The organism is Myxococcales bacterium (genome assembly GCA_016717005.1).
Lineage (GTDB): Bacteria > Myxococcota_A > Polyangia > Haliangiales > Haliangiaceae > UBA2376.
In genome coordinates this window covers 978,677-1,094,019 of sequence record JADJUF010000039.1, presented here as the reverse complement: position 1 = coordinate 1,094,019, position 115,343 = coordinate 978,677, and the positions used below count along the sequence as shown (strand labels likewise).

The 115,343-nt window shown below is 74.5% G+C and carries 95 protein-coding genes and 1 pseudogene (2 of these 96 running past the window's edge); 34 read left to right on the top strand and 62 right to left on the bottom strand.

Going from position 1 to position 115,343, the window contains the following annotated elements:
• On the bottom strand, positions 1-95 hold the 5' end (the start) of the coding sequence (locus IPL61_35575; GenBank protein MBK9036513.1) for a hypothetical protein. It extends 655 nt beyond the left edge of the window; 95 of the gene's 750 nt are visible here — the first part of the coding sequence; the start codon lies at positions 93-95; the stop codon falls past the left edge of the window.
• A 68-nt stretch (positions 96-163) separates the two neighbouring features.
• On the opposite strand from IPL61_35575, the gene IPL61_35570 reads away from it, so the two are divergent.
• Positions 164-892 (top strand): hypothetical protein, encoded by a 729-nt coding sequence (locus IPL61_35570; protein MBK9036512.1) that lies wholly within the window; start codon positions 164-166, stop codon positions 890-892.
• 183 nt (positions 893-1,075) lie between these two features.
• Here the strand turns inward: IPL61_35570 and IPL61_35565 are convergent, their stop codons facing one another.
• The 6 genes from IPL61_35565 to IPL61_35540 all read right to left on the bottom strand — a co-directional run bounded on the left by IPL61_35565 (position 1,076) and on the right by IPL61_35540 (position 8,177).
• A complete protein-coding gene (locus IPL61_35565; protein ID MBK9036511.1) occupies positions 1,076-3,421 on the bottom strand; it encodes an FtsX-like permease family protein in 2,346 nt (781 codons plus the stop codon).
• Positions 3,418-4,158, bottom strand: coding sequence for an ABC transporter ATP-binding protein (locus IPL61_35560; protein MBK9036510.1), 741 nt, complete (start codon positions 4,156-4,158; stop codon positions 3,418-3,420). Before IPL61_35560 ends, IPL61_35565 begins: the two co-directional genes overlap by 4 nt.
• Complete coding sequence (locus IPL61_35555) at positions 4,155-4,748, bottom strand: TetR/AcrR family transcriptional regulator (GenBank protein MBK9036509.1); 594 nt, start codon at positions 4,746-4,748, stop codon at positions 4,155-4,157. Before IPL61_35555 ends, IPL61_35560 begins: the two co-directional genes overlap by 4 nt.
• Before the next feature lie 178 nt (positions 4,749-4,926).
• The gene (locus IPL61_35550) at positions 4,927-5,379 is read right to left on the bottom strand and encodes a hypothetical protein (protein ID MBK9036508.1); all 453 of its coding nucleotides are present in this window, start codon (positions 5,377-5,379) and stop codon (positions 4,927-4,929) included.
• 232 nt (positions 5,380-5,611) lie between these two features.
• A complete protein-coding gene (locus tag IPL61_35545) occupies positions 5,612-6,802 on the bottom strand; it encodes an MFS transporter (protein ID MBK9036507.1) in 1,191 nt (396 codons plus the stop codon).
• A gap of 22 nt (positions 6,803-6,824) precedes the next feature.
• On the bottom strand, positions 6,825-8,177 hold the full coding sequence (locus tag IPL61_35540) for an MATE family efflux transporter (GenBank protein ID MBK9036506.1): 1,353 nt from the start codon (positions 8,175-8,177) through the stop codon (positions 6,825-6,827).
• A 153-nt stretch (positions 8,178-8,330) separates the two neighbouring features.
• Between IPL61_35540 and IPL61_35535 the strand changes: the two genes are divergently transcribed.
• Together IPL61_35535 and IPL61_35530 are read left to right on the top strand one after the other, a co-directional pair.
• Positions 8,331-8,924: a cytochrome P460 family protein gene (locus IPL61_35535; protein MBK9036505.1), complete on the top strand. Its 594-nt coding sequence runs from the start codon at positions 8,331-8,333 to the stop codon at positions 8,922-8,924.
• A 702-nt stretch (positions 8,925-9,626) separates the two neighbouring features.
• Entirely contained in the window at positions 9,627-11,273 is a 1,647-nt protein-coding gene (locus IPL61_35530; protein MBK9036504.1) for an AgmX/PglI C-terminal domain-containing protein, read from the top strand.
• A gap of 317 nt (positions 11,274-11,590) precedes the next feature.
• Here IPL61_35530 and IPL61_35525 read toward each other — a convergent pair whose 3' ends face one another.
• On the bottom strand, positions 11,591-12,082 hold the full coding sequence (locus tag IPL61_35525) for a hypothetical protein (protein MBK9036503.1): 492 nt from the start codon (positions 12,080-12,082) through the stop codon (positions 11,591-11,593).
• Complete coding sequence (locus IPL61_35520; protein ID MBK9036502.1) at positions 12,079-12,264, bottom strand: YdcH family protein; 186 nt, start codon at positions 12,262-12,264, stop codon at positions 12,079-12,081. The genes IPL61_35525 and IPL61_35520 overlap by 4 nt, the downstream gene beginning before the upstream one ends.
• 204 nt (positions 12,265-12,468) lie before the next feature.
• Here IPL61_35520 and IPL61_35515 point away from each other — a divergent pair, with 204 nt between their 5' ends.
• Positions 12,469-13,134, top strand: coding sequence for a hypothetical protein (locus IPL61_35515; protein MBK9036501.1), 666 nt, complete (start codon positions 12,469-12,471; stop codon positions 13,132-13,134).
• Here the strand turns inward: IPL61_35515 and IPL61_35510 are convergent.
• The 4 genes from IPL61_35510 to IPL61_35495 all read right to left on the bottom strand — a co-directional run bounded on the left by IPL61_35510 (position 13,126) and on the right by IPL61_35495 (position 18,117).
• Positions 13,126-13,869, bottom strand: coding sequence for a hypothetical protein (locus tag IPL61_35510; protein ID MBK9036500.1), 744 nt, complete (start codon positions 13,867-13,869; stop codon positions 13,126-13,128). The two genes, IPL61_35515 and IPL61_35510, sit on opposite strands and share 9 nt — an antisense overlap.
• A gap of 120 nt (positions 13,870-13,989) precedes the next feature.
• Positions 13,990-14,703 (bottom strand): tRNA (adenosine(37)-N6)-threonylcarbamoyltransferase complex dimerization subunit type 1 TsaB, encoded by a 714-nt coding sequence (gene tsaB / locus IPL61_35505; protein ID MBK9036499.1) that lies wholly within the window; start codon positions 14,701-14,703, stop codon positions 13,990-13,992.
• A complete protein-coding gene (gene rseP / locus IPL61_35500; protein ID MBK9036498.1) occupies positions 14,703-16,352 on the bottom strand; it encodes an RIP metalloprotease RseP in 1,650 nt (549 codons plus the stop codon). Before rseP ends, tsaB begins: the two co-directional genes overlap by 1 nt.
• A gap of 388 nt (positions 16,353-16,740) precedes the next feature.
• Positions 16,741-18,117 carry a hypothetical protein gene (locus IPL61_35495; GenBank protein MBK9036497.1) on the bottom strand — a complete coding sequence of 459 codons (1,377 nt, stop codon included), beginning with the start codon at positions 18,115-18,117 and terminating at the stop codon, positions 16,741-16,743.
• A gap of 182 nt (positions 18,118-18,299) precedes the next feature.
• Here IPL61_35495 and IPL61_35490 point away from each other — a divergent pair, with 182 nt between their 5' ends.
• On the top strand, positions 18,300-19,571 hold the full coding sequence (locus IPL61_35490; GenBank protein ID MBK9036496.1) for a hypothetical protein: 1,272 nt from the start codon (positions 18,300-18,302) through the stop codon (positions 19,569-19,571).
• Between the two features lie 4 nt (positions 19,572-19,575).
• On the opposite strand, the gene IPL61_35485 is transcribed toward IPL61_35490, so the two are convergent.
• The 4 genes from IPL61_35485 to IPL61_35470 are packed head-to-tail and all read right to left on the bottom strand — an operon-like array spanning position 19,576 to position 26,305.
• Positions 19,576-22,860, bottom strand: coding sequence for an efflux RND transporter permease subunit (locus IPL61_35485; protein MBK9036495.1), 3,285 nt, complete (start codon positions 22,858-22,860; stop codon positions 19,576-19,578).
• Positions 22,857-24,386, bottom strand: a complete 1,530-nt coding sequence (locus IPL61_35480; GenBank protein MBK9036494.1) for an efflux RND transporter periplasmic adaptor subunit — start codon at positions 24,384-24,386, stop codon at positions 22,857-22,859. The genes IPL61_35485 and IPL61_35480 overlap by 4 nt, the downstream gene beginning before the upstream one ends.
• A 5-nt stretch (positions 24,387-24,391) precedes the next feature.
• The gene (locus IPL61_35475; protein ID MBK9036493.1) at positions 24,392-25,819 is read right to left on the bottom strand and encodes a TolC family protein; all 1,428 of its coding nucleotides are present in this window, start codon (positions 25,817-25,819) and stop codon (positions 24,392-24,394) included.
• A gap of 51 nt (positions 25,820-25,870) precedes the next feature.
• Positions 25,871-26,305, bottom strand: a complete 435-nt coding sequence (locus tag IPL61_35470; protein ID MBK9036492.1) for a cupredoxin domain-containing protein — start codon at positions 26,303-26,305, stop codon at positions 25,871-25,873.
• A 541-nt stretch (positions 26,306-26,846) separates the two neighbouring features.
• On the opposite strand from IPL61_35470, the gene IPL61_35465 reads away from it, so the two are divergent.
• Positions 26,847-28,040, top strand: coding sequence for a HAMP domain-containing histidine kinase (locus IPL61_35465; protein MBK9036491.1), 1,194 nt, complete (start codon positions 26,847-26,849; stop codon positions 28,038-28,040).
• Positions 28,037-29,434: a sigma-54-dependent Fis family transcriptional regulator gene (locus IPL61_35460; protein MBK9036490.1), complete on the top strand. Its 1,398-nt coding sequence runs from the start codon at positions 28,037-28,039 to the stop codon at positions 29,432-29,434. Before IPL61_35465 ends, IPL61_35460 begins: the two co-directional genes overlap by 4 nt.
• Positions 29,435-29,460: 26 nt before the next feature.
• Here the strand turns inward: IPL61_35460 and IPL61_35455 are convergent, their stop codons facing one another.
• From IPL61_35455 to IPL61_35440, 4 genes are read right to left on the bottom strand one after another with little or no spacing between them, the layout of a single operon-like run.
• A complete protein-coding gene (locus IPL61_35455) occupies positions 29,461-30,237 on the bottom strand; it encodes a DUF695 domain-containing protein (GenBank protein ID MBK9036489.1) in 777 nt (258 codons plus the stop codon).
• Positions 30,238-30,279: 42 nt separating this feature from the next.
• Positions 30,280-31,044, bottom strand: coding sequence for a hypothetical protein (locus IPL61_35450; GenBank protein ID MBK9036488.1), 765 nt, complete (start codon positions 31,042-31,044; stop codon positions 30,280-30,282).
• Between the two features lie 33 nt (positions 31,045-31,077).
• A complete protein-coding gene (locus IPL61_35445) occupies positions 31,078-32,106 on the bottom strand; it encodes a hypothetical protein (protein ID MBK9036487.1) in 1,029 nt (342 codons plus the stop codon).
• A gap of 26 nt (positions 32,107-32,132) precedes the next feature.
• The gene (locus IPL61_35440) at positions 32,133-33,083 is read right to left on the bottom strand and encodes a hypothetical protein (protein MBK9036486.1); all 951 of its coding nucleotides are present in this window, start codon (positions 33,081-33,083) and stop codon (positions 32,133-32,135) included.
• Positions 33,084-33,360: 277 nt separating this feature from the next.
• Between IPL61_35440 and IPL61_35435 the strand changes: the two genes are divergently transcribed.
• On the top strand, positions 33,361-34,200 hold the full coding sequence (locus tag IPL61_35435) for a zf-TFIIB domain-containing protein (GenBank protein ID MBK9036485.1): 840 nt from the start codon (positions 33,361-33,363) through the stop codon (positions 34,198-34,200).
• A 211-nt stretch (positions 34,201-34,411) separates the two neighbouring features.
• Here the strand turns inward: IPL61_35435 and IPL61_35430 are convergent, their stop codons facing one another.
• Entirely contained in the window at positions 34,412-39,151 is a 4,740-nt protein-coding gene (locus tag IPL61_35430; GenBank protein MBK9036484.1) for a lamin tail domain-containing protein, read from the bottom strand.
• Between the two features lie 116 nt (positions 39,152-39,267).
• Between IPL61_35430 and IPL61_35425 the strand changes: the two genes are divergently transcribed.
• Entirely contained in the window at positions 39,268-39,855 is a 588-nt protein-coding gene (locus IPL61_35425) for a hypothetical protein (protein ID MBK9036483.1), read from the top strand.
• Between the two features lie 9 nt (positions 39,856-39,864).
• Here the strand turns inward: IPL61_35425 and IPL61_35420 are convergent, their stop codons facing one another.
• The 7 genes from IPL61_35420 to IPL61_35390 form a co-directional block, all read right to left on the bottom strand.
• Positions 39,865-41,112, bottom strand: coding sequence for a serine/threonine protein kinase (locus IPL61_35420; protein ID MBK9036482.1), 1,248 nt, complete (start codon positions 41,110-41,112; stop codon positions 39,865-39,867).
• A 44-nt stretch (positions 41,113-41,156) separates the two neighbouring features.
• Positions 41,157-42,098 (bottom strand): hypothetical protein, encoded by a 942-nt coding sequence (locus IPL61_35415; GenBank protein MBK9036481.1) that lies wholly within the window; start codon positions 42,096-42,098, stop codon positions 41,157-41,159.
• A gap of 244 nt (positions 42,099-42,342) precedes the next feature.
• Entirely contained in the window at positions 42,343-42,744 is a 402-nt protein-coding gene (locus IPL61_35410; protein ID MBK9036480.1) for a hypothetical protein, read from the bottom strand.
• Positions 42,745-42,986: 242 nt separating this feature from the next.
• Positions 42,987-43,874: a class I SAM-dependent methyltransferase gene (locus IPL61_35405; GenBank protein ID MBK9036479.1), complete on the bottom strand. Its 888-nt coding sequence runs from the start codon at positions 43,872-43,874 to the stop codon at positions 42,987-42,989.
• The gene (gene pcnB, locus IPL61_35400) at positions 43,871-45,286 is read right to left on the bottom strand and encodes a polynucleotide adenylyltransferase PcnB (protein ID MBK9036478.1); all 1,416 of its coding nucleotides are present in this window, start codon (positions 45,284-45,286) and stop codon (positions 43,871-43,873) included. The genes IPL61_35405 and pcnB overlap by 4 nt, the downstream gene beginning before the upstream one ends.
• Positions 45,287-45,603: 317 nt before the next feature.
• The gene (locus IPL61_35395) at positions 45,604-47,598 is read right to left on the bottom strand and encodes a trypsin-like peptidase domain-containing protein (protein MBK9036477.1); all 1,995 of its coding nucleotides are present in this window, start codon (positions 47,596-47,598) and stop codon (positions 45,604-45,606) included.
• Entirely contained in the window at positions 47,595-48,488 is an 894-nt protein-coding gene (locus IPL61_35390; protein MBK9036476.1) for a PrsW family intramembrane metalloprotease, read from the bottom strand. Before IPL61_35390 ends, IPL61_35395 begins: the two co-directional genes overlap by 4 nt.
• 102 nt (positions 48,489-48,590) lie before the next feature.
• On the opposite strand from IPL61_35390, the gene IPL61_35385 reads away from it, so the two are divergent.
• Together IPL61_35385 and IPL61_35380 are read left to right on the top strand one after the other, a co-directional pair.
• Positions 48,591-49,478, top strand: coding sequence for a PTS sugar transporter subunit IIA (locus IPL61_35385; protein ID MBK9036475.1), 888 nt, complete (start codon positions 48,591-48,593; stop codon positions 49,476-49,478).
• A gap of 260 nt (positions 49,479-49,738) precedes the next feature.
• A complete protein-coding gene (locus tag IPL61_35380) occupies positions 49,739-50,524 on the top strand; it encodes a hypothetical protein (GenBank protein MBK9036474.1) in 786 nt (261 codons plus the stop codon).
• Here the strand turns inward: IPL61_35380 and IPL61_35375 are convergent.
• Positions 50,469-51,101, bottom strand: a complete 633-nt coding sequence (locus tag IPL61_35375; GenBank protein ID MBK9036473.1) for a helix-turn-helix transcriptional regulator — start codon at positions 51,099-51,101, stop codon at positions 50,469-50,471. The genes IPL61_35380 and IPL61_35375 overlap by 56 nt on opposite strands.
• A gap of 227 nt (positions 51,102-51,328) precedes the next feature.
• Here IPL61_35375 and IPL61_35370 point away from each other — a divergent pair, with 227 nt between their 5' ends.
• The 4 genes from IPL61_35370 to IPL61_35355 all read left to right on the top strand — a co-directional run bounded on the left by IPL61_35370 (position 51,329) and on the right by IPL61_35355 (position 54,739).
• Entirely contained in the window at positions 51,329-51,808 is a 480-nt protein-coding gene (locus tag IPL61_35370) for a hypothetical protein (GenBank protein MBK9036472.1), read from the top strand.
• A gap of 12 nt (positions 51,809-51,820) precedes the next feature.
• A complete protein-coding gene (locus IPL61_35365; protein ID MBK9036471.1) occupies positions 51,821-52,150 on the top strand; it encodes a hypothetical protein in 330 nt (109 codons plus the stop codon).
• Between the two features lie 31 nt (positions 52,151-52,181).
• A complete protein-coding gene (locus tag IPL61_35360) occupies positions 52,182-54,194 on the top strand; it encodes a hypothetical protein (protein ID MBK9036470.1) in 2,013 nt (670 codons plus the stop codon).
• 92 nt (positions 54,195-54,286) lie between these two features.
• A complete protein-coding gene (locus IPL61_35355) occupies positions 54,287-54,739 on the top strand; it encodes a hypothetical protein (protein MBK9036469.1) in 453 nt (150 codons plus the stop codon).
• 171 nt (positions 54,740-54,910) lie between these two features.
• Here IPL61_35355 and IPL61_35350 read toward each other — a convergent pair whose 3' ends face one another.
• The 4 genes from IPL61_35350 to pepQ form a co-directional block, all read right to left on the bottom strand.
• A complete protein-coding gene (locus IPL61_35350; GenBank protein ID MBK9036468.1) occupies positions 54,911-55,810 on the bottom strand; it encodes a DUF4215 domain-containing protein in 900 nt (299 codons plus the stop codon).
• A gap of 2,138 nt (positions 55,811-57,948) precedes the next feature.
• A complete protein-coding gene (locus tag IPL61_35345; protein MBK9036467.1) occupies positions 57,949-58,929 on the bottom strand; it encodes an aminoglycoside phosphotransferase family protein in 981 nt (326 codons plus the stop codon).
• Between the two features lie 50 nt (positions 58,930-58,979).
• Positions 58,980-60,410, bottom strand: coding sequence for an FKBP-type peptidyl-prolyl cis-trans isomerase (locus IPL61_35340; protein ID MBK9036466.1), 1,431 nt, complete (start codon positions 60,408-60,410; stop codon positions 58,980-58,982).
• A complete protein-coding gene (pepQ, locus tag IPL61_35335) occupies positions 60,407-61,729 on the bottom strand; it encodes a Xaa-Pro dipeptidase (protein ID MBK9036465.1) in 1,323 nt (440 codons plus the stop codon). Before pepQ ends, IPL61_35340 begins: the two co-directional genes overlap by 4 nt.
• Before the next feature lie 101 nt (positions 61,730-61,830).
• Between pepQ and IPL61_35330 the strand changes: the two genes are divergently transcribed.
• Complete coding sequence (locus tag IPL61_35330) at positions 61,831-63,453, top strand: response regulator (GenBank protein ID MBK9036464.1); 1,623 nt, start codon at positions 61,831-61,833, stop codon at positions 63,451-63,453.
• Between the two features lie 55 nt (positions 63,454-63,508).
• Here the strand turns inward: IPL61_35330 and IPL61_35325 are convergent, their stop codons facing one another.
• On the bottom strand, positions 63,509-64,441 hold the full coding sequence (locus IPL61_35325; protein ID MBK9036463.1) for an SDR family oxidoreductase: 933 nt from the start codon (positions 64,439-64,441) through the stop codon (positions 63,509-63,511).
• Positions 64,442-64,564: 123 nt separating this feature from the next.
• Positions 64,565-65,179 carry a TetR/AcrR family transcriptional regulator gene (locus IPL61_35320; GenBank protein ID MBK9036462.1) on the bottom strand — a complete coding sequence of 205 codons (615 nt, stop codon included), beginning with the start codon at positions 65,177-65,179 and terminating at the stop codon, positions 64,565-64,567.
• Between the two features lie 470 nt (positions 65,180-65,649).
• Here IPL61_35320 and IPL61_35315 point away from each other — a divergent pair, with 470 nt between their 5' ends.
• The 3 genes from IPL61_35315 to IPL61_35305 all read left to right on the top strand — a co-directional run bounded on the left by IPL61_35315 (position 65,650) and on the right by IPL61_35305 (position 69,344).
• Positions 65,650-66,309: a hypothetical protein gene (locus IPL61_35315; GenBank protein ID MBK9036461.1), complete on the top strand. Its 660-nt coding sequence runs from the start codon at positions 65,650-65,652 to the stop codon at positions 66,307-66,309.
• A 207-nt stretch (positions 66,310-66,516) separates the two neighbouring features.
• A complete protein-coding gene (locus IPL61_35310; GenBank protein ID MBK9036460.1) occupies positions 66,517-67,890 on the top strand; it encodes a nitronate monooxygenase in 1,374 nt (457 codons plus the stop codon).
• Between the two features lie 212 nt (positions 67,891-68,102).
• Positions 68,103-69,344: a Rieske 2Fe-2S domain-containing protein gene (locus IPL61_35305; protein ID MBK9036459.1), complete on the top strand. Its 1,242-nt coding sequence runs from the start codon at positions 68,103-68,105 to the stop codon at positions 69,342-69,344.
• A gap of 568 nt (positions 69,345-69,912) precedes the next feature.
• Here IPL61_35305 and IPL61_35300 read toward each other — a convergent pair.
• From IPL61_35300 to IPL61_35270, 7 genes are all read right to left on the bottom strand, one after another.
• Positions 69,913-70,488 carry a hemerythrin domain-containing protein gene (locus IPL61_35300; GenBank protein ID MBK9036458.1) on the bottom strand — a complete coding sequence of 192 codons (576 nt, stop codon included), beginning with the start codon at positions 70,486-70,488 and terminating at the stop codon, positions 69,913-69,915.
• A gap of 388 nt (positions 70,489-70,876) precedes the next feature.
• The gene (locus IPL61_35295) at positions 70,877-71,836 is read right to left on the bottom strand and encodes a hypothetical protein (GenBank protein ID MBK9036457.1); all 960 of its coding nucleotides are present in this window, start codon (positions 71,834-71,836) and stop codon (positions 70,877-70,879) included.
• The gene (locus tag IPL61_35290; protein MBK9036456.1) at positions 71,833-74,313 is read right to left on the bottom strand and encodes a hypothetical protein; all 2,481 of its coding nucleotides are present in this window, start codon (positions 74,311-74,313) and stop codon (positions 71,833-71,835) included. Before IPL61_35290 ends, IPL61_35295 begins: the two co-directional genes overlap by 4 nt.
• Complete coding sequence (locus IPL61_35285; protein ID MBK9036455.1) at positions 74,313-74,852, bottom strand: hypothetical protein; 540 nt, start codon at positions 74,850-74,852, stop codon at positions 74,313-74,315. The genes IPL61_35290 and IPL61_35285 overlap by 1 nt, the downstream gene beginning before the upstream one ends.
• 8 nt (positions 74,853-74,860) lie before the next feature.
• On the bottom strand, positions 74,861-75,952 hold the full coding sequence (locus tag IPL61_35280; protein ID MBK9036454.1) for a DUF3570 domain-containing protein: 1,092 nt from the start codon (positions 75,950-75,952) through the stop codon (positions 74,861-74,863).
• Positions 75,937-76,656, bottom strand: a complete 720-nt coding sequence (locus IPL61_35275; protein MBK9036453.1) for a DUF4266 domain-containing protein — start codon at positions 76,654-76,656, stop codon at positions 75,937-75,939. Before IPL61_35275 ends, IPL61_35280 begins: the two co-directional genes overlap by 16 nt.
• Positions 76,613-79,510: a PD40 domain-containing protein gene (locus IPL61_35270; GenBank protein MBK9036452.1), complete on the bottom strand. Its 2,898-nt coding sequence runs from the start codon at positions 79,508-79,510 to the stop codon at positions 76,613-76,615. Before IPL61_35270 ends, IPL61_35275 begins: the two co-directional genes overlap by 44 nt.
• Before the next feature lie 83 nt (positions 79,511-79,593).
• Between IPL61_35270 and IPL61_35265 the strand changes: the two genes are divergently transcribed.
• The 3 genes from IPL61_35265 to IPL61_35255 all read left to right on the top strand — a co-directional run bounded on the left by IPL61_35265 (position 79,594) and on the right by IPL61_35255 (position 81,314).
• Positions 79,594-80,304: a hypothetical protein gene (locus tag IPL61_35265; protein MBK9036451.1), complete on the top strand. Its 711-nt coding sequence runs from the start codon at positions 79,594-79,596 to the stop codon at positions 80,302-80,304.
• An 11-nt stretch (positions 80,305-80,315) separates the two neighbouring features.
• On the top strand, positions 80,316-80,834 hold the full coding sequence (locus IPL61_35260) for a hypothetical protein (GenBank protein ID MBK9036450.1): 519 nt from the start codon (positions 80,316-80,318) through the stop codon (positions 80,832-80,834).
• A 75-nt stretch (positions 80,835-80,909) separates the two neighbouring features.
• Positions 80,910-81,314, top strand: a complete 405-nt coding sequence (locus IPL61_35255) for a putative zinc-binding protein (protein MBK9036449.1) — start codon at positions 80,910-80,912, stop codon at positions 81,312-81,314.
• Positions 81,315-81,337: 23 nt separating this feature from the next.
• On the opposite strand, the gene IPL61_35250 is transcribed toward IPL61_35255, so the two are convergent.
• The gene (locus IPL61_35250; protein MBK9036448.1) at positions 81,338-81,508 is read right to left on the bottom strand and encodes a hypothetical protein; all 171 of its coding nucleotides are present in this window, start codon (positions 81,506-81,508) and stop codon (positions 81,338-81,340) included.
• Between the two features lie 142 nt (positions 81,509-81,650).
• On the opposite strand from IPL61_35250, the gene IPL61_35245 reads away from it, so the two are divergent.
• Positions 81,651-83,261, top strand: coding sequence for a YdiU family protein (locus IPL61_35245; GenBank protein ID MBK9036447.1), 1,611 nt, complete (start codon positions 81,651-81,653; stop codon positions 83,259-83,261).
• Positions 83,262-83,312: 51 nt separating this feature from the next.
• Here the strand turns inward: IPL61_35245 and IPL61_35240 are convergent.
• Positions 83,313-85,067 (bottom strand): annotated as a pseudogene (locus IPL61_35240) (hypothetical protein).
• 179 nt (positions 85,068-85,246) lie between these two features.
• Between IPL61_35240 and IPL61_35235 the strand changes: the two are divergent.
• Positions 85,247-85,789 (top strand): hypothetical protein, encoded by a 543-nt coding sequence (locus IPL61_35235; GenBank protein ID MBK9036446.1) that lies wholly within the window; start codon positions 85,247-85,249, stop codon positions 85,787-85,789.
• A gap of 96 nt (positions 85,790-85,885) precedes the next feature.
• Complete coding sequence (locus IPL61_35230) at positions 85,886-86,635, top strand: EI24 domain-containing protein (GenBank protein ID MBK9036445.1); 750 nt, start codon at positions 85,886-85,888, stop codon at positions 86,633-86,635.
• Here the strand turns inward: IPL61_35230 and IPL61_35225 are convergent.
• From IPL61_35225 to IPL61_35185, 9 genes are all read right to left on the bottom strand, one after another.
• Positions 86,629-88,113 carry a hypothetical protein gene (locus IPL61_35225; protein MBK9036444.1) on the bottom strand — a complete coding sequence of 495 codons (1,485 nt, stop codon included), beginning with the start codon at positions 88,111-88,113 and terminating at the stop codon, positions 86,629-86,631. The genes IPL61_35230 and IPL61_35225 overlap by 7 nt on opposite strands.
• Complete coding sequence (locus IPL61_35220) at positions 88,110-88,802, bottom strand: sulfite oxidase-like oxidoreductase (GenBank protein ID MBK9036443.1); 693 nt, start codon at positions 88,800-88,802, stop codon at positions 88,110-88,112. Before IPL61_35220 ends, IPL61_35225 begins: the two co-directional genes overlap by 4 nt.
• A gap of 43 nt (positions 88,803-88,845) precedes the next feature.
• The gene (locus IPL61_35215; GenBank protein ID MBK9036442.1) at positions 88,846-89,715 is read right to left on the bottom strand and encodes a hypothetical protein; all 870 of its coding nucleotides are present in this window, start codon (positions 89,713-89,715) and stop codon (positions 88,846-88,848) included.
• Between the two features lie 170 nt (positions 89,716-89,885).
• Positions 89,886-90,551: an endonuclease III gene (locus tag IPL61_35210; protein MBK9036441.1), complete on the bottom strand. Its 666-nt coding sequence runs from the start codon at positions 90,549-90,551 to the stop codon at positions 89,886-89,888.
• On the bottom strand, positions 90,541-91,968 hold the full coding sequence (locus tag IPL61_35205; GenBank protein ID MBK9036440.1) for an HTTM domain-containing protein: 1,428 nt from the start codon (positions 91,966-91,968) through the stop codon (positions 90,541-90,543). Before IPL61_35205 ends, IPL61_35210 begins: the two co-directional genes overlap by 11 nt.
• A gap of 116 nt (positions 91,969-92,084) precedes the next feature.
• Positions 92,085-92,498: a hypothetical protein gene (locus IPL61_35200; GenBank protein ID MBK9036439.1), complete on the bottom strand. Its 414-nt coding sequence runs from the start codon at positions 92,496-92,498 to the stop codon at positions 92,085-92,087.
• Positions 92,495-96,970 carry a DEAD/DEAH box helicase gene (locus tag IPL61_35195; GenBank protein MBK9036438.1) on the bottom strand — a complete coding sequence of 1,492 codons (4,476 nt, stop codon included), beginning with the start codon at positions 96,968-96,970 and terminating at the stop codon, positions 92,495-92,497. The genes IPL61_35200 and IPL61_35195 overlap by 4 nt, the downstream gene beginning before the upstream one ends.
• A gap of 50 nt (positions 96,971-97,020) precedes the next feature.
• The gene (locus IPL61_35190) at positions 97,021-97,719 is read right to left on the bottom strand and encodes a hypothetical protein (protein MBK9036437.1); all 699 of its coding nucleotides are present in this window, start codon (positions 97,717-97,719) and stop codon (positions 97,021-97,023) included.
• Positions 97,716-98,588 (bottom strand): hypothetical protein, encoded by an 873-nt coding sequence (locus tag IPL61_35185; protein MBK9036436.1) that lies wholly within the window; start codon positions 98,586-98,588, stop codon positions 97,716-97,718. The genes IPL61_35190 and IPL61_35185 overlap by 4 nt, the downstream gene beginning before the upstream one ends.
• Here IPL61_35185 and IPL61_35180 point away from each other — a divergent pair.
• Both IPL61_35180 and IPL61_35175 read left to right on the top strand, forming a co-directional pair.
• Entirely contained in the window at positions 98,578-99,054 is a 477-nt protein-coding gene (locus tag IPL61_35180; protein ID MBK9036435.1) for a hypothetical protein, read from the top strand. The genes IPL61_35185 and IPL61_35180 overlap by 11 nt on opposite strands.
• 1 nt (position 99,055) lies before the next feature.
• On the top strand, positions 99,056-99,871 hold the full coding sequence (locus tag IPL61_35175; protein ID MBK9036434.1) for an alpha/beta fold hydrolase: 816 nt from the start codon (positions 99,056-99,058) through the stop codon (positions 99,869-99,871).
• 9 nt (positions 99,872-99,880) lie between these two features.
• On the opposite strand, the gene IPL61_35170 is transcribed toward IPL61_35175, so the two are convergent.
• The 3 genes from IPL61_35170 to IPL61_35160 all read right to left on the bottom strand — a co-directional run bounded on the left by IPL61_35170 (position 99,881) and on the right by IPL61_35160 (position 102,550).
• A complete protein-coding gene (locus tag IPL61_35170) occupies positions 99,881-100,456 on the bottom strand; it encodes a GNAT family N-acetyltransferase (protein ID MBK9036433.1) in 576 nt (191 codons plus the stop codon).
• Between the two features lie 163 nt (positions 100,457-100,619).
• Positions 100,620-101,390, bottom strand: coding sequence for a hypothetical protein (locus IPL61_35165; GenBank protein MBK9036432.1), 771 nt, complete (start codon positions 101,388-101,390; stop codon positions 100,620-100,622).
• 14 nt (positions 101,391-101,404) lie between these two features.
• A complete protein-coding gene (locus IPL61_35160) occupies positions 101,405-102,550 on the bottom strand; it encodes an acyl-CoA dehydrogenase family protein (protein MBK9036431.1) in 1,146 nt (381 codons plus the stop codon).
• A gap of 110 nt (positions 102,551-102,660) precedes the next feature.
• Here IPL61_35160 and IPL61_35155 point away from each other — a divergent pair, with 110 nt between their 5' ends.
• The gene (locus IPL61_35155; protein ID MBK9036430.1) at positions 102,661-103,365 is read left to right on the top strand and encodes an HmuY family protein; all 705 of its coding nucleotides are present in this window, start codon (positions 102,661-102,663) and stop codon (positions 103,363-103,365) included.
• Positions 103,362-104,693 (top strand): hypothetical protein, encoded by a 1,332-nt coding sequence (locus IPL61_35150; GenBank protein MBK9036429.1) that lies wholly within the window; start codon positions 103,362-103,364, stop codon positions 104,691-104,693. Before IPL61_35155 ends, IPL61_35150 begins: the two co-directional genes overlap by 4 nt.
• Before the next feature lie 93 nt (positions 104,694-104,786).
• Here the strand turns inward: IPL61_35150 and IPL61_35145 are convergent, their stop codons facing one another.
• Positions 104,787-106,406, bottom strand: a complete 1,620-nt coding sequence (locus tag IPL61_35145; GenBank protein MBK9036428.1) for a hypothetical protein — start codon at positions 106,404-106,406, stop codon at positions 104,787-104,789.
• Positions 106,407-106,480: 74 nt separating this feature from the next.
• Here IPL61_35145 and IPL61_35140 point away from each other — a divergent pair, with 74 nt between their 5' ends.
• Positions 106,481-107,593 carry a DUF4157 domain-containing protein gene (locus IPL61_35140; GenBank protein MBK9036427.1) on the top strand — a complete coding sequence of 371 codons (1,113 nt, stop codon included), beginning with the start codon at positions 106,481-106,483 and terminating at the stop codon, positions 107,591-107,593.
• Positions 107,594-108,161: 568 nt separating this feature from the next.
• Here IPL61_35140 and IPL61_35135 read toward each other — a convergent pair.
• A complete protein-coding gene (locus IPL61_35135; GenBank protein MBK9036426.1) occupies positions 108,162-109,592 on the bottom strand; it encodes a hypothetical protein in 1,431 nt (476 codons plus the stop codon).
• 166 nt (positions 109,593-109,758) lie between these two features.
• Between IPL61_35135 and IPL61_35130 the strand changes: the two genes are divergently transcribed.
• Together IPL61_35130 and IPL61_35125 are read left to right on the top strand one after the other, a co-directional pair.
• A complete protein-coding gene (locus IPL61_35130) occupies positions 109,759-110,301 on the top strand; it encodes an ATP-binding protein (GenBank protein MBK9036425.1) in 543 nt (180 codons plus the stop codon).
• A gap of 59 nt (positions 110,302-110,360) precedes the next feature.
• Positions 110,361-111,098, top strand: coding sequence for a phospholipase D family protein (locus IPL61_35125; protein ID MBK9036424.1), 738 nt, complete (start codon positions 110,361-110,363; stop codon positions 111,096-111,098).
• Between the two features lie 3 nt (positions 111,099-111,101).
• Here the strand turns inward: IPL61_35125 and IPL61_35120 are convergent, their stop codons facing one another.
• Positions 111,102-111,512: a hypothetical protein gene (locus IPL61_35120; protein ID MBK9036423.1), complete on the bottom strand. Its 411-nt coding sequence runs from the start codon at positions 111,510-111,512 to the stop codon at positions 111,102-111,104.
• A 217-nt stretch (positions 111,513-111,729) separates the two neighbouring features.
• On the opposite strand from IPL61_35120, the gene IPL61_35115 reads away from it, so the two are divergent.
• Positions 111,730-112,644, top strand: coding sequence for an RluA family pseudouridine synthase (locus IPL61_35115; protein ID MBK9036422.1), 915 nt, complete (start codon positions 111,730-111,732; stop codon positions 112,642-112,644).
• 22 nt (positions 112,645-112,666) lie between these two features.
• Here the strand turns inward: IPL61_35115 and IPL61_35110 are convergent, their stop codons facing one another.
• Both IPL61_35110 and IPL61_35105 read right to left on the bottom strand, forming a co-directional pair.
• Entirely contained in the window at positions 112,667-113,473 is an 807-nt protein-coding gene (locus tag IPL61_35110) for an MBL fold metallo-hydrolase (GenBank protein ID MBK9036421.1), read from the bottom strand.
• Between the two features lie 45 nt (positions 113,474-113,518).
• The gene (locus IPL61_35105; GenBank protein MBK9036420.1) at positions 113,519-114,715 is read right to left on the bottom strand and encodes a hypothetical protein; all 1,197 of its coding nucleotides are present in this window, start codon (positions 114,713-114,715) and stop codon (positions 113,519-113,521) included.
• Between the two features lie 243 nt (positions 114,716-114,958).
• Here IPL61_35105 and IPL61_35100 point away from each other — a divergent pair, with 243 nt between their 5' ends.
• Positions 114,959-115,343, top strand: the 5' end (the start) of a protein-coding gene (locus IPL61_35100; GenBank protein ID MBK9036419.1) for a helix-turn-helix transcriptional regulator. It continues 665 nt past the right edge of the window; 385 of the gene's 1,050 nt are visible here — the first part of the coding sequence; its start codon is at positions 114,959-114,961; the stop codon falls past the right edge of the window.

Below are 115,343 nucleotides of genomic sequence, written 5' to 3'. Positions count from 1 at the left end.
TCGCAGTTGGGGCACGTCACCGCCGTCGCGCCCGGCGGGACCTCGGTCCACGGGAACACGCGGTTGCACAGCGGGCACGCGCCAGCGACGGACACGCCGGGAGTCTACACGGCCGCGGCGGGTCACCGATGACGGCCGCGACGCACTCGGTTACGCTGGAGGCGTGCCCGGCGCTCGCCTGACCCTCGTCGTCGCCCTGGCCGTGGCCAGCGTCGGCGTGGCGCCAGGGCGGGCCGGGGCCGACGGGCCCGACGTCGCGGTGATCGAGGCCACCGCCGAGGCCGACTTCACCGCCGGGCGCTACCAGGAGGCGCTGCGCGGGTTCGAGCGGCTGTACCGGTTGCAGCCGCGCGCCGAGACGTTGTTCGCGATCGCGCGCTGCCATCAGGAGCTGGGGCAGTGCGCCCGCGCGGCCGAGGTGTTCGAGGACTTCCTCGCCACCGATCCCGACGCGGCCGCGCGTCGGGCCGCCGCGGAACGGATGGCCAGCTGCGTCGCGGCCGCGCCGCCGCCGGTCGAGGCGCCGCCGGTCGAGGCGCCGCCGCCCGGACCCCGCGTGCGGACCACGCCGTCGGTCGAGGCCGCGCCCGCGCGCTCGCGCCGGGGGCTGGTCCTCGGGCTCGCGGGCGGCGGGGTCGCGGTCGGGCTCGTCGCCGCGACCCTCGAGCTCTCGGCCGCGGCGCGCTCACGGACTCGACCGCGGCCGCCGGGCGTGGCGACGCCGCGGGGCGCGACGCGGCCTACGATCGCGCCAGCGGATATCACTACGGCGCGCAGGCTGGCGCCGTCGTCGCGGTCGCCGCGGTCGCGACCGCCGGGGCCCTGTGGTGGACCCGGCCGCGCCGGGGGACCCAGGTCGCGGTCGTGCCGACGGGCGCGGGCGGGCTCGTGACCTGGGGCGAGCGATTCTGACCCCCGCGCGCCTGGCGGCGCTCGCGGTCGCGCTGACCGCCAGCCCGGCCCACGACGCCGGCTTCCCGGGGGCGCTCGTCGGCGAGCGCGACCTCGACGGCCAGGCCCGACCGCGCGGGGCGCTCGACGTCGGCGCCGACGAGATCGCCTGACGGCGGCCCGGTCACGCCGAGCGCTCGCGCACGACCTTGGCGATGTCGAGCTTGCGCACCGCGCGCAGGCCGGGGAGCTGTGACAGGAGCGCGGTGGCGAGCAGCGCGGCCGCGGTGCCGACCAGGGTCACCCACGACAGCGCGAGCGACATCGCGAACAGATCGCTCGAGAACGAGGCCAGGAAGGCCCGGGCCGCGAGCACGCCGACCACGAGGCCCGGCGCCACGCCCAGCGCGGTCACGAGCAGGTTCTCCGCGGTGACCAGGCGCGCGATCTGGCGGTGCGACACGCCGCTGGCCCGCAACGTCGCCAGCTCGGTGGTCCGCTCGGCGATGTTGACCGTCATGGTCACGAACAGGATCGTGAACGCCAGCGCGCTGCCCAGGATCAGCATGACCCCGACGAACGCGTACAGGAGGCCCATGAACTCGTTCGCGGCGTCGAGCATCGCGTGGGTGTCCTGGACCACCGCCACGCCGGGCAGCGCGCGCAGCCGCGCCAGCGTCGCCTGGCGATCGGCGCCGGGCGCGAACCGGACCGCGACCCCGTTGGCCGCGGCGGCGCCGCCGGTGCCCGCGACGACCACCGGGAGCGCCGCGTAGGCCAGGGTCCCGAGCGGCTCGTCGACGAAGCCGTCGACGCGGGCGCTGAAGCCGGCGCTGGCCTCGGGCAGCTCGAGCGCGACGGTGTCGCCGACGTGGACGCCGAGCACCGCGGCGGCGGCCCGGCCGAGCACGACGCCGCCGCCGAGCTGGAACCGGCGATCGTGGTCGAGGAACCGGTGCATCGTGGTGGCGGCCGGCAGCGCGGTCAGCGCGGTCGCGTAGTCGCCGCGGGGCCCGCGCAGCGTCACCGGTCCCTCGAGCAGCGGCTCGACCGCGGCCACGCCGTCGACCTGGGCCGCGGCGGCCGCGAGCGGCTCGATCCCGACCTGGCCGTCGACGTAGAGCGTCGCGTCGCGCTGCTCGATGACCTCGAACTGTCGGTGCAGCATCGCGCGGGTCGAGTCGATCAGCCCCCACGACACCAGGATCAGCGTCGCGGCGAGGATCACGCCCAGCATCGTCGACAGCGTCCGCCGGCGGTTGCGCCCGAGGTTGCGCAGGATCAGCTGCCACCGGGCCGGCAGGCGTCGCAGCGGCGGGAGCGCCCGCTCGAGCCACGGCCGGCGCGCGCCGCCGGTCTCGGGCACGACGCCGCGCATCGCCTGCGCTGGCGCGATCCGCGCCGCCGCCCGGGCCGGACCCAGCGCGGCGACGACGCCGGTCAGCAGCCCGAACAGGACCGCGAGCGCGAAGAAGTCGGGGTGGAAGCGCGTCACGGTGATCGGCACGTCGATCGCCGCGGTGTACGCGCCGGTGGCGGCGCCGGCGGCGAACTGCCCGACGAGCGCGCCGGGGATGGCGCCGAGCAACCCCAGGCCGACGCCGTGGCCGAGGTAGTGCCAGACGATCTGGCGCCGGGAGAACCCGCACGCGCGCAGCGTGCCGATCACGGTGCGCTCGGTGCGGACCCGCCGCGACAGCAGCACCGTGGTGGCCAGCGCCGCGGCCAGCAGGAACAGGCCCGGGAACATCACCGCCATCTGCTTGAAGCCGTCGATGTCGGACCGCAGCGCCGCGTTCGACGGCTGCTCGGCGCGGGTCGTGACGCCGGCGGCGCCGTGGGCGTCCGCGATCGCGCGGACGCGCGCCTCGACGGTGGTGGGCGCGCCCGGGGCGAACCGGACCGCGACCTCGGTCGGCGCCGGCGCCAGCGCCGCCGCCAGCGCCGGGCCGGTGAACACGACCCCGAAGCTGCCGGGCGGCGGCAGCACGTCCTGGCGACTGCGCGCGGGCCAGATGTACTCGGCCGAGGCGGCGACGCCGCGGACCGTGACCGTCCGCCAGCCGGTGCCGACCAGCAGCGCCAGGTGATCGCCCGGGCCGAGGTGGGCGTGGGCCGCGAGGTGCTCCTCGACCAGGACGCCGTCGGGCTCGGCCGGATCGAGCGGCTGGCCCGCGGTGACCAGGACCTTGCCGACCGCGGCGTCGGCGACGACCTCGACCGCGCGGCCCAGGAAGCGCTGATCGCCGATCTCGATCGGCACGTCGGTGACCCGTCGGGGCAGCGCGGCCTCGACGCCCGGCTCGGCGCCGGCCGCGGTCGCGATCGCGTCGACGTCGCCGCCGGCGATCCACAGATCGGCGAAGCCGGTCGCGTCGAACACCGCGCGGTAGCTGGCGTCGAGATCGCGGTACGCGCCCGCCGACAGCACCGCCAGCATCGTGCCGAGGAAGATGGTCGCGGCGATCGCGAGGCTCTGGGCGCGCTGGCGCCGCAGATCGCGCCCGAGCTTGCGGCGGAGGAGCCTCACCAGGTCACCTCCTCCGGCTCGATCGGCGTCGGGTTGCGGACCGACTCGACGACCTCGCCCGAGCGCATGCGCACGATCCGATCGGCCATCGCGCCGATCGCGACGTTGTGGGTGACGATCGCGATCGTCCGGCCCGACTCGCGGTTGAGCTTGCGCAGGAGCGCGAGCACGACCCGGCCGGTCTCGAGATCGAGCGCGCCGGTCGGCTCGTCGCACAAGAGCAGCAGCGGCTCCTTGGCGATCGCGCGCGCGATCGCGACCCGCTGCTGCTCGCCGCCCGACAGCTCGGCCGGGAACCGCTCGAGCCGGGCGCCGAGGCCGACCGCGCGCAGCGCCCGCTCGGCGCGGCCGTCGGGATCGTCGACGCCGATCAGCTCGAGGATCAGCGCGACGTTCTCGCGCGCGGTGAGCGTCGGCACGAGGTTGTAGAACTGGAACACGAAGCCGAGCGTGTCGCGGCGGTAGCGCGTGCGGGCGTCGTCGTCGAGGCGGCCGAGGTCGCGTCCGGCGACCTCGACGGTGCCGGCGGTCGGGCTCTCGATGCCGCCGATGAGGTTGAGCAGCGTGGTCTTGCCCGAGCCGCTGGGCCCCAGCAGCACCGCGAGCTCGCCGGGCTCGACGTCGAGATCGACGGCGCGCAGCGCGTGGACGGCGTTGGCGCCCTTGCCGAACGTGCGCGACGCGCCGCGGAGGTGGATGGCGGCGCCGGCCGCGGCGGAGGACGGGGCGGTGGTCATGGGGCCTCCAGGAGCGCGTCGATGGCCGCGACGCCGCTGCGGGTGATGTCGATCGACGGGTCGACCATGCGGTGCAAGAGCAGGCCGTCGATCAGGGCGGCCAGGAGCGTGGCGATGATCATCGGGTCGAGGTGCGGGGCGAGGTGGCCCGTGGCCTGATCGGCGGCGACGCGGGCGGCCATCTGCGCGCGCACCGCGGCCAGGACCTCGAGCAAGCCCTCGCGCAGGGGTTCGTCGCGAGACGACTGCATCATGGTCTCGAGCAGCATCACCATCGAGGGCTGCTTGAGATCGATCGCGCCGAGGAAGCTCAGCATCAGGCGCATGCCGTCCTTGAGCGTCGGCGCCATGAACATCGCCTGCATGGCCTGGCCGAACTCGGCCTCGACATTGGCCGCGGCGGCAGCGCGCAGCAGGTCGACCTTCGTCGTGAAGTGGTAGTTGACCGCGGCGTTGTTGACGCCGGCGCGCTCGGCGACCTGCCGCGTGGTGACGCCGTGCCAGCCCTCCTCGGCGACCAGCACGATCGTCGCCGCGATGATCTTCTGCCGGGTGACCCTGCCCAGGTCCGGTTGCGCCGGCGGGGTCACGGTCCCGCCCCGAGATAGTTAAGCATCTGCTTGAAGCATTTGCTCTATTCTCGGGCTGTCAACCGGTGAACATGTAAACTCGCGAAAATTAATATCAATTTTTGCATCCGCCACGAACCGATCGGCTGACACCCGTCACGCCAGACGTCGCCGCCACGAACCGATCGGCTGACACCCGTCACGCCAGGCATCCGCCACGCCAGGACCGCCCGATCGGCTGACACGCGTCACGCCAGGACCGCCCGGGTTGACCCATATAGCGCCCAGGCCGGCGGCGCGCGCCTTCATGGCCACCCAGGTCGCCGACGAGGATCGCCACGCGCAGGTCCACCGCGCCTACCTCGAGCGCCTCGGCGACGTCGCGCCGATCGATCCCGGCCTGGCCGCGGTGTTCGCCACCGCGCGCGCCTGGACCGGGCCCGCGTGGGTGCTGGTCGCCGCGCTCGACGTGGTCATGGCACACGACGTGATGCCGCCGCTGCGTCGGCGGATCGCGGCGTGGCCGTGCCGGCTGGTGCGCCAGATCAACGCGCGGGTCGGGCGCGACGAGGCCCGCCACGCCGCGTTCGGCCGCGCCTACCTCGAGCTGGTGGTGCCGCGCCTCGACTCCGCCGAGCGCCACCGGCGTCACCTGGCTCGACGCGCTGTGGGGCCAGTGGACCACCGTCGCCCGCGCCCGCGACCGCGCCCGCGGCGTCGCCCTCCACCCCGATCGCGGCGAGCTCGAGCGCAGCGGCCAGCGCGCCGCCCAGCGCCTGCGTGGCCTCGGCGTCGCGATCGACCAGCCGCAGTTCGCCCTCGCGGGCTAGGGCTCACCGCCCGCGCGCGGTCGTTTTCGTGGACCCTCGCGATTATCTTGGTCCCTACGCTTCTGCGGCTACCTTGCCGGCCTTGCGGGTCGCCATCATGATCACCAGGCCGAGCGCACCGACGCCACCCAGCAGGTAGGCCCAGGCGTGGCCGTGGCCGTGCTCGATCAGCACGCCGGCCAGGGGCGGCGCTGAGATCGCGGCGATCGATGACAGCGACTGGGTGATGCCGAGCACGACGCCCTGCTCGCGAGCGCTGGCGTGGGTCGTCACCAGCGCGGTCAGCGCCGGGCGCAACAGCGAGTTGCCGACCGACGAGATCAACGTCGCGAGCGCGAGCATGCCCAGCGCCGAGCTGACCCCGAGCAGCGGGTAGCCGACCGCCAGCGTCAGGAACCCGACCTCGGCCAGCCGGACCTCGCCGAACCGCGGCACCAGCCGGCGGATCAGCCCGCCCTGGATGACCAGCGCGACCACCGCGCTGCCCGCGAAGGTGAAGCCGATCTCGCGCGGGGTGAAGGGCAGCCCATGCCACGTGTAGTGGCGCTCGGAGAACAGCGCGATCCCGCCGATGAACAGCGAGAACGTGAACATGTAGACGAAGAACAGCGCCAGCAGCCGGCCCAGCTCGGGCCGGCGGAAGTACTCGACGTAGAGCCCGGGCGAGAACACCCGCAGCCGCCCGGTGGCCGGCGCCCGGGCCTCGTCGCGCGGCAGGATGAGCAGGGTGCCCATGATCGCGCACGCCGACAGCGCCGCCGCCAGGTAGAACGGCGTCGCCAGCGAGTGGTGCGACAGCCAGCCCGAGATCACCGGCCCGAACGCGAAGCCCAGCCCGAACGCGATGCCGATCAGCGCGAACGACTGCGTGCGCTTCTCGGGCGGCGTGTGGTCGGCGATGTAGGCCTGCGCGATGGCGAGGTTGCCGGCGGTGGCGCCGTCGATGATGCGGCCGGCGAACACCATCCACAGCGCGTCGGCGCGGGCCAGGATCAGGAACCCGGCCAGCGTCCCGAGCTGGCTGATCAGCAGGATCGGCCGCCGGCCGTAGCGATCGGACAGGGTCCCGAGCACCGGCCCCGACAGCAGCTGGCACACCGCGAACGACGACATCAGGAGCGTCGCGGTCAGCGGCGACGCCCCGAACCGCTCGGCGTAGATCGCCAGCAGCGGGATCACGATCGTCATCCCGAGGACGTCGACGAGGACGATCAGGAAGATCGGCAGGAGGGGCGAGCGGCGCATCAGGACCCCGTGTATAGCGCGGTCACACCAGCTCCGGCTCCCGCCCGGTCAGGTCGATCGTCCGCCAGCGCCCGGATCGGAACCGGAGGGTCATCGCCACCGCCAGCGCCGCCAGGTAGGCGACCAGGCACAGCATCACCGCGGTGGTGCCGCCGTCGAGCACGTAGACGACGACGAACGACGCGGGCACGAACACGACCCACGCCAGCACCACCCGGGCCCAGAGCGTCCAGGCGGTGTCGCCGGCGGCCCGCAGGGTCTCGGACATCGTCATCGACGCCGCGTCGAACAGCTGCCACGCCGAGCTGATCGCCAGCATCGGCGCGCCCACGGCGACCAGCTGGCTGGCGCTGACGCCGGTCTTGGCGTCGTCGTGCGCGAACAGCCCCATGACCGTCTCGGGGAACACCAGGTAGACGAGCCCGATGAGCCCCATCCACCCGGCGGTCACCGCCAGCGTCATCCGCACCACGCGGTGGACCGCGTCGAAGGCGCCCGCGCCGATCGACTGTCCGGCCAGGATCGCGCCGGCGGTCGCGATCCCGAACGCCGGCATGAACGCCACCGAGTTGACCTGGATGATCACGTTGAGCGCGCCGTACGCCGCGGTGCCGAGCTGGGCCACGGCCACGTTCAGGAACAGCGCGAACGCCCCGAACTCGAGGAACCAGTTGAACCCGTTGGGCAACCCGAACCTCAGCACCCGCCCGAGCTCGGGCCACGACCACGCGGTCGGCGCGGCGCCGTGCCGCGGCGCCCTCCTGAACTCGAAGAACAGGTAACCCAGGCCGATCCAGCTGGAGATCGCCGACGCCAGCGCCGCGCCCTGCACGCCCATGGCCGGCGCGCCGGCGCGGCCCTCGATCAGGAGCCAGTTGCCGGCGACGTTGATCACCATCGTCAGGATGCCGGCGCGCATCTGCATCGACGTGTTGCTGAACCCGCCGAACCAGTTGCCGAGCGCCTCGCTGCCGACGATCGCCGCCACCGCGGTCAGGCGGATCATCATGTAGTCGGTCATCAGGCCCCGGACGTGGGGCGTGTGCGGGAACCAGCCGAGCACCGGGCCGATCAGCGGCAGCGCCGCGAGGGCGAGCACGCCCGCGGCCAGCGCGAGCGCGAGCCCGTACCACGCGTAGCGGCGGGCGTCGGCGGCGCGGCCCTTGCCGACCAGCTGCGCCACGAAGCTCTGGATGATGAACGCCGTGCCCATGGGCAGGATCACCAGCGAGAAGCTGTTGATCGCCCCGCCGGTCGTCGCGGTCAGCGCGTCCTCGCCCAGCGGCGCCACCATGTACGCGTCGGTGAAGCCGACGACCGACTGGGTCGCGCGCGCCAGCACCACCGGCGCGGCCAGCGCCAGGAGCGTGCGCATCGTGACAGTAGGTGCGGTCGACACGGCCGCGCAGGCTAGCACCTCGACCGTGCTAGCGTCGCGGCGATGAACCTCGTCCGCACCCGTGTCGTCGACGACGGTCGTCCGCGTGCCACGGGCGTAACCGCCGCGCCCAGACGGCGTAGGCCCCAGATGAGATCGAGCTCCCTGTTCGTCGTCGTCGCCCTGAGCGGGTGCGGATCGTCGCCCCCGCGCCCGGCCGAGCCCGCCATGGATCCGCAGCTGACGTCGATGATGAAGTCGACGGACATGCCGATGGACGACGGCGCCACGTTCGGGCCGCTCGCGGTCGGCGCCGACTACGCCGCGTACGTGCACATGAACACCGCGCCGGTGCCGTCGGAGACCCACGGCGGACGCCTGGTCGACACCTACGTCAACGCGGTCGGCGCGGCCGCCTACCTCGACGACGAGGCCGAGATCCCGGTCGGCACGGTCGTGGTCAAGACCTCGGTCGAGACCAAGGACGGGGCCGCGACCGGCGAGGCCGGGCCGATCTTCGTGATGGAGAAGAAGGCGCCTGGCTTCGATCCCGAGCACGGCGACTGGGCCTACGCGATCCACTGGGCCGAGCCGCCGGCGCGCTGGGCCGCCAAGCTCGGCGGCCCGATCTACTGGCGGTCGCCGTCGCACAAGGTCGGCTACTGCGTCGAGTGCCACGACAACTACGATCGCAACCTCGGCGGCGTGCCGGGGCCGGCGCGGATCACCGCGCTGCCGGAGTAGTCCGAGGCGATCGCGGACGCCCGATCCGGATCCCGATCCGGATCCCCGATTCCCGATCCGGATCCCGATCCCGAACCCCCCCGATCCCCCCCCCCCCCCCCCCCCCCCCCCCCCCCCCCCCCCCCCCCCCCCCCCCCCCCCCCCCCCCCCCCCCCCCCCCCCCCCCCCCCCCCCCCCCCCCCCCCCCCCCCCCCCCCCCCCCCCCCCCCCCCCCCCCCCCCCCCCCCCCCCCCCCGCCCCGCCGGTGCTGGGCGTGAGGGCGCTGGCGCAACCGCGCCACGGGCGTTGATGAGGGCGATGGCGCAAGCGCGCCGCGGGCGTTGATGAGGGCGATGGTACGGGCGCGCCGCGGGCGTTGATCAGGTGAGGGTGCGGGCGCGCCGCGGGGCCCGGGCGAGGCGCCAGGCGAGCGTGCGGCGAGGCCGGGCGGGCCGTGGGCCGCCGCATCAGACAGGGCGAAGGGCGGCAGACACCGGCGCGCGGCGTCGGTTGCAGGAAAAAATACTGCGTAGGCATGTGAAATTGCCCGCAGATTTTTGGAACCGGGGCCGGCGGTCGCTGTCTATCCCGACGAACGCCGACGCAGCGCCACCTGGGCGCGCGACGGCGAATGCGCGGAGCGAGGTCGCTGCCGGCGCGATTAACCCGCCCTCGCTGGAGGTCGTCATGGCTACCGCTCTGTCCGCACCCACCGCCCCCGCAATGTCCGCCACCCCCGCCACCGCCGTCGAGGTCGTCACCTCGCTCGGTGGCTCGGTGGTCTCGATCGACACGCTCACCGCGGCCCCGACCGCGCACCGGCGCGGCCGGATCGCGCTGGTGGCCGGGCTCGCGCTCCTGTCGCTGGGCCTCGCCACGTTCTTCTACGGCCTGCGCACCGCGAACCACGACGCCGCCGCGCGCGAGCGCTGGATCGCCGAGAAGCGCCCGTCGTGGGCGTTCCGGCCGACCCGCCACAGCCCCGCCGTCGACGTGCTGGCCGCGCTCGGCGTCATCGCCGGCGTCGGTTGCGTCGCCACCGGCCTGCTGCGGCGGCGCGACGCCGCCCGGACCCGCCTGCGGGTCGGACAGAACGACGGCGTCGACATCCCGCTGGCCGACGCGCCGCCCGAGCAGACCCTGGTCGAGCACGGCGCCGGTGGCTTCGTCGCCCCGCTCGCAAACCTCGACGGCGACGTCGCGTTCGCCGGCACGTCGACCACGCTCGCGTCGATGCGCGCCGCCGGTCACGTCGCGCTGCCGCTGTACGTCGGCACGCAGGTGCGCACGCGCATCGGCCAGGCGTCGTTCTTCGTGCGCGGCATCGAGGCCCCGGTCCGCACCGCGCCGCCGGCGATGGCGTGGGAGCGCGCCCCGCTCGCGTTCCTGGCGGCGTCGGCGATGGCCCACCTGATGCTGTGGGGGATCATGCAGCAGGCGACCGAGGACCAGGGCGGCGCGCCGACCGACATGTCGATGCGCGAGAGCTCGACGACCCGCTCGGTGTTGGTGTCGACCGAGGACATGCCGGTGCCTCCTGACGACGGCGACGCCGACGACTCGGGCAAGGAGGGCGACGCCTCGGCGCCGACCGCCATCGCGCTCGACACCGGCACGCTCGGTCACGACAGCCCCAACCCGACCCCGGCCAAGCTCCAGGTCGCCGACCGCGGGCTGAGCCCGCGCCTGTCGCGCGAGCAGGCCATCGAGGCCGCGCGCGACGTCGGCATCCTGTCGTCGGACGTGTTCGCCGCCGGCCCGATCCGCGTGGCCGAGGGCGGCAACTTCGCCTCGGGCTTCGACGACATGGACATCACCGGCGGCCTGTTCGACGGCGGCGGCACCGGCGCGCCGGCGGGCTCGTTCGGCTGGGGCGTCCGCGGCACCGGCACCGGCTGCGGCACGATCGCTGGCGTCCCGTGCAGCGGCGTGGCCTCGGATCCGTTCGGCACGCTCGGCCGCGACGACGGCCACAACTACCTCGGCCTCCTCGGCGACGACGGCCACGGCAACCAGCGCCGCCGCACCCCCCTCGTCCCCAAGGTCGTCCTCCAGCCGCCGGTCGTGTGCAGTGGCGCCGGCAACTGCCTCGACAAGGAGCTCATCCGCCGCTACATCCGCCGCAACATCGAGAAGATCTCGTACTGCTACGAGAAGGAGCTGCTCGCGCAGCCCGGCCTGCAGGGCACCGTGACCGCCAACTTCACGCTCAACGGCAACGGGCGCGTCGTCGAGTCGAGCGCGAGCGGCGTGGACCCGACGGTGTCGAGCTGCATCGCCGAGGTCATCTCGCACGTGCAGTTCCCGAAGGTCGGCGAGACCGGCGTGTACCCCATCAAGTACCCGTTCCAGCTCCGCCCCCGCGGCTGAGCCGCCCGCCTCGTGACGTCGCCGCCGCCGCCCTCGGGCGGCGGTCGTGCTTTCGGCGCCGCGCTGGCAACGACGCGCGTTGCGCGGGCAATGACGAGCGCCGCGCTGGCCGCGAGGTGCGCCGCGCTGGCAACGACGCGCGTTGCGCGGGCCACGAGGTGCGCCGCGCTGGCCGCGAGGTGCGCCGCGCTGGCAACGCGAGGTGCGCCGCGCTGGCCGCGAGGTGCGCCGCGCTGGCCGCGAGGTGCGCCGCGCTGGCCGCGAGGTGCGCCGCGCTGGCAGTGACGCGCGCCGCGCTGCTCGTCGGCGGCGTCGCGCTACTCGCGGACGTCGGCGACCAGCGGCCAGAAGGCGCCGGCGGCCTCGACGCCGTAGACGCCGGCGCGCTCGGCGGCGCGCTCGAGCAGCACCTGGTGCGCGGCCGAGGTCAGGCGCGCGGCCAGCCGACCGTCGCGGACGCGGCAGCGCAAGCGATCGTCGGGATCGACCGCGAGCGTCGGCAGCGCCAGCGGCGCGCTGGTGCCGTCGTCGAGCAGCGCGATGGGTACGTCGCCGTCCCAGCGCACCGCGGTGACCCGCAGCGGAGTGTCATCGACGTCGACGTAGGCGTACCGGACGTCGTCGAGGCGGACGATCGGGCGACCGTCGGCGCGCACGTCGAGCCAGCGCAGGATCGCGCGCTTGAGGCCGGCGTGGGTGACCTCGTCGGCCTGGTGCCACAGGCGGCCGTGGCGGTCGATGCGCAGGCCGATCGTGCGCATCCGCTCGAGCACCTCGGGCGGGAGCGCGGGCGCCGGCGGCTCGGTCACGCGCGGCGGTCGGTCGCCTGCAGGCGCGCGATCCGGTCCTTGGCGAGGAGCTTCTGCTTCTTCAGCGTCCCGTACTCGACCTGCTCGGCCGAGGTCATCGAGCGCTGGCCCTCGAGCTGCCGGAGTCGGGCGTCGAGGCGGCGGTGTTCATCGACGAGCGTATCGAGGGTCGAGGCATCCATCGCGGGTGCGTTCACGTCTGGCTCCGGCCGCATCGGCGACCTGGATCAACGCTAGTCCACGACCCATCGCGGCGCAACCGCTCGTCGCGATCGGGCCGCCCGAGGGTGTAACGTTCCAGTGGCGGTGTCGCCCGGGCCCGGGTTGGTCACGGGTAGGCGCCGCCTGCGGCTGAATCTCGCGCGTCGGCCACCGTCTCATCTTCCATGATGCTGCGCCGCTCGCTCGTCACCCTCGCGTTCGCCGCGGTCGCCACGACCGGGGTGGCCAGCGCCAAGCGGATGCCGGTGCCGCCGCCGCCGCGCCCGGTGCTGGTCATCTCGACCACGCCCGCGCTCGTCGAGCACATCCAGACCCGCGACGCGGTGCTGGTGGCGTGCGCGCGCGGCGAGCGCGCGGCGGTGATCGCGACCCGCGTGACCCTGCGCTGGGACAGCGCCGCGCGCGTGCGGGCGGTCTCGGTGCGCGGCGGCACGGTGCGCTTCAACCGCTGCGCCGCGCGGGCGCTGCGCGGCACGATCGCCGGCGTCACCGGGCGCGGCATCGCGCGCGCGACGATGAAGGTCCAGCGGCCGGTCGCGCCGTCGCGGCCCGCGCCGACCGCGCTCGACGCCTGCCAGGTCGACGCCGACTGCACGATCTACTTCCGGCTGCAGGCGTGCGTGCCCCAGGAGCCCCTGGCCATCAACCGCGCCCAGGGCCCGGCCGCGCGCGCGGCGTTCCCGCCGCGCCGGCTCGAGTGCGCGATGGGCGGCCCGGACTACGACGAGCTCGTGCGCGCCAACGAGCGGCGCTGGTCGACGTCGTGCGCCCAGGCGCGGTGCGTGCTCCACGACGCGGGCGTGCCGGCGCGCCCGCGCGGCCTACCCTGAGCGACGTCGCAGCCGGCGCACGAGCGCCACCAGCGCGAGCGCGACGCCGCCGACCACCAGCCACAGCAGCACGACCGCGACGAACGCCAGGTGCACGATCACGCAGCCCTCGCGCTGCATCGACGCCCGCGGCAGGTCGGCCAGGCCGTCCTCCGACAGCCGGGCCGCGGCGTCGGTGCGGAGCCCGAGCTCGGCGAGCGCGCGCGCCTGATCCTCGACCGTCGCCGTCGGCGCGACCTGGCGGCGCGCGCCGGTGGCCTGATCGTACGCGACCGTCAGGATGATCTCGGTGCGCGCGGCCCGCCACCGGGCCGAGCCGCCGGCCCGCGGCAACGCCGCCAGCTCGGCCGCGACGTCGACCGGCGCGCGGTACCACCACGTGCCCTGCCGGAACTCGACGTCGGCGATCGCGCCGGCGGCCTCGTCGCGCCCGCAGGCCCAGCAGAAGACCAACGGCAGGCCCGGGCGCAGCTTGACGACCGTGCCGCGGGGCGTCGGGCCGCCGTGGAGCACGAGGCCTGCGTCGTGGCCGAGCGCGAGCACCGGCACGTCGTGGCCCCGCTGGAAGTCGATGCGCGCGCGCTGGCCGGTGTAGCGATTGCCGAACGAGATGCCGCCGGCGCCGAGCGCGTACGCGAGGGTCGTCACCAGCCACAGGCCGCCGATGATCGCGAACACGCCGACGAACCAGTGATGGAGGAAGCGGCGGCGCAGGCGCGCGGACAGGGACGTCATGGACCGCGGGCACAGCACGCGACGTGCCAGGACGCGCTGACGCGACCGCGCGCGCCGACGAGCGACGTCGGCCGTCCTCGACCCGACCGTGCCAGCCCTGGCAGACAGCCCTGGCGCGCGTCAGCGACGCTGGGCGCCGGGGACGCCGTTGGGGTACTTCACCTCGGCCTCGGACAGCCGGATGTACGCCGGCGCGCCGTCGTGCAGGCGATCGCGGCGGTCGCTCGCCAGCACGGCCCGGGCCACGCCGACGGCCGACGGCGTGCGCAGCGCGGCGTGGCGCGCGACCGTGGCGGGCAGGGCGGCCAGCGCGTCGGCGTAGCTCTGGAGCGCGTCGCCGGCCAGGTGGGCGCGGTCGCCGAGCTCGGCGATCACCGCGGCCAGCGCGCTCGGCGCGAGCACCCGCTCGTCGGCGACGGCGGTCAGCCCGGCGTCGGTCCGGCGGTAGAAGCCGACGTAGAGCTCGCCGCGGCGGGCGTCGAGCGCCGGCACCAGCAGCGCGTCGTCGACGGGGACCACCGCCGCGAGGTCGTGGGCCAGGGCCGCCAGCGACGACGCCAGCCACAGCGGCAGGCCCAGCGCGTAGGCCAGGCCCTTGCCGGTGGCCAGGCCGATGCGCAGGCCGGTGAACGAGCCCGGGCCGGCGCCGACGGCGATCGCGGTCAGCGCGGCGGCGGTGACCCCGGCGCGGTCGAGCGCCTGCGCGCACAGCATCATCACGCGATCGGTCGGCGTCGCCGGCTCGCCGACGGCGACCGCCAGCACCTCGCCGGCGCCGGTCACGACCGCGGCGCTGGCGGTCAGGGTCGAGGTGTCGAGCGCGAGGATCGTCATCAGCGGAACACGTACTGCATCATGTCGTTGCGCAGCGCCAGGATCGTGATGATCCCGACCAGCACCAGGCCGAAGAACTGGATCTTCTCCTTGCCGCGCGCCGACAGCGGCCGGCGGCGCACGCCCTCGATGATGAACACCAGCACGTGGCCGCCATCGAGCACCGGCACCGGCAGCAGGTTGATCAGGCCGAGGTTCACGCTGATCAGCGCGATCAGCAGCAGGAACGAGTCCCAGCCCTGCTCGCCCGACACCGACGCGACCCGGTACATCGTCAGCGGGCCGCCCAGGCTCTCGCTCGGCGAGTCGCCGCCGAGCACCTTGAGGAACCCCAGCGCCATCAGCTTGATCGTCTCGCCGGTGCGCTCGACCGCCTTCGACACCGCGTACCCGAAGCGCCCGTCGATCGGCACCATCTTGCCGTGGCCGCGCTGGACGTCGTTGCGGGCGCCGAGCACGAGCCGCTCGACGGTGTGGCCGTACTGATCGAGCTCCTTGCGCCACACCTGCGTGAGCTGCGCCGAGCGCTCGACCACCTTGCCGTGGTCGGTGCGGCGCCAGCCGATGGTCCAGGTGCGGCTCGGGTCCGACAGGAGCTTCTGCTCGAGCACGGCCCAGTGCTTGACCGCCTGGTCGTCGATCGTCGCGATCAGATCGCCGACCCGCAGCCCGGCCAGATCGGCCGGCGTGCCGGGATCGACGTGGGCCACGAACATCTCGGCGTTCTCGAGCCCGGTGTAGGCGCTGCGCCCGAGGGTGGCGTCGAGCCGGGTCTCGGGCATCAGATCGGCGAACCGGGCCTCGAGCAGCCGCACCTGCGGCACGCCCGGGATCTCGGTGCCGCGCAGGTACACCAGGTTGGTGCGGCGCGCGCCGTGGCCGAGCCCGACCGCGACCCCGCTCCAGTTGTCGACGGGGCGGCCGTCGATGTTGACGATCAGATCGCCGGTGGTCATGCCGGCGCGCCCGGCCGGTGACGTCGGATCGATGATGCCGACCATCGGCACGAACGGCGCCCGGGTGATGCCGATGCGGCCCTGCGCCGACACCTGGCCGTCGCGCTTGCGCACGACGTCGGCGATCGGCACCACGTACTTCTCGAACACCCGCGGCCCGCGCTGCAGCTTGAGGCTGATCTCGTCGCCGCCGCGGGCGCGGATCGCGCGCTCGAGGTCCTCCCAGTAGCGGACGCTCTTGCCGTCGACGGCCAGGACCGTGTCGCCCGCCTCGATCCCGGCCCGGGCGGCCGGCGAGTCCTCGAACACGTCGCCCACCACCGCCGCCGGCAGCTCGGTGTGGCCGGCGAAGAACACGAAGTAGATCAGGATCGGCAGGATCAGGTTGGCGGCCGGCCCCGCGAAGATGATCACGAGGCGCTGCCACAGCGGCCGGGTCGCGAACGAGCGGCCGCGGTCGCGCGGCTCGACGTCGGGCCCGTCCTCGACGCCGAGGATCCGCACGTAGCCGCCCAGCGGGAACACCGCGATCTGGTACTCGGTCTCGGCGCCGCGGACCCGGATCAGCGGCCGGCCGTAGCCGATCGAGAACCGCAGCACGCGCACGTCGAGCAGCTTGGCCGCCACGAAGTGACCGAGCTCGTGGATGATCACGAGCACGCCGACGAGGAGCAGGAAGTAGACGACCGACATGGCGCTGCGAGCGCCTCGCGGCGTACCACGGGCGCCGGCGCAGGTCGAGCGTGACGACCGAGGCCGGCCGCGCGCGACGGGCCGGCCGGGTCGAGGGAGTTGGTGAACGTCGCCGCCGAAGCGACGCCGGCCGCGCGCGACGGGCCGGCCGGGTCGAGGGAGTTGGTGAACGTCGCCGCGGCCCGCGCGCCCGCGCGCGACGGGCCGGCCGGGGGCGAGGCCGCACGTGAACGTCGCCGTCGCCGCGGCCCGCGCGCCCGCGCGCGACGGGCAGGCCGGGTCGAGGGGAGTTGGTGAACGTCGCCGGCGAAGCGACGCCGGCCGCGCGCGACGGGCCGGCCGGGTCGAGGGAGTTGGTGAACGTCGCCGCGGCCCGCGCGCCCGCGCGCTACGGGCAGGCCGGGTCGAGGTAGTTGGTGAACGTCGCCGGGTAGTAGGCGCCCGGCGCGGGCCGCAGCTCGACGCCGTTGACCACGATCACGTACTCGAGCTCGGCGCGCACGTACATGCCGTCGGGCGTCGGCGCGGTCGGCACCGACGGGCACTGGTACGGGCGGAAGGGATCGAGGCCGCGCAGGTCGACCGTGAAGCGGGCGTCGTTGCCGACCCGGCGGTCGAGCGCGGCGTAGACCGACCGCAGCGGCTCGCTGGTGCCGCGGGGCCGCCAGCGCAGGGTCGCGTCGAGCTTGCGCCAGACCTCGGGATCGTCGCGATCGGTCACGCCCGGCGACCACACCTGGAAGCACACGTTGGCGATGGCGGCGCGCTGCCGGCCCCAGGTGCCGAAGTCGAAGCCGGCGGCGGCGTCGGGGCCGGCGCACGGATCGATGGTGTCGCGGCTGATGCGCACGGTGGCGGCGCCGAGCCACTGCGGCGGCAGCAGCAGATCGAACGCGTAGTTGGCGCCCCAGTTGGAGTCCCACGCCTGGCAGCCCGGCACCGCGGTGTTCTCGAACCAGATCTCGACCGCGCGCGCGGTGGTCGGGATCGACACCAGCAGCGCGCCGTTCTTGATGCTGGCGCTCGACTCCTCGCCGGTGTTCCAGCGGACGTGCGCCGTGATGTCCCACAGGTCGAAGCTGCCGCGGGAGTTGCGGCAGGTGGTCAGCCGGGCCGGGTCGTACTCGAGTCGCACCATCCCGCCCGGCACCAGCGCGCCGTGCTGCTCGACCGGCTGCCCGGCCGGGAACACGATCCGCGCCGGCGGCGTCGGTCCGGCGGCCGGACAGACCGCGTCGTTGCGCGTGACCGCGAAGTTGCCGTCGGCGGTGAGCAGGTAGTTGTCGAAGTCGCCGGGCACGCGGTTGTGATCGAACAGGCGCCCGCCGCCGGCCAGGTGGGCCAGCGGCATCACCTGCACCCGCGCCGTCGACAGCGAGGTGCCCGACATGCCGGGGCCGGGCAGGCCCTGGTCGAGCCGGACGTGGTAGCGCACGAACCCCGGCGTCGCGGCGATCGCGCTGGGCGTGGCCGCGACCTGGTACCAGGCCGGGTCCGAGCCGTACTGGTACTGGACCGCCGCGGTCGCGCCCTCGGCCGCCGCCGCCTCCGACAGCTCGACGTCGCCCTCCCAGATCCAGCTGCCGCCGGCCGTCTGGTAGCCGCCGGTGCCGTTGCCGAGTCGGGTCAGGTCGCGCAGCACCACGTGGCACGCCCGGTCGGCCTGATCGGCGGCGCCGTCGACCCCGGTCAGCGGCGCCTCGACCGAGGTCGGCGGCTCGGGCGGCGGCTCGACGCAGGCGGCGGCCAGGAGGGTCACGGACACGAGGAGCGATCGGCGGGCCATCGCGCGGCGTCATCGCATGCGCTGTGCCAGCCCCGGCCGGCGGCAACTGCGCGAGATCGTGCGCGGCGCCGCGGCGGGTGGCGCCGTCGGTAGCCAGCGCGACGCTGCGAAACGCAACGTCGCCGTCGCCCGGCGCCGTCGGTCTGGTACGCTCGCAGCGAGTGGCTCTCAAGTCGACGCTCAGCTCGGAGGAGAAGACCGCCGAGATCGAAGAGGCCCTCGAGGGTCTCGACAAGCTGGTCGACCGCCTGCGCGTGCTCTACGAGCAGTACTTCATGGGCATCCAGCGCCAGGCGCCGGCCCACCTGCACACCGACGCCGAGCGCCGGATCCGCGAGGTCGCGCAGCTCCAGATCCGCAACACCGCGCTGCGCTACCGGTTCGCGACGGTCCAGCAGAAGTTCGGCTCGTACAACACGTACTGGAAGCGCACGCTGCGCGAGATCGAGTCGGGTCGCTACATCCGCAACCTGAACAAGCTCCGGCGCCAGGCGCTGGTGACCGGCGAGTCGATCCCCGAGGAGATCCTCGCGGCGATGCCCAAGCGCATGCGCGAGTCGATCGAGCGCGACCGCGCCGTCGCGCTGGCCGAGGGCAAGCGCCGCCACCTGGTCGACGACGGCGACACCCAGCCCGACGTCCAGCGGTTCGAGCCGCCGCCCGCGGCCGCACCTGGGCCGCGCCGCGGCAAGAGCGTCACCACCGATCCGTTCGTCAACGCTGGCGACGACGACATCGCGGCGGCGCTCGCCGGGCTGGCCGACGAGGCCCTCGCGGCGATCGACAAGCCGGCCCGCCCGCCGGTCGCGCCGCCGCAGCGCCCGACGGCGGGGCCGCCGCAGCGCCCGCCGGTTCGCCCGCCGGCACCGCCGGGCTCGGTCACCATGGCGCCGCCGGTTCGCCCGCCGGCACCGCCGGGCTCGGTCACCATGGCGCCGCCGGTTCGCCCGCCGGCAGCGCCGGCTCGGTCACCATGGCGCCGCCGGTCCGCCCGCCGGTCGCCGGGCTCGGTCACCATGGCGCCGCCGGTTCGCCCGCCGGCACCGCCGGGCTCGGTCACCATGGCGCCGCCGGTCCGCCCGCCGGTCGCGCCGGGCTCGGCGACGATCGGGCCGCCGGTCCGCCCGCCGGTCCCGGATGGCTCGGCCACGATCGGGCCGCCGGTCCGCGCGGCCCGGACGACCCGCCCGCCCGCGTCGTCGCGCCCGCCGGTGCCGGGCATGACCGAGGCCGAGACCCGGGCGCTCTACGCCAAGTACGTCAAGGCCCGGGAGGTCGTCGGCGAGCGCGCCGAGGGGCTGTCGTACGACAAGCTCGTCCGCACGCTCCAGAGCCAGGCGCCCAAGATCCTCGAGCAGCACAAGGCGTCGCGGGTCGAGTTCAACGTCGTCATCCGCGACAACAAGGTCGTCCTCAAGGCCAAGCCGAAGTGAGCGCTCAGGCCGGCGCGGGCTCCTCGGGGCTGGCCGGCCCTGGGCGCAGGCCGCGGCGCCGCCACAGGAAGTAGATCGCCGGGTAGACCAGGAGCTCCATCGCGAAGCTGGTCACGAGCCCGCCGACCATCGGCGCCGCGATGCGCTTCATCAGATCGGCGCCGGTCCCGATCGACCACATGATCGGCAACAGCCCGAGCATCGCGGCGCACACGGTCATGGCCTTGGGTCGGATGCGCTTGACCGCGCCGTGGATGACCGCCTCGTGCAGGTCGCCGTAGGTGTTGAGGCGCCCGGCCCGGGCCCGCTCGTCGCACGACAGATCGAGGAACAGCAGCATGAACACCCCGGTCTCGGCGTCGAGGCCCATGAGCGCGATCATCCCGACCCAGACCGCGATCGACATGTTGTAGTCGAGCAGCCACAGGAGCCAGACCGCGCCGACCGCCGAGAACGGCACCGCCAGCATCACCAGGCCGGCCTTGAACGCCGAGCGCGTGTTCAGGTAGAGCAAGAGGAAGATCAGGACCAGCGTCAGCGGCACGACCAGCTTCAGGCGCTCCTTGACCCGCAGCATGTTCTCGTACTGGCCGCTCCAGGTCAGCGTGTAGCCGGGCGGCAGGGTCACGGCGGCGGCCACGGCGGCCTTGGCGCGCGTGACGTAGCCGCCGATGTCGACCTTGGACGTGTCGAAGTCGACGTAGACGTAGCCGGCGAGGAAGCCGTTCTCGTCGCGGATCATCGCCGGGCCCTGGGCCAGGCCGACGTCGGCGATCGCCTCCATCGGGATCTGGCCGCGGCCGCCCGGCAGCGGCAAGAGCACGCGCCGCAGCGACGCCAGATCGTCGCGGTAGTCGCGCGCGTACCGGACGTTGATGCCGTAGCGCTCGCGGCCCTCGATGGTCATGCTCTGGTTGTCGCCGCCGACCGCCGTCATGACCATCATGTTGGCGTCGTCGACGGTGAGGCCGTAGCGGGCCAGCTGGTCGCGCTTGAGCACGAAGTCGAGGAAGAAGCCGCCGGCCACGCGCTCGGCGTAGGCGCTGCGGGTCCCGGGCAGCTCGGCCACGATCGCCTCGACCTCGCGGGCGACGCGCTCGATCGTCGGCAGGTCGCTGCCGAGGATCTTGATGCCGACCGGCGTGCGGATGCCGGTCGAGAGCATGTCGAGGCGGCCCTTGATCGGCATCGTCCACGCGTTCGAGATGCCGGGCAGGCGCAGCGCCCGGTCGAGCTCGTCCTCGAGCTGGTCCTGGCTGATGCGATCGTTCCAGAACGGCCGCAGCGCCGACTTGGCCCAGGCCGGCGCCCACGACGAGTACCAGCGCGGTCGGGTCCGCCACTGGCGCTCGGGCTTGAGCACGATCGTCGTCTCCATCATCGTGAACGGCGCCGGGTCGGTCGAGGTCGTGGCGCGGCCGGCCTTGCCGAACACCCGCTCGACCTCCGGGAACGTGCGCAGGATCTTGTCCTGGACCTGCAGCGCCTTCTCGGCCTCGGCCACCGACATGCCGGGCTGCACCGCCGACGGCATGTACAGGATCGTGCCCTCGCGCAGCGGCGGCATGAACTCCGAGCCCAGGCGCTGGTAGATCGGCACGGCGCTGGCGATGATCAGGACCGCGACCGCGATCGTGCCCCAGGCGTGGCGGAGCACGAAGTGGCACGGCCGCTCGTAGAGCCAGTGCAAGAGCCGGCTGACCGGGTGGCGCTCCTCGGACCGGTAGCGCCCGACCAGGGCCGCGGTCGCGAGCCGCGCCAGCCAGCGCGGGCGGAAGGTGTAGGGATCGATCCGCGCGAACATCATCCGCAGCGCCGGGTCGAGCGTGATCGCCAGCAGCGCGGCGATCGCCATCGTCAGGTTCTTCGAGTACGCCAGCGGCTTGAACAGCCGGCCCTCCTGGTCGACCAGCGTGAAGATCGGCAGGAACGCCGCCGCGATCACCAGGAGCGAGAAGAACACCCCGGGCCCGACCTCCAGCAGCGCGTCGAGCCGGACGCGGTGGAAGTCGCCGGGGCGGCCGGCCCGCTGCCACAGGTAGATCTTGTTGTAGGCGTTCTCGACCTCGACGATCGCGCCGTCGACGAGCACGCCGGTCGAGATCGCGATGCCGGCCAGGGACATCAGGTTGGCGTTCTGGCCCATCAGCTTGAGCGGGATGAAGGCCAGCAGGACGCTGATCGGGATCGTGACGATCGGCACCAGCGACGACGGGAAGTGCCACAGGAAGACCAGGATGATCAGCGCGACGATGATCATCTCCTCGAGCAGCTTCGAGGTGACGGTGTCGATCGCGCGCTCGATCAGGTCCGAGCGGTCGTAGGTGACGACGACCTCGACGCCGGCGGGCAGCGACGCCTTGACGTCGTCGAGCTTGGCCTTGACCCGGGCGATCACGTCGAGCGCGTTCTCGCCCGCGCGCATGACGACGATGCCGCCGACGGCGTCGCCCTCGCCGTCGAGGTCGGCGATGCCGCGGCGCATCTCGGGGCCGAGCACGACCTGGGCGACGTCCTTGACCAGCACCGGCGTGCCGCCGTTGGTGCGCAGCCCCAGCTGCTCGATGTCGGCGATGTTCTTGATGTAGCCGCGCCCGCGCACCATGTACTCGCGTCCGGACAGCTCGACCAGGCGCCCGCCGACGTCGTTGTTGCCGGTCCGGACCGCGTCGATCACCGTCTGCAGCGACAGCCCGTACGCCGCCAGCGCGTTGGGGTTGACGTTGATCTGGTACTGGCGGACGTGGCCGCCGATCGTCGCGACCTCGGCCACGCCCGGCACGCTCTGGATCGCGTAGCGCAGGAACCAGTCCTGGTACGAGCGCAGCTCGTCGGTGGCGTGGCGGCCGGTGCGATCGACCAGCGCGTACTGGAACACCCAGCCGACGCTCGACGCGTCCGGCCCCATCTGGATCTTGGCGCCGGCCGGCAGGTCCGGCGTGATCTTCGACAGGTACTCGAGCACCCGGGTCCGGGCCCAGTACAGGTCGGTCCCGTCCTCGAAGATCACGTAGACGTAGCTGAAGCCGAAGTCCGACAGGCCGCGCACGGTCTTGACCCGGGGCGCGCCCAAGAGCGCCGACGTGATCGGGTACGTGACCTGATCCTCGATGATGTCGGGGCTGCGATCCCAGCGCGCGTAGACGATGACCTGGGTGTCGGCGAGGTCGGGCAGGGCGTCGAGCGGGATCGTGCGCATCGACCACCACGCGATCACCAGCGCGACCGCGGTCAGCGCGAGCACCAGCACCCGGTTCTCGGCCGAGAAGCCGATGATCCGCCGGATCACGGGACGGCGCCCGCTTCCGGCAGGACCCGGGCCTGGGTCGGCGCCGGGGCCGGGGTCAGGCCCTCGAGCGAGGCCCGCAGCCGCGACTCGGAGTCGACCAGGAAGTTGGCGCGGGTGACGACGCGCTCGCCGGCCTCGAGGCCGGCGACGACCTCGACGCGGGTGGCGTCGCGCTGGCCGAGCTGGACCTGGCGCGGCACAAACTTGCCGGCGCCCTGGGCCACGAACACGACCTGGATCGCGCCCGAGTCGATGATCGCGTCGTGCGGCACCACCAGCGCGTCGCGCGCGGTCGTCGACAGCACGACCTCGCCGTACATCTCGGGCCGCAGGTCGCCGTCGGGGTTGGCGAACTTCAGCCGGACCTTGATCGTCCGGGTCGACGGGTCGAGGAACGGGGCGATGAAGCTGATCGTGCCGGCGAAGGTGCGGTCGGGGTACGCGGTCATGGCCAGCGTCGCCGGCGTGCCCTCGTGGACGAACCGGATCTCGCTCTCGTAGACGTCGGCGATCACCCAGACCTCGCTGAGATCGACCAGCTCGTACGGCATCGCGCCCGGGTCGAGCTTCATGCCGGCGACCACGTCCTTCTTGGTGACCACGCCGGTCGCCGGGGCGTAGAACGTCAGCGCCTTGCGCGGCGTCCCGGTGGCCTCGAGGCGCTTGAGCTCGGCGGCCGACACGTCCCACAGCGCCAGCCGGCGGCGGGCCGCGTCGACCAGGCCCTGGCCGTCGCCGCTGGCGCCGAGCACGCCGCGGGTGCGGACCGCGAGCAGGTACTCCTCCTGCGCCGCCACCAGCTCGGGGCTGAACAGGGTGAACAGCGGATCGCCGCGCTTGACCGGCTTGCCGAGGTAGTCGACGAAGATCCGCTCGACGAAGCCGCCGTTCTTGACGTTGACGTGGCTGACGCGGGTCTCGTCGATCGCGACCCGGCCGACGGTCCGGACCTCGCCGCCGATCGACGCGCGCGTGACCTCGGTCGTGCGCAGCCCGATCAGCTGCTGGCGATCGGGGTCGATGTCGACCGCCCCCATCCCGGGCACCGGCGACGAGCCGCCGGCCAGCTCGTCGGCGTAGACCGGCAGGTAGGCCATGCCCATCTCGTCCTTGCGCGGCGTCGGCGAGGTCTGGCGCGGGTCCATCGGCGACCGGTAGTGCACGATCGTGCGCACCGACGGGGTCGTCGCCGCGGTCGTCGACGCGGCGTCGACCTCGACCAGGTCCATCCCGCAGATCGGGCACTCGCCGGGGTGGTCCGAGACGATCGTCGGGTGCATCGGGCAGTGGTACTGGTGGCCCGCGGCGCCGCCGGTGGTCGCCGACGGGGCGCCGTGGTCGAGCAGCTTGATCGCGGCGGCGCCGGCGCCGATGGCGCACACCAGGCCGAAGACCAGCATCGTCCCGAGGCCGTACCCGCGGCGCGGTGACGCGCCCGGTGGCGTCGGCGCGGGCGGGTCGATCGTCGCCGGCCGCGCGGGCGGCGCGTCGGGGTCGACGTGGGGGGCTGGGGGCTCGGTGGTCATCGCGGTCACATGCCGCCCATGCCACCGCCAGCGGCGGCGGGCGCGGCGGCGGCGGCGGCGGCCGGGGCCGAGGTGGTGGCGGCGGCGGCGGTGGTGGCGGTCACGCCCGGCATCGTCGCGCCGGTCATGGCGCCGCCGTCGTCGATCGCCACGGGCGCGAGGCTGAGCTCGTCGAGCGCGATCACCAGGCGATGGGCGGCGGCGAGGGCGCGCAGGTACGCGTCCTCGTCCCCGAGCACGCCGGCGTTGCCGTCGAGCACGGCCGCGAAGCTGACCTTGCCGACGGCGTACTGCGCCAGCGTGCTCTCGGCGGTGGCCTTCGACAGCGGCAGCAGGCTGTCGCGGTAGATCGCGATCGTCGCGGCCAGCGCGGCCAGCGCGGTCGCGCGCTCGTGCACGCGCAGCGTCAGCACCTGGGCGACCGCGTCGACGTCGAGCCGGGCGGCGTCGGTCTGGGCCCGGCGCTCGGCCACGGCGCGGCGCTGCTTGCGGTCGGCGTAGATCGGCAGCGGCACGCCGACCGACAGCTGCCACATCGGCGGCAGGTCGACGCCGCGCACCATGATGCCCGCGCTCACGGTCAGGTCGGGGTAGCTGCCCTTGCGCGCGAGCGCGGTCGCGCGCGCGCCGGCGGTCGCCGCCAGCCGCGCCCGGGCCAGCTCGGGGCTCTGCGCCAGCGCGTCGGCGCGCGCCGCGGCCTCGTCGATCGGCGCCGGCGCGCCCAGCTCGGCGAGCGTCGGCGTCGCGGCGATCGGCTCGTCGAGGTCGTGGCCGCGCAAGCGGTTGAGCTCCTGCGTCAGCGTCGCGGCCTCGGCCTCGAGCGCCAGCCGCCGCTGGGCCAGGCGGCGCTGCTCGAGCTGGGCGCGCAGGATGTCCGACTGCGCGCCGCCGCCGACCTCGTAGGTCAGGCGCGCGGCCTCGGCCGACTGGCCCCACAGCGCGGTCAGGTGATCGAGCAAGGCCAGCCGGTCGCGGGCGAGCACGAGCGCCAGGTAGGCGCGCCGGACGTCGGCCTCGGTGGTGCGCCGCAGCCGGTCGACGTCGAGCGAGGCCGCGTCGACGTCGAGGCTCGCGAGCTGGGTCCGGAGGTCGCGCTTGCCCGGCCACGGGAACGTCTGGCCGATCATGATCGACACGAACGACGTCGGCATCGTGCCGATCTCGATCCCGGTGAAGCCGTCGTTCTGGATGCCGACCTGCAGCATCGGATCGGGCAGCGCGCCGGCCTGGGGCACGCGCGCGCGCTGGGCCCGCACCGTCGCCGCGCGCGCGGCCAGCTCCGGCCGCGCCGCGAGGCTGTCGGCGATCAGCTGCGCCAGGACCGGATCGGCGGTGGGCGCGTCCGCGCGCGCGTGCGCGGCCACGCTCACGAGCGCCAGCACCAGCAGCCCGGCGTGGGCGCGGTGATCGCGAGAGGGGGAGGCGGCGCGCATGCGGCGATCTCGAGGGGCGTGGGCGGTCTGGCGACGCGCCGCCCCGACCGTTCAATCGACGATGATCTCGCCGGCGATCATGTCCATGGCGCACGCGAAGCGGATCGGACCGGCCTTGGTCGGGACCAGCTCGAGCGCCACCGCCTGGTTGAGCGGCAGCTCCTGCTCGATCTGGAAGTCCTTGATCACGATCTCGGTCGCGCAGGTGCGCTCGACCTTGCGGGTGACGACCATCTTCAGCGGTTGCCCGACGTGGGCCTTGATGGACTTCGGCTCGAAGCCCTTCGAGGTGACCGAGATCTGGATCGGCTGGTTGGGATCGGTCGGCTGGGTCTTCGTGGCCTTGCTGCACGCGCCGAGCGCGACCAGCGAACCGAGGACGAGCGTGACTGCGTAGACGTTCTTCATATTGGCTCCGGGGGTCGCGCCCCGCTTGTGCAGCGTCCGGGCCAGCGGACGAATCGCCAGGACATGTCGGAAATTCATCTTTGATTACATGGTATTGATGGCGATGGTCGAGATCGACCGGCGTTCGTCGCTGCGAAGGTGTAACCGAAGCAGTCACGGTCGAGGCGCGCTTGCCCTGCGAAGCGGCGCGAGAGCCCTCGGGGGAGCGGCGTGGGTCTTGCTGAAGGGCGTTCCTGGGCGCCTGGCGGTTCAGGCCAGGCCGGCGCGCCCACCGAACGACACTGGTGGCCCTCCCACGCTCGGGATACAGTGTGACCCATCCGGATACACATCAGCCATCGGTCAAGTCCCGTCGGCGAGGCGCGGTGACGTCATGAGGCCCCGGGCCTGGTCTGGCACCGGCCGCCGGCTGTTCGCGGCGTTCGGGGCGATCATCGCGCTCTACGTGGTGGCGGCGGGTGTGGCGCTGTACCACCTGGTCGACATCGAGCGCGGCCTGGCCCGGACGCGGGCCCGGGTCGACGCGCTCCAGCTCGCGCTCGAGCTGTCGAGCGCGGTCCGCGATCAGTACGCCCACGTCGCGCACACGATCATCATCGGCGACGACACCCACCTCGGCATGTACGACGAGGCCAAGCAGCAGACCGCGGCGCTGACCGCGCAGATGGCCGCGGTCGCGGTGGCCGACGACGAGCGCGCCTGGGTCGCCGACATCGATCGCGCCACGCGCGAGCTCGATCAGACCTTCCGCGAGCGGGTCGTGCCCGCGGTCCTGGCCGGCGACGCCGCGAGCGCGCAGCGCGAGCACCAGCGGGTGCTGACGGCGATGGGCCGGGCCCAGGCCCGGACCGATCGGCTGGCGCGGCGGTTCTCGGAGTCGGTGACCGCGCTCGAGGCGCTGGTCGCGCAGACCGAGCGGCGCGCGCTGTGGTGGGGCGTCGGGTTCCTGCTGATCGCGCCGGCGCTCGCGGTGGCGGCCGGGATCCTGATCGGCCGCTCGGTCGCGCGGCCGATCGCGCGCCTCCGCACCGGCGCCGCGCGCATCGCGGGCGGCGACCTCGACACGCGCATCGCCGTCGACACCGCCGACGAGTTCGGCGCGCTCGCGCAGCAGTTCAACGCGATGGCGACGGCGCTCAAGCTCCACCAGCACGAGCGGGTCCAGAGCGAGCGCCTGGCCGGCATCGGCCGGCTGGCGGCCGGCGTGGCCCACGAGATCAACAACCCGCTCGGCGTGATCCTCGGCTACGCCAAGCTGCTCGGCAAGCAGGCCGAGGGCGGGCTGGCCGACGACCTGCGGGTGATCGAGGCCGAGACCTTGCGCTGCAAGGAGATCGTCGACGGCCTGCTCGACCTGGCGCGACCGATCAGGCTCGCGGCCGAGCCGGTCGATCTGCGCGAGCTGACCGACGACGTGGTCGCGCGGCTCGCGGTCGCCGAGGCGGCGGCGCCGGTGCAGGTCGAGGGTCAGGCGGTCGTGCCGGGTGACGGCCCGCGCCTGCGCCAGGTGATCTTCAACCTCATCAAGAACGCGATCGAGGCGGCCGGCCCGACCGGCCGGGTCGACGTGCGCCTGACCGAGACCGCGGCCGAGGTCGTCGTCGCGGTGCACGACACCGGCGCCGGCTTCGACGCGGCCGCGCGCGAGCACCTGTTCGAGCCGTTCTTCACGACCAAGCCCCGGGGCACCGGCCTGGGCCTGGCGGTGTCGCAGGCGATCGCGCGCGGGCACGGCGGCGAGCTCGAGCTGGCGCCCGCCGCCGCCGGCACCCGCGTGGCGCTGCGGCTGCCGCGCGCCCGGGAGGCCGCGTGACCCGCGCGCGCGTGCTCGTCGTCGACGACAAGGAGAACATGCTCAAGCTGTTCGCCAAGCTGCTCGGCGACGCCTACGAGCTGGTCACCGCCGGCGACGGCGCGCGCGCGCTGGCGCTGGTGCAGGCCCAGCCGTTCGACGTCATCGTCACCGATCTGCGGATGCCCGGCGCCGACGGCTTCGAGGTCCTGCGCGCGGTCAAGCAGCGCCAGCCCGACGCCGAGGTGATCATGATGACCGGGTACGCGACGGTCAACGACGCGGTCGAGGCGATCAAGCTCGGCGCCTACGACTACCTCGAGAAGCCGTTCGATCCCGACGCCGCCGCGCTCGCGGTGGCGCGCGCGCTCGAGCGCAAGCGGCTCAAGGAGCAGGCCGCCAACCTGCAGAAGGAGCTGCAGCACCTGCACGCGTTCCACAACATCATCGGCAAGAGCCGCGCGATGCAGGCCGTCTACCGGCTGCTCGAGCAGGCGGCCGGGCTCGACATCACCGTGCTGATCACCGGCGACACCGGCACCGGCAAGGAGCTGGCGGCGCGCGCGATCCACTACCAGTCGGCGCGCAAGGCCGGGCGGTTCGTGCCGGTCAACTGCGGGGCGCTGCCGTCCGAGCTGGTCGAGAGCGAGCTGTTCGGGCACGCCCGCGGCGCGTTCTCCGGCGCCGCCACCGCCAAGCCCGGGCTGTTCGAGGAGGCGGTCGGCGGCACGATCTTCCTCGACGAGATCGGCGAGCTGCCGCTGGCGGTGCAGGTCAAGCTCAACCGCGCGCTGCAGGAGCACGAGATCCGCCGGGTCGGCGACACCGCCTCGACCAAGGTCGACGTCCGCGTCATCGCCGCGACCCACCGCGACCTCAAGGCCGAGGTCGCGGCCGGCCGGTTCCGCGAGGACCTGTACTACCGGCTGCACGTGTTCCCGATCCGGCTGCCGGCGCTGCACGAGCGGCGGGACGACATCCCGCTCCTGGCCGCGCACTTCGTCGCCAAGCACGCCCAGACCTTCGGGCGGGCCGTGTCCGCGCTGACGCCCGACGCGCTGCGGTGCCTGGTCGGCTACGGCTGGCCCGGCAACGTCCGCGAGCTCGAGCACGTGATCGAGCGCGCCGTGGCGATCAGCGCCGGCCCGGCGATCGCGGCGCTGGATCTGCCCGACGAGGTGCGCGCGCGCCAGGTCGACGACCTGCCGCTCGACCCGCTGGTGCAGCTGCCCTACCGGGAGGCGCTCGAGGCCGTGCGCGAGCGGTTCTCGCGCGACTACCTGCTGGCGCTCCTGCGCGAGTTCGACGGCAACGTCACCCGCGCCGCCGAGCGGGCCGGGGTCGAGCGCGAGAGCCTGCACCGGCTGCTCAAGCGCTACGGCGTGCGCTCGGACGACGTCAAGCCGCGGGCGTGAGCGCCGCGGCCGGCTCGGCGGGACCGTCAGCCGGGCGCGCGGTGCTCGGCGCCCCAGCCGTCGTAGGTGCCGTCGAGCGGCAGGATCACGTCGAGGATCTGGGTCGCGAACTCGTCGGGGCGGCTGCCGACGAGCGCGTCGTCGCGGTGGAACTCGAGCGACCAGCACTCGCGATCGCCGGCGCCATCGTCGCGCCCGCCCTCGATGTCATCGCACTGGAACCCGAGCTCGCGCAGGCGGGCGCACGCGGCCTGGGCCGCGGCCTCGCTCGGGAAGTACGCGAGGTGATCGATCGGGCGCGGGACCGCGAGCTGGTCGCCGCTGGTGGTGAACTGCTGCACCAGGCGCCGGTTCAAGATCGCCTGGCGGGCGTAGGCGTCGGGCTGCAGGAACTCGTGGAATGCCCAGCCGGGGTCGTCCTCGACGCTCCAGGTCGGCGCGTAGCCCGGCGGCGGATCCCCGGTGAGCGTCGACAGCCGATCGAGATCGGCGCGGTGGGCCTCGGGCACGTACAGGCCCAGCACGAGATCGCCGGCGTGGACCATGCGCCCGACGTAGATCGCGTCGACCTTGGTCTCGAGGGCGTCGACGAGCTGATCCTCGAGCTCGGCCAGCGGCTCGATCTCGCCGGCGTCGCGCAGGCCGTCGGGGCGCGGCGTCAGCATCGGCACGCGGACGCGCACCAGCACCGGATGCGTCGCCACCGGCGCGTGGCCGGCGGCCGCGAGATCGATGACGAACGACGCGGGCTTGCCATCGAGCGTCGCCACGTAGACGTCGAAGTCCTGGCCCCAGCGCTCCATACGTCGACGGTAACCGCGCGATCGACGTCGCACAACCGCGATTCAGCGCCCGCGCGCTGACAAGATCGCTGACAGCCGCACCATCACCGTCGCGCCGCCGAGATCGTCCCCTGCGCGGTGGCGCACACCCAGCTCGATCGCGTTCCACGAGAAGGCGCGGTAGCGGACGCCCCACGCGAACGCCCAGCGCGGCGCAGTTTCTGCGGAGCTCGGCCCGAGCTGCGGCAACCATTGCACGTCGGCCAGGATCGTCGTGCGCGGGTAGATCTCCGGCGTCCACGCGAGCCCGGCCAGCGGCCGCACGCTCGCGGACGGGGCGAGGCGGATCGTCGCGCCGTCGGCGCCGCGGTGCTCGCTGGCCCAGGTCGACGCGCCGGCGTGGAGCCGCACCGGCCCGAGCTGCGCCGACATCACCGCGAACGCCTCGGTCGCGCGACCGACCTCGCGGTGGCCGAACGGCACCCGCACGCCGAGCGCGACCGCGCCGCCGCGCCAGGGCCGCAGGCTCAGCTTCCACCCGGCGCTGGTCTGGCGCACGCCGGTCACGGTCCGGCCGACGCCGGCGCACGGGTCGCACGCGGTCACGAGCTCGTCGCCGCCGACGTCGACGTCGACGAGGCGCGCGTACGACAGGGTCGCGCGGGCGCCGGCGCCGCCGCGGTGATCGACGTCGCCGCTGGCGTAGATCGCCGTGCCGGGCTGGGTCCACGCGGTCGGGATCGTCAGCACCGTCGGCGCCAGCGTCGCGGCCGCGCCGTCATCGGCGGCGGCGCGGCCGACGCCGACGACCACGAGCAGGAGCGACACGACGACGCGCATGGTGGGGCCGGGCGCGCGCGGTCAGGGGTGGCGCGGGCGGTTGCGGTTGACCACGCGCTCGAGCGTGCGGTTGATGATCGTGATCTGGCCGAAGATCTGGGCGTCGAGCAGGTTGGCGTCGCCGATGTCCGGAACCCGGACGCCCGACTGGAGCTGGGCCCAGCGGGCCAGATCGTAGCGGACGCCCCACGACAGGATCGGGCGCAGCTTGATCTGGTTGACCTCCGAGCACGTGAAGCAGAACTCCGGGACCCACGCGAAGTCGACCAGGATGTCGGCGTCCTCGACCGCGCGCACCGCGACGCCGCCGCCGATCCGGAGCTGGCGCCCGAGGCCCTGGTCGTGGAGCACGACCGGGCCGGCCTCGCCGGTCTCGACGGACGCGTCCCAGAACGAGCCGTTGAGGTGCACCGAGGTGCGCGGCCCGACGTGCTTCGACGCCGCGAGGTGCAGCTCGGCGATGCGCGAGCGGTGGCCGTCGGCCTCGAACTCGAACGACTTGCGGAAGCCCAGGGCCAGCGCCGGCTGGTGTCGGAACAGCCGATCCTCGGCCAGGCCCATGCGGAACGTCGCGGTGTAGAACGGCGCCAGGCGCTTCGGGGTCTGGCCGTAGGCCTCGCGCGCCCGCACCAGGTCGGTCACGGCCACGCCGAACTCGGCGACGTCGCCGAGCCCGAACCGCAGATCGCTCGACAGGCCGCCGGAGGTGTCGACGCCGGAGCGGGAGTAGATGATGCCGGCCGGCAGCATCGCGCCCGACGGCGCGAGCAGCAGCTCGGGCAGCGCGATCGGCGGCGGCGCCGGGTCGGGCGGATCGGTCACCTCGATCGGCGGCGGCGTCGCGACGTCCGGATCGACCGGCGGCGGCGAAGCGTCGGGCGGCTCGACCGGCGGCTGCGCCTCGGGTGGCGTCGCGTCGGGTTCGGGCGGCGGCGTGGCGTCGGGTGGTGGTGGCAGCGGGATCGGCACGGGCAGCGGCTGCGCGGTGGCGGCGCCGGCTCCGAGCGCGACGGCGCCGGTGATGAGGAGCTGGGAGAGCTTGGTAGACACGACGATCCTCCTTGGTGCTGGCGCGGTCACTCGCAGAAGCCCCCGGTGACGCGACAGGCGATCGCGCCCCAGGGCACGAACACCTCGCCCCCGAGGCGGATGTCCCATTGCACGGACGCGTCGAGGCCGTCGTCCGGTTGGCCGCGCCCGACCTCCAACTGGTAGCCGACGCTGTCGTCGAGCACGACCGCAGGCAGCGCGGCCCAGCGCACGCCGACCCGCCCGAGCAGGCCGTAGTCGACGCGCGGCGCGGCGTCGACGTCGGGGTCGAAGCGGAACTGCGGCGCCAGCGAGATCTCGGCGATGGCGCGCGTGACGTCGGTCGCCTGCAGATCGAGGCCGAGCGCCGGCAGCACCATCACGCGCTGGCGCTCGCCGTCGGGGCCGAGGCCCGGGCGCGCGATCTTCGCCGACGACACGCGCGCGCCGGTGTGGACCGTCAGGCCGGTCAGCGGGCCGCGCATGCGCAGGCGCGTGACCAGGTACAGATCGGTCACCGACTCGTCGACCGGCTCGCCGCTGACGGTCTCGCGTCGGGGCACGCCCAGCCGGAACGCGATCGCCACCGCCGGCACCCACGGCCGCTCGCGGAACGGCGCCTGCAGCTGCACGCCGACCGCCGGGATCGGCGCGGTCAGCCGGCCGATGCCCACGGCGGTGGTGTGGCGATACTCGATCTGCGCGACGTCGCCGAAGCCGATGGCCGCGACGCCGGCCGAGGTCAGGATGCCGGGCTCCTGCAGCAAGCTGGCGTCGCCCGACAGGCTGAGCTGGAAGGCGCCGACCACGTCGGCGACCGGCATCGCGAACAGGCGCGGCGATCGGAACGGACCGCGGAAGATCGTCGCGGCGCTGGCGGTGCGACGGCGGGCCGGCAGCGGGTCGGTCGGCTGGTCGCTCACCTCATCGGCGCGCGCGCTGTGGAGCCCAGGTGCTCCGAGCACACACGCGACCGAGAGCAAGAACACGCGGCGCATCGAGGTGCTCTGACGCAGTGCAAGCTGGATGCCGAGTGTTTGGATGGTCCGTCCATTGTGATATGCAAGATACTAATATTGATTGAGAAAATGACTGGTCGAGCCATCTGACAAGGGCGATTCAGGGTGGAGACGTGTGAACGACTCGACGCATGCACCGTCAAGGGTTCGCCAGGTTCCGACTGCGTCATCGCGGTGGCACTGCGTCGCGGATTCGGCAGGTCATCGGTCCGGTTGCGATTGCGACGCCGCGCGCGCGGCATCACTATGGCCACTCATGATCCTTGCGTGCGCGGGATGCGACAGCCGCTACGACGTCAGCGGCCACGAGGTAGGCCAGCGGTTCCGGTGTCGCTGCGGCACCGTGACCGAGCTGGCGGCGCCGAGCCCGCAGGCGGGCTTGCTCGCGTGTCCGCGCTGCGGCGCGGGCGTGGCCGCCAACCACAAGCACTGCGAGTTCTGCCGCGCCGAGCTGCTGCTCAAGGCGTGCCCGCGGTGCCTGTCGCGGGTGTTCCACGGCCACAAGCACTGCCCCGAGTGCGGCGCCGGCATCGACCACGCGGCGCACGGCGACGCGCGGCCCGACGCGGCGTGTCCCCGGTGCGATCAGGCGCTGCACGGTCGCATGGTCGGCGACGTGCTGGTCGACGAGTGCCGCGGCTGCGCCGGCGTGTTCCTCGACAAGACCGCGATCGAGCGGGTCGTGACCGATCGCCGCCAGGCCCGGGCCGAGGCGCTGCTGGGGGCGCTGACCAAGGCCGAGCCGTCGTTCGTGCCGCCGGGCGGGCGCATGTACGTGAAGTGCCCGACCTGCAAGAACGTGATGAACCGCAAGCAGTTCGCGACCGGCGCCCGGGTGATCGTCGACGTCTGCCGCGACCACGGCACGTTCTTCGACGCCGGCGAGCTGCCGCGGATCATCGAGTTCGTGATGACCGGCGGCCTCGAGCAGGCCGAGCGCGCCGAGATCGCGCGCATGCGCGATGAGGCCAAGCGCGAGCTCCAGGCCGCGCAGTTCGCGGCCATCGGCGAGAGCCGCAGCTCGAGCCAAGCCCAGAAGAACAGCGGCCGGTCGGGCGCGGTGGTGATCGAGCTGCTGGCGTCGCTGTTCCGGTAGCGGGTCGACGCCGGACGGCCGCACGACGATCGGGTCGGCGACCGGCGGCGCCGGACGGCCGCACGACGATCGCGCCGGCGGCTGGCGGCGCCCGACGATCGCGTCGGCGCGGCGCGCTCCGGACCGCCGGGCCGGCGCGGGTCACGACGATCGGGTCGGCGCGCTACGGACAGCCCGGGCCGGTGCGCGTCACGACGATCGCGTCGGCGCGCTACGGACAGCCCGGGCCGGTGCGCGTCACGACGATCGCGTCGGCGCCGACCGGCTGACCATGGCGATCGATCGCCTCGAGCTGCAGCGGGTTGGCGCCGCACGCCAGCGGTGCGGTCGCGCGCCACGCCGTGCGATCGAGCCAGGTCAGCGCCAGCGCCGCGCCGGTCGGCGCGAGCCGCGCGGTCGCCACGTCGACCCAGCCGAGGCCGTCGAGCGTGATCGTCGCGGTCGTGACCGAGATCGCGGCGCCGCCGTTGGTGGTGATCTGGAACGCGACCTGGGGGATGGCGCGGGTGATCGCGTCGGGGGCGCCATTCATGACGTAGTCGGCGCGCGCGACGATGTACTGCAGGTGGCCGGCGAAGTCCTGGCCCGGCAGCAGCGCGCCGAGCTGCGCGGCCCACGCGGCCATGTAGCCGCCGTTGAACGCGGTCGCGATGATGTCGTAGAGGTGGCCGTAGTAGGCGCGGGCGTGCGCGGGGCGCGCGATCAGCCGCGCCAGGTCGCCGCTGGCCACCGCCGGCCCCAGCGGCGAGCCCAGGAAGTCGAGGTCGTGCGGGAAGTACAGCACCCGGCCGTCGGCGGGGCGGACGTAGAAGTCGGCGTTGTGCTGGCTGCCGTGGCCGTAGTTGTCGACCGCGCCCGACAGCGTCGCGAACGCGAACGCCCGCAGCCACTCGTCGACGTCGATCACGTCGCCGACCTGCTGATCGAACTGCGCGGCCGGCAGCCCGAACACCTTGGCGAAGCGGATCAGGTCGCGGTAGTCGTCGCGCCACCGGTTGTTCTTGGCGATGAACGTCAGCCGGTAGGCCTCGGGATCGTCGCCGAGGTCGCGGAGGGCCGTGCCGACCACCGCGTCGGGCTGCGGCAGCTTGCGCCCGGTGGCGGTGCCGTCGTCGGTCGTGGTCGGGTAGTAGATCAGCTCGTACTCGAACAGCGCGCCGTCGCCGCCGCGCTCGAACTGGAAGTCGAGCAGCAGATCGCCGTAGCGCGCGAGCTGCAGCTGGGCCGGGCCGACGTGCTCGCGGCGCGGCGGCCGCACCTGGATCAGGTCGTCGTACTGGCTGTGGACCGAGCCGGCCCGGTTCATCGCCTGGTTGAACAGCAGCTCGCGCTGGCCGAACCCGACCCCCTGCGAGCGATCGATCATGGCGCTGTCGTAGACGCCCCGGAACCGCTGCGTCGGCGCGAACCGCAGCGCGAACCCGACCCGCACGGCCGAGGGCCGGCCGCGCTCGCTGCTCTTGAGCCGCACGCCGACGTCGTAGTAGACCTCGCGCTCGTCGTAGATCACCGTGGCGCCGAGCAGGTCGTTGCTCATCAGGTTGGGCGGATCGAACAGCCACGCGACGTCGGCCGGCGTCAGGATGATCCGGAGGTTGTGCAGGCCGTTGGTCGCGGCGAGGCCGTCGTCGACCTGCCACAGCGCCCGCGCCGTGGGGCCGCCGGCAGGGACCTGCGCCGTGGCGCCGAGCGCGTCGCGGCCCTCGAGCCAGATCTGCACGACCGCGCCGGCCGCGCGCCCGGGCACGGTCGCGGCGAAGCGGCCGTCGCCGCCGTCGACCATGGGCGCGCTGGTGGGCGGGCCGCCGTCGACCGCGGACCACAAGGTCAGCGCGGCGACGCCGTCGGGATCGGCGGCGACCACGGTCACCTGCACGGGCTGGCCGGGGCGCGGCACCGCTGGGGTGTGCGCGAGGTCGCGGTAGGTCGGGCCGAGGTTGGCCGCGGCGCGGCTGTTGCGGGCGCCGGGCGTGCCGTGGTGGCGCGGGACCGCCAGCGCGGTCGTGCGCGCGAGGCGATCGAAGTAGAGGCGGGTGTTGAGCTGGTTCGAGCCGGCCCGCCAGCGCGCGCGCAGCGAGATCCGGTAGGTGCGGCCGTTGCCGATGACGTGGCCGCCGGTCAGGGTGGCCTCGACGTGGTTGTGCATGTGCTCGGTGGGGCCGGTCGCGACCAGGCGCAGCACGTGGTTGCCAGGGGCGGTCGGGTCGACGATCACCTCGCTGTGGCGGTGGTTGCCGAGCAGGCGGAACCCGGCGGCGCCGGCCTCGAACGAGCCGCCGGCGATCAGCTCGGTCGCGGCCCCGGCGGGATCGACCACGACGCTGACGTCGTCGATCAGGACCTCGCCGTCGTCGAGCAGCCCCAGCACCAGCTCCTGCCAGACCCCGTCGGGGCCGACCGTGCTCGGCGCCGCGACGCCGTCGTAGGTGATCGTCTGCCAGCTCGCGCCGGCGGCCTCGTCGCTGGCCGCCCAGGCCGCGGCGGCGCGGTGATCGGCCCGCGGGTCGCGGAGCTCGAGGCTGCTGCCGCCGCCGTCGGCGGCCGCCGGCCACGCACCGCCGTCGCTGTAGGCGACCTCGTCGACCGGGTTGCCGCAGGCGTCGCGCAGGACCACGCGATCCCCGCCGTCGGCGAGGCTGCCGCTGTAGTCGCCCACGATCGGCGCGGCGAGGCCCGGCTCGGTCGCCGTCAGCGCGGCGGCGTCCCGGGCGACGACGAGGTACCCGCCCGCGGCGATCACGGTGTCGGGCGGCAGCTGGTACGCGACGGCGTCGACGAGCTGGTAGCCGCCGACGTCGATCGGCGCAGGGCCGGGGTTCGACAGCTCGATCCACTCGAGCGGTGACCGCGCCACGCTGCCGTCGGGCTGGGGCTCCGGCGGCGCGTGGTACATGAGCTCGTTGATGACGACCGCGGCGTGGCTGACGAACGCGTTGGCCGCGCCCGGGCTGGCGACGTCGGGGTACCACCAGGCGCCGTCGCCGGCGTGGCGCCCGCGCGGCACGTCGACCACGTCGATCCCGTCGAGGATCGTCGCGCGGTCCGGCGCGACCAGGAACAGCGCGTCGCCGAGGTCGGCGCCGAAGCCGAGCTCGGCCTGGGGCACGAGCGCGACCGCGCCCGGCGCCAGCGAGCGGGCCGCGAGCGCGTGCGTGGCGCCGGTGGACGACGCGATCGCGACGCCGCCCAGCTCGACCGGCGTCGGGCCCAGGTTGGCCAGCTCGATCCAGAACGTGGACCGGTCGGCGCCGGCGATCTCGTTGAACGCCACGCCGGGCCCGTCGGGGGCGGCGGCGGTGACCGACGCCCGCAGCGCCGCGTCGAACGCCAGGTCGGGATCGTCGAGCGCGGCCTGGTGGACCTCGATCGCGAGCACGTGGTCGCCGGGCGCCAGCGCCGCGCCGGCGATCGCGGTGCCGAGCGCCAGCGTCGCGTCGGCCACGGTCGTCGCGGCCAGCGTGGTCGACCCGATCGCGCCGGCGGGCATGCCGACCCGCAGCACCTCGACGCCGTCGACGAAGCAGACCGCGCCGTCATCGAGCAGCAGGTCGAGCCACGGCCCGGCCAGCGCGACGCCCGCGCCGATCTGGAACCGGGTGCGGAAGTACGTGGTCGTCGGGCCGCGGGCCAGCTCGGTCGCGCCGCGCGGCGGCAGCAGCGGCGCGGTCGAGCGGAGCAGGGCGAACGTGGCGCTGGTGTTGGTCACCGAGACGTTGTCGAAGGTGTCGGGCCAGAGGTAGCGCGCGGCCGGCGCGAACTGACCGGCGAGCGCCGGCCCCCACGGCGCGGCGGTGTTGTCGGCGACGGCCTGGGGCGCGGCCCAGGTCGCGCCCGCGATGACGGCCTGGATCGCCGCGGCGGACGGCGCCGGTTCGGTGAGCGCGCCGCCGGGCGCGGCGCCGCCGGGGCCCAGGGCCCACGCGAAGGTCGCGGCGTCGGTCGCCGCCACCACGGTGCCGTCGGACAGCGCGACCTGGCCGATGACCATCTGCGGGCCGCCGTCGTTGCCCGGCGCCTCCCACGCCGCGACGAACAGGTGCTCGTCCGGCGCGACCGCGAACGTCCAGCGCTCGGGCGAGGTCCAGTCGCCGAGCGCGTCGCGGCCGATCAGCCGGAGGTCGGTGCCGTCGGCCCGACCCGCGTAGAGCGCGACGAAGTTGTCGGCGGTGAAGGTCGCGGTGACGGTCACCGCGGCGCCGGGTTGATCGCTGGCGAAGAACGCCGCCGGCGCCTCGGGCCAGCTGGTGTCGTCGAAGCTCGGGCCGGCCCAGCCCGCCGGCGCGGCGCCCGCGGCCTGATAGCGCCAGCGCGCGCCGAGCGGCACCAGCGTCTGGACGGTCTGCGCGGCCTCGGCCGCCGGGAAGTTGCCGGCGCCGGGCGTGCCGCCGACCCGCGGGCTCGCGGTCCAGGCCTCGGGCGGCTCGCTGGCGGACTCGGCGACGCGCTTGGCCAGCGACGCGCCGGAGCCGTCGGGGATCACCGGCCACGGCCCGACATCGCCGTAGCGGACCGCGTCGAGCAAGCGGCCGGAGTTGTTCCACAGCTCGAGCGCGCCGCCGTCGTCGGGCAGCGCCCCGGTGAACACGCCGACCGCGCCAGGCACGCCCGCGCTCGACGCGACCACGACGAGGCCGCGCGGCCCGATGCGCGTGCCGGGCGCGAACGCGTGCCGGATCGCGCCGTCGATCCGGAAGCCAGTCAGATCGACGTCGATCGCCAGCGGGTTGTAGAGCTCGACCCACTCGCGGCGGTCGGCCCCGGCCGGGTGGTACATGACCTCGTTGAAGGTGACCGCGCCGCCGACGCCCAGCTCCGATCGGAGCCACGGTGTCAGGGTCTTGGCCGCGCACAGCCCCGCGCCGGGCGGCGGCGGCGGCTCGGTCGTCAGGTTGTCGCCGCACGCCAGCGCGCCGACGACGAGCCCGATCACCGCTCGCTGGGCGCGCACCATCTCCCCAGTGTACGCCGGTCGGTCCGACCGACGCGAGCGCGTGGGCGTGGGCGGGTGCGGCGTTTTGCCTGAACCGACGCGGCCGATCGATCACTGCAGGATCGATGGCCCCGATCGTGATCCCTCGCCCGACCGCGCGCCGGTCGCGCCTGGCTGAGCGCGCGCTCCGCGGCGTCGTGGTCGCGGCCGCGCTCGCGGGGTGCGGCCTCGGCGTCCACGTCAAGGTCGGCCCGTCGCTGACCGCGGGCCACCCCGGCGCCACCGCCACCGTCGAGGGCTCGGGCTACATCGGCGATCGTCGGCGCTCGGCCGCGCTGCGCATGCAGGTCGGCGCCGGCTACCACGTCGGCATGGCGCCGACCCTGATGCTCGGCGTCAGCACCGGGCCGACCTGGAGCGACGGCCGGTGGGCCGCTGGCGCCGGGACGGCCGGCTACGTCGGGTCCGACGGCAGCGGCATCGCCCTGGTCGGCGCCGTCGACGTCGCGGTGGCGGCGCGCGCGCGCGGCGGCCCCGGGGGCTGCGGGTGGGTGTCGGCGAACTCCTACGCGGGCTACGCCGTCACCGTGCGCGAGGTCCGCGTCGGCGCCGTCGCCGGCGCGCTCCCCGGCGCGTCGTTCGCCTGGCTGCCGGTGTCACTCGGGCTCGTGCGCTGGTCGCTCACGTGCCCGCCGGCCGAGCCGCCGGGCCCGCTCGGTCCGTGACCGTCGAGCTCAGTCGTCGTCGAGCGCGTCGTCGAGGGCCTTGGCCAGGCGCTCGGCGTCGCCAGGCGACAGCGGCGGCGGGTTGAAGGCGCGGTCGGCCTGGTCGACCAGGGCCATGACCCGGGCCTCCTCGACCGACATCGACGACTTGTCGCTCTTCAACCAGTCGTCGATCTCTTCGGTCAGGCGCTTCTTGCGCGCGTCGGGGCCGCGCGGGCCCTCGCCCGGCATGTTGCGGCGGTACGAGACCGTGCCGTAGGCGTTGGCCAGGTCGACCCGCAGCTCGGCCATGTTCTGGTAGCGCCGGTCGGGATCCTTGGCCATCGACTTCAGGATGACCCGCTCGGCGCCGTCGGTGATCTCGCGGTGGGGCGCGAACTCGCGCGGCGACGGCACCGGCGCGTGGATGTGCTTCTGCAGCACCTCGTTGCCGGCCTCGGCCTCGAACGGCGGCCGGCCGCACAGCATGTCGAACAGCATCACGCCGACCGCGTAGATGTCGGTGCGCAGATCGACGTCGTCGCCGCGCGCGGCCTCCGGCGACATGTACTCGGGCGTGCCGAACACGGCGCCCTGGATGGTGTCGACGCCGAGCTCGTCCGGCGCCAGGATCTTGGCGATGCCGAAGTCGAGGATCTTCACGAAGTCGTAGCTGCGCTCGCGCTCGGTGACGTAGCCGGTGTCGTTGCTGTTCGAGGTCGCCATCCGCACGATGTCGCGGCGGCCGGGACGCTCGAGCAGCATGATGTTGTCGGGCTTGAGGTCGCGGTGGATCACGCCGAGCGTGTGGGCCGCCTCGAGCGCGTACGACATCTGGTTGACGATGTTGAGCGCGCGGTGCAGCTCGACCGCGCCCTCGCGCTCGATCAGATCCTCGAGGCTCTTGCCCTCGAGGTACTCCATGACGAAGTAGACCAGGCCGTCCGGCAGCACGCCGAAGTCGGTGACGTCGACGATGTTGGGGTGGTTGATCGACGACGCCGCCCGGGCCTCGCGCAGGAACCGGTTGACGGCGTCCTGGTAGCGCGCGAACTGCGGGTGGAGGATCTTCACCGCCACGAGCTTCTTGATGTAGACGTGCTCGCCGCTGTAGACCGTGCCCATCCCGCCGCGGCCGAGGATCTTGTCGAGCCGGTAGTTGCCGACCGCGCTGCCGAGGCGCGCGAGGTCCTGCTCCTCGACCAGCATCGACGAGTCGTGCAGGCAGAACCGCTCCCCGGTTGGGAAGCGCGTGTGGCAGCGCGGACAGACTCGCACGGGGCGGGGGGGCTCCTCGGGCTAGGTGGTGCGAGCGGGCGCGATCAGAGCCGGTAGCGCACGAAGAACAGCAGGTTGCGGCTGTCGTAGAAGTTCACGCCCTCGGGCGGCTTCATGTTGTTGAAGCGGAACTCGGCGCCGGCGTCGAGGCGATTGTTGGGCGAGAGCTGGACCGCAGCGGTCGCGGGCACGACCACCGCGTCGGTGTTCGAGAAGTCGAAGTCGGCGACCACCAGCGACGCCTTGAGCAAGAGCGCCACGATCGGCTGCGGCTGGATGACGATGCCGACGTTGGGCGTGAAGTCAGGCTTGGAGTCGAACTGGATCGCGAACGCGGTCTCGAACGCGGTGACCGCGACCTGCTCCTTGGGCGCGTACCGGAACGGGAAGCCGATCGGGATCGAGAACGTCGTCGCCGCGGGCACGGTGTCGCCGGCGGCGTTCGTGGTCTCGGCGCTGCGTTCGAGGGTCGCGCCGATGCGGAAGTCGACCAGGTCGTAGACGATCGAGCCCTCGAACGCGCCGTAGAAGCGGAACGACTTGAAGTTGTTCTCGCCGCTGAACCCGCCGCGGAGCTCGACGTTGTCCTGCAAGCCGTAGCGGATGTCCGCGGCCGCGCCGACGGTCTCGAACGCGGTCTTGTTGCCGACGTCGAATCCGACCCCGCCGCGCAGCTCGATGAGCCCCTTGGTCATCGTCAGCGGGCGCTGGATCTCGCCCTGCGGGTAGGTCTTGAGGACGTAGAGGCCGCCGGCGGTGACGGGCGGCTGCTCCTCGTCCACCTCCTCCTCGTCGTCGGCCTCTTCGTCGCCGCCGCCGCTGTCATCATCACCACTGTCGGCGGAGTCGTCGTCGTCGTCGTCGTCATCATCGTCGCCGGCCCACGCGCTGCGCGGGGCGAGCGGTCCGATGATCGGGAACAGCCCCGCGGCGAGTCCGGAGACCGCCACCAGAACCAGGCGCAAGCTGCGGGTGCGATCGAGCATTTTCCCTTCCTTGCTCGCGAGGTTAGCGCCCTGCCCTGGACATGCGCAAGCCGCGCCCTGGGGTTTGTCGAGCGGGGCCCGGCGGGCGGTTCGATTCTCACGCACTTCGGGCGGCGACGGGGACGTTTCGTCGCCGAAAACACCGACGGCGCCGGTGTCCGCGGCGCCATCCCTGCTCCGCATCACTGCGGCGCTGCCTGAACCAGGCTGGTGTTCACCAGGCCACGGCGGCCTGGTGCGTGACTCACTTCTTCTTCTTCTTGGCGGGCGCGTTCGTGGCGGGCGCCGTCTTGGCGGGCGCCTTCTTGGCCGCCGCCTTCTTGGCGGGCGCCTTCTTGGCGGGCGCCTTCTTGGCCGCCGCCTTCTTGGCGGGCGCCTTCTTCGCCGGCGCCTTCTTCGCCGCCTTCTTCCGCTTCGAGCCACCGACCTGGCGCTCCTTGCGCGCGATGTCGCCGTCACCGTCGACGAAGTACAGGTACTTGCTGTAGTCCATCTCGACGCCGGCCTTGACGAGCACGCTCGACTTGCCCTTGGCCTGACCCGGCTTCTTGCGCGGGACCGACCAGATGTCGCCGTTCTTGACGTAGTACATCAGGTCGTTGTCGCGCTTGATGCCAGCCTTGAAAACTTTCTCTGCTCCAGCCATTTGTCAGTCCCTCCCGATAGGGTGTTGGTTCTGTGATCCCTCGCCCGAACCGGGGCTGAAGGATTGCGCCGGGACCCTACGTCAGGGGTCTGACAACGATCTCCGTCGAGCCCTCGTCGGGGCGAGCCGGTTCTCCGTCGAGCCCGTCCGACCGCCGCGATTCCTCGACGGTAACAGCTGGTTTTCTCGACGAGAATCGATCGCCGGCTGAACGGACGCGCAGTCTCCGTCGAGGATCGTGGTCACGCCCGTCGAGGATGGCGCTTCGTGCGCGCGCGGGCGCGGCCGCAGACGAGGATCTGGCTGTCCGAGTCGGGCCCGAGGGGGCCGCGCTCGAAGCTGCCGTAGCGCTCGGCGACGCGCAGCCCGGCGTGGGCGATCAGCGCCTCGAGCTCGGCCGGGAAGTACTTGCGCTGCGACAGCAGCACGACGTCCTCGGGGCCGCCCGCGCACGGCTGGTAGTAGATCCGGATGATGGCGATCTGGCTCACCGGGTCGTAGTCGTGGTTGGTCGTGTACCAGGTCGGGACGCCGGTCACCGGGTGGCGGAACCGGGTGCGCGCCCAGCGTCGGACCGGATCGCGCGCCAGCCAGCCCGGATCCGGCAGCTGCACGTCGAACGCGAACGCGCCGTCGACCGCCAGGTGCGCGCGGACGCGCCCCAGGCACGCCTCGAGCTCGACCCGGGTGTACAGGTGCTCGAGGACGTTGAAGCCCGCCAGGATCAGCGGGAAGCGCCGCTGGAGCGCGAAGTCGCGCAGGTCGCCGGTGACCGGGGTGATCCGGGCCGCGACCGAGCGCGGCAGCCGCGCCATGCGCGCGGCCAGGCCGGCGAGCATCGCCGGCTCGGCGTCGAGCGCGACCACCTCGAAGCCGGCCCGGGCCAGGGCCGCGGTGATGCGGCCGGTGCCGCAGCCGAGCTCGAGCACCCGGCCGCCGGGGCCAGCGACGCGCCCGGCCAGCTCGACGTAGAACGCTACGTCGTCGCGCCGGCGCCGGTACTCGTAGTCGTAGAGCGCGGCGTCGCGGTAGTGCTCGCGGGCGCCCAGCGCGACGGCCAGGGCGCGGTCCGGCTCGGGGCGCGGGCCACTGGCGCCGCGGCGGGTGCCGGGTCGGGGCGGGCGGGTCACGACGCGGGCGCGGTGGCGGCGGCGTCGTCCTCGGGCCGGCGCCGCCGACCGCCTCGACGCCGACGTCGGCGCTTGCGGGCGGGGTCGTCGTCGTCGCCCTCGGCGTCGTCGTCACCGACCGGCGCGACCAGCTCGACCGCCTCGCCCCCGCGGGCCAGCGTCAGCAGCTCGTCGAGCACGACCGCGTCCTCGAGGGACTCGCGCCCGCCGCCGCCGCCCTCGACCGGCTGGTTCTTGGCCCGGGCCGCGGCGACCCGGCGCAGGCCGAACAGGGCGTAGCGGATGCGCTCGGCGTCCCGGCGCGCGACCGAGAGCTGGTCGAGCAGCGGCTGCGACACCGCGATCACCGCCTGGTGGGCGTCGCCCGGGCGGATGGTCGGCGAGGTGATGGTGTCGGCGACGAACGGCGCGATCAGCGCCGCCATGAGCAGGGCGTTGGCCGGCTCGCCGCCGCGGCGGACGAGCTCGTCGAGGTGGCCCAGCGTCGCCCACGCCAGCGTGCGCCGACGCGCCAGCTCGGCGGGGTCGGTGAGGAACGGCAGCCGCAGGGGCGGGCGGCGGGCCGGCAGCGGCCGCACGTCGTCGAGCCACACGCGGCGCCAGGCCCGCTCCTCGTCGTCGAGCTCGACCTCATCGTCGGCGCCGTCGTCGGGGCCCTCGGCGTCGTCGGCGTCGCCCGGGTCGTACAGCGCCGCCAGGAACGGCGACAGCACGTCGACGAAGCCGGTCGACAGCGCCAGCTCGAGCGAGCGCCGGGCGGCGGCGCCGCGCAGGAGCCGGTAGATCTCCTCGACCACCCGGGGCGGGGCGCTCTTGCGGATCTCCTCGCGCTGGCGCAGCAGCGCCGCGTAGGTCGCCGGCTCGATCGTCAGGTCGCAGCGGGCGGCGAACTTGATCGCGCGCAGCATCCGGACCGGATCCTCGCGGAAGCGCACGTCGGGGTCGCCGATGGTGCGGACCAGCCGGGCCTCGAGGTCGGGCAGGCCGACGACGTGATCGATCACGTCCTCGCGCTCGAAGTCGTAGAACAGGCCGTTGATCGTGAAGTCGCGCCGGCGCGCGTCCTCGGTCTCGGACCCGAACACGTTGTCGCGCCGGATCAGCAGGTCGCCCTCGTCGCCGTCCTCGTCGTCCCGCGGGTTGGCGCGGAACGTCGCGGTCTCGATGATCTTCTGGCCGAAGAACACGTGGGCGAGGCGAAAGCGGCGGCCGATGATCCGGCAGTTGCGGAACAGGGCCCGGATCTCGTTGGGCGTCGCGCTGGTGGCGACGTCGAAGTCCTTGGGCTGGCGGCCGAGGAGGAGATCGCGGACGCAGCCGCCGACCAGGTACGCCGTGAAGCCCCCCTTGGTCAGGCGTCGCACCACCCGCTCGGCATCCCCATCGATCAGCGCATGATCAAGCGCGGGCATCTTTCGCCGTGGGTAGCACGTCCGCGGATCCGGGAGCAAGGAACCGCCGGCGCGGTGCGCACCGGGCTCGACGGACAAAAAAAAACCGCAGCGGCCGGGGGGACAGCCTGCTGCGGCGCCAGCGAACGCTAGAAGCGTGCGGCTGGTTCTATTGATAGTGTCGCCGTGGCGAGGTGGCAAGGGGAAATTTCACCAATGGCGAAACTTCATGCCATAGATCGTATTGTCCGTTGCATTAAAGGTGATGTGAGCAGATGTGAACTGTGTGATTTCAGCAACATGTCGGACGATATCGAATTCCAGTCAGCGTAGAACTGTTACTGGGCTCCGAGCCGGACCTCGCCCCACGGGTCGAAGTACGCGGGGGTGCCGGCGTCGAGCCGGAGGGCGCCGTCGCCGATCAGCGGGCTGTAGCCGTCGGCGGTCACCATGACCGTATACGTGCCGGGCGCCGGCACCGGCTGCTTGAGGTAGACGGCGCCGTCGGTGCCCGAGCGGCCCCACGAGATCACCTGATCGTCCAGGCGGTTGATGTCGACGTCGCCGGCCGACACGCCCGCGCGCATGATCATCAGCAGGGCCCCGGCGATCGGCTGGCCGTTGGCGTTGCCGACGATCCGGGTCGACAGCCGGACGCCCTCGGCCTCGGCCTCGATCGCCGTCGGCTCCAGATCGATCGACGTGTGGCCGTCGCGCGGGACCCAGCCGGCGCGGACGATCGCCAGCAGCGGGCCGGCGGCGCCGATCGGCCGCACCAGCCCGCTGGTGGTAGTCGACAGCGACGAGCCGCTGATCGAGGTCGTGACCCGCACCGCCGAGGCGATCCCGATCAGCGCGCCGGTCTCGTCGACCACGGGGCCGCCAGAGTTGCCGAGAGTGATCACCGCATCGGTCTTGACGTAGTTGCCGGTCGGGCTGGCGGGATCGGTCGCGAGCCCCTGGACCGCGCCCGGCGACACCGCGAACGCGCCGGCGTTGACGTCGGGGAAGCCCATCACCCAGAGGCGCTGGCCGGGCTGGAGGTCCGCCTCGGGTCGGCGGGCGAACGCGGGCCACGCGGCCGACTGCGCCGGGGTCCAGGGCCGCCCGTCGAGGTCGACGTCGCACTTCACCAGCGCCAGGTCCATCTCGGGCCACAGCTTCGACCGGCTCGGGCTGCCGGCGCAGACCATCTCGGGCGGGCGGTCGGCGCCGTGGGCCCGGGCGATCACGAACACCGCGTGGGGCCGCAGGTTGTCGACCAGCAGGTGGTGGGCGGTGAGGACCGAGCCGTCGGCGCCGATGATCGCGCCCGAGCCGCCGCCGACCGCGCGGAGCTCGCCGTCGACCACGTCGGCGACCATCACCATCACGGTGCGATCGATCGCGGCCTGGACCGGCGCTGGCAGCGGCGCCTGCAGCCGCGCCGACGTCGACAAGAGCGGCTTGCCGGTGAGCGACGAGACCCGCAGGGTCGGCTCGATCGCCGCCGCGAGCTTGGCCACCGCCCGGGCCGAGCCGTAGAGCGTCACCGCGTACAGGCGCTCGCGGTCGACCGTCGCCAGCTCGATCGCGTGGCCGACCCGGGGCTCGTCGCCCTTGTTGGGCGCGAACGCGAACCGGAACGACGTGCGCAGCCAGCTGTGGCGGCCGTGGGTCCGCACCTGGCTGCGATCGGCGGCGTAGAGCTCGCCCCAGCGGGTGCGCCGGTCGAACTCGAGGCTCGCGATCACGTTGGACCACGGCGGCGGCGCCTCGATCCGCACCTCCATGCGCACGTCGGGATCGAGCGAGGAGGTGTAGACCACGTGGTACGGCAGCTCGCCGGGGACGCGCGGCCGCAGCGTCCGGGCCGGCACCAGCCGCGGCGCGACCGGATCGACCTCCTCGGGCGCGAGCCAGGTCGCCGGGCGCGTGAACGTCAGGCCGCGGCTCTGGAACGTCTCGATGGTGGGCTCGATCATCCGGCGGTGGGCGTAGCCGCCAGCGGCGACGACCCCGAGCGCCAGCGCGATCACGATGAAGTCGTGGCGGTGGTACGGCGAGGCGGGGCCGAGCGCCGACGCGACCTGGCGCGTGACGTCCGCGACCGCGGGGCCGATGGTCTGCGCGCGGCGCCACGCCCGCCCGGCCAGCGACGGCTCCTCGATCGCCGACATCGAGCCCGAGGCCGACGGATCGTCGCTGTCGTCGTCGGCGCCGGGCGCGGGCGCGGGGGCGGGCGCGGTGGGTGCGGGGGTGGCCGCGGCGGGCGTGGGCGTGGCGGCGTCGGCGGCGGGCGTGGCGTCCGCGTCGTCCGCGTCGTCCGCGTGGGGATCGCGCGGCGCGGTCATGGCGCGCCGTCCTTGCGGAACGGCGAGTCGGCCAGCAGGCGCTGGACGAACAGCATCAGCACGCCGAACACCGCGGCGGCCAGCGCGGCGGCGTAGCCCACGCCCTTCCACGGGTGGCTGGCCAGGCCCTGGGTCGTGACCCAGTCCTCGACCAGGCTGAACTGGCCATTGATGACCGCGGCGCCCAGCAGCCCGAGGAACAGCAGCACGCCGCGCGACACCGGGCCGCGCCGGGTGAACTTGGCGCGCCCGAGGACGTAGCCGAGGAACCCGGCGAACGACGCGTGCGCGAGCGTCGTGATCACGACCTCGGCGGCGCCGGTCGACAGGAACACCGCGCCGCCCTGGCCCTGCAGGCGGTGGTAGTTCAGCCACACCGCGAAGCCGGTGCCGACCGCCATCATGTAGACGACGCCGTCCATCGGCTCGTCGAACTCGTGCGACGTGAAGACCGTGTAGCGGACCGCCACGTACTTGCACAGCTCCTGGGCGAGCCCGACCACGAGCGTGGCGTGGACGACGCGGTCGAGCGCGAAGGTCCCGAGGCCGTGCTGCGCCAGCGGCTGTGGCGGCGCGAGCTGGTAGATGACGAAGTCCGACAGCGGCGCCGCGACCAGCGCGCCGAGCAGGAACACGCCGAACACGTACGTCGTCGGCTCGGGCTCGTGGCGATCCTGCAGGTAGAAGAACGCGAGCCACAGGCTGGCGGGCACCCCGGCCACGACGATCGCCAGGACCGGCGACATCTGCACCGGGCCGCGCAGATCCAGCACCTGCTCGATCAGCCAGGCGAGCGCGACGAACACCACCAGGCCGAGCACGAGCGCCAGCTTCGAGCCCACGAGCACGCGGGCGCGGCGCAAGGACCAGCGAGGGAGCGGGACCGCCACACCGATATTGTAGACGGCCGGCCGCCGGCCCGCGACTTTCCGGGGCGTCGGCCGGCGCCAACCGGCGAAGGGGTGATGGGGTGGTGGTAGAGTCGCGCCCGCATGACCAAGAAGCCCGCGGCCGCCGAGCGTCCCAAGAAGCCCGAGGAGGGCCTGCTGACCCTGCCGGAGCTGGCCGCGTACCTCCACCTCGACGAGAAGACCGTCTACAAGCTGGTCACGACGGGCAAGCTGCCGTCGGTGGGGGGCGATCGTCAGTGGCAGTTCCGCAAGAAGGACGTCGACGGCTGGCTCGAGCGCGAGCTCCTGGGTGAGGAGGAGCACTTCACCGAGATCCCCGACGGCATGAAGCTGCCGCTCGAGGACCTGCTGCCCGACTCGGCGATCATCGTCGATCTGAAGGCGCGGACCTCGGTGGCGGTGATCGAGGAGCTCGCGGCGCGCGCCTACGGCAACGGCTGGCTGACCGACAAGCCGTGGTTCGTCGGCCAGGTGGTCGAGCGCGAGTCGCTGGCGTCGACGGCGATGGAGGGCGGCGTCGCGTTCCTGCACACCCGCGCCAAGGACAAGGGCAAGATCGTCCGCCCGTTCCTGGTGTGCGGTCGGTCGTGGGAGGGCATCCAGTTCGGCGCGCCCGACGGGCGCAACACGTTCCTCTACTTCCTGATGGGCCTGAAGTACGACAAGCTGCACCTGCCGATCCTGGGGCGGCTGGCGCGGGCGCTGCGCAACCCGCAGACGATCGCCAAGCTGCGGGCGATGTCGTCGCCCGACAAGCTGCGCGCCCTGCTCTTGCGCGAGGACGAGCAGGCCCGGGCGGGGCTCGTGCCCGAGCCGTCGACGGCCGCCGACTTCGCGCCGCGCCTCGACAAGACCCTGCGGCTGCGCGCGATCCGCCGCCTCGGCGCGGCCCAGAAGGCCGAGGCCGACGCCGCCGCGGCGCCGCCCAAGAAGAAGCCGCGGGCCCGCAAGCCCAAGGCCAAGGCCTGAGGCCGCACGCGGCCGCGAGCAGGCGCCGGTCGCGGTGGTGAACTATTCGGACTCGCTGCGATTTCCGGCGGTGCCGCCGCGAGTAGGACCTGCCGACGAAGCTGGCTAGATGTGGGGCCATGCGCAACCGCCCCGCATTCGCCATCCTGTCGACCCTCGCGTTCGCTGCCTGTGAGTCCGGTCGAGCGTCCACGCCGGCGCCAACGGCGAGCGAGCAGCCGAGCGCGTCGGCGCGCCCGGCGCGCCCCTCGCTCCCACCGGTGATCCGGTGGCAGGGTGACACCGCCAAGATCATCCTCGACGTGCCCGACTACCGGCAGACCGATGCGACGATCACCTCGCGCATCGACGCCGGCAACGGGGACGCGCCGCTGGTCATGCGGATCGAGGGCGCGCGGCTGCCGGCGGGCGCCACGATGAGCGCAGGTGGCGTGACGGTGCCCGCGTCGGGTGGCTTGATCCAGCTCGCCGTGCCCGTGGCTGACGTGGGCGCGATCTCCATCGACGCGCTCACGCGTTCGGTCGAGCTCGCCGCATCGACGCCGATCGAGGTGGCGCTGGAGGGGCAGGCGCCGGTGTCGACCGCCGTCCCGGCGGCCACCGTCGACCTTGGGTTCCCCCTGATGGACGCGTTCGCGCTGGTGCGGCGCGGACCGGTCCGGTTCACCACCGCGGACACCCGGCTCGACACCGCGGTCCTCATCGGTCAGAGCATGATGCACGAGGTCGTCGGTCCCGGCCGGACCCTCGCCGACATCGACTGGGTGGTCGACCAGACCCGGCGCCAGACGTCGCGGCGCAAGCGCTGCTCGGGCTACTCCGGCGGCGTGGGCACCGTGACCATCGCGTTCGTGGACACCGTCCTGACGATCTACGAGGTGCGGACCGGCAAGCAGGTCGGCGTCGAGGTCGTCTCGCCGCCGGCGCGGTGCCCCTCCTTCGTCCGCCTCAGCGGCGGCGAGGCCCAGGTCGGGGTCTATACCGACGACGTCAAGCGTCGGGTGCAGGCGCTGCTCGCCCGAGGTAGCGCACGACGAGCTCGATGAGCTCGGCGCGGAACCCGGGCGCGGCCAGCAACTCGGGCTCGTGCACCACCGCGACCTCGATCACCTGCTCGATCGCGTGGACCACGATCCAGGCCATCAGCCCGTGCGGCCCGGCGCGGACATCGGCGCGGCTCGTCATCGCCGCCGCGACCTCGCGTCGGACGTTGCGATCGACGTCGGCGCTGACCGGCGCGGTCCAGCTCGGGGGCACCGAGCGGCGGATGGCCTGGCGGAGCCGGATGCCGCCGAGCTCACCGAGCAGCGCGTCGATGAGCCGCGCGCCGACGGCGGCGAGCGGGGCGGCGCCGGAGGTGAGCAGGATCTCGACGGCCAGCGCCTCGGTGTGGCGCTCCATCCGGCGGGCCAGCTCGGCGAGCAGCGCGTCCTTGTTCGGGAAGTACTGATAGAGCGACCCGATGCTGACGCCCGCCAGCTCGGCGACTCGGTTGGTGGTGAACGCGTCGAGCCCGCCGTCCTCGAGGACCCGGGCGGCGGCGTCGACGACCGCCGCGATGATGTCGGCGCCCGCGCGGGTCGTCGGCCCCTTGCGTGGCTTGATGCGGCGGTCGCGGTTCACGGGCCGAGGTTGCCACGAGCGCGGCCCCGGTCGTCGGCGTTGGTGCGGCGGTCGCGGCCCACGGGCCGAGGTCGCCACGAGCGCGACCCCGGTCGTCGGCGTCGGCGCGCGGCGCGACCCGGCCACCGCACCAGCCGCAAGCCCGGAAAGCTGGGCCGGTCGCCTGGCCCTGACGAATCGCTCACGGGGGCGCGCGCCGGCGCCGGGCTCATGCGAGAATTTTCGCAATGACCAAGCTCGGAACGATCGTGATGACGTTGGCAGTGGTGGCGGCGGCGGCGTGCGGTGGCTCGCAGAAGGGCGGCGCGACCAAGGACAGCTGCATGGCCGCGGCGACCAACATGGGCGCCATCCTCAAGCAGCAGATGGGCGGCGAGGGCGAGGGCGGTGACCAGCTGGACGCCATGGTCGGCGACATGCAGCAGCTGATCGCTGACCACTGCGTGGCCGACAAGTGGTCGAGCGCGGCGCTCACCTGCATCCGCAACGCCACGGACCCGGCCACGCTCGACCCCTGCCAGCAGGAGATCACCCCGGCCCAGCAGGAGTCGCTCAAGGCCGACATGAACAAGGTCATGGAGGGCATGCCGAACATGCGCGAGGCGCCCGCCGGCGCGGGCGACGGCATGGGCGACGACATGGAGGGTGGCAGCGGTGGCGGCGACCCGTGCGGCGACGGCGCCGACCCGTGCGGCGGCGGCGAGTAGGCCCCACCGCTCGTGGAGGGCATCCGCGACGGCTGCATCGGTGACGACTGCTTCGTGTGCGGCCTGCTGTGGCCGCACGCGCGGCCGTGCCCGCGCTGCGGCGGCCGCGGTCGCTGGCGGGACGCGCGCATGATGACCGAGGGCGCGGTGGTGGTGCGCGTGGCCCGCGCGCTCGACGCCTGGCACGGCGCCAGCGACGTCGACGCGCTCGCGGCGCTGCTCGACGTCGTGCACCAGGACGCGCCGGCCTCGCTCGACGCCCTGGCCGAGCTCGGCGTCGACCTCGACCAGCTGCGGCGGGCCTGGCAGCGGAGCGCGCCCGACCAGGTCGCCGGCGATTGACTCGCCCGGCGCGGCGCGCTCTCATCGGTCGATGCACGCTCGCGGTTTGGTCCTGGCGGCGCTTTTCGGCCTCGGCGCCTGTGGCGACGACGGCGGAGGCGCCACGCCCGACGTCCTGTTCGAGCTCGACGGCGAGCTGGCCGGGGCGACGTTCTTCGACGCCCCGTTCCCGTCGGACGTGCGCGTCGACGCCGACGGCACCCAGGCCTACGGCGGCTTCCCCAACTCGGGCAACGTCCAGATCATCCGGCAGCTGCTCGCGCTGGCCGACGCCCGGGTCGGCGCGCCGATGATGCCGGTCGCGTACTTTCGGTTCACCAAGCCCACGACCGCGTGGCGCTCGACCGACGTGATCGCCGCGGCGCCGACCGCGCCGATCCTGCTGGTCGACGTCGATCCCGCCTCGCCCGACCGCGGCCGCCTGGTGCCGGTGGTGGCGCAGGCGTTCGCGCCCGACTTCTTCGCGCCGTCGTACGTCGTCGGCGTCGCCGCGCGGCCCGGGTTCGTGCTGGCGCCGCACACCACCTACGCGGTGGTCGTGCGGACCGCGGCCGCGCCGGAGTTCGCGCGGCCGGCGGCGATCGTCGACCTGGCCGCGGGCCAGGTGCCGGCCGGCGCGCGCGGCGCCGCGACCGCGGCCGCGTACGCGCCGCTGTGGCCGACGCTGACGATGATCGGCGTGCCGGCCGCCGACGTGCTGACCGCGACGGTGTTCACGACCGGCGACGAGAACGCGCTCGCGTTCGCGCGCAGCGAGGCGGTGCGCGCCGCCCACGACGCGGTCATCGCCAACCTGCACGTCGACACCGACGGCGTCCACACCGACCCGACCAGCAGCTTCTGCGAGCTGGTGGGTGAGGTGACGTTCCCGCAGTTCCAGACCGGCGCGGTGCCGTTCTCAGATGGCGGCGGCGTGTTCATGCTCGACGGCGCCGGCGCGCCGATCAAGCAGGCCGACCTGACCGTGCCGATCACGATCACGATCCCGGCCGGGCCGATGCCGGCCGACGGCTGGCCGCTGTACCAGTTCTTCCACGGGTCGGGCGGGCTGAGCTCGGGCGTGGTCGATCTGGGCAAGACCCTGACCCCGACCGGCGAGCCGATCGTCGGCGAGGGCCCGGCGTTCGTGGTCGCGCGCTACGGCATCGCGGCGGCGTCGGCGGCGCTGCCGGCCAACCCCGAGCGCCTGCCGGGCGCGAGCGACTACGCCTACCTGAACCTGCAGAACCTGACGGCGTTCCCGTTCACGTTCCAGCAGGGCCTGTTCGAGCAGCGGCTCTTGCTCGACGCGCTGCTCGAGCTCCAGATCCCGGCGGCGACGCTGGCGAGCTGCCGCGGCGCCGACGCCACGGTCCATCACTTCGACGCCACCAAGCTGGTCGCCGGCGGCCAGTCGATGGGCGGCATGTACACCAACATCTTCGGCGCGGTCGAGCCGCGGGTGCCGGTGCTGGTGCCGACCGGCGCCGGCGGCTTCTGGAACCTGATGATCCTCGACACCGGGCTCATCGACGGCGCGCGCGGCCTGCTGGCGTCGGTGTTCCAGACCGGCGCCGACGATCTGACGTTCCTGCACCCGGGCATGGCGCTGCTCGGCAGCGGCTGGGAGATCGCCGAGCCGATGGTGGCGATGGCGCGGCTGGCGCGGATGCCGCTGCCCGGCCACCCGGTGCACCACGTCTACGAGCCGGTCGGCAAGGGCGACGTGTACTTCCCGACGACGGTCTACGACGCCGCGGCGCTGGCCTACGGCAACCAGCAGGCCGGCACCGAGGCGTGGTCGGCGATGCAGACCGCGCTGGCGCTCGATGGGCTCGACGGCCTGGCCGCCTACCCGGTCACGGCCAACGTCGTCGGCCCGGGCGGCGCCGGCACCACGCGCGTGGTGGTGCAGTACGAGAGCGACGGCATCGTCGACGCCCACTACATCTACCGGCAGCTCGACGAGGTGAAGCACCAGTACGGGTGCTTCTTCGACAGCTACGTGCGCACCGGGACGCCGACGGTGGTGGCGCCGGGGCCGCTGTCGGCGCCGTGCCAGTGATCGCGGCCGATCGCGCCGACGGCACCGGGCGCGTCGCCGGTGATCACCACGCGCGGGCCTAACCTTCCCGGGGCGCGGCGGGTCGGTACGGCATGCCCCGCCTCCCCACCTTCGCGCTCACCTTCCTGCTCTCCGCCCTCCTCGGCGGCGCCGCCGCGGCGCAGCCGGCGCCGCCGCTCGCCCCGCCCGGCGGCCCGGTGCGCCCGGCAGGCCCCGACGACACCGCCCGCCCGCGCGGGCCTGGCGACCGACCCGGCCGCGACGCCCGGGCCGGCGATCGGCAGGGGCGCCTGCCGCCGGCGCTGCGGCAGTTGCTGCTGGCGCGCTTCGATCGCGATCACGACGGCCGCCTGACCGGGCGCGAGCGCCAGCAGGCCAAGCGGTTCGTGAAGCGCCACCGGCGCCAGCTCCGGCAGACGATGGGCGAGGGCGGGCAGGGTCAGCGCGGGCAGGGCCAGCGTGGCCAGGGGCCGCGCGGGCAGGGCCGGGGTGGGCAGGGCCGAGGCGGGCAGGGCCAGGGCGCGATGGGCCCGGGCGGCCTCTGACCGTCAGCGCGATGGCCCCCAGCGGCTGCTGACCGCAAGCGCGCGATGGCGCCGCGGCGCGAGGCCGCGGGCCCCTGACCGTCAGCGCGCGCGTCGACGTCGCGCCACGAGCGGCCGCTGACCGCCAGCGCGCGATGGCCCCGCGGCGCGATGCCGCGCGGCCGCTGACCGTCAGCGCGCGCGTCGGCGGCGCGCCACCAGCGCCGCCAGCGCCAGCGCCAGCCCGCCAGCGCCACCGCCGCCGCCACCGCCCGCGGCGCAGGTGCCGTTGACCTCGGTCGCGCGCGGCTCGATCACCGTGCAGACGTCGGAGCAGCCGTCGAGCTCGTCGTCGTTGCCGTCGTCGCACTGCTCGCCGTCGTCGACGACGCCGTCGCCGCAGCTGGCGCGGCGGCAGGTCGTCCGACACTGGCCCGGGCCGTCGCCGTTGGCGGCGCCGTCGTCGCACTGCTCGGTCGAGGTCCGGACGCCGTCGCCGCACACCGCGCGCGGGTTGGCGACGATGCACACGTCGTCGACGTTCCAGCCGCCCAGCTCGAAGCCGGCGTCGGTGTCGAGCTGCCAGCGGACGGTGACGGTGCCGTCGAAGATGCGCGAGCTCAGCGGCACGTCCTGGAACAGCCAGGCCTTGTCCTCGTGGTGGGTGGTGTGGCTGGAGTTGCCCTGCGACGACAGGTTGACCCAGGCCTGCTCGCCGTTGACCTCGATCGTGGCCTGGTCGTAGAAGCCGTCCTCGACGTTGAGCCAGCGCCGGTACTGCAGGTGGACGTCGGAGTAGGTGCCGACGTCGATCGTGGGCGTCTCGATCCACATCGTCGCGTCGGCGCGGTAGGTGGCGTCGACGAACGACAGCCCGGTGCCGATGATCCGGGTGCCCGAGAACGCGGCGCCGGGATCGCCGACGCCGAGGCTGCCGCCCGGGCCGCCCCACTGCCAGACCTCGGCGGCGTCGCCGCCGACCCGCCAGCCCTCGGCCAGCGGGTTGCGCTCGAAGTCGGTGCAGTACAGCGGCACGACGTCGCCGTGGTAGAGCTGGTACCAGGGGTCGGCGCGGTTGTCGGGGTAGACCATCTCGCTGCCGTCGGCGAACTGCACCCGGAAGCGGAAGAACAGCGCGTTGCCGTCGGTCGGCAGCGGCAGGCCCGCGGTCCAGATCACGCCGTCGGCGCTGGCGTCGGTCGTGCCCGCCATGATGCCGAAGTCGCGCGGGCGCCACTCGAGCTTGACCCCGGTGATCTCGTCGCCGCAGCGGTCGTCGACGCCGGTCAGGGTCAGCCGGACCGGCTGCGGCGCGGTGATCGCGCTGCCGACCGAGCCGGCCGCGTCGATGTCGCCCTTGAGCGTGCGCAGGCCGTGGCGGCCGAACGCCGCGCGGATCGTGCACTCGTGGGGTGTGCCGTTGCTCAGATCGCCGTCGTCGTCGTCGGCCGCGAGGATCTCGATCAGCGTGGCCGGGATGCTCGAGGCCCGGCGCACCGCCGCGTAGAACAGCCGGTCGGCCAGGCGCACCGCGGCGTCGTGATCGCCGAGCTGGGCGATCAGCGCCTTGCGGAGATCCCACATCGCGCCGCCGAAGATGATGCCGGTGTGGTGGATCTCGTCGACGTCGCGCGGCCAGACGTTCTCGGAGTCGGGCGGGTCGAGCTCGCGCAGCGGCGTGTCGGTGCGGAAGAACCCGCGGCCCATGCCGCTGTCGTCGGTGATCGTCGCCGCCAGGTAGTCGGACAGGCCCTCGGAGAACGCGCCGTCGAAGAAGCCGACGCCGCGGATCAGCGCGTGGGCGTGCACCGAGTGGCCGAACTCGTGATAGACGACGTCGGCGATCCGGGCGGTGTTCTCGCACCGATCGCTGGCGGCGAAGAAGTTGATCGCGGTGCCGTTCGAGAACGCGTTGCACTCGTCGGCGATGTTGACCCGCACCGGCAGCTGCTCGTCGAGGAACTCCAGGTCGGGCGCGAACCGGCGGGCGTAGGTGCGGACGAGCGTCGCGTGCACGAACGCAGACACCTGGGCGTCGACGGCGGGGTCGGCCGAGGGGTTCCACTCGAGCACCCGGTCGGGCGCGAGCGAGGCCGACAGCGTGGCCACCGAGCCGCCGACGTTCTCGAGCGCGACGTCGGGCCCGGTCGGCGACAGCGTGACGTCGGTGGCGCTGGCGCCGGCCCAGGTGAAGCCGCCGCGGTCGTCGGTGACGGTGTCGACCCCGCCGGCGCGGACCTGCATGCGCACCGGCGCGAACATCGCGCGGTCGCGGCCGGGGTAGCGCACGACCGCGTCGACCCGGGTCGAGCCGTTGGCCGACGGCGTGATCGAGCGCCGCACCAGCGGCGCGCCGGTCGTGGGATCGGCCCAGACGCGCCACGCGCCGGCGCTGCCGGCGTCGACGATCACCGGCACCGCGACCCGGTAGCCGAGCACGCGCCGATGGCCGACCAGCGGCACGATCACGGGCGCGCCGTCGGTGCGGGTGGTGACGTCGGCGACGGCGAGGCCGAGGTCGAGCGCGGTCGCCGGCCCGGCCAGCGCCGCGAGCTCGGTGGCCGGCTTGCCGTGGCGGGGCCAGCTGACGTCCACCTCGGGCAGGGCCTCCGAGCCGATCACGAACAGGCGGTCGTGCTTGAAGCGGAAGCTGACCTGGCCGCCGATCACCTCGAGGCCGCCGTAGAGCTGGACGAAGCCGATCGTGCGCATGTCGCCGTCGAGGTCGTTGGCGACCAGCACGAAGTCGGACGGCGCCGAGCTCGGCGCGAGGAGCGCGAGGTGATCGGCCAGCACCCGCCGCGCGGCGGCGGCGGCGATCGCCGGATCGGCGACGCTGCCCGGGACGTCGAGGCCGCGGCCCCAGATGCGCGACGGCACGCCGGTGGCGCGATCCCACGTGGCCTCGGTCAGCCCCGGCAGCGCGGTGACGAGCGTGGCCCAGGCGCGGCCGCGTCCGGACGGCACCGCCTGGTACGCGACGTCGACGTAGTCGCGCACCGGCTCGAGCGTGGCGGCGGCCGTGAGCACCTCGATCGGTCGAGCGTGACTGGCGCGGACCCGATCCGTGCTCGGCGTGGCGTGGGCCGAGGACGCGGCGAGCACCGCGATCAGCCCGAGTCGACGAAGCGGCATCCGCGTATCTTGGCCGAAATCCTCGCGCCGTGGGGGCGCCGTCGCGCTGACACACCCCGGCAGCGTGCGCGACCCGACATCGCAGCGTCGGGCGCCTACCCCGCGACGACGGCCAGCGCGTCGGTCCGGGCCGCTCGCACCGCGTGGGCCAGGTCCAGCTGGCCCCGGGCGCGCACCAGGTTGTGCGCCCGCCGCGACGGGAACAGCGCCGGATCCCAGCCGAAGTAGCGATCCTCGAACGCGTCGGTCGTGAACCGCGCGGCCAGCTCGACGCACACGGTCTCGAGCCCGACGACGACGCTGGCGCGCTCGGCCGCGGTCACGCGCGCGCCGACGACGTCGCGCCACGCCCCGACCGCCGCGGCGAAGATCGCCAGGTCGAACCCGACCGCGCCGGCGTCCTCGCCGCGCGGGTTGCACCACGACCGCATCGCGTCGCCCAGCTCGAACGCCATCGTCTGCAGGCCGAGGGTGTCGAGGTCGACCAGGCACACGCCGCGCGCGGGCGCGGCCGGCGTGAACAGCAGGTTGGAGATCTTGAGATCGCCGTGGGTGTGGCGCCGCGGCAGATCGGGCATCGGCGGCAGCGCGGTCGCCGCCGCCAGCACGTCGTGGCCGAGCCCGACGGCCTCGTCGCCGGCCGCCGGGAGCGCGGCGGCGCGATCGAGGTGGGCGCGCAGCCGCGCGAGGTGCGCGGCGGTGTCGTGGACGCCGGCGCGCGCGAACGCGTAGTCGTGCTCGAGCTCGGCGACCGCGCGGTGGAAGCGCCCGACCAGCTCGCCGCCGGCCTCCGCCACCGCCAGCGACGGCACCGCGTGGTGCGCGACGCCGTCGACCCAGGTCAGCGCGCGCCAGGTGAGCTCGGCGTCGGTCAGCCAGGCCGCGCCGTCAGTGGCAGTGCGGATCAGCCGCGGCGTGGCCAGCCCGCCCGCGGCCAGGTGCGCGGTGACGTGCTCGAGATCGAGGTTGACCTCGCCGGCGAAGATCGGATGCAGCCGCTGCACCACCGCGATCGGCGCGCCGCCCCGGCGCACCGCGAAGGTGGCGTTGATCAGGCCGCCGGTCAGCGGCGTGATCTGGTGGCGCTCGTCCCAGCCCCACGCGGCGCGCACCGTCGGCGGGACGGTCACTTGGTCGGTCCGACCGGCGGCACCAGCGGCCCCTTCGGCCCCAGCGGCCCCTTCGGCGGCGGCGGCGCGGTCGGCGCGGTCGGCGCGGTCGGCGCGGTCGGCGGCACCAGCTGCGCCTTCGGCGGCGGCGGCGCGGTCGGCGCGGTCGGCGGCGGCGCGATCGCCACCAGCTCGAGGTCGAACACCACCGGGCCGGCGGGGCGGCCGGGCTCGTGGTTGAACGCCAGCTCGACCGGCAGCCACGCGCGCGTCCGCTCGCCGACCGCCATGGTCTGGAGCACGTCGACCCAGCCGGGGATGAACTTCGCGACCGGCGCGTCGACCGGCACGCCCAGCGGGACCGAGCTGTCGAACAGCCGGCCGTCGAGGGTCCAGCCGCTGAAGTGCACCGCGACCCGATCGGTCGCCGTGGGCCGCGCGGCGCCGGCGCCGGCCTTGATCGTCTTGTAGCGGACGCCGTGGGCGGTCGTGCGGGCGTCGGCCGGCGGCGCGGCCAGCTCGGCCAGCGACGGCGGCGGCGGCGGCGGCGCCAGCGGCTTGAGGTCGGTCAGGTCGAGCTCGAAGCACAGCGTGCCGGGCGGCAGGCCCGGCAGGGTCTGATCGGCCAGCGCCGCCGGCAGCCACACCCGCCGTCGCTCGCCGAGCACCATCAGCGTCAGCGCCTCCTCGATGCCGCGCCACTCGCGGAAGCCGATCGTCGTGTTCGGGCGCTTGCGCACCTCGGACGAGTCGAACAGTCGGCCGGTCGCGTCCCAGGCGCTGTAGTGGTACGTCACCTGATCGAACGGGCGCGGGTGCGTGGTGCCCTTGCCGGGCCGCACGACCAGCGAGCGCAGGCCCGAGGCGGTCGCGACCGCCGTCGGCGGCGGCGCGGTCAGGTCGGGCGGCGTCGTCGGCGCCGGCTCGAAGCCGACCAGCTCGATCTCGTAGATCGTGGCCTCGGGCGTGCCCTCGGCCTTGCCGGGGTAGCTCAGCTCCGCCGGCACCCACACCATCGCGCGCTCGCCGATCTGCATCGTCTGCACCGCGGCGGCGAACCCCGGCGCCATCAGCGCCAGGCTCTTGGGCAGGGCGCGCTTGCGGGCGGTCGTGGTGATGAAGGTGTCGCCGTTGGGACGCCAGCCGGTGAACTCGAGCATCGCGGTGTCGTTGCGGCCGGGGCGGGCGCCGGTGCCGGGCTGCAGGCGCTTGATCAGCACGACCGCGGCCGGCGCCTCGGTGACGCCGCTCACGCGCTCGGCGTCGGCCGGCGGCGTCAGCGGCAGCGGCGGCTTGACCTGCGTCCGGGGCCCGGGGCCGGGCGCGGCGCCCGCGTCGACGGGGCCGGCGGCGGCCGCGCCCTGGGCCGGCGCGCGCTTGCGCTGGCACCCGGCCAGCGCCAGGGCCAGCGCCAGCGCTGTGATCGTGACGGCGCGGGCCGTGCTCACGCGGCGCTCCACGCGGCGCGGGTCAGGTTGCGGGCGCCGGTCGCGGTGACGACGACGTTGTCCTCGATGCGGACGCCGCCGAACGGCCGGAGCGCGGCGACGGCGTCCCAGTCGAGCAGGTCGCGGCGGTCGTCGGCGCGCAGCGGCTCGACCAGCGCGTCGATGATGTAGCAGCCGGGCTCGATCGTGAACACCTGGTCGGCCTCGATCACGCTGGTGTTGCGCAGGAAGCGGTTGTCGGGACGCGGCGGGCGCAGCCTCATGCCGACGTCGTGCACCTGCAGGCCGAGCGAGTGGCCCAGGCCGTGCGGGAACAGCGCGCGCGTGACGCCGCGCTCGACCAGCGCGTCGGCGCCGCCGCGGCCGATGCCGAGCTCGATCAGCGCGTCGGCCAGGAGCGCGTGGGCGCGGTCGTGCAACGCCTCGTAGGCGTCGCCGACGCGGAGCTCGGCGCAGAGCTGCTGCTGCAGGCGGTCGACCGCGCCGACCAGCCCGGCGAACAGCGCGGCGTCGGCGGTGGTGCCGCGGGCCCAGGTGCGGGTGATGTCGGACGCGTAGCCGAGGTAGCGGGCGCCGGCGTCGACCAGCAGCCCGTCGGGCGTGAGCGACCCGGCGGCGCCGTCGCCGGGGGCGCGCTTGTCGTACCGGGTGTGGTGCAGCACCGCGGCGTGGGGACCGCGCGCGACGATGTTCTGGTACGGCGTGTCGGTCTCGGACTGCGCGCTCGCGGCCAGGTAGGCCAGGTGGCACGTCAGCTCGCTGACCTCGTGCTCGGCGAACAGCCGCTCGACGTGGCGGTGGCCGCGCACCGCGCGCTCGGTCGCCTCGGCCAGGCACGCGATCTCGTACGCCGACTTGCGCGTGCGCAGCGCCTCGAGCGCGGCGACGACCTCGGGCGGGTTGGCCGCGACGCCGTCGAGCGCGGGCGCGCGGTCGCCGATCAGCGCGACCCGGCCCCGCGGCAGCGCGGCGGCGGCCGCGGCCAGGTCCGGGACCTCGATCACCGAAAAATGATCCCAGAACAACGCTGACTCGGCGGTCGGCGTCGACTCCCAGAAGTCGCCGGTGACCACCCGGATCAGGCGCGGCCGGTCGGCCGCGGTGATCACCACGAACGCGTCGGGCTCGGGCAACGGCAGCCAGTGCGCGAACGCCGGCGTGATCGCGATCGGCCAGGACTGGTCGTCGAACCGACATCGCGGGGCGGCCTGACCGGACGCCAGCACGATCGCGTCGAGGTGATGGTCGGCGAGGACGCGGTGGTAGGCCGCGGTGAGGGTCGCGAGGTGATCGCGATAGGGCGTGGTGAGGTCGAGCATGCGCGGGAGCTGACCCTACCTCCGGGGTGATGGCGCGTCGAGGGCCGGGCCTGCTACCGTCGTCGCGTGAGCGCGATCTCGGCAGCGGCCCGGCACCCTCGATGACCAGGCACGAGGACGGCATCGTCGAGTCGGTCGTGGTCGGCACCACCAGCGGGCTGACCGCGGTCGACCGCGCGCGCAGCGGCAGCGCCGGCGCGGTCCGGGTCGTGATCGTCGCGGCGGCTGGCAGCGCGATCGAGCACGTCGTCGCCACGATCGGGTACCGCGCGCTGGTGTGCGCGCCGACCGACGAGGACGTCGTGGCGCAGGTCGAGCGCATGGCGCCGCACGTCGTCCTGCTCGACGCGACCGCGACCGCCGCGGCCGCGGTGATGGTGCGGCTGGTCGAGCAGCGCGTCCACCCGCCGATCATCGCGATCGAGCGCGGCCCGGGGGCGCGCGTCGACGGCGATCGCTGGCTGGCCGCGGGCGCCGACGACCACCTGACGATCGAGCAGCTCAACCCGGCGATCGTGCGGCGCACGATCGAGTCGGCCATCGCCCGGGGCCGCGCGCGCGAGCTGCGGGCCCGGGTCGGCGAGCTCGACCGGCTCGGCGCGATCGCGACGCTCGCGGCCGGGGTGGCGCACGAGGTGAACAACCCCGCCGCCTACGTGCTGATGAACCTGACGACCTGCCGCGAGCACGTCGACGATCTCCGCCGCGACCTCGGCGACGAGGCCGCGGCCGACGGCACGCCCGCGCGGATCGGCGCGGTCCTCGACGAGATGACCGAGATGCTCGACGACAACATCCGCGGGCTCGAGCGGATCGTCGCGATCGTCGGCGCGCTGCGCGCGTTCGCGCGGCCCGATCCCGATCAGATCGAGCCGGTCGATCTGGTCGAGGTCTGCCGCGAGGCCCACGCGCTGGTGGTGAGCCAGCTCCGCCACCGCGCCCGGGTGGCGCTCGAGCTGGCGCCGGTGCCGGCGATCGACGCCGATCCGCGCAAGCTGGCGCAGGTCGTGATCAACCTGCTGGTCAACGCCGCCGACGCGATCCCGGCCGGCGAGCCCGACCACGAGATCGCGCTGCGGGTCGGCGCGCGCGACGGCTGGGTCGAGCTGGCCGTGGCCGACACCGGCCGGACGCTGTCGCCCGAGCAGCACGCGCGGGTGTTCGAGCCGTTCTACGCCGGCCGCGTCGGCGGCGCCGGGGGCCTGGGCCTGGCGACGGTGCGGTCGGTGGTCGAGCGGCTCGGCGGCAAGGTCGTCGTGATCAGCGGTCCCGCGACTGGCACCGAGTTCGTCGTCCGGCTGCCGGTGCGGACCGGGCCGGCCCCGGTCGCCACCACGGCGGTGGCCGTGTCGTCGGCGCGGCGCGCGCGGGTGCTGATCATCGATGACGAGGACGCGCTGACGCGGGCGATGCGGCGACAGCTGCGCGGCCACCACGACGTGACGATCGAGAACGACGCGACCGCGGCCATGGCGCGGCTGCTGCGCGAGGACCACGACGTGATCCTGTGCGACGTCATGATGCCGGGCACCGACGGGCTCGGCTTCCTCGAGGCGCTGCGGCGCGCGCGGCCCGAGCTGGTGCGTCGGCTGGTGCTGATGACCGCCGGCATCGCCGACCCGATCCGCGAGCTGGTGCTCGCGCGCGGCGGGCAGCTGATCGACAAGCCGATCCCGCTCGACGCGCTGCTGGACTTGATCGCGACCGTCCAGCGGCGCGCCTGATCGGCAGCGGGGCGCCGCCGAACCCGGACGGGGGTCGCCCGCCTGGCGGCCGCGGTCAGCGGGCCGAGGGCGCGAGCTGCTCGGGCGCGGCGGGCGGGCGGAGCTGGCCGGGGCTCAGGTAGCTGAGCCGGCGCATCGCGGCGTCCTGGATCCGGGTCGGCGTGATCGCGAGCACGCCGAGGACGAGCCGGCCGTACCAGGGCGCGACGTAGCGCGCGGCCGGGCGCCGGCGGCGGATGGCCTTGTGGATCGCGCGGGCCACGACCTCGGGGCCGACCGCGGTCGACTCCATCCGCTGGCGCAGCTGATCGGCGCGCGCGATCGCGGCGGCGTAGGCGCTGTCCTTGTACTGATCGACCGGGCCCATCGCGGTGTCGCCGAACTTGGTGTGGATCGCGCCGGGCTCGATCAGCACGACGTCGACGCCGAAGGCGCGCAGCTCGTAGCGGAGGGCGTCGGACAGCGACTCGAGCGCGTACTTGGTCGAGTTGTACGCGCCCATGAACGGGATCGTCATCTTGCCGCCCATGCTCGAGACGTTGACGATCCGGCCGCGGCCGCGGGCGCGCATCGCCGGCACGAACGCGCGCGTGACCGCCATCAGGCCGAACACGTTGGTGTCGTACTGGCGGCGCAGCTCGCTGTCGGAGATCTCGGTCAGCGGGCCGACCACGCCGAAGCCGGCGTTGTTGACCAGCACGTCGACGCCGTGGCCGTCGGTGAGCCGGTCGACCTCGGCCACCGCGGCGGCGATCGACGCGGCCGAGGTGACGTCGAGGACCGCGGTCGACAGGTTCGCGGGGCCGTCCTGGCGCAGGGCCTCGAGCTCGGCGACGCGCCGGCCGGTGGCGATCACGTGGTAGCCGGCGGCCGCGAGGTGCAGCGCGGTGGTGCGGCCGATGCCGGCGGTGGCGCCGGTGATGAGGACGACCTGGCGAGCGGCGGTGGCGGAGGACGACGAGCGGGCGAGCGAGGACGAGCGGGTCATGACGAGCTCCTGTTGGCGACGATGAGACAATGCGAAGTCGAGAGTGGGTGACTGGATGCGAATGAATGTTCATTCCGTCAATGGAAAAAACGAAATGATCCCGAGGGGATCGGTGCGATCCGGTCAGCTGCGGATGGCTTCCCAGACGCACTGCTCGGCGGTGCGCCAGGCGGCGTCGTCGAGCGTCAACTTGCACTCGCCCGCGAAGCGGACGAGGCCGATGAACGCGCCCATGACCACGCCGATGAGGATCATCGGGTCGCCGGCGCGGACCTCGCCGCGGCGCTGGGCCGCGGTCAGGAAGCCGATGCCGAAGTCGCGGATGCGGGCCTCGATCGCCAGGCTGTCGGCGTCGAGGTACGAGCGGTGGTTGTGCAGCTCGAGGAACGCGAACCCGAGCGGCTCGTCGGCGACGTACCGGGCCATCCGGTGCCACAGCGCGCGGAACTGCTCGCGCGCGACGGCGTCGACGGGGAAGTCGGCCAGCACGCGCGCCGTCAGGAGCTGCTTGTGCTGGCGGTACAGCTCGTTGACCATCGCCTCCTTCGAGGCGAAGTGCCGGTAGATCGTGCCCGCGCCCACGCCCGCGCGCTCGGCGATCTCGGGCACCGCGGTCCCGTGGAACCCGCGCGCGACGAACAGCTCGAGCGCCGCGGTCAGGATCGCCTCGCGCTTGTCGGCCCCACGCCCACGGGGCGCTGCGGTCGGGGCGGTCGGGGCGGTCGGACGATGGCTCATCAGGACAGGGAATGAATATTCATTCCTTCGGCGGAGTGCAAGCGAAAATGTGGATCCGGATCTGCGCGACCGGGCGCAAGACCAAATAAGTCCCACATTTCAGTGATATGTGACCCAGGAGCGCATCCCGTGGGGCTGACGAGGTTCGCGCGGTCTCTGGGGGGGGCCGGCTCAACGTCGGTCGCGAGGGCACAGCAGCATCCGTCTTCCGGACGATCGTTGTCGCTGCTGCGAGGCCGTGACGCTCGCACAGGGGGGCCCCGCACCGGTCGGCGAGATCCTGTCGATTCTTGAATCACCTTCGATCGACGCTCCATTCGAGGGCCCCACTTCCTGGAGGTCCATGCATGGCGAGGGAAGCCAGGCGATGGCCGGGGTTGGTCATCGCCAGGATGCCCGCGTGCGGGTCACCGGCGTCAGGCGACCGCCCTTGTCGACGACGGTGCCGGCGGCGCGACCGAGCGCCACAGGTGCGCGCATCGCGCGGCGGCGGCGCGGTCGGCATGCTCGCCGGCATGAGCCTGCCCACCGCCGTGGACCTGTCGCAGATCGTCCCCACGCCCCGCCGCTCGACCTGCCAGTACCGCGACCCGCTCGACGAGGTGTGGGTCAGAGCGGCCGAGCAAATGGGCTTGCGGGTGGTGCGCGCCGACGGGGCCTACGCCGACTATGACGGTCGCGGCACCCTGGCGATCGGCACCGCGCAGATCCTCGACCCCGACGACTGCGTCGCGCAGATCGTGTTCCACGAGGTGTGCCACTGGCTGGTCGAGGGGCGCGACAGCATGCACCAGCTCAACTGGGGGCTCGCAAACGACTCGCTGGCCGATCTCCGCCGCGAGAACGCCAGCCTGCGGGTGCAGGCGGCGCTCGCGACCCCGCACGGCCTGCGACGCTTCCTCGCCAACACGACCGATCACCGCGCGTACTACGACGCGCTGCCCGATGACCCACTCGCGCAGGATGACGACGACACCGTCGGCCTTGCCCGGACCGCCCTCGCGCGCGCGGCCGCGCCGCCGTGGGGTGCGCCGCTGGCGCAGGCGCTGGCCGCGACCGCGGCGATCGTCGCGGCGGTCTGGCCGACGGCGATCCAGCCATCGCTGTACGCGACGTTCGACGCCGCCTGAGGGCGCCGGCGCAGCGGCGGGACCCACGTCCGACTTGACCTTCGTCAGGTTGAGGCGGTCGAAGTGAACCATGACCAGGACGTGGTGGGTTGTGGCGATCGCGTGGTGCGACGCTGACGGTGTCGGCGTGGAGGCCGGCGTAGCATTGGGCCAATGCATCAGCGCTCGGTCGACGCGGCCCCGTGGCCAGTGATCATCCAGGGCGGCATGGGCGTGGGGGTGTCGGGCTGGCGGTTGGCCCGCGCGGTCGCCGAGCGCGGCCACCTCGGCGTGGTGTCCGGCGTGGGCTGCGAGACCTTGCTGGCGCGCCGGCTCCAGGACGGCGACCCTGACGGCGTGCTCCGCGACGCGATGGCGGCCTTCCCGATCGCCGGCGTCGCCGACGCGATGTTGCGCGGCTACTTCCGCCCCGAGGGGCGCATGGCCGACGCGCCCTATCGGCCGGTGCCGCTGTACCACCACGCGATGTCGATCACGCGCCAGCAGAAGCTGATGCTGGGGGCCTTCGTCGAGGTGTACCTGGCCAAGCGCGGCCACCGCGGCGCGGTCGGGATCAACCTCTTGACCAAGATCCAGCTGCCGACCCTGCCGACGCTGTACGGCGCGCTGCTCGCGGGCGTCGACTACGTGTTGATGGGGGCGGGGATCCCGCGCGAGATCCCTGGGGTGCTCGACGCGCTGGCCGAGCATCGGCGGTGCACGCTGCGGCTCGACGTCGAGCACGCGCCGGTGGGGCGCACCTACGAGCTGGCGTTCGATCCGGCCGCGCATTGGTCGGGCGAGCCGCCGCCGCTGGTGCGGCCGCGGTTCCTGGCGATCGTCGCGAGCCACGCGCTGGCGACCATGCTGGCGCGCAAGGCCACCGGGCGCGTCGACGGGTTCGTCGTCGAGGGGCCGACCGCCGGCGGTCACAACGCGCCGCCTCGCGGCGAGCTGCGCGTCGACGAGCGCGGCGAGCCGGTGTACGGGCCGCGCGACGAGGTCGACCTCGGCGTGCTGCGCCAGCTCGGGCTGCCGTTCTGGCTCGCCGGCGGCGCCGGTCACCCGGGGCGGTTGCGGGCGGCGCAGGCCGCGGGCGCAGCGGGGGTCCAGGTGGGGACGCTGTTCGCGCTGTGCGACGAGTCAGGCATCGCTCCGGCGCTCAAGCGCTCGCTGCTCGCCCATGCCGGCCGCGGCGAGGTCGCGATCCGCACCGATCCGCGGGTGTCGCCGACCGGCTACCCGTTCAAGATCGTCACCTGGCCCGAAGACCCGTCGCACGGCGTGGTGCGCGAGCGGATCTGCGACCTCGGCTACCTGCGCACCGCGTACGCGCGCGCCGACGGCAGCGTCGGCTATCGATGCCCGGGTGAGCCGATCGACGCGTACCTGGACAAGGGCGGGCGCCGCGAGGACACCGATGGGCGCCGCTGCCTGTGCAACGAGCTGACCGCCACCGTCGGGCTGGGGCAGCGGCGCGCCGGCGGCGCCGTCGAGCCGCCCCTGGTCACCAGCGGCGATGAGCTGAGCGCGCTGGCGGAGTTCCTCGGGGGACGAACGCAGTTCGGTGCTGGTGACGTGCTCACGTACCTGGGCGCCTGAGCCGCGCGCGCGCCGGCGGCGGCGCGGCGGCTCACCCCTGCTCGCCGCTTTTCCGTCGTGTCGACATCCGCGTGGCGGCCCATCGCCTCGCGGCTATCCGTCGAACCCAGCAACGTGACCGTCGCATGTCCGGCGGCTGCGCGCCGCGACCTCGCTTGATGGCGTTGACGGGCGTCATGTCGCGCGCGGGCAGCGGTGCGAAGCTCGGCGCGATGACCTCTTCGCCGGCCGAACTCGCGCAGCTGCGGGCGATCCTGACCACCCTGCCGCGTCGCCCGCGCCCCCCGGCGACCGGGGCCGCGCCGGCGGTCCCGTTCGACGCCCTGCCGCCGCTGACGCCTGAGCTGCGCGCCGGGATCGAGGCGGCGGCGCTGACGAGCAACGACCGCTACCTTGAGGCGTTCCTCGAGCCGCACTCGTTCTGTCCGTTCGCGCGCGGCGGGCGCCTGCGCGGCCAGACCCGCCGCATCGTCCACCTCGCCGAGCGCGCCGAGATCGAGCCGCTCCTCGCGATGTTCGAGGACGCCGCGCGCGACCCGGCCCACGCCGTCATCCAGGTGATCGTGCCGATGATCGAGGTCGCACCCGAGGCGTGGATCCGCTTCTGCCAGGATCTGACCGCCGCCGGGAATCAGGCCCGCGGCGAGGCCCAGGCGGTGTTCGCGGTCGCACCGCTCCACCCGGCGCTGCGCTACTCGTCGGCCAACCCGTACGCGCTCATCCCGCTGTTTCGGCGCACGCCCGATCCGACCATCCAGTGGGTCCGCCTCGACGCGCTGGCGCGGCTGTACGCCGGGCGCGGCAGCGACAAGGTCTACGTCGATCCCGAGGAGCTCGACGGATACCTGGCGCGGCCGCGCAAGAGCCCGCTGTTCGAGCGCATCGCCGAGACCAACCACGCGATGGCCACTCGGCTGGGGATCGACGAGGTCGAGCGCACCTTGCGCGACCTGGCCGACACCGCGCGGCGGCGCTACGCGCAGCTCTTGCTCGGCGCCGCGCCGCCCGGCCGCGCCGCCGCTGGCGGCTGCCGCCACCGCGCGCTGGCGACCGACGCCTCGCCGCCCCGCCCGGCGCTGTTCGGGCGCGACGGCCGCTGGGCGCTGGCCGCGCTCGACGACCTGCCGCCGCGCGCGCCCCGGCGCTTCCTCGCCGACGGGGTCGAGGTCGCGGTGGTGCGCGTCGACGACCGGGTCCACGTCCTCCATGGCCGCTGCCCGCACCGCAACGCGCCGCTGTCCGACGCCGTGGTCGAGACCGATCGCCTGGTGTGCCCCCACCACGGCTGGGACTTCCAGCTCGCGACCGGCCACAGCCAGGGCGTCCCCGGCGCGCAGGTGGCGCGGTTCGCGGCGTGGATCGACGACGGCTTGGTGTGGGTCGAGGGCCGCGAGCTCGCTGGCTTCCGCGCCGGCCACGCCGAGGTGTTCGAGCCGGGCGACGACGTGCTGTGACCGCGGTCGGGGGCACCACGCCGCGACGGCGCCGCCGCCGCCGCCACCGGTCAAGCGGCTCACGGCGAACGTCGACGGCTGCACCCTGCACGCGAGTCGCATCGGACGTCCGGCCGTCGGCGGCCGACGCAACGGGCGGCGGCGAGGCGCGGTCAACGTTCTCGAGAACCGGCCGACCCACGCATCACGCTCGTCCACGAAGGCGGATCGACTCATCCTGATGCGGCCGATCTGTCCCTCGCGTTCTCGTCACCGGGTGGCGCCCGCCGCTGTCGCCACCGTGCCCGGCCGGCACGGCGCCGGGCTCGCCGGGCGCTCGAGTTGCACGGCCGATGCTCGGTCGACCCCGCAGGTCGACGCGATCGAGGCGGGCGGCGGGCGGCGGGCGGCGGTGGGGGCCGCCGGCAGCGAGGCGGGTGCGATCCAGAGCCCGAAGCGGGTCCAGCGGCCTGTTTCGCGGCACGCGTGTTCGACCACTTGAATGATCTGCGCGACCGAATTCCTCGTCGGAATCGGCGGTCGGCTCAGGATCGGATCCGCCAGGCGCCGGCACCGCCTCGGCCGCTGACTACGGCACGCGGGCGGCGACGCCGGCCAGATCGTGGACCGTCGCCTGGCCGAGCGCGATCAGGTCGTTGGCCAGGGCCAGCAGCGGATCGTCGGCCGCGGGCGCGCGCCCGGCGCACGCGACCGCGAGCGCCTCCATTGTCGCCGCCGGCAGTGTCCGCCGCGCCAGCGGGTACAGCACCCGATCTTCCTTGGCGATGTGGTTGCGCAAGAGCGCGGCGAAGTCCATCGCGTCGCGCAGGTTGTCGGTGCGATCCTCGTCGGTCCACGGCGTCGGCTGGTCGGCGCGCCGACCGAGCGCCTCGGCCAGCGCCCGGCCGGCCTCGTGCTCGCCCAGCATGCAGGCGATCGGGCCGTGCTCGCGTGGCAGGCCGTGTCCGATCATCGCCTCGAATAGCAGGTCCTCTTCCTTGCCGTGGTGACGACGGTCGGCGTACTCGCGGATGACTTGAACGAACCGCGCCAGCGTCGGTCGACCATCGCCGCCGTGCCGCCAGGCGTCGGCCACCACCAAGAGCGCATCGAGCACGCGCTCGATCACCCGGTGCTCGGACATCAGCAGATCGATCGGGTCCATGGCTCCGAGGCTAGGCTTGACGGGCGCCGGCGGCTACGGCCCCGTCGTGGACAGGTCGTCGCAGGTCTGGTCGTCGCAGCCGCCGGGCCCTCCGATCCGACCTGCCGCTGCCCGCAGGGCCGACCGCCGGCTCAGCGACTTGCGAGGCGTGCCGCCATCGGGCAGCGTCGATCGATAGTCTTCCGTGCGCCCGACCCCGACCGGGTGGCGGCCGACGAGGCGGCCCGGCGCACAGCGGCTGAGGTGGCCGACCGCGCCGCGACGGGGCGGAGCGTCGCGAAGCCGTCGAGCGACAGTCCGCCGCGCGGGCGGCAGCGGCGGCGGCGCAGCCCGGGGCCCGAAGGCTGCGCGGCGCACGCCCGCCGCCCACGCGCGCCCATGGCTGGCGTCATGGCCCCCGAGTGATCGCGACGCCCCGACGGACGGGGCCGGGCGCGATCAGGTAGTCGCCGCCGGTCGCCAGCATCGCGCCATCAGCACCGACCCAGGCGCCGTGCAGATCGCCCAGGCTCGCGTCGCGCTCGTCGATCCAGGCGCCGCCGCCGCGCGGCCGCCGCAGCCGCACGCCCTGCGCGCCGACGACCAGCACCTCGTCAGGGCCACACGCGACGCCGGCGATCAGCGCCACTGCTGGCAGCGCGCGGTCCTCGGACCAGACCGCGCCGTCCCACCGCCACAGGTGGCTGCCGCCGACCGCGTAGGCCTCGCCGCGCCCGCACCCCGCGATCGTCAAGATGCCCGCGGCCGTCGGCTGATGGTACGGGTCGAAGTCGACCCCGTCCCAGTGCCACAGCGTGCCGGCCTCGCCGCTGATCCAGACGTCGTCGGCCCCGCTGCCCCACACCTTGAACAGCGCCGCGCCGCGCGCCGGCACCGCCCGCCGGGTCAGCGCGACGCCGTCCCAGTGCAGCACCAGGTCGTCGTCGGCGTCGGTCGCGCCGTTGGCGATCCCACCGACGATCCACACGTCGTCAGGGCCAGCGCCCCACACGCCGTACAGGGTCGCCGAGGTCGCGGTCGACACCACCGCGAAGCCGGCCTCGTCGCCTCGCAGCACCAGCCCGGCGGCGCCAATCAGCCAGCGCGTACCGTCACCAGCGCCCCACACCCACCACAGCTGCTCAGGCCGCTCGACCAGGACCGGGGTCGCGACGCCGGTCCAGCGGACCACCCGCGCGCCAGCGGCGCCTGGGCCGCCCCCGACGAGCCAGAGGTCGTCGGCGCGCTCACCCCACGCGGCCAGGAGCGGTCCCCCGTCGTCCGCGAGCGCCACCTCCCAGCGCGGAGGCTTCGAGTCACCGCACGCCGCCAGCGCGACCGCGCCGACCAGGGCCGCCGCGCGGTTCACAGCGACTCCAGGAAGCTGATCAGGTCGGCGAGTTCCTCGGGCGACAGCTGCGACGTACCGCCGTGAGTGTCGGGCTGGCCCCACCGCTGGTTGAAGCCGACCTCGTCCGACGCCAGCGCCGGGTGGCCGGGCGTCGCGAGCGCCTCGCGCAGGCTGCGCGCGCGGCCGTCGTGGAAGAACCGCGGCGCGCGATCCCAGATGCCGCGCAGCTGCGGGATGCCGAGGTGGATGCCCTCGGGGCCCTGCTCGGTGGCGCCGAGGCCGCCGACCGAGAAGGTGTTGCGGAAGCCCTCGGTGACCGTGTCGGCGATCGCGCCGGCGGGGTCGAGCGACGGCGTGATCACCGGTGGCACCCGCACCGGGACCCCGGCCGGGCTGAAGGCGGGCGCGATCGCGACGGTCGTCAGCGGCAGCGGATGACAGGTCGCGCACCCGACCTCGACCCGCTCGTACAGCGCGCGGCCGCGCGCCGTGGCTGCGAGGCTGAGCGCGCGGTTGGGGTTGGGCGGCAGCCGCGGCGCGGCCAGCAAGAACAGCCCGATCGCCCGGGTCACGCCGTCGAAGTCCAGCGCGATCGGCTCGGCCGTGCCGGCCAGGCGTAGGCTGTCACCGAAGGTCGTGCGCCGCCCGGTCAGGCGCTCGGCGGCGGCCAGCAAGAAGTCGTTGCGGGTCAGGTGCGGCGAGCCATAGCCGCGCGTCGCGCACTCGGGCGGTGGGTCGGTCGTGCAGTGCAGCACGTGCGCGCAGCCGGCGGTGCTCGGCTCGGCGAGGCAGGCGTTGACCGTCGGGTACCGCGACCAGATCAGCGGATCGAGCCCTTCGCAGCAGAAGTTCTCCTTGCGATTGAACTCGTTGAGCACCGGGAAGAAGTTGTTCTCGTCCATCGCCGCCTCGAGGAACCACGGCCGCGTGTCGAACGCGCCGCGGTAGGCCTGGACCTGGCGCGAGCCCCACAGCCGGTTGGTCTGCAGCGGCATCGCCACCACCCGGTCGAGGTTGCCGCCGTCGCGGTGGCAGCTGACGCACGCCTGATCGCCGTCGACGGTGAGCGGCGCGGTGACGTTGTTGAACAGCTCACCCAGCTCGACGTCGGTGGCCGGGAACGGGCCGCTGGCGACGTCGCCGACCACGAAGCCCGCCGGCGCCGCGGCGGGGTCGGGTGGCAGCGCCGTGGTCAGCACGGTGACGTCCTCGCCGAGCCGATCGACGACGTAGCTGGTAGCGCCGTCGGCGCTGGCGACCACGTCGATCGGCGCGTGGCCGGTGACGTACAGGCGGTCGCCGTCGGGCGCGGTCAGCGCGCCGGCGGCCAGGTCGAGGTCGAAGCGCTGCGCCTGGTTCGACGCCGCCATCACCACCACGAACCGCTGACGGCCGTCGCGCGGCGGGCCCAGCGCCGTCATCCGGGTCGGCAGCGCGCCGCCGACGATCCAGGTCGCGCGCGGCGGCAGCGCGTCGACGCGCTCGGGCGGCCAGGCCTCGGGCGCCGGGATCGCGGTGCCGCGATCGGGATGGTCGGGATCGACGTCGCGGTAGTCGCGGCAGCACAGCGTGTCGCTGGTGACCGTGCCGACCGGCGCGCGATCGGCGATGGCGTAGACCGACAGCTCGTTCTGCAGGTCCTGGAACATGACGTTGCCGGTGCCGTCGCCCGGCGCGCCATCGCCGTCGCCGTCGAGGCCCTCGGCCGGCGGGAAGCCGGTGCCGCGGCCGATGTGGCTGACCACCAGCCACGGCCCGATCACCAGCAGCCCCCCGACCGGCGAGCGCACGTCGATGCGCCCGAGCGGCGCGGCGTCGGCGGCGAGCTCGTCGACCGCCTGGCCGGCGACGGCGCCGACCCAGACGTGACCTGCGCCGTCGACCGCGAGGTGCTCGGGGTTGGTCGCGACCGGCGTGCCCATCGCCTCCCACGGCAAGCGCGCGGTGTAGTCGTCACCGACGATCGCGAACCGCCCGTCACTCGCGACCTCGAGGTCCCAGGTCACGACCGCGTCCTTCCAGCGGTTGGCCAGGTACGCGGTGCGGCCGTCGGGCGCGAAGGCGATCGCGGTCGTGTACCAGGGCACCGGGTGCTCGAGCACGACGCGCTCGGCGGCGGTGTCGATCACGCTGGCCCAGTTCGACAGCAGGTTCGCCACCACCAGGTAGCGTCCCCCTGGGTGCAGCGCGACCGCCACCGGCGCCCGACCGACCGCGACGGAGCGGCGCACCGCGCCCGCGGCGACGTCGACCACTGCAACGCGGTCACCGGGGCCGTCGTCGGTCCCTGGCAACGCGACGTACAGCGTGCGGCCGTCGCCGGTCAGGGCCGCGGCGCGCGGGCGATCGCGGTGCGGCTGCGGCGCGTACAGCGGATCGGCGGGCGTGAACGGGTTGGCGTCGGGGCTGAGCGAGCGGCGTGCCCACGGATCTGCCGGGGTCGCCGGCCCGGCGCAGGCGGCGACCAACGCCAGCGCGACTGCCGCCGCGCGCATCACAGCCCTCCGTCGGGCGCGCCGTCGCCGCCGTCGCAGACCGGCTGCCCGTCGGGCCCCTCGACACACGACGGATCGTAGCGCAGCACGGTGTGGCCGCCGGCGACGCAGCGCCGGCCGAGATGCAGCTCGAGCGTGACCCCATGATCGATCAACCCGGGCAGCGGATCGTCGTTGAAGAACACCTGCAGCGGCACGGTCTCGACGCCGCCGCCAGCGGCCGGGCCGAAGGCCGGCTGCACCGGCTGCGATCGCGGCGTCCCGCCGTCCAGCGTCACCAGCACGGCCGCGGTGATCGCGCCGGGATCGACGTCGAGCCGCGCCCGCACGTAGACGTAGCGGAAGCCCTGGAAGCCGAGCACCAGCTCGGCGCCGTCCGCGGCGTCGGCGATCGGGCGGTACCCGATCTCCGGCGCGCGGACCGACAGCAGCAGCCGATCGCCGCAGTCGAGATCGCCCCGGGCGTCGATGGTCGCCGACGACGGTCCAGGGCAGGCCGACATCGCGGCGAGGCAGGAGGCGAGGACAAGGGCGCGCATGGTGGACCTCACAGGGGGACGAGCACGGTCACGCTGCTGACGACGGCGTCGCGGCCGCGCTGGCGCAGATCGTCGCCCCAGCCGAACCGCAGCCACGCCGCGGCGGCGGTGGCCTGGGCCCCGCGCCACGGCAGGCGCACCTGGGCGGTGGCGCCGACGGTGAGCGTGTGCATCGCGCCCAGCACGTGGTCGCGGGTGCGCCACACCGGCGCGCCCAGGTCGCCGGCGTAGCTGGCGCGGTGGAAGCTGGCGCCGTCCTGCAGGTAGCCGCGCAGCTCGGCGCCCAGCAGCACGTCGTCGTCGTCGAGCGCGCGCACGACGCGCGCCGAGCCGGTGTGGCTGGTGATGCCCCAGGTGTCGCGCGCCAGCCGGTAGTCGACGTGCGCGAACCACGCCGGGGCCAGCGCCCGCCGCAGCCGCACCAGCGCCGCCACCGCGGCGCGGGTGGTGGGCACCGCCTCGGGCAGCGCGTAGGCCACCGCGCCGGCCATCGTGACCGGCACGAAGCGGTAGGGGTTGGCCTGGTAGCCGGTGGTGCGGACGCCCTCGACGACGAGGTCGAGGTAGCCGCGGCGATCGACGATCTGCGTGAAGCTCACGACGCCGCGGTGCTCGCGGCGGTCACGCGCGAACGTCGGATCGCCGGCCCGCCCGACCTGGTCGAAGCCGGCGGTGTAGCCGACCTCGAGCGTGGCGTTGCGGCGGGCCAGCTCGCCGCGCCAGCGCCCGCCGACCCGCAGCGAGGTGTAGTCGTGCTCGTCGGAGACGACCACCGTGGCGCCGACCTGCTGCTGCGCCGCCACCGGCACCGCCACCCCGCCGCCGCCCTCGAGCCGCCGCTCGGCGAACGCGTACGGCGACGCGCTCGACGTCACGTCGATCGACGCCGCGGTCACCGCGTCGATGACGACGTGGGCGTCGACCACCACGCCGCGCGGCAGCGTCGTCGTGGCCCGCGCGCTCGGGCTCCACACCGTCACGTGGTCGTCATCGGCGTAGACCCGCACCCCGGCCACGGCGGCCGGCGCGACCTCGGCCTGGGCCCGCGCCTCCGCGGCGGCCAGCGCCACCGCCGCCGCGATGATCAGTTGCAGCCGCATCCGCCTCCGCCGGCGCCCACCGCGCCCTCGCTCCCCTCGCGCACCTGGTAGACGTGGTCCTGCGCGGCCTGGGCGTCGGGCCACGGCGGCTGCGCCAGCGCCGGGTGCGCCAGCGTCTGCCGCTCGTGCGGCCGTACCCGCACGCAGCCGCCCAGCGTCAGCGTCGCCGCCACCAGCAGCGCCGCGGCCTTCACGGACCCTCCGGCAGGCGCAGGGTCGCGAGGTACGCGCGCAGCGCCTGGTAGTCGCGCTCGTCGGCGCCGGTGAACAGCGCGCCGGGGACGTGACCGCACCCGCCGGCCGGCACCGCCAGCGGCTTGCACAGCACCAGGCACGCGTCGATCGCCGTCCCGGCGTGCAGCGGATCGAGCGCGAAGCCGGCGACCGCGCGGGCGTTGGCGGCCAGCTCGTCCGCGGTGAGCGGCTCGTGGAGGAACTGCCGCTCGGGATCGGCGCGGCGCCGCCCCGGGCTGTACAGCGCGAACGCGCGGTCGGCGTCGGCGTGGCACGAGGCGTCGGCGCAGTGACGCTCGAGCACCGGCTCGGCCAGCGCCGCGAACAGGGCGGGGTCGCCCGCCGGCAGCGCGACCGGCGGCGGCGGCTCGAGCGCGCAGCCGGCCACGACGACGATCGCGAGCGCCCCCGCGGCTCGCGTCCCGGTCATGGCACCTCCACCCGCGGCGCTCGGTACACCGCGCCACCATCGATCCACCGGGCGAAGGCGGCGATTACGTCGGGGTCGAGCGGCGGCACCGGCGCGCCGGCCGGTGGGCAGCGGCCGGCGAGCGCTCGCGGCGCAGCCAGCTCCTTGCCGAGCAGCTTCTCCATCAGGTACGAACCGCGGGCGCTGGCGCCGCGCTCGTCGACGTAGCGCTTGCCACCGGTCGAGCCCGGCCCCCACGCCTGCAGCGCCTCGTAGGCGGCGTCGTAGTACGCGGTCGGCGTCGGCGTCAGGTCGAGGCCGCCGACCGGCGCCGCGCCAGCGTGGCATCCCACGACCGCGCACGACCGCGCGAGGCTCGGCGCCAGGTCACGCCCGAAGTCGAAGTCCTTGGCCCCGCCCTCGCCGAGCCGCACCGGCGGCAGCGGTCGCCGCGGATCGCCGCGCCGGTACGCCGCCTGGGTCACCGACGCCATCGTGATCGCGTCGGGCTCGATCGGCCCGAGCGCGTGGCCGGGATCGCCGTCGAGGGCGCCGTGGCAGCCGGCGCACAGGCGGGGGTAGTGCTCCGGCTGCGTGCCCTGCGGGAACGTCTCGCCACCCTGGACGTTGATCCACAACCGCGACGGCGCGCCGATCGCGAGCCCGTCGCCGTCGAGCACCTGCAGCTGGAGCGGCGTCCGCGCCGGCACCGCGGCCACGATCGAGCCGTCGGCGGCCAGGGCGTGCTGGTCGAGCGGCGTGCGCGGCAGGTGGACGCCGTTGCTCCACCACGTCGACGCCGGGTCGCCGTTGGCGATCTGCGCCGGATCCACCGCCGGGACGGCGTCCCAGGTCGGCCACGCCAGCAGCCGCACCGCGGCGGCGTCGGTGCGCATCGGGCGCGGGACCACCGGGGACAGCGCGCGGTTGATCGCCTCGTTGGCGGCGACGCCCGAGTGGCGCAGTAGCCCGGTCGCGGCGTCGTCCCAGGCGTCGGCGTGGGGATCGTCCTCGTCCGGGCGCGCCACCACGATCGCAGGTTGGTCGTCGGCCAGACCCGGGCTGTCGAACAACACCGTCGAGGGGCCCAGGCGCGGACCGCCGCGCGTGTCGACGATCGCGGTCAGGGTCAAGGCGGTATCGGGCGCTGCGGTCGGAGCGTCCAGGTCGATCGGCCCAGGGGCGTGCGCCACCACGAGGCCGCCGTCGGGCAGCGGTGCGGGATCGCGCCACAGGCCATCGAGGGGCGCGCCCGCCGCCCCGGCCTCGGGCGTCACCACCATCCACGCGTGGCGGAAGCCGTCGATCGTCACCACCTCGGTCGCGGCGTCGGGGCCGAACTGCCGCTCGACGACGGCCAGCCGCCCGCCCTGCCAGCGATCGTCGAAGCCGAGCAGCATCGCGACGTCGCGGCCGTCGGGCAGCTCGCGCAGTCCGAGCACCAGCGGCGCCGGCGCGGTCTGGCCGTGGTGTGGGTGGTACTCTGGCTGCAAGTGCGCGCCGCGATCGTGATCCGGCGGGAACCGGAACACCGCGCCGCGCGGCCCGGCCGCGAGTTGGCGGACGGTGGTGAACGCCAGCGAGCCGCGGAACTCACCCGTGGCGAGGAAGCTGGGCGTGAGCTCGGGGGTCGGCGTGAACGTCAGCCGCACCGGCTGGTCAGCGGCGTCGAGGCGGAACAGCTCGACGTCGGGCCGGCGTCCGGACTCGTCGCGGTGACCGGCGCGGGTCGAGGCGAAGTACAGGCGGTCGCCGGGCCCCCAGGTCGGCCATCGATCGTGGCTGCGGTTCGACGCGACGCACGGCGGGCTGGTGCGCTGGCGCGGCCCGGCGCCGTCGATGCCGATTTCCCACAGCGCGAAGCAGTCGTCGGCGCTGCGTCGCATCGCGAACGCCACCCGCCGGCCGTCGTGACTGACCGCCGGATCGCGGATCTCCGCCGGCCCGGCGTGGACCGCCGCGGTCAGGTTGACCGGCGACGCCCCAGGGGTCAGGCCCGGGTAGAACCACACGTCGGAGTCGGGCTGGTACGGGTCGAGATCGAGCGGCGTACGCGGCGCGATCGGCCCACGCACGAACACCACGCCCTGCACGTCGGCCGGCGCGCCCAGCGCCGAGCGCTCGGCCGCGGCCCACGCCAGGATCGCCTGGGCGCCGGGATCATCGAGCGGTGCCCGCCCGCCGACCGCCGGGAAGAAGCCGTCGTTGCCGCCGCGGTGGGGGATGCCGCCGGCGTCGAGGGGCAGCGCCTTGCGCAGCAGCCGGGAGCGCGCCGCGTCCCCGACCAGCGCGAGGTTGGCCCGCGCGCTGTGGTGGTTGGCGCGGATCTCGGCGACCGAGGACGCGCCCCCGGCGCCGTCCATCGGCGGGACCAGCGGCAGCCCGCCGAACTGCGCGGCGCCGTGGCAGCGGGCCAGCATGCAGCCGCGATCGCGCAGCACCGGCAGCACGGTGTCGGCGAACTGCGCCTGGAGCGGCGTCAGCGCGGCGCGTGGCGCGCCCTCGCCGCCCGCCGACTCGCCCTCGACCCACGCCCGCAGCGTCAGCCAGTCGTCGCTCGCGCGGCCGAGCGGGTGGCCACCCGCGTGGGCGACCCCACCCTCGGCGAGCGCCAGCGGCTTGCGCAGGAGCGTCGACCACGCCGCGCTCTCGACGGTGTTGATGCGCGCGAGCACGTTGGCGTAGGCGGCCTCGGGATCGCGGATGCGCCCTTGCGCGTCGACGTCGACGAAGAAGAACCGTCGGTCGATGACCTCGCCGGCGTCGATCGCGCCTGGCGCGACGCCGTGGCAGGCCGGAGCCAGGCAGCGGCGTTCGAGCACCGGCGCGGCCTCGTCGACGAACCGGTCCGGGCCCGACGCGGCCGGACACGCGGAGGTCACGCCGAGCAGGATCATCGAGACGAGGCGACGCACGCTCGAGCAACCTAGCGGTGCGACCGCGTCGCGACTTGATGGCGATCAAGTCACGGCTCACCGGCTCGTGCCAGCGTGACCGCATGCACGGGGCCGCCCCGGTGATCATCGCTGCGCTCGCCCTTGGCGCGTGCGGGACCCCGGCCGGACCCGGCGGTGACGCCGACGCCAGCGTCACCGCGGACGCCGACGCGGTCACCACCGCGCCGACGTGCCTGGCCGGGCCAGGACGCCACCGGCTGTTCGTGCAAGGGCGCCAGGGCTCGCCGCGCCCGGACGGCCGCTACCCGCTGTTGCACGAGACCGGGGCCGGTGGCGGCGACGCCACGCTGTGCGACGACCGGACGTTCGTCGACGACACCAACGGTGACGGCCGGTGGCAACCCGGCGAGGAGCCGCACCCGCTGGGCCCCGCCGCGCTGGTCCACGGCGAGCACTTCCTGGTCGGGCCAGGCGCCTACGCGGAGTTCGCGATCGAGCTCTGCGCCGACGTGACGGGCGACGTCGCGATGTACGTCCCCAACTACGACGAGACCGGCAGCCGCACCCGCCACGAGCTGCTGGTGCGCGGCCCCGACGGCCGCGAGCAGCTCATCGCCGCCACCATCGACGACGAGGCCGGCCAGAGCGGCTACAACCCATTCGTTCGGGTGCTGGCCGGCGCCGATCCCAGCGCTGGCCCGGGCGATCTGCTGGTGCTGCGCTCGACCAACCTGAGCGGCGCGGCCTTCTCGGTGATGGTGTGGCGCCCGCCGAGCGAATACGAGTCGTGGCTGGTGGTGGAGGTGCCATGATCCGCGAAGCCTTGGTCGCCGTCGCCGCAGCTGCGTGCGCGGGCCCCGACGCGGCACCGATCGACGCGCCGCCCCGCGACGCTCCCCCGCCGTGCGATACCCAGAGCCTGACCATCGGCCGCTGCGTCACCGACGCCGGCGTGGCGTGCACCGGCGCGCTGGGTGAGGTGCGCCGCTTCGAGGCCGCCGCCGCCGGCGCCGAGGTGCCGCTAGTCGTCGGCCCGCAGGGCTCGGCGATGCTGGTCTTCGCGGTCGCCACGACCGGCATCATCCCTGGCGATCCCGACGATCCCACCGCCGCGGCCAATCCGCAGCTCGAGCTGGTCGTCGCGCGTGGCGGCGCCGAGCTCGCGCTGTATCGCGGCCGCATGGGCTTCAGCGATCAGGATGGCCTGCAGGTCTCCGCCGGCCTGTTCGCGATCACCGAGGACACCGGCCTGGATGGCGTGGCGCTGATGGCCCACGCTGTGCTCACCGACCAGGCCGGCGCGCTGCGCTGCGGCGACTGGTCCTTCGTGGCCAGGCGCTGAGGGCCGCGTCGCCGCGGCCGGCGACTTGACCGCCGTCAAGCCGCCCCTGGCGCGGGCCTGCGAAGGTCGTCGTCCATGCCGACCGGTCCGCTGGTGTACGCGTGCTCGGGGTGCTCGAGCGCGGCGCAGCTCGCCAACCACCTGGCGGTGCGGCTCGACCGCGCCGGCGTCGCCGAGATGTCGTGCGTGGCCGGGCTCGGCGGCGACGTCGAGCCGATCGTGCGGGTCGCGCGCCGCGGCGCGCGGCCGCTGGTGGCGCTCGACGGCTGCCCGCTGCACTGCGCGCGGCGCTGCCTGAGCCGGCATGGGCTGGAGCCGGTGGTGCATGTCACGTTGACCGAACTCGGCGTCGCCAAGCGCCAGCACATGGACTTCGATCCGGTCCAGGCCGAGGAGCTGCTGGCGGCGCTGGTGGCGCAGGTCGCGGCGCTGGCGGCGGCCAGCGCGGACGCGCCCGTTGCACCACCATCGGCGCCATGACCACGACGAGCGCCGAGGCCGGGCTACTCGCCCACCTGCTGCACGCCGTGGTGGTGGAACGCGCCGATCACCGTCTCGGCCGCGTCGGCAACGAGCCCCTCGTGGGCGGCGCTGAGCTGCCGGGCCTCGCCTCGGCGCGCGGCCGACTGCGCGCGGCGTTGCGCGCGGGCCGCTACCGAACGATCGACCGCCAACAGCGCGGCCTTCGACGCGGCCGACCCGATCGGCGTGGCGCCGTCCGCGTCACCGAACGATCGACCGCCAACAGCGCGGCCTTCGACGGCTCCGCGGGGAGTCCCACCGGCAGCAGGCCAGTGCCACGCACGCCAACCCACGATGCGATTCTTCAGGCCCGCTCGGACGCGGCAGCTCCAGAAATCGCATCGAATCCAACGTCTTGCGACCCAGGATCCCGTCCTCTCGCCAGCGCCTCCGCGAACGGCTGCGACCGGGCGGCGCGCGCGCTATACGGCGGGCTTGCGACCGCCCACGATCCGCTTCGCCGAACCTACGTACGCCCAGGCGCTGACCGGCGCCTACGTCGCCGCCCGCGCGGCGGCGGCGCCGGCGCCGCGCCTGGTGCGCGTCAACCGCGAGCTGGCCGCGGCGCTGGGGCTCGACGTCGAGGCGCTCGAGGGCGACGCCGGGGCCCGGCTGTTCGCGGGCGTCGACGTGCCCGACGGGGCGACGCCGATCGCCCTGGTGTACGCGGGCCACCAGTTCGGCGGCTTCTCGCCCCGGCTCGGCGACGGCCGGGCGCTGCTGCTCGGCGAGCTGGTCGACGGCGCCGGGCGTCGCTTCGATCTGCAGCTCAAGGGCTCGGGCCCGACGCCGTTCGCGCGCAGCGGCGACGGCAAGGCCACGCTCGGCCCGATGCTGCGCGAGTACGTGATGGGCGAGGCGATGGCCGGGCTCGGCGTGCCGACCACGCGCGCGCTCGCGGTGGTGACGACCGGCGAGTCGGTGTGGCGCGAGCGCCCGCTGCCCGGCGCCGTCGTCGCGCGCGTCGCCGCCAGTCACCTGCGGGTCGGCACCTTCGAGTACTTCGCGGCCCGGGGCGAGCACGACATGGTCGCGCGGCTGACCGACTACGCGCTCGAGCGCCACGGGCCGTGGCCGGTCGAGCCCGCCGAGCGCGCGACCACGCTCTTGACCGCGGTCGTCGAGCGGCAGGCCGCGCTGATCGCGCAGTGGATGGCGGTCGGCTTCATCCACGGCGTGATGAACACCGACAACGTCGCGATCTCCGGCGAGACGATCGACTACGGGCCGTGCGCGTTCATGGACAGCTACGATCCGGAGACCGTCTACAGCTCGATCGATCACGGCGGGCGCTACGCCTACGGCAACCAGCCGCGCGTCGCCCAGTGGAACCTGGCCCGGCTCGCGGAGACGCTCTTGCCCGCGATCGATCCCGATCCCGCGGCCGCGGTCGCCAAGGCCACCGCGCTCATCGACGGGTTCGAGCCGGCGTTCCGCGCGCGCTGGGTCGCGGCCATGGGCGCCAAGCTCGGGCTGGCGGCGCCGACCGCCGCCGACGCCCCGCTGATCGACGACTTCCTCGCGGTCCTGGCCGCGCACCGCGTCGACTTCACGCTGGCGTTCCGCGCGCTCGGGACCGCCGCGGTGTGCGACAGCGATCGCCTCGAGGCGCTGGCGCCCGCCGGGGCGTTCGCGCCGTGGCTGACCCGCTGGCGGGCGCGGCTCGGCGACGACGGCGCCGGCGCCGCGGCGCGCATGCGCACGACCAACCCGGCGTACATCGCCCGCAACCACCGCGTCGAGGAGGCGCTCACCGCCGCGGTCGAGCGCGACGATCTGCGCCCGTTCGAGGCGCTGCTCGAGGTGCTGGCCCGCCCGTTCGACGCGCACCCCGCGCACGCCGCGCTGGCCGACGCGCCGCCCGACGCCGTCGAGCGCACGCACCGGACCTTCTGCGGGACGTGAGCGGGCCGCCTGGGCGTCACCGTGGATCGCGCCGGCGGGCGCGTCGTCGGCCAGCTCGAGCCAGCCGAACCACGCCGGGTGGTGCTCGCGGTACCAGGTCAGCGCCCGGCGCAGCGCGGCCTTGCCGGCCGGCGGCAGCACGCGCTCGTCGATGCGATCGAAGCACACGCGGATGCGGTCGCCGTCGTGGTCGAGCGCGGTCGAGAACATCGTCTGGAGCTCGTTCCGGATCCGCCCCGAGTACGAGATCTTGGCCGGCCGGTGCAGGTAGTCGGTGCCGGTCAGGAACCGCACCAGCAGCGGGCTCCACACCTGGCGCGCGCCCTCGAGCCCGTCGAGCAGCCGGACCGTGAACCTCACCCGCGACCGCGCGGCGTGGGTCGCGAGGCTGGTGGTCACGCGGTAGCGATCGTCGGCGAGGCGCTCGACGCCGGGCGCGCCCGTGTACGGGTCGTCGCCGATGTGGCCGATGGCCGCGAGCACGCGCCAGCCCTTGTCGGGCATGAGATCGTCGGCGCGCAGGGCACGGTGCCCGAGCGGGATCTCGGCGCTGGCGGCGTCGCGGATCGACGCGGCGACCCGGTCCGCCCGGCGCGCGTCGGGCGAGCCGGTGACCGCGGCGACCGCGGCGGCGAAGTCGGGCGCGGCCGGGTCGAGCCGCATCAGCCGGTCCTCCTCGTCGAGGTCGCCCTCGAACGTCGACGAGAACGGCGCCATCGTCGCGTCGACGTCGAGCACCTCGGCCAGGCTCGCCGCCTGCACCGCCTCGGCCGACGCCGCGTAGCCGTCGCACAGGAACACGTGGGTGGCGCCGGCGTCGTCGCGCCACGATCCGACCAGGAACGTCGGCGCGTACGTGCCCGAGTCGACGAACACCGGCACGCCCGACGGCGCCCGCCAGCCGTCCTCGACCAGGTGGACGCCGAGCGCGGTCCACTCGTCCCACAGCCGCGCCAGCCGGACCGCCCGGCTCTTGCCGCGCAGCGTCCACACGTGGACGTGGGCGCGGGCGATCCCGGGGTACGCGCGCTCGATCGCGTCGAGCACCTCGGCCCGCGGCGTGCGGAAGTCGAGCAGGCGCGAGCGCGCGGCGGCCTCGGCCACGACCGGGCGCGGCACCGTCAGGCAGCCCATGTACGCCTCGTACGGGCGGGTCACGCGCAGCGGCGTGTCGAACAGGTGCAGCACCGTCATCGGGCCGACCTCGTGGCCCTCGGCGAAGCGCGAGGTGTTCTCGAGCGTGTCGACCGCGGCGCCCCACACGGTGATGCCGCGCTCGCGCAGGCGCGCGCGGAAGTCGTCGAAGCGCCAGGTCGGGTCGTTGAGCAGCCGCCGGACCGCGTCGTCGACGACGCGCGCCACCTCGGGCCGGGCGTAGACCCGCCCGAAGCCGAGCAGCGGGTTCGCGCCCATCTCGGGCGTCTCGCCGGCCTTGGGCATCAGGCCCTCACCGAGCGACACCATCACCGCGTGGTTCTCGGGCAGGGCGCGCGTCAGGTGCCACAGGCCCTCGCTCATCGCGTAGGCCGAGACCGCGTCGGCGGCCTTCTTGACCTGGTTGTACGTGATCTTGTCGACGCCGAGCCCCTCGCCGAAATGGCCGAACAGGCGCGTGCCGAGGGCGGTCGCCGCCGCGGTCATGGCCAGGCCGCGGGTGATGCCGCGCGGCGGGAACGCGCGGCTCGAAACCTCGTCGCGCTGCGCTCGCTCGATCTCGACCGCCTCGAGCCAGAGGTGAAAGCGCGCGAGCACCGCGTGGGTGTCGTACGCCCATTGCGCGACCAGCTGTCGGTTGTCGACATGCACAGGCGGCCTCCTGAGGGGACAGCCCAGCGTAGCGCCGCGATGCGCGCACGTCCGGTCGATCGTCCGTCGACGCGGGCGCCGCCGCGCGGTAGGTCGAGCGCGGTTGACCGTCGTCAAGTCGCCGCGCCGGCGCGGTCGGCCCAGTAGCGCGCGCGCGGTCCCTTCGGCATGATCGACCGATGGCGTCGCGTGGTCCCGTGCTGTCCCTGCTGTCGGTCCTGGCGCTCGTGGGCGCGTGCCGGCACGGGCCGGCGCCGATCGCGCCGACCGCGTCGACCGACCTCGACGCCGGCGGAGGCCCGGCCGGCGCGTCGAGCGCTGAACCCGAGGCCGCCGAGCCAGCGATCGCGGAGCTGGTGATCGCGCAGTCGCTCGACGGCGGTCGCACCGATCTCCACGGGACGATCGCCGGGGCGTCGCCGGCCGAGCTCGCGCTGGTGATCGTCCGGCTGGGCGGCCCCGGCGACTACCCGCTCGGCTTCGCGTGGGATCGCGGCGCGACCCGGGCCACGGTCACGACCGCCGCCGGCGTGCGGTGCATGACCGGCGCCGACGACGCCGGGGCGATCCGGATCACCGCCGGACCCACCGATGGCCGGTTGACGCCGGGGGCGCGGCTCGAGGGCACGTACGAGATCCGGTGCTACCCCGAGGCCGATCCCGAGCGCGGCGCGGCGACGACGTACGCCGGGCGCTTCGTCGGCGCGCTGGCGACCCCGTAGCCCTGGGCGTCGGCGATTCCGGACGCGTGCGCTGCGCCGCGTCGATCGGGCGCCGGCGTGCGCGTCGTCGCGGCGCTGGTGCGCTACGTTCGCGCGATGACCGGTTTCGCGCGAGGCGCGCGCGACGTGAGCGACGGCTTCCGCTTCCTGCGGGCGCACCCGGGCCTGTGGATCTGGGCGATCGCGCCGGCGCTGGTCGCGCTGATCGTGCTGGCGGGGGCGGTCGTCGCCGTCGCCGCGATCGCCGGCCCGCTGGTCGACTGGGTCGCCGGCTGGATGCCGAGCGCGATCGAGCGCTGGGCCAGCGGGCTGGTCTGGGCGCTCACGGTGATCGCGCTGGGCGTGGTCGCGCTGGTGCTGTTCGTGCCGGTGGTGGGCGTGGTCGCGGGGCCGTTCAACGAGCTCCTGGCCGCCGCGGTCGACGCGCGCCACACCGGCCGGGTGCGGCCGCCGGCCGGCGCGCTGGCGTTCCTGCGCGACGCGCTGGTGGGCGCGGTGGTCGGGCTGGGCCGCGTGCTCGCGACCGCGGTCATCGCGGTGCTGCTGTTCGCGCTGTCGCTGGTGCCGGTGATCGGCGGCATCGCCGCGGGCGCGATCGCCGTCTGGTTGACCATGCGCGGCGCCGCCGTCGACTGCTACGAGGCCGCGTTCGCGTCGCGCGGGCTCGGTCGTCGGGCCGTGCGCGCGCACCTCGCGCAGGATCGACGCCGCGGGCTCGGCCTCGGCGCCGCGGTCGCCGCGCTGCTGCTGGTGCCCAGGGTCAACCTGATCACGCTCGGCCTCGGCACCGTCGGCGCGACGCTCGCCACCGCCGACCTCGAAGGCCCGCGCCCGCCCGGTCAGTGAGCGGCGGCCACGGCGGCGTCGAGCAGCCGCAGGCGCACGCGCTCCCAGGCGGCGTCGTCGGCGGGCCAGCGCGGCGGGCCCGCCGTCGGGATGAGCTCGCGCACCAGCGCGAGGGCGGCGGGGCGGCCGGCGCGGGCGGCGTAGGCCTCGAGCAACAGCCGATCGGTCAGGCCGCGGCGGAGCTGGGCCAGGCGCAGCGACGGCAGCGGGCCCGGGTAGGCGAGGACCCCGTCGAGGGCGCCGTGGTCCTCGCCGTCGTCGAAGGTGATCGGCGCGCGGGCGAGGTCGTGCTCCGGCGCCTGATCGCGCCCGCGGTTGTGGCGGTCGCGCCAGTAGAGCGCGTCCCACACGTACCAGATCGGGAGGTCGTAGGCGAAGCCGAGCCAGCCCCACGACCGCAGCGTGCCGTCGTGCGCGGCGTCGACGACCATCGCGCCGGCCCAGCCGGGCGCGCCGTTGTAGGTCCAGGCCTGGGCCGGCGGCGCGACGCCGCGCCGGACCGCGTCGGACGCGACGTAGACGTCGATGGCGTCGCCGAGCGCGGGGCTCGGCCCGTGGGTGACGGCGTAGAGGAAGCGGCCGGGCCCGCCGCCGGCGGCGCGGACCCGCGCGCTCAGGTCGCGGACCGCGGCCTCGGCGTCGGCGGTGCGCGGCTCGTCGACCGGGATCGCGAACGGCACGACCCCGGCGCCGGCGGTGCGCTCGATCCAGCCGGCGACCTCGGCCGCGAGCGCGTCGGGCTCGCGCGGCAACAGCACCGGCACGTACCGCAGGCCCGCGATCAGGTCGCGCCGCAGGGGCCAGCTGTCGGCGGTGAGCTCGGGCGACGCGATCACGCCGTAGCTGCGGAACAGCGCGGCGTAGCGGCGCTCGGCGGCGAGGACGACGTCGTCGTAGGTCGCGCCGGTGACGCGCTTGATCTCGCGCGCGTCGTAGTAGGCCCACACCCACGGCGCGCGGTCGAGCGGCGGCAGCGTCAGCGGCTCGACGGTCAGCTCGATCGCGTAGCGCGTGTCGTCGACCGCGAGCGTGCCGCGGTGCAGGCCGACCGCGGCGTCGGCCGCGATCGCGACGTCGACGTAGGCCATGCGCGGCGTGGCGATCGGGCCGACGACCGGGGTCAGGCGATCGGGGTAGCCGCCGGGGCCGCGGCTGCGCCCGTACAGCGACGTCGACGGCGAATCGACGCGGGCGTGGTCGACCGTGAAGCCGTGGACGTCGACGCCGTCGATCGCGACGGTCACGTCGACCGGCGCGCGCGCGGTGCGCACGATCTCGAGCCCGAGGGTCTCGCCGCGGGCGCCGCGCAGGCGCACGGTCGTGCCGTCGAAGATCGCCGAGGTCCGCGGCAGCCCGTCGCTCCAGCGCGGGCGCGCGGTCTCGGTCAGCACCTGCAGGTCCGGACCGGGCTGGGTCTGGCAGGCGGCGAGCGCGACGGCGACGCCGGCGACGCGGGCGAGGGTGGCGCGCGCGGTCACGAGTAGCGATCGTTGCGCCAGGGGTACGCGGTGTTGGAGTAGCCGCGCTCCTCCCAGAAGCCCGGGCGATCGTCGTCGAGGAGCTCGAGCCGCGACACCCACTTGGCGCCCTTCCACGCGTACAGCTGCGGCGTGATCACCCGGCACGGGCCGCCGTGCTCGACCGGCAGCGGCGCGTCGTCGACGGTGTGGACCAGCAGGACGTCGGGCTTGAGCGCCTCGGCCAGCGGCAGGTTGGTGGTGTAGCCGTCGTAGGCGTGGCACAGGACGAAGCGCGCGCTCGGGTGCGGCTCGGCCGCCGCGAGGACGTCGGCCAGGCGCACGCCGCGCCAGCGCATGTTCATGCGCGACCACTTGGTCACGCAGTGGAAGTCGCTGACGTCCTCGACCTGCTCGAACGCCTCGAGGTCGGCCCAGGCCAGCGCCCGCGGGGCCGCGCAGGTGCCGTCGATCGTGAGCCGCCAGGTCGCCTTCGGCACCTCTGGCTTCAGGCCCAGATCGAGCACCGGCCACTTCTTGGTCTCGTACTGATCGGGCGGCAGCTGCGGCATGCCGTGGCGGTTGCGGGGCCCGGTGCCCTGGGGCGCGTCGTCGGCCAGCGACGGCGTCGCGGTCATGTCGCGCTGGAACCGGTCGCGCAGCTTCATCCGCGCTTCCACGATGCGCGCCAGCTTGTCGTCATCGGCCATGGCGCCGACCTTGCCACGACTGCCCGGGCTTGGCGCGCGCCGGTCACTCGAAGAACGCGCTGTCGATCGAGGTCAGCTGCCAGCGCCGGGCCCGCCACGACAGCTCCCAGAACACCGTGGTGATGGCGGCGCCGCCGACCACGCGGACCACGCCCGGCGCCATGCCCTGGTCGAGCACCGGGTCGCTGGGATCGCCGTCCTGGTCGTGGACGGTCCAGTCGCACGGGACGTCGCGCACCCGTCGGAACGCGCGCGGGTCGGTCTCGGAGGACTCCGGATAGGTGTGCCGCGTCGTCATGTCGATCTCGCGGAAGCCGACCGGGACGTGCACCAGCCGCGCGAGGCGCTTGCGGTCGCAGCGGCCCAGCGCGGCGGCGAGGGTGGTGAGCGCGGTCGGCAGCGCGGCGACCGCCGCCGGCGGCGCGCCATAGACCAGCGCCGCGCCGTCGAGCTGGAGGTCGATCTCGGTGATGCAGGCCGGGCGGTCGTCGCCGGCCGGGCGCGGGCCGAACCGGAAGGTCAGGCTGCTGGTGACGCCGGCCGGCAGCGTGATCGCGGTCGGCTCGACCGCGCTCGCGTCGAAGGCGACGGTGACGGCGCCGCCGTCGCTGGTCACGGTCAGCGCGCGCGGCACGGCGGCGTCGTCGTGGGGCTGGCCGTAGACCTCGAGCGCGCGCACGGTCACCGGCTGCGCGAACGTGACCGTGAGCTGACCGCCGCCCGCGGCGTCGTCGCGCGCGGCCGGGCACCAGGTCGTGGCGGTGTCGAGGTCGAACGCCCGCCACGCGGCGTGGCGCGCGCCGCGGCCGAGCGTCGACGTCGCGGTGAGCTCGGCCGCCACCGGCGCGACGTCGGCGCGGGCCGGCCCGGCGCCGAGCACCAGGAGCATCGCCACGACCTCGTGCCTGCGCATGGCACGAGCGTGCGCTCCGATCGGGACCGGCCGCGACGGCAAAGCACGAACAAATGACGACCTGCCCGACCCGGCCTGGTCCGGCGCGCGCCGCGACGAGCTGGGGCGCCGGTCGCGCCGCGCCGCGCCCAGGGCCGCTGGGCCCGACGACGCCGTCGACGACGCGGGCGCTACCGGCTGGCGCCGCGGGCGCGCTCGGCGGCGGCGGCGGCCTTGGTCATGGCCCACGCGCAGATCGGGCACGCGCCGACGTCGTGGCCGCGGGCCGGGCAGTGGCGGCGGCCGAAGTAGATGATCTGCAGGTGCAGCGCGTTCCAGCGCGGCTCGGGGAACAGCCGCTTGAGGTCGCGCTCGGTGGTGACGACGTCCTGGCCGCTCGACAGCCGCCAGCGCGCGGCCAGCCGGTGGATGTGCGTGTCGACGGGGAACGCCGGCACGCCGAAGGCCTGGGCCATGACCACGCTCGCGGTCTTGTGGCCGACGCCGGGCAGGGCCTCGAGCGCGGCGAAGTCCGGCGGCACCGCGCCGGCGTGATCGCGCACCAGCGCCTCGGCCAGCGCACGCACGTTCCGGGCCTTGGTCGGGGCCAGGCCGCAGGTGCGGATGTGGCCGAGGATCGTCGCGACCGGCAGGCGCGCCATCGCCGCGGCGTCGGGCGCGGCCGCGAACAGGGCCGGCGTGACCTGGTTGACGCGCGCGTCGGTGCACTGCGCGGACAGCACGACCGCGACCAGCAGCTGGAACGGATCGCCGTGGTCGAGCGGGATCGCGGGGGCCGGGAACAGCCGCTCGAGGATCGCCGCGATGCGCGCGGCGCGCTCGGCCCTACTGGCCACCGCCGCCTCGCAGCGCCGCGAGGCGCTGGCGCAGCTCGGGATCGCCGGGCACGCGCGCGAGCCCGCGCTCGAGGGTGGCGATGGCGTCGTCGCGCTGACCGGTCGACGCGAGCACCGCGGCCTCGGCCAGGTAGCAGCGCACGCGGGTGGGCGCGCCGCGCTGGCCGGCCGCGAAGTGCGCGCGCGCCGCCTCGGTGGCGCCGGCCTTGAGGTCGAGCTGGCCGAGGTAGAAGTGCGCGTACTCCGAGTCGCTGTCGACGGCGAGCAGGCCCTCGTAGCCCGCGCGCTCGCTGGGCAGCCCGAGGCGGCGCGACGCGCCGGCCCAGGTGCGGAAGTGATCGGCCGCGACGTCGGTCGAGGCCAGGACGGTCGCCACCAGCGCGAGCGCCGCGGCGCCCGCTCCGAGGGTGCGGGCCAGCGCGGCCAGGCCGCCACGGCGACCAGCGACGGCGGCCCCGACGATCATCGCGACGCCGAGCGCGGTCGCCCAGCCCAGCGGCAGCGGGTTCCGCGCGACCAGCACGACGCCGACGATCAGCGCCGCGGTCGCAGCGAGCAGCGTCGCCGCCGTCGGGATCCGCGCCAGCGGCGCGACCGCCCGGCCCAGCGCGCGGCCGACCGCGGCCGTGGCCGCCGGCGGCAACACCAGCACGTAGGCCGCGATCATGTAGTAGGAGAACAGGCCGATCTCGAGATCGATCAGGGCGATGCCGACGTGCAGGCCGACGCCGAGGGGCAGCGCCAGCCACCAGGTCGCGCGGTTCCACACCGTCACCGCCAGCGTGGCCTCGGTCGCGAGCACCAGCTTGGCGACCGTGGCGAAGCCGAGCCCGGCGACGATCGTCCGCATCGTGCCGGGCTGGAGCTGGAGCTGGAGCAGCGTGCCGTCGAGCCACGGGCCCTCGATCTTGGCGACCGCGGCCCACAGGTAGACGATGCCGAGCTGCACCAGCACCAGCCGCAGCGCCCACGACCGCAGCCAGCGGCGGCCGTCGGCGCCGATCGAGGTCGGCGCGGTCGGGACGAAGCACGCGAGCAGCAGCACCAGGCACATCAGGTAGTGGTGCTGGTACGAGTCGAGCTGGCTGACGAAGTAGGCGTAGGCGTAGAGCGTCGCCGCCAGGGGCAAGAGCCAGCGCACCGCCACGCCCAGCGCGATCAGCCCGAACGCGATCGCGAGCGCGCCGTAGACGAACGCCATGCCGGTCCGGGTGGGGTCGGGCATGAACGGCAGCGGCAGCTGCGGCACGTTGAAGCCGCCGGCGCCGTAGCGCGGCGCGTGGGCGAGCTGCAGCACCGCGTCGATCGCGTGCAGGCCGAAGAAGATCGTGCGGAAGATGACCCAGCTCGACCACGACCGATCGAAGTCGAGCCAGAACCGGCCGCGCAGGGCCGCGGGCAACGCGGCCGCGCGCACGGGCGCTCGTCGAGGCGCGGGCGCGGGCGCGTCGGCGGCGGCGCCGTCGGTGGCTGGCGCGGGCCGGGGGCCGCCGCGGGAGCGTTGAGAGCGGGTGCGCTTGGCCACGGCGATGCCTAGAGCTCCGGGATCGTGCACAGGTCGAAGCCGCCGACCGAGTAGGCGTCGCCGCGCGCCGGCTTGCAGGTCAGGAACGCCGTCACCGTCGCGCCGGGGTGCCGCGCGCACAGGCGCGCCCCCATGGCCTCGATCACCGCGCGGCGGCCGCGCTGCGCGATCGCGATCCAGGCGTCGTGGAACTCGCGGGTCAGCTCGATCGGGCGGTCGTCGACGCGCACCTCGACCGCGCACTTGAGCATGCGGGTCGACGAGAACATCCGCCACGCGAACCGCTCGTCGTGGCGATCGCGGCGCGCCAGGTAGTACTGCAGCGGCAACAGCAGCTGCAGCGCCACGAACCCGGCGATGAAGGCGTGGGGCCAGGCCGGGCGGAACCGAGCGGCGAGCGAGCGGAGGGGCGAGGCGGTCACAGCGGGAGCGCGGGCTGCGCCGGCGGCGACGATCGCCGCGGCGGCCCATGATACGTCAGATCGTCGGCGATCCGCGCGCCCGGCTCGAGCGTCGTGCGCACGACCACGGCGCCGGCCTCGAGCGAGGCGATCGGGGCGCCGTCGCGCCACAGGATCGCGTTGCCGATCACCGCCGGCACGCGCGGGCCGGGCGTGACGACGCCGACCAGGTTGAGCGGATCGGTCGCGGCGGTGCGCACCAGCTCGGCGGTCGCGGCCGGGGCCCGGACCGCGCGCAGCTCGTCGAGCGCCTCGGGCAGGGCGAACTGCTCGCCGACGAACCCGGTCACGAACCGGCCGCCGCGGATCTCGCCGCGGGCCTCGAGCCGGCGCAGCGCCATCGCCAGCTCGCGCCACGGCGGCAGCGCGGTCTCGCGCACCAGCAGATCGCGGAACACGACGCCGTAGCGGGCCAGCAGCTGCCGGGCCGAGGCCTCGGGATCGAGCGCGTCGGCCCGCGGCGGCGCCAGCAGCGACCAGCGCCCGGCGGCGGTCGGCAGCGACCGCACCGCCTGGGCCGGGCGGGCCCGCTCCTTCTCGCGCGCGCGCCGCACCGCCTCGCGCCAGGCGTGCGAGGCCTCGACCGTGCCGCGGGCCGGCTGATCGAACCGGCTGCGCAGCGGCTCGCCGCGCTTGCGCTCGATCAGCACGCGCAGCGACGCGAAGCCGTCGGCGGAGGCCTGGCCGGCGGCCACCAGCTCCCACAGCGCGTCCTCGACCGCGTCGGGCGCGAGGCCGACGTCGGCGACCAGATCGGTCAAGAACACCGCGCCGCCGGCGCGCAGGCGACCGGCGACGGCGCTGGCCTCGGGCGACAGGCTCGGCTCGTCGCCGTCGGTGGCCAGCGGCGCGCGCAGCCAGCCGCCGTCGGCGCGGCGGAACAGCGCCAGCGGCGCCGCCCGCGACGGCGTCGCGCGCGCGCCGTCGCCGTCGGTCTTGCGCGCCGACAGCCGGCACCACGCGATCGCGCCGCCCAGGCACAGCTGATCGAGCCAGGTCGCGTCGTAGCCGTGCAGCCGGGCCGGCAGCACCTCGCGCTCCCAGGCGCCGGCCGCGGTCTCGAACCCCGACAGCTGATCGAGCACGCGGGTCAGGCCGTCGGCGCCGATCACCTGCGCGCCCTTGGCCACGCGCTGCCAGCGCAGGAGGAACCGCATCAGCGCCGACGCGTCGACCGGCTCGATCTCACGCCGCAGCCGCTGCAGCGTCAGGCGGTGGATGCGCGCGAGGATCCGGCGGTTGCACCACTCGATCCGGACCAGGTCGTCGTCGGCCGCGGCGATCGCCGCCGGCACCGACGTCGGGGTCACGGCGCGACGGCCGGTGAAGTTGCCGCGCAGGATGTCGCCGTCGGCCTCGAGCCCGAGCAGCGCCTCGAGCACCGCGGCCGGGGCCAGCGCCAGCGCGGTCGCCAGCGCCGCGGCGGTCCGCGGCCCGCTGACGTCGAGGTGCGCGGCGGCGATCCGCCGCAGCGTCACGTCGGGCTCGAGCGCGGTCGCCCACGTCGGGGTCGCGAGCGCCGGCGTGGCCTCGGCGTCGGGCACCAGCGCCCGCACGGCGCCGAGCCGCTCGGTCGCGACCCACCCGGCGCCGGCCGGCCGGGCGCCGTCGGCGGGCCAGGTCAAGAGCGTGGCGCGGCCGGCCGCGGCCAGCGCCGCCAGCCAGGCCGGGTCGCGGGCCAGCGCGTCGGCCCGGTCCGCCGGCACCAGCCACAGCGTCTGCAGCGCGTCGTGCAGCTCGTCCGGATCCCGGACGACCGGGGCGACCTCGTCCTCGGCCGCGGTCATGGCCTCGGGCGCGAGCGCGCCGGTGGTCTCGGCCAGCTCGGCCGGCAGGCCCCGGCGCAGGTTGACGGCGCGGGTGCGGCGCTCCTCGAGCGGCGCGTCGTCGAGGAACGCGTACGGGTTGGCGTTGATCAGCTCGTGGCACAGCGGCGACGGCTCGACCGAGTCCCGGGTCAGGATCTGGATCTCGCCGCGCTCGATCGCGGCGCACAGCGCGGTCAGGCCAGCGCCGTCGAGCGCCTCGGTCAGGCAGTCGTGGAGCACGTCCTGGACCAGCGGGTGGTCGGGGATCTCGCGGTCGCCGACGACGGTCTCGAGGCAGGCCTGGGCCTGGGGGAACACCACGCTCAGCAGATCGGCGGCGCGCATCCGCACCAGGTTGGGCGCCACCTTCTTGCCGCCGATCCGGCGGGCGACCATCAGCGCCCGGGTCACGTTCCAGCGCCACCGCACCTCGAACATCGGCTGATCGAGCAGCGCCTGCACCAGGATCTCCTCGGCGAGGTGCGCCGGCACGTAGCCGAACACGCTCGCCAGCGGGAAGCTGTGCGGCTGCCCGAGCGAGATCACGATGCCGTCGTCGGTGGCCGCGGCCTGGAGCTCGAAGTTGAAGCCGCGGCAGAAGCGCTTGCGCAGCGCCAGGCCCCAGGCTCGGTTGAGGCGGCCGCCCAGCGGCGCGTGGATCACCAGCTGCATGCCGCCGCCCTCGTCGAAGAACCGCTCGGCGATCAGCAGGTCCTTGCGCGGCAGCGCGCCCAGCGCCGCGCGCCCGGCCGCCAGGTACGCGACGAGCTGCTCCGCGGCGCCACGCGACATCGAGGTCTCGACGACGAGCCAGGCCGCGATCACGCCCCAGGCCTCGCCGTCGCCGAGCCGGCGATCGAGCTCGCCGCGCAGCGCCGACACCTCGTCGGACAGCTCGCGGGTCCGGGCCGGGGCCTCGCCGAACCAGAACGGGATCGTCGGCGGCTGGCCGTGGGCGTCCTCGACGAAGACCCGGCCGTTCTCGACCCGGTGGATCTTCCACGCGGTGTTGCCGAGCAGGAAGATGTCGCCGGCCCGCGAGTCGATCGCGAAGTCCTCGTCGACGTCGCCGACCCGGGTGCCGCTCGGGTGCTCGACCACCGCGTAGTTGGCGTTGTCGGGGATCGCGCCGCCCGAGGTGATCGCCAGCAGGCGCGCGCCGCGCCGGGCCTTGAGCCGGCCGCCGACCCGATCGCGGTGCAAGAGCTGGCCGACCCGGCGCCGATCCGACATGCCGTCCGACAGCATCGTCAGGAGCTCGTCGAACCGGGCCCGGGTCAGCAGCGCGTACGGCGCCGCGCCGGTGACCAGCGTGAACAGCTCGTCCTCGCCGAGCTCCTCGGCCGCGCACGCCGCGACCATCTGCTGGCACAGGATGTCGACCGGCGCGACCCGCACGGTCAGCTGGTCGAGGTTGCCGTGGCGGACGCCGCGGATCAGCGCCGCGCACTCGACCAGCTGATCCCGGGTCATCGCGAACAGGCGGCCCTTGGGCGTGGCGCCGAGCGAGTGGCCCGAGCGGCCGACCCGCTGCAGGAACGTCGCGAGCGAGCGCGGCGAGCCGACCTGCACGACCAGATCGACGGCGCCGACGTCGATGCCGAGCTCGAGCGACGCGGTCGCGACCGCGCACTTGACCGCGCCGGCCTTGAGCCGCTCCTCGGCCATCAGCCGGCGCTCGCGCGACATCGAGCCGTGGTGGGCCACGACCTCGGCCGCGCCGAGGCGCTGCTCGAGCGCGTGCGCGACCCGCTCGACCAGCCGGCGGGTGTTCACGAACACCAGCGTCGTGTGGTGCCGCCCGACCAGCTCGGCGATCCGGTCGTAGACCCGGCCCATCTGCTCGAGCGACGCCACCGCGCCGAGCTCGTCGTCGGTGATCTCGATCGCGAGATCGACGTCACGGCGGTGGCCGCCATCGATGATCGTCGGCAACGGCCGGCGGCCGCCGAGCAGCGCCGCGACCCGCTCGATCGGCCGCTGGGTCGCGGACAGCCCGACCCGGACCGGCGGGCGGCCGGTGGTCTGCCCGACCAGGCGGTCGAGCCGCTCGAGCGACAGCGCCAGGTGGGCGCCGCGCTTGTCGCCGGCGATCGCGTGGATCTCGTCGACGATGACCGTGCGCACGTGGGCCAGGGCCGCGCGGCCGCGCTCGGTGGTCAGCAGGATGTAGACCGACTCGGGCGTGGTCACCAGGATGTGCGGCGGCCGCTTGGCCATGCGCGCGCGCTCGGCCGCGGGCGTGTCGCCGGTGCGGATCCCGACGTCGATCCTCGGCAGCGCCACCCCGTCGCGCGCGGCCCGGGCCGAGATCTCGGCCAGCGGCACGCTCAGGTTGCGGTGGATGTCGTTGGACAGCGCCTTGAGCGGCGAGATGTACAGCACGTGCACGCGATCGAGCAGCGGCGCGCGCAGGCCCTCGGTGACCAGCTCGTCGAGGCACGCCAGGAACGCCGCGAGGGTCTTGCCCGAGCCGGTCGGCGCGGCGATCAGCGTGTCCTGGCCGGCGATGATCGCGGGCCAGCCGGCGCGCTGGGGCGCGGTCGGCTCGCCGAGGCGCTCGCGGAACCAGCCCGCGACGAGCGGGTGGAACCCGGTCAGCGGGTCCGGGGACTGCACGGATATACAGTATCTGGCCCCGCGCCCGCCGACAACGGGCGCCGGCCGGCTCCTGCTCAGGCGTGCGGCAACGCCGCGCGATCGCCGGTGTAGTGGTAGGTGAGCTGCTGCTCGCCGTAGCGCCAGGCCCGGCCGACCGGGCACGCGTCGCGCACCGCGAGCCACAGCCGCCAGCGCTCGCGCAGCTCGGCGGCGTCGCGCGGCGCGCCCGCGGCGAGCGCGCGGTCCAGGGCCGGCTGGCAGCCCTGGGCGCAGTCGCACGCGCGCGCCGGGACCGGCCGCGGCGGCGGGCCGTCGACGTCGATGACGATGGCGGCCCGCAGCGCGAACCACGGCCCGTAGATCGGGTGGATCGCCAGGTGGCTCGGGGCCAGCGCGGCCAGGCCGGCGACCTCGGCCAGACGCTGGATCGCCACGCACCGCGGCGGCGGCTCGGGCGCGTAGCGGACCTCGGTCGCGACGTCGGGCGTCGCGGCGGCGACCGCGGCGCCGATGACCTGCGCGGCGTAGGTGTCGAGCGGATCGGCCGCGGCCGCGAGGTCCGGATCATCGGCCAGCGCGGCCGCGAACCGGGGCCACAGCGCCGCGGTGTTGCCGATCACGACCACCAGGGCCCGGGGCCGGCCCAGGTCGGGCAAGCGCACGTCGTCCGGAACCCGGACGTTGTAGTCGGCGACGGCCGCGGTCGCGTGCAGGTCGAAGCCGCCGCGCGCGCACGCGTCGGCGATCGCCGCGACCCGCGCGGCCGGGGTCATCGCTGCGCGGCCGCGAGCAGCTCGACCGGCGAGCGCGCGACCGTCCAGAGCCGCAGCTCGTCGAGGCCCCCGACCAGCGGCGTCGACGTCGTCGTCGGGTCGCTGTCGCAGTTCTGCCCGAGCGTGGTGCCGTCGCCGCCGGTGGTCGTGATCGGGGTCGCGGTGTTGGTCGGGACGCCGGCCACGCCGTCGGTGTAGACCGTCAGCGTCGCCCCGGTGTGGACGCACGCGACGTGGTGCCAGGTGTTGCGCGACACCGGCGCGCCCCAGGCGGTCGCGTTGATGTTGCAGTAGGGCGTGACGCTCTCGCTGGGCGCGCCGGCGGCCTGGTGCCAGCCCAGGAACATCGAGTACTGGCCGTTGTTGTCGATGAGGCCGATCCGGCGATCGGCGGACGCGCCGTTCAGCGGCGGATCGACGGTGTAGTAGATGAACATCTCGATCGTGAACGGCGCTTGCACGTCCAGCGCCGAGGTCTCGTTCCACCAGACGACGGTGTCGGTCGCGAACCCGCCGGCCATCCCGACCCGGCCGACCGACGGCGTCAGCCCGGTCGACGTCGTGATCTGCGGCCCGGTGAAGACCTCGTTGGTCGCGGCGCCACTGTCGAAGGTCATGCACACGATCAGCGCCGGGTCCTCAGCGCAGAACCCGCCGGGCGGGTCGGCCGCGTCGACCGCGTCGAGCGGTGGGCGGCCGTCGCTGGCGACCGGGCCGTCGGTCACCGCGGCGTCGACGCGCCCGCCGTCGCCGTCACCGCCGGGCCCGCTGGCCTGGAACCCGCAGCCCAGGGCCGCCGCGCACGCCGCGACCGCCGCGCCTTTGACGGCGCGGACCAGACCTGGTGAAGTGGTGCGCGTGCGGTGCATCTTCGCTCTGGTCGTCGCGCTGACCATGTCGGTCGCGTGCAGCGCGCCCGACAAGCAAGTGTCGAACGATCCTCGCGGTGAGGTCAACGGCCGTTCGTTCGAGTTCGTCAGCACCAAGCCCGACGGCACCGAATGGACGTTCCGCACCCGCGGCAACTCGCTGTGGGTCGCCGTCGTCAACGAGACCCGGTCCGACGAGATCGGCACGATCGAGCTGTCGAGCAAGGAGGCCCGGACCCTGTGGAGGCTGATCGAGCTCGTCGACGTGGGCGGCCGCAAGCGGGGCAAGCCCGACGCCAAGCACGGCACGGTCATCCTGCGCCTGCGCGAGCCCGGCGAGGACGGCGACCACGAGCTGATCTCGGTGCAGGTGTCGCGCCGCACCAAGGATCAGGATGTGATCGATCTCGCAAACTACCTCATCGACCTCGTGGCCACGCACAAGCACGTCGAGGCGCAGTTCTGACGTGCCCGCGCGCGCGACCTTGCACCACGAGCTGCTGATCCCGGCCGGCGCGACCCGGCTGGTCGCGTTCACCCACGGGCTCTACGGCAGCGGCAGCAACTGGCGCTCGATCGCCCGCCAGGTGCTGGCCCGGGCGCCGGGCTGGGGCGCGGCGCTGATCGATCTGCGGCTGCACGGGCGCTCGAGCGCGGGCGCGCCGCCGCACACGGTCGCGGCCTGCACCGGCGACGTCGCGGCGCTGATCGCCGAGCTCGGCGCCGCCGGCCCGCCGGTGGCGGTGGCGGTCGGTCACTCGTTCGGCGGCAAGGTCGTGCTGGGGCTCGACGCGCTGGCCCACCGGGTGATCCTCGACTCGACGCCCAGCGCGCGTCCGGGCGCCTGGGCCGCGCCCGACAACAGCGTCCGCGACGCGTGGACCTCGATGCGCGCGCTCGATCAGGTGTGGCCCCGGCGCGACGACTACGTCGCGGCGCTGGTGGCGCGCGGCCACGCGCCGGCGCTGGCCGGCTGGCTGGCGATGAACCTGGCGCCGGTCGACGGCGGGCTGCGCCTGCGCCTCGACCTCGACGCGGTGCGCGCCCTGGTGCTCGACTACTACGCCGTCGACGTGTGGCCGTCGATCGAGGCCGCGACCGGGCCGATCACGATGGTCGTGGCCGAGCGCGGCGGCACCGTCAGCGCCGACGATCTGGCCCGGCTCGAGCACGCGCCGGCGATCGTCACGACCCACGTCGTCGCCGGCGCCGGCCACTGGCTGCACCTCGACGCGCCGGCCGCGGTGGTCGACCACGTCGTCGCGGCGCTGCCCGCGCCCTGACGCGGCTGCCTACTCGGGGTCGTCCGGGACGGGGGCCGTGGTCGGCGCGCTCGCCTCGGGCGCCTTGACCGGCTTGGGCGGCAAGAGCTCGTCCTCGGTGTCGACCGACGCGGCCAGGAAGATCGCGGCGTCGAGCTTGCGGAAGTTGCGCTTGCGGTACCAGCTCAGCGCGTGCTCGTTGTTCTCGGCCACCTCGAGCACCAGGTGCGACAGGCCGCGGACCTTGGCGAGGTGGTGGAGCTGCTCGAGCACGAACCCGCCGACGCCGCGGCCGTTCCAGTCGGGGTGGACCGCCAGCTCCTCGACGAACAGCGGCCGCATCTTGCGGCGCTCGAAGTAGGCCTCGTTGATCCAGCTGTCGGTGCCGATGACCTCGTGGGCGCACTCGGCGTAGGCCACGATCTGATCGCCGACCTCGAACACCAGCTGGTCGACGCCCTCCTCGTCGTAGGTCTTGACGAACCGCTTCTTGGTGCGCGGCCGCTGGTACTCGACGGTCTCGAGGTTGACGTGGTGGAAGCTGATCTTCAGGAACTCCCAGACCCGGTTGAGATCGCGCCGGTGGATGCGCCGGACCTCGATCATCGGGGCTGCGGAGGCGGCCTTGCCGGCGCGCGGCTTCTTGCCGGTCGGCTTGGGCGTGCGGGTGCGCCCGGGGGCCGGGCGCTTCGGTGCTGCCATGGCGCGATTGTCCTACGGGCCGGTGCGGGCGGCCAGCAGCGCGCTCACGACAATCGCAGGCGCCGCGTCACGGGCAGGCCAGCGCCTCGAGCGCGAGGCTGTCGAGCGCGAACCGCGACAGCAGCGCGAAGTTGGTCGTGACCTGGAACCGCAGCACCAGCGTCTCGCCGGGGTGGCCGCCGGCGGCGGTCCACGTGAACGGCAGCCAGGCGCAGATCGGGGCGATCGTCGAGTTGGTCTCGCTGGCCAGGGTCTCGACCGCGACGCCGGCCGGGGTCTCGAGCCGGGCGGTGAACCGGTCGGCGTCGGTGATGATGATGTCCTCGGTGACGAAGCAGTTGTAGCCGCGCAGGCGCAGCCCGGTCGACGTGGCCGGGATCGTGACCGTCTGCACGAGCACGTCGTTGGCGTTGTTGGTGGCGCCGAGCAGCGCCGCGTAGGTGCCGGCCTGGGGCGCGAACGGCATCTGCGCCGAGGTGCGGATGATGGTCGTGGTCTGGGTCCACGGCGTGACGCCGACCTCGAAGCCGCCGTTGCCGAGCAGGTTGGTCCAGGTCGGCGTGCACGCGGCGTCGATCGGCACGGCGTCGATCGGCGCGTCGGCGGGCACCGCGTCGATCGGGCGCGCGTCGAGCAGCGCGGCGTCGAGCAGCGCGGCGTCGATCGGCGCGGCGTCGATCGGCGCGGCGTCGAGGTCGGGCGCGTCGACGTCGCCGCCGTCGAGGTCAGGCGCGTCGACGGCGCCGGCGTCGGCCGCGACCGCGGCGTCGACCTCGCCGGGGGTGCGGGCCGAGGCGCAGCCGATCACCGCGACCGCGCCCAGCGCGACGACGAGCACCGTCGGCCGCATCGCTACAGCCCCAGCTGCTTGGCGATGATCACCTTCATGATCTCGTTGGTGCCGGCGTAGATGCGCTGCACCCGCGCGTCCATGAACGCCCGCGCCACCGGGTACTCGAGCATGTAGCCGTACCCGCCGAAGAACTGCAGGCAGGTGTCGATGATCTCCTGGCTGGTGTCGGTCACCCACCACTTGGCCATCGAGCACTCGGTCACCAGCTGCTTGCCGGCGACGTGCTGGCGGACCAGCTCGTCGAGGAACACCCGGCCGAGCTGCACCTTGGTGGCGCACTCGACCAGCTTGAACTGGGTGTTCTGGAACTTCGAGATCGGCTTGCCGAACGCGGTCCGCTCCTTGGTGTACGCGATCGTGTCCTTGATGACCTGCTCGGCCACCGCCTGGGCGCCGATCGCCACGCACAGCCGCTCCTGCTGCAGCTTCTGCATGAGCATCATGAAGCCGCCGCCCTCGGGGCCGAGCCGGTTGGCGACCGGCACCCGGCAGTCCTCGAAGAACATCTCGCTGGTGTCCTGGGACGCCATGCCCATCTTCTCGAGCCGCTTGCCCTTCACGAAGCCGGCGCGGCTGGCCTCGACCACGATCAGCGAGATGCCGCGGTGGGCGTTCGCGGGATCCGGATCGGTCTTGGCCGCGACGATCACCAGGTCGCAGAGCTGGCCGTTGGAGATGAAGGTCTTCGCGCCGTTGATGACGTAGTCGTCGCCGTCCCGGACCGCGGTGGTCTTGATCGCGGCCAGGTCGCTGCCGGTGCCGGGCTCGGTCATGGCGATCGCCAGGATCAGCTCGCCCGACGCGCACCCCGGCAGCCAGCGCTGGCGCTGCTCGGGCGACCCGAAGCTGTCGAGGTAGGGCGCGCAGATGTCCGAGTGCAACGCCATCGCGAAGCCGCTCTCGTAGCCGTAGGCCAGCTCCTCCATGATGATCGTCGAGTGCAGGAAGTCGCCGCCAGGGCCGCCGCTGGCCTCGGGCAGCCACGGGCACAGGAAGCCGGCGGCGCCGGCCTTGCGCCACGCCGCGCGGTCGACGATGCCGGCCTCGGCCCAGCGCGCCTGGTTCGGCTTGATCTCCTTGTCGACGAACTGGCGGAAGGCTTGCCGGAACAGCCCGTGGTCGGGCGAGAACAGCGTGCGGTCCATCGCCCCCTGAGTACCACGGGGGATCGGGCCGCTGGCCAACACCATCTGTCTCGGCCGGGTTCACACGCGGGTGGTGCGCGCGGGCCCGGCTTGGCCTATCGTCCGGCCCTATGTCGCCTCTCCTGCGCCTGGGTTCGTCGCTCCTGCTCCTCCTCGCCGTCGCCTGCGGAGGCGACGACGGCACCGCCGACGTCGACGCCGGGCCGCCGATCGACGCCGACGGCTGCGATCCCGCCACCGCGCTGCCGACGCAGTGGCGGCCGATCGCGACGATCTCGGCCGGCGCGGTCAACGTGACGACCGCCGCGGGTGTGACCAGCGGCACGATCGACGCCACCGCCGGCGGCACCGCCGCCGCCGCCGACAACCCCTACGTCTACCTGGACCTGATGACCGGCACCAAGGTCGACATCTCGGACACGACCGCGCTGTCGTCGACCGCGTGGCACATCGCGTTCAAGCGCGCCGGCATCAAGATCAACGGCGGCGACTCGGGCCCCGGCGACGTCGCGGCCGCACCAGTGGCGGTCGAGTTCCTCGGCGACGTCGACGCCGTGCCGGCGACCCTGACCACCGACGACTGGGCCGACGCGACCTGCACGCTGATCGCCGGCCCGACCGGCGAGCCGGCCACGGTGATGTCGACCTGGTACGACTACGACGATCAGACCCACGTGCTGACGCCCAAGACCCAGGTCTGGGTGCTGCGGATCGCCCCGGGCGTGCACCGCAAGCTGCGCATCGTCACGTACTACGGCGACGCCGCCAACCCGATGCGGGGCGCGTACTACCAGGTCGAGTGGGCGCCGCTGTGAGAGCCGCGCTGGTCGCGGCCGCGCTGGTCGCGGCGCCGACCGTCGCCGTCGCCGATCGCGATCCCTGGGCGCCGGGCACCACTCCCGAGACCTACGCCCGGCCCGGCGGCCGGGTCCGCATCCACTACGTCACGACCAGCGCCGACGCGGTGCCGGCGCTCGACAGCGACGCCAGCGGCGTGCCCGACTTCGTCGAGGAGGCGGCGCTGCGCGGCGACGAGTCGCTGGCGGCGTTCGCGGCGCTGGGCTTCCGGCCGCCGCTGTCCGACGGCGCGCTCGGCGGCGACGACCGGCTCGACATCTACCTGCGCGACCTGGCCGGCGCCGACGGCAGCTTCACCGCCGACAGCTGCGCGCAGACGCCGTTCACGTGCAGCGGCCACATGACGATCGAGAACGACTTCGTCGGCTACAACTATCCGTCGGTGTCGATGGCGCTGCGCATCCTCACCAGCCACGAGCTGTTCCACGCCGTCCAGAGCGCGTACGACAGCGATCAGCCGATCGCGTGGTCCGAGGGCTCCGCGGTCTGGGCCGAGGAGGTGGTCTACCCCGAGCAGGACGACTTCGAGCACCTGGTGGCGGCGTTCCAGGCCAAGCCGTTCCGGCCGTTCGATCGTCCCGGCGCCGGCTTCGGCGATCTGTACCCGTACGGCGCCGCGCTGTGGCCGTACTTCCTCGAGGCCCACGTCGGCGCCGGCATCACGGCCGCGGCCTGGGCCGGGTGCGAGGACACCGGCGCCGACCCGACGTTCCTGACCGCCATCGACGCGGAGCTGACCGGGCGCGGCCGCGCGTTGACCGACGAGTGGATCGAGTTCACGCGCTGGAACGCGCGCACCGGCCGCTTCGCCGACGGCACCAGCTACCCCGACGCCGGCCGGCTGGCCGCGGCGCTGCGCGAGCCGCCGCTGGTGGCGCCGGGCGCGGCGACCGCGATCGTCGAGGGCTTCTCGGCCCGGTACCTGCCGATCACCGGCGTGGCCGAGTCGTCGCGCATCGAGGTCAGCGCGCAGCGGGCGGTGGCGATCGAGGCGCGCGTGCTCGGCGGCGACGCGACGGTCACGCGCGTCACCGACGACGTCGCCGCGACGGTCCACACGATCGACGTGGTCCCGTCCGGCGACCCGGTCGACCTCGAGGTCGTCATCACCAGCGCGATCCGCGGCGGCATCCAGCAGGAGACCACGGTCGCGATCGCGCCGTACACGCCGCCGCCCGACGAGGCCGGCGGCTGCGGCTGCGCGTCGTCGTCGCCCGACGCCAGCGTCGGCGCGCTGCTGGTCGTCGGCGCGGCGCTGGCCCGCCGGCGCCGCCGGTCGGCGTAGCCACCCGCGGTCCGGCGCGCCGAGCCGCCGCCGAGCCGCCGCCGATCGGCGGAGCCAGCCGCGGCCCGGAGCGCTCGTCGCGCGGCGCGACGATCAGGGGACCAGCGGCGCGAGCTGGCTGGCCGGCATGGTCAGGCGCAGCGTCAGGGCGCCGCCGTGGACGCCGATCGCCGCCGCCGCGAGCTCGGCCGCGGGCGGGATCGCGCCGGCGCTGGGCTGGAACGCGGATCGGATCGCCGGCGCGTCGATCGCGACGACGAAGCTGTCGCCGCGGGTGCGGGCCTGCGCGAGCGTGGCGGCCAGGCCGGGCGCGACCTTGGTCGTCGCGCGCTTCTTGGGCAGCGCGATGTCGGTGAGCGCGCGGAGCTGGGCGACGACGTCCTGCCCGAGCGCAACCGCGAACAGCTTGCCCGGCACGGCGTAGCCGAAGTCGAGCTGCCCGCCGTACATCGACATCGACGCCTTGGTCGCCGCGGTGGTGGCGACGGTGTGGCCGCGCGCGAAGCGGACGCCGCGGTAGGTGGCCGCCTTGACGTCGACGGTCGTGGCCATGGTCCCGCCGGCCGCGGCGCCGAGCGCGGTCAGGTAGTCGAACCACAGCTGCTGCGCGGCGGCGCCGTCGGTGATGTCCCACAGCCCGGCGGCGCTGACCTTGCCGCCGGTCAGGTCGAGGGTCATCGCGTTCTCGCCGTTGGCCAGCGTCGGCCAGCGCGCGAACAGCGCCCCGATGTTCCCGGCGAGCTGGGCGCCGTACATCGACTCCACCATCGGTGCGCTCAGCTCGAGCAGCTGCGTGAACACCGCGCCGGTCTCGAGGCGTCCGCCCATCATCATCGGCGCGGCGCCGAGGCGCTCGAGCAGCTTGAAGTCGCCGGGGCGCTGCTGCGCGGTGAAGGCCGCGACGCCGGTGCCGGCGCGCGGCGCCACCATCATCGCGACGCTGGCGCGATCGCGGTCGAGCTCGAGCGCGAGGTCGAGCCGATCGAGCTGGTCGAACAGCTCCAGGTAGGCCCGCATCGACGACGCGGTGTAGACCTGCAGGTTCGGCGGCTGCGCGGCGATGGCCCCGTCGATGAACCCGGCCAGCATCGGCTTGTAGCGCGTCATCACCGCCGCGATGTCGATCGACACCTGCGGCATCGCCGGCGCGGGCAGGGTGACCGCGGTCGTGAGCGCGTAGGGCGCCGCGGCCCGCAGCGCGGCCGGGCTGCCGATCGCCGCCCACCCGTCGTGGACGACCAGCGCCAGGTCCAGCGCGTCGACCTGGGTCCGGAGCGCGCGCTCGTCGGCGACCGCGACCACGACCACCAGCGGCGCCGGGTTGCGCTTCGGGTCCAGCACCAGCGCGCGCGCCGGTCGCGACAGATCGACGCCGCGCAGGTCGAGCCCCTGGGCGGCCGCCATCTGCACGACGCTGGCGGGGTTCAGCACCGCGCCGATCCCGGGCTTGACCGCGTCGGCGTAGGCGATCAGCGCGGTCAGGGTCGCGATCGGGTCGCCGATCGTGCCCGTCGCGAGCAGATCGGCCGGCGCCGGCTGCGGCGTCGACGGGATCGTCGGCAGCGCGTCGACCGGCGGCGGCGGCACCACCGGCTGCGGCGCCGGCACGTCGACCGCCTGGGCCGCGGGCGGGCGCGGCGGCGCGGCCTTGCCTCCGCACGCGGTGACGCCGAGGGCGAGGGCACAGATCAGCGGGAAGGTTCGGGCGCGCATGCGCTCACCTACCGCACCCCGGTCCCGCACGGAAGGGCGATGACTTGGGTAGGCGGCTGCGGTACCCTGGCCGGATGCTGGAGCAAGCCCTTCGTCCTGGCCACGCTGACGCCGAGCTCGATCAGGTGATGGCCGATCGCGAGGACCACCGTCCCAAGCGGGGCGCCGGCGCGGACGCGCGCCTCGCGGTGCAGGGCAAGGGTGCGCTCGGTGGTGACGTCGCCGGCGCCGCGGCCCAGGGCGTCGCGGGCGCGGGCCAGGCGCTGCCGTTCCAGGATCAGATCCAGCAGTCGTTCGGCAGCTACGACGTGTCGGGCGTGAGCGCCCACACCGGCGGCCAGGCCGCGCAGGCGTGCGAGTCGATCGGCGCCCAGGCCTACGCCACCGGCGACCAGGTCGCCTTCAAGGGCGCGCCCGACCTGCACACCGCCGCCCACGAGGCCGCGCACGTCGTCCAGCAGCGGGCCGGCGTCCACCTCGCCGGCGGGGTCGGCCGCGAGGGCGATCCCTACGAGCGCCACGCCGATCGCGTCGCCGACGCGGTCGTCGCCGGCGAGCCCGCCGAGTACCTGTTGTCGCAGATGGCGGGGCCGACCGCGGCCAGCGCCGGCGGCGGCGGCGCGGTGCAGATGAAGCACGACCTGCCCAAGGGCGACGAGGGGTTCCAGGAGATGTGGGACGCCCACCCGCACAACGACGGGTGGGGCGGCGAGGAGGACACGTCGAGCGATCAGGTCCGCGAGGATCACGGCCTGCCCGACTACATCGACAACACCTGCGCGGTGCGCCTGAGCGTCATGCTCAACGGCATCGGCGAGACGATCACCCCGGCCAAGACCAAGGCCGCCGGCATCGAGCGCAAGCCGCACTACAGCAAGGCCACCAAGCAGTACTACATCCTCGCGGCGCGCGAGATGTGGACCTACCTGAGCAAGTACTTCCGCGCGCCCGACGTGTCGCTGCCGCCGGGCGGCAAGCGCTACAAGGACGAGGAGGAGTTCCGCGAGGCCTTCGACAAGGAGGTCAAGCCGCTCCTGGCCGGGCGCAAGGGCATCGTCGCGTTCGACAAGATCTTCAGCTACGGCGGCACCGGGCACGTCGATCTGTTCAACGGCGAGGCGCTGTCCGACTCGTCGGACTGGTACTCGTCGCAGCGGATCATGCTCTGGTACATCTCGGTCCCGTGATCGTGCGCGCGAGCCTCGTGAACGTGCGCGCGAGCCTGGTGATCGTCGCCGCGGTGGCGTGTGGCAAGGGCGCCTCGGCCCCGGCGCCGACCGCGCCGCCGCCGCCGTCGATCGTCGCGACCGCCACGCCCCCGGACGCCGCCGCGGTGACGGCCCCGAGCGATCCGCCCGTCGACGCCGCGCCGGCGCCGCGCTGGATCATCGCCGCGGGGCAGGTCGGCCCGATCACGCTGGGCCAGCCGCTGCCGGCCGAGCTGATCGACGACGGGCTCGCCGGCCGCTACGTCGCGCGGTTCATCGCCGACGCCCAGCCGGTCGACGGCTTCCGGTTCGACGGGCCGGGCCTGACCGCGTTCGTCACCGGCGGGCCGTTCGCGAAGATGGCCAAGGGCGGGTTCGACGGCCCGCCGCCGATCGAGCAGCTGCGGGTGCCGGCCGTGACCGCGGCGCGCGGCGGCGCCAAGGTGACGATGGTGATGATCGACGGCCCCGGCGCGGTCACCGCGGCCGGCCACGGCGTCGGCGTCAGCCTGGCCGCGCTCAAGGCCTCGTACCCGGACCTGCACACCTACCCGCGGCCGCCGACGATCGACGACAGCCGCACCCGGGCCGACGGCTGCGTCGCCCGCGCGAAGTCGATGCCCGGCGTCGGGTTCGTGTTCACGACCTGCCGCGCCGCCGACGCCGGCGAGCTGGCCAGCCGCGTCGACCTGTGGATCCCCGGATCGTGAGCGGCGCGCCCCCGGCGCGGCACGAGTTCGACCTGCAGATCCACCGCGCGTACCTGCGGGCGATGCGCGCCGTGGTCCGGCGCGAGGTCACGCCCGCGCTCGACGTGCGGGCCCAGCTCGAGGTCGACCTGGCCGAGGTCGAGGCGGCGATCGCGGCGCTGCCCGACGAGGTCGCGACCCGGCCGATGCTGACCTTGACCCGCGCGCTCGGCCTCGACGCCGACACCGTCGAGCTGGTCTGGGCCGCGGTCGCCCTGGCCGCGAACCCGCCGATGCGCGTGCACGCGCTCGAGCTCGACGAGCGCGCCAGCTACGGCCTGACGCTGACCCTGTTCTGCCGGATGGTCGAGCTGCCGCCCGAGCGGGCGCGGGCGCTGGGCCTGGCCTTCGTCGGCGATCACCCGCTGGTGCGGCGCGGCCTGTTGCTGGTGGGCCACGGCGAGCGGGTCGCGAGCGCGTGGACCCTGGCGCCGGCGCGCGAGCTGGTCGCGCACCTCGCCGGCGCGCCCCGGGTCGACCCCGACTGCCTGTGGCTGGCGGCGCCGGCGACGGTGATCCACGACGCGGTCCAGGCCAAGGCCCTGACCGCGATCACCGAGCCGCTCGCGACCGGCGACCCGGTGGCGCTGGTGGTCGAGGGGCCGGCGCTGACCGGGCGCCGCACCGCGGTGGCGCTGGCGTCGCCGCGGCCGATGCTGGCGATCGAGCTGGCGCGCGCGCCGAACGCCGCGGTGCTGGCCGCGCACCTGCGCGCGCTCCGGCGCGAGACGCTGCTCCACGGCGCGGTGCCGGTGATCGTCGGGCTCGACGAGCTCGGCGGCGGCGAGGGCGGCAAGGACGAGCGCGCGCTGGTGCTGGCGCAGTTCATCGACGACGCCGACGGCCCGGTCGTGCTGGTGTCGACCCGGCCCGGGCTCGATCTGGGCAGCCGAGCGCCGACCGTGCGCGTGGGGTGGCCGGTGCCCGACGTCGAGACCCGCGAGCGGCTGTGGCGGGCCCACGGCGCGACCGCCGAGGCCGCGCAGGTGCTGGCGATCCGGTTCCCGCTGGGCGCGGGCGCGATCCGGCGGGCGGTCGACAGCGCCCGGCTGCTGCACGTCGGGCGCACGCTCGACCTGGGCGAGCTGCTCGCGGGCGTGCGCCATAACATCGCCGAGAAGCTCGGCTCGCTGGCCGATCGGGTCGCGGTCAAGCAGACCTGGGACGACCTCGTGCTGGCCGACGACGTGCTCGCGCAGGTGCGGGGCCTGGCGGCGCGCGTGCGCCACGCCCACGTGGTCTACGAGCAGTGGGGCTACCGGACCAAGATGCCGCGCGGCGTCGGCGTGGCGGCGCTGTTCTCGGGCGCGCCCGGCACCGGCAAGACCATGGTCGCGGGCCTCATCGCCGCCGAGCTGCGAGCTCGACCTGTACCAGGTCGACCTGTCGAAGGTCGTGAGCAAGTGGGTCGGCGAGACCGAGAAGCAGCTCGCGCAGATCTTCGACGCGGCCGAGGCCGGGCACGCGCTGCTCCTGTTCGACGAGGCCGACGCGCTGTTCGGCCAGCGCACCTCCGACGTCAAGGGCGCCAACGATCGCTACGCCAACCTCGAGGTCAACTTCCTCTTGCAGCGCATCGAGCGGTTCGGCGGCGTGGTCATCCTCACGACCAACCTCGACACCGCGATCGACAAGGCGCTCAAGCGCCGGCTCGCGGCCCACATCGTGTTCCCGCACCCCGACGACGACGAGCGCACGCTCCTGTGGCGCCGCCTGCTCGCGACCGACGAGGCGCCGCTGGGCGCCGATCTCGACTACGCGGCGCTGGCCGAGGCCTACCCCAAGATGAGCGGCGCCAACATCCGCAACGCGGCGCTGGCCGCGGCGTTCATGGCCGCTGGCGACGGGCGCGGCGTGATCGATCAGGACACCGTGATCAAGGCCGGGCGCGGCGAGTACCTGTCGATGGGGCAGGTGCTGGCGAGCACCCGCCGGTAGCGCGCGTGGCCCGGCGCGTCCGCACCGCGCCGCGCCGCGGCCCCGAGGTCGACCTCATCATGCCGGCGCGGCCGGTCGCGCTCGAGCTGATCGGCGGGCGCGGGCACTACCAGCGGGTGATCGCGGCGGTGCTGGCCGCCGAGACCAGCGTGTGGATCGCCACCGCGAACCTGAAGGAGCTGATGATCGAGGATCACCGCGCGGCGCCCGGGCGGCGTCGGCAGCTCGGGCGCGCCAGCTATCGGTCGATCATGGCGGCGCTGGCCGAGCTCGCGGCCAAGGGCGTCGAGCTGCGCGTGCTCCACGCCGATCGCCCGTCGCGGCCGTTCGTCGCCGGCCGCGCCCAGCACCCCGGGCTCGCCGCCGGGCTCGCGCTGCGCCAGTGCCCGCGCGTCCACTGGAAGATCGTCGTCGTCGACGGCGCGCTCCTGTACCTGGGCTCGGCCAACTGGACCGGCGCCGGCCTGGGCGCGCGCGGCAGCGGCCGGCGCAACTTCGAGCTGGGCGTGGTCACCGACGACGGGCCGCTGCTCGACCAGGTGCAGGGGCTGTACGAGCACGTCTGGACCGGCGGCGAGTGCGCGGACTGCAAGCTGCGCGCGCTGTGCCCGAGGCCGCTCGACCTCGTGCGGCCCGCGCCGGCGCCGGTCGCGCCATCGCCGAAATCCGCGCCGCCGGCGCCGCCGCGGCCGTCGCCGAAGTCCGCGCCGCCAGCGTCGTCGTCGTCGCCGCGGTCGTCACCGAAACGCGCGCAGACCGCGACCAGGCGGTCGCGGCCGGCGCGGGGACGAGGCTGACGTTCAGGCCTTGCCGGTGTCGGGCTTGATGATGTTGACGAGGCTGGCGCCGGCGCCGGCGATCATCGCCAGGACCATCAGCTTGGCGCCGAAGCCGCCGTGCTCGCCGAACTTGGTCTGGGTCTTCGAGAACACCGCGAGCGCGATGAACGTGCTGATCGCGAAGCAGATGAGCGTGATGATCGTGGTCCAGCGCGGCAGCTTCTGGGCCCGCAGCGCGAGCCCGCCGAGCACCAGGCCGGGCATCGACATCAGCATGATGATGTACGGGTGCACCAGCGACTCGCGCGGGTTGAGGTTGCGGAGCTTCCAGAGCGTGAAGCTGACCGGGCCGACGCTGATGTACGGCAGGATGAAGACGCCGAGGAAGGCGATGGCGGCGGCGGCGAGGACGATGAACTTGATGGGCTTCATGACGGAATCTCCAGTGGCTCGGTTTCAGGTTGTCGGGGTCGGTGCCGAACCCTTGTGCAGCCTCGGTGCCAGCGCGTAGGTGCGTGGATCCACAGGTAGGTGCGCTCACACCTGGGTCCACGCCGGCCCGGGCGTCGGCGCCGCCTGGGTCGGTCCCGACCCGATCGTTGGGCGCGGGCTGGTTGCGACCCGATCGCCGCGGCTGTACACACGCGCGATGCCGGTGCCCGCCCCCTGGACCGTGCCCGCGGCCGCGGCCGGGGCGACGCTGGCGGCGGTCGTGCGCGACGCCAGCGGCGAGCCGTGGTCGGTGGTGAAGAAGTGGATCGCCACGGGCAAGGTGCTGGTCGGCGGCGCGGCGGTGCTGGCGATCGACGCGCGCATGCGCGGCGGCGAGGCGATCGAGGTGCGGCTGGCGGCGCCGCGCCCGCGCGATCCGCTGCGCGAGGGCGACCTGGTCCACGACGACGCCCACGTCGTCGTGATCGACAAGCCGCCGGGCATCTCGTCGGTGCCCTACGACGAGCGCGAGACCGGCACCGCGATGGACCTGATCCGCGCGGCCTGGCGGCGCATGGGCCGGCAGGCGACCGAGACGCCGCTGCACGTCGTCCACCGCATCGACAAGGCGACCTCGGGGCTCTTGATGTTCGCCAAGAGCAAGCGCGCCGAGCTGGGGCTGGCGGCGCAGCTGCGCGATCACTCGTGCGAGCGCGCGTACGCGTGCGTGGCCCACGGCGTCGTGCGCACCCAGACGATCGAGTCGTGGCTGGTCACCGATCGCGGCGACGGCCTCCGCGGCTCGACCTCGCACGCGCGCCAGGGCAAGCGCGCGGTCACCCACGTCACCGCCGGCGAGGCCCTGCGCGGCGCGACCGTGTGCGAGGTCCGGCTCGAGACCGGCAAGACCCACCAGATCCGCATCCACCTGAGCGAGGCCGGCCATCCGCTGGTCGGCGAGGAGGTCTACGGCCGCGACTTCGAGAACCGCGGCGGCGCGCTGCTCGCGGCGCCGCGCCTGATGCTGCACGCGGCCACGCTCGGCTTCGTGCACCCGGTCACCGGCGCGCGCCTGCGGTTCGAGCGGCCGCCGCCGGCCGGCATGCGCGACTGGATCGCCGCGCGGCGCTGAGGTTCAGCGGGCCGGTCGTGGCTCAGCCGCGGCTGACCGCCGCCGCGCCCGCCGGCCGGGCCTCGATCCGCACGTCCGCGCCCGTGATCATCACCTCGCCCTCGCGCGGGAGCGCCGCGGCCCGCGCCCAGAGCTGCTCGAGGAGCGCGCCCCGTGTCGGTGGCAGGTGGCTCGCGAACAGCCAGCTCGGGTCGACGGCGCGCGTCGCCTCGATCCGATCGCGCCAGCGCGCGGCGTCCTCGTGGGCGACCCAGGGTGCGCGCGCGCGGCCGAACCAAGACATGCCGTCGAGCACGGCGCGCGGGTCGAGCTCGTCGCTGTCCTCGGCGGTGCGGGGCAGGAACGCGCCGAACGCGTCGGACGAGAACAGCCAGCCGGCGTGCTCGTCGAGGAGCATCAAGGTCCCGGGGCTGTCGTAGAGCGGCGCGGGCAGGACGCGGAAGGCGCGCGCGCCGATGTCGAGGCGCCGGCCCGGCGTGGCGACCCGCAGGCGGTCCGGCGGCACGCGATGGCTCGCGCTCAGCTTGCCGGCGCCGGGCTGCGACGTGACGACGACCGCGTGGGGTGCGCGGTCCAGCAGCGGCGCGAGGGCGCCGGTGTGGTCGGCGTCGTCGTGGGTGATCACCAGCGCGCGCAGGTCGTGGAGATCGATCAGGCAGTCGAGGGCGTCGAGGAAGGCGTCCTGCTCGACGGCCAGGCCGGCGTCGATGAGGACCGGCGCGTCCCCGCGGAGCAGGAACGCCTGGACCGGGAGCAGGCCCAGGCCGGGCGCCGGGAGGTGGGACGGGAGGACGACCAGCTGATCGGCGGGCGCGAACGGCGGTTCCATGGCGGCCTCTGGCGTGCAGGTGATGACGCGGGTGGCGCAGCGCGGTCACGGCGCGCAGGCGTAGGCCTCGTCGGGACAGACGACGTCGGACAGCTGGGGCCGGGTCTGCGCGCAGGCCGCGACGCCCTGCAGCTGGTTGGCCGCGGCGAAGTCGAGGTCGTCGTGGTCGAGCCAGCTCCGGACGAAGCCGTGCCCGGCGCTGTCGACGATCACGCTGTCGTGGACGAACACCCGGGCCGGCAGGCCGTCGAGGATCACCGCGCCATCGAAGGTCGTGACCGGGCTGCACGTCGCGAGCGAGCACGAGCAGAAGCCGCCGGCGCGTTCGACGCGGGCGAAGGCGACGTCGTGATCCGCCATCGGGGACTCGAAGTAGAGGCCGGCCCAGGACCCGGGCGGATCGGCGTCCGTACGCGACGTGAACGTCACCGGTCGCGCGGCGGTGCCGCGCACGCGCAGCGTGCCGCGCGGGCCGTCGGCGTCGGCGACCATCCGCAGGCTCCCCTCGGGCTGGAACCGCAGCTCCACGCCGGCCTCGATCGTGAGGGTCACCGCCGGGCCGCCGTTGGCGCCGACGCGCAAGTGGTCGCCGACGGCCTGACCGACGACGTACGGCACGCCCAGATCGCGCAGCGCCGTGTCCGCCTGGAGGCCCGGCCGGTCGTTCGCCTCGTCCTCGTCGATGACGATCTCGTCGCGCGCGTTGCCCGCGTAGGCGCCGTCGGGCAGCCCCTGCAGGCCGTGGAGCCCGACGACGAGGGCGGCGCCGCTGGCCCCATCGATCGCGAGCGCGCGCGAGCCGTCGCCGAACCGCGCCGCCCGATCGAGGCGGACGCCCGCGCCCGCGGAGCGCGCGACCGTCACGGTGTCGACCCACAGGACCTCGGCCGCGGGCGTGACCCCGGCGCCGACGCCGACCAGCGTCGCGCCGCCGGGACCCTGGCCGCCGCCGTCGATACCGACGTGGGCGAGGTCGACGCGCGACGGGGCATGGACGACGATCCCCGACCACGGCGCGGCGCTGGTGCCCTCGAGCGCGATCGGCCGCGCCGCCTCGCCGCGGGCCTCGAGCCGACCGAGCTCCGCGCCGTCCGGCAGGCCGACCTCGACGCCGGCGCCGGGGGCGAAGCGAACCACGGCGCACGGCTCGATCGTGAGGGTCGCGCCGCCGATCACCGCGAGCGGGCCCTCGACGAGGTGGGGGCTGTCGGCGGCGCGCCAGATCTCGTCGCGCTCGATCATGGGGCCGCGGTGAGGTGTTCCGGCGCCGAGCGGGGGGCACCCCGCGGGAGGCTGTGGCGTGGCGGCGTCGCTGCACGCGGTGGCGCCGCAGGCGAGGGCGAGGAGGACGGTGGGCCAGGAGAGCTGCATGCGGCCACCGTGCGCGCGTCGCCGCGACCGCCCAATCCCAGGTTCTGGGGACCCGGGCTGGCTCCCCAGATCTGGGGAGGGCCGGCACCGCGACAGCCTGCTAGCGTGGATCCGATGGGCACCACGGACAGTCACTGGCGCCGGGCGCACCACCGCGTGGAGCGCGCCGCCCGCGAGCTCACGAGCGCCGACGCGCTCACCGAGCAGGTCGGGGCGGTCCTCGCCGACGCGGTCGACGCCGACGCGCACGTGTTCTTGCGGCTCGATCCGCTGACGGCGCTGTGGCTCGGCGCCAGCGGCGCTGGATACGACCCGGCCGCGTGTCAGCACTTCACCGCCAACGTGTTCCTCAAGAGCCCGCTGGCGGACTACGCGGCGTCGGCCCGTGACGACGTTACGGTCGTGCGCGTCCCGCGCGGCGGGATCCCGGCCGAGGATCCGTACGCGCGCTACTACTTCGGTGATCTCGGCTACGAGGAGGACCTGCACGCGACGTTCG

Excerpts from the sequence above, each read along its gene's own strand:
- IPL61_35220 (MBK9036443.1), bottom strand. The coding sequence starts at position 88,802 with ATGGCCGATGACGACAAGCTGGCGCGCATCGTGGAAGCGCGGATGAAG.
- IPL61_35475 (MBK9036493.1), bottom strand. The coding sequence starts at position 25,819 with ATGCGCGCCGCCTCCCCCTCTCGCGATCACCGCGCCCACGCCGGGCTG.
- IPL61_35255 (MBK9036449.1), top strand. The coding sequence starts at position 80,910 with ATGCCGACCGGTCCGCTGGTGTACGCGTGCTCGGGGTGCTCGAGCGCG.
- IPL61_35435 (MBK9036485.1), top strand. The coding sequence starts at position 33,361 with ATGATCCTTGCGTGCGCGGGATGCGACAGCCGCTACGACGTCAGCGGC.
- IPL61_35275 (MBK9036453.1), bottom strand. The coding sequence starts at position 76,656 with ATGGTGGCGCGGTGTACCGAGCGCCGCGGGTGGAGGTGCCATGACCGG.
- IPL61_35170 (MBK9036433.1), bottom strand. The coding sequence starts at position 100,456 with ATGATCGAGGTCCGGCGCATCCACCGGCGCGATCTCAACCGGGTCTGG.
- IPL61_35110 (MBK9036421.1), bottom strand. The coding sequence starts at position 113,473 with ATGGAACCGCCGTTCGCGCCCGCCGATCAGCTGGTCGTCCTCCCGTCC.
- IPL61_35465 (MBK9036491.1), top strand. The coding sequence starts at position 26,847 with ATGTACGACGAGGCCAAGCAGCAGACCGCGGCGCTGACCGCGCAGATG.
- IPL61_35540 (MBK9036506.1), bottom strand. The coding sequence starts at position 8,177 with ATGCGCACGCTCCTGGCGCTGGCCGCGCCGGTGGTGCTGGCGCGCGCG.
- IPL61_35515 (MBK9036501.1), top strand. The coding sequence starts at position 12,469 with ATGATGCTGCGCCGCTCGCTCGTCACCCTCGCGTTCGCCGCGGTCGCC.
- IPL61_35160 (MBK9036431.1), bottom strand. The coding sequence starts at position 102,550 with ATGGACCGCACGCTGTTCTCGCCCGACCACGGGCTGTTCCGGCAAGCC.
- IPL61_35235 (MBK9036446.1), top strand. The coding sequence starts at position 85,247 with ATGGCGTCGCGTGGTCCCGTGCTGTCCCTGCTGTCGGTCCTGGCGCTC.
- IPL61_35430 (MBK9036484.1), bottom strand. The coding sequence starts at position 39,151 with ATGGTGCGCGCCCAGCGAGCGGTGATCGGGCTCGTCGTCGGCGCGCTG.
- pcnB (MBK9036478.1), bottom strand. The coding sequence starts at position 45,286 with ATGCCCGCGCTTGATCATGCGCTGATCGATGGGGATGCCGAGCGGGTG.
- pepQ (MBK9036465.1), bottom strand. The coding sequence starts at position 61,729 with ATGCTCGACCTCACCACGCCCTATCGCGATCACCTCGCGACCCTCACC.
- IPL61_35280 (MBK9036454.1), bottom strand. The coding sequence starts at position 75,952 with ATGCGGCTGCAACTGATCATCGCGGCGGCGGTGGCGCTGGCCGCCGCG.
- IPL61_35185 (MBK9036436.1), bottom strand. The coding sequence starts at position 98,588 with ATGCACCGCACGCGCACCACTTCACCAGGTCTGGTCCGCGCCGTCAAA.
- IPL61_35360 (MBK9036470.1), top strand. The coding sequence starts at position 52,182 with ATGCACGCTCGCGGTTTGGTCCTGGCGGCGCTTTTCGGCCTCGGCGCC.
- IPL61_35415 (MBK9036481.1), bottom strand. The coding sequence starts at position 42,098 with ATGCTCGATCGCACCCGCAGCTTGCGCCTGGTTCTGGTGGCGGTCTCC.
- IPL61_35155 (MBK9036430.1), top strand. The coding sequence starts at position 102,661 with ATGTCGCCTCTCCTGCGCCTGGGTTCGTCGCTCCTGCTCCTCCTCGCC.
- IPL61_35245 (MBK9036447.1), top strand. The coding sequence starts at position 81,651 with ATGCGATTCTTCAGGCCCGCTCGGACGCGGCAGCTCCAGAAATCGCAT.
- IPL61_35140 (MBK9036427.1), top strand. The coding sequence starts at position 106,481 with ATGCTGGAGCAAGCCCTTCGTCCTGGCCACGCTGACGCCGAGCTCGAT.
- IPL61_35480 (MBK9036494.1), bottom strand. The coding sequence starts at position 24,386 with ATGACCACCGAGCCCCCAGCCCCCCACGTCGACCCCGACGCGCCGCCC.
- IPL61_35120 (MBK9036423.1), bottom strand. The coding sequence starts at position 111,512 with ATGAAGCCCATCAAGTTCATCGTCCTCGCCGCCGCCGCCATCGCCTTC.
- IPL61_35305 (MBK9036459.1), top strand. The coding sequence starts at position 68,103 with ATGACCTCTTCGCCGGCCGAACTCGCGCAGCTGCGGGCGATCCTGACC.
- IPL61_35115 (MBK9036422.1), top strand. The coding sequence starts at position 111,730 with ATGCCGGTGCCCGCCCCCTGGACCGTGCCCGCGGCCGCGGCCGGGGCG.
- IPL61_35325 (MBK9036463.1), bottom strand. The coding sequence starts at position 64,441 with ATGACCCGCTCGTCCTCGCTCGCCCGCTCGTCGTCCTCCGCCACCGCC.
- IPL61_35230 (MBK9036445.1), top strand. The coding sequence starts at position 85,886 with ATGACCGGTTTCGCGCGAGGCGCGCGCGACGTGAGCGACGGCTTCCGC.
- IPL61_35545 (MBK9036507.1), bottom strand. The coding sequence starts at position 6,802 with ATGCGCCGCTCGCCCCTCCTGCCGATCTTCCTGATCGTCCTCGTCGAC.
- IPL61_35310 (MBK9036460.1), top strand. The coding sequence starts at position 66,517 with ATGGGCGTGGGGGTGTCGGGCTGGCGGTTGGCCCGCGCGGTCGCCGAG.
- IPL61_35520 (MBK9036502.1), bottom strand. The coding sequence starts at position 12,264 with ATGGATGCCTCGACCCTCGATACGCTCGTCGATGAACACCGCCGCCTC.
- IPL61_35470 (MBK9036492.1), bottom strand. The coding sequence starts at position 26,305 with ATGAATTTCCGACATGTCCTGGCGATTCGTCCGCTGGCCCGGACGCTG.
- IPL61_35125 (MBK9036424.1), top strand. The coding sequence starts at position 110,361 with ATGCCGGCGCGGCCGGTCGCGCTCGAGCTGATCGGCGGGCGCGGGCAC.
- IPL61_35440 (MBK9036486.1), bottom strand. The coding sequence starts at position 33,083 with ATGCGCCGCGTGTTCTTGCTCTCGGTCGCGTGTGTGCTCGGAGCACCT.
- IPL61_35455 (MBK9036489.1), bottom strand. The coding sequence starts at position 30,237 with ATGGAGCGCTGGGGCCAGGACTTCGACGTCTACGTGGCGACGCTCGAT.
- IPL61_35300 (MBK9036458.1), bottom strand. The coding sequence starts at position 70,488 with ATGGACCCGATCGATCTGCTGATGTCCGAGCACCGGGTGATCGAGCGC.
- IPL61_35355 (MBK9036469.1), top strand. The coding sequence starts at position 54,287 with ATGCCCCGCCTCCCCACCTTCGCGCTCACCTTCCTGCTCTCCGCCCTC.
- IPL61_35290 (MBK9036456.1), bottom strand. The coding sequence starts at position 74,313 with ATGCGCGCGGCGGCAGTCGCGCTGGCGTTGGTCGCCGCCTGCGCCGGG.
- IPL61_35190 (MBK9036437.1), bottom strand. The coding sequence starts at position 97,719 with ATGACCCCGGCCGCGCGGGTCGCGGCGATCGCCGACGCGTGCGCGCGC.
- IPL61_35105 (MBK9036420.1), bottom strand. The coding sequence starts at position 114,715 with ATGATCGAGCGCGACGAGATCTGGCGCGCCGCCGACAGCCCCCACCTC.
- IPL61_35410 (MBK9036480.1), bottom strand. The coding sequence starts at position 42,744 with ATGGCTGGAGCAGAGAAAGTTTTCAAGGCTGGCATCAAGCGCGACAAC.
- IPL61_35145 (MBK9036428.1), bottom strand. The coding sequence starts at position 106,406 with ATGCGCGCCCGAACCTTCCCGCTGATCTGTGCCCTCGCCCTCGGCGTC.
- IPL61_35530 (MBK9036504.1), top strand. The coding sequence starts at position 9,627 with ATGTCCGCCACCCCCGCCACCGCCGTCGAGGTCGTCACCTCGCTCGGT.
- IPL61_35395 (MBK9036477.1), bottom strand. The coding sequence starts at position 47,598 with ATGACCGCGCCGCGCGATCCCCACGCGGACGACGCGGACGACGCGGAC.
- IPL61_35320 (MBK9036462.1), bottom strand. The coding sequence starts at position 65,179 with ATGAGCCATCGTCCGACCGCCCCGACCGCCCCGACCGCAGCGCCCCGT.
- IPL61_35215 (MBK9036442.1), bottom strand. The coding sequence starts at position 89,715 with ATGCGCAGGCACGAGGTCGTGGCGATGCTCCTGGTGCTCGGCGCCGGG.
- rseP (MBK9036498.1), bottom strand. The coding sequence starts at position 16,352 with ATGTCGGTCGTCTACTTCCTGCTCCTCGTCGGCGTGCTCGTGATCATC.
- IPL61_35285 (MBK9036455.1), bottom strand. The coding sequence starts at position 74,852 with ATGCGCGCCCTTGTCCTCGCCTCCTGCCTCGCCGCGATGTCGGCCTGC.
- IPL61_35370 (MBK9036472.1), top strand. The coding sequence starts at position 51,329 with ATGACCAAGCTCGGAACGATCGTGATGACGTTGGCAGTGGTGGCGGCG.
- IPL61_35560 (MBK9036510.1), bottom strand. The coding sequence starts at position 4,158 with ATGACCACCGCCCCGTCCTCCGCCGCGGCCGGCGCCGCCATCCACCTC.
- IPL61_35265 (MBK9036451.1), top strand. The coding sequence starts at position 79,594 with ATGCACGGGGCCGCCCCGGTGATCATCGCTGCGCTCGCCCTTGGCGCG.
- IPL61_35535 (MBK9036505.1), top strand. The coding sequence starts at position 8,331 with ATGAGATCGAGCTCCCTGTTCGTCGTCGTCGCCCTGAGCGGGTGCGGA.
- IPL61_35385 (MBK9036475.1), top strand. The coding sequence starts at position 48,591 with ATGACCAAGAAGCCCGCGGCCGCCGAGCGTCCCAAGAAGCCCGAGGAG.
- IPL61_35510 (MBK9036500.1), bottom strand. The coding sequence starts at position 13,869 with ATGACGTCCCTGTCCGCGCGCCTGCGCCGCCGCTTCCTCCATCACTGG.
- IPL61_35350 (MBK9036468.1), bottom strand. The coding sequence starts at position 55,810 with ATGGTCTACCCCGACAACCGCGCCGACCCCTGGTACCAGCTCTACCAC.
- tsaB (MBK9036499.1), bottom strand. The coding sequence starts at position 14,703 with ATGACGATCCTCGCGCTCGACACCTCGACCCTGACCGCCAGCGCCGCG.
- IPL61_35330 (MBK9036464.1), top strand. The coding sequence starts at position 61,831 with ATGACCAGGCACGAGGACGGCATCGTCGAGTCGGTCGTGGTCGGCACC.